The sequence below is a fragment of the Asticcacaulis sp. P2_B1 genome (assembly GCF_056404915.1).
The window spans coordinates 629933-739366 of sequence record NZ_JBFUDD010000001.1; the positions used below are offsets into that span (position 1 = coordinate 629933).

The 109434-nt window shown below is 60.1% G+C and carries 120 protein-coding genes, 2 tRNA genes and 1 pseudogene (2 of these 123 only partly in view); 58 read left to right on the forward strand and 65 right to left on the reverse strand.

From position 1 onward, the window contains the following. Positions 1 to 381, reverse strand: the 5' portion of a protein-coding gene (locus AC1DX3_RS02935; RefSeq protein ID WP_476987733.1) for a tetratricopeptide repeat protein. Its footprint begins 369 nt before the window's first position; the window shows 381 of its 750 coding nt (coding positions 1-381); it begins with the start codon at positions 379 to 381; its stop codon lies beyond the left edge, outside the window. A gap of 109 nt (positions 382 to 490) precedes the next feature. Continuing rightward, positions 491 to 1708, reverse strand: coding sequence for an SGNH/GDSL hydrolase family protein (locus AC1DX3_RS02940; RefSeq protein WP_476987734.1), 1218 nt, complete (start codon positions 1706 to 1708; stop codon positions 491 to 493). A 268-nt stretch (positions 1709 to 1976) separates the two neighbouring features. Here AC1DX3_RS02940 and AC1DX3_RS02945 point away from each other — a divergent pair, with 268 nt between their 5' ends. Beyond that, the gene (locus AC1DX3_RS02945) at positions 1977 to 2492 is read left to right on the forward strand and encodes a DUF4410 domain-containing protein (RefSeq protein ID WP_476987735.1); all 516 of its coding nucleotides are present in this window, start codon (positions 1977 to 1979) and stop codon (positions 2490 to 2492) included. A gap of 191 nt (positions 2493 to 2683) precedes the next feature. On the opposite strand, the gene AC1DX3_RS02950 is transcribed toward AC1DX3_RS02945, so the two are convergent. Both AC1DX3_RS02950 and AC1DX3_RS02955 read right to left on the reverse strand, forming a co-directional pair. Continuing rightward, positions 2684 to 3412 carry a hypothetical protein gene (locus AC1DX3_RS02950; protein ID WP_476987736.1) on the reverse strand — a complete coding sequence of 243 codons (729 nt, stop codon included), beginning with the start codon at positions 3410 to 3412 and terminating at the stop codon, positions 2684 to 2686. Positions 3413 to 3457: 45 nt separating this feature from the next. Further along, positions 3458 to 3973, reverse strand: coding sequence for a GNAT family N-acetyltransferase (locus tag AC1DX3_RS02955; RefSeq protein WP_476987737.1), 516 nt, complete (start codon positions 3971 to 3973; stop codon positions 3458 to 3460). A 193-nt stretch (positions 3974 to 4166) separates the two neighbouring features. Here AC1DX3_RS02955 and AC1DX3_RS02960 point away from each other — a divergent pair. Together AC1DX3_RS02960 and AC1DX3_RS02965 are read left to right on the forward strand one after the other, a co-directional pair. Continuing rightward, a pseudogene (locus AC1DX3_RS02960) lies at positions 4167 to 4541 on the forward strand (GNAT family N-acetyltransferase); the annotation flags it as partial. A 19-nt stretch (positions 4542 to 4560) separates the two neighbouring features. After that, positions 4561 to 4821, forward strand: coding sequence for a hypothetical protein (locus AC1DX3_RS02965; RefSeq protein ID WP_476987738.1), 261 nt, complete (start codon positions 4561 to 4563; stop codon positions 4819 to 4821). A gap of 464 nt (positions 4822 to 5285) precedes the next feature. Here the strand turns inward: AC1DX3_RS02965 and arsC are convergent, their stop codons facing one another. The 4 genes from arsC to AC1DX3_RS02985 form a co-directional block, all read right to left on the reverse strand. Next, positions 5286 to 5714 carry an arsenate reductase (glutaredoxin) gene (gene arsC / locus AC1DX3_RS02970; RefSeq protein WP_476987739.1) on the reverse strand — a complete coding sequence of 143 codons (429 nt, stop codon included), beginning with the start codon at positions 5712 to 5714 and terminating at the stop codon, positions 5286 to 5288. Further along, entirely contained in the window at positions 5711 to 6406 is a 696-nt protein-coding gene (locus AC1DX3_RS02975; protein WP_476987740.1) for an aquaporin, read from the reverse strand. Before AC1DX3_RS02975 ends, arsC begins: the two co-directional genes overlap by 4 nt. A gap of 11 nt (positions 6407 to 6417) precedes the next feature. Beyond that, positions 6418 to 6750: an ArsR/SmtB family transcription factor gene (locus AC1DX3_RS02980; protein WP_476987741.1), complete on the reverse strand. Its 333-nt coding sequence runs from the start codon at positions 6748 to 6750 to the stop codon at positions 6418 to 6420. 195 nt (positions 6751 to 6945) lie between these two features. Then, positions 6946 to 8022, reverse strand: coding sequence for a hypothetical protein (locus AC1DX3_RS02985; RefSeq protein ID WP_476987742.1), 1077 nt, complete (start codon positions 8020 to 8022; stop codon positions 6946 to 6948). Positions 8023 to 8319: 297 nt separating this feature from the next. On the opposite strand from AC1DX3_RS02985, the gene uvrA reads away from it, so the two are divergent. Continuing rightward, positions 8320 to 11211 carry an excinuclease ABC subunit UvrA gene (uvrA, locus tag AC1DX3_RS02990; RefSeq protein WP_476987743.1) on the forward strand — a complete coding sequence of 964 codons (2892 nt, stop codon included), beginning with the start codon at positions 8320 to 8322 and terminating at the stop codon, positions 11209 to 11211. 67 nt (positions 11212 to 11278) lie between these two features. Next, positions 11279 to 12076: a carbonic anhydrase gene (locus tag AC1DX3_RS02995; protein WP_476987744.1), complete on the forward strand. Its 798-nt coding sequence runs from the start codon at positions 11279 to 11281 to the stop codon at positions 12074 to 12076. Here AC1DX3_RS02995 and AC1DX3_RS03000 read toward each other — a convergent pair. From AC1DX3_RS03000 to AC1DX3_RS03010, 3 genes are read right to left on the reverse strand one after another with little or no spacing between them, the layout of a single operon-like run. Then, complete coding sequence (locus tag AC1DX3_RS03000; protein WP_476987745.1) at positions 12073 to 12984, reverse strand: hypothetical protein; 912 nt, start codon at positions 12982 to 12984, stop codon at positions 12073 to 12075. The two genes, AC1DX3_RS02995 and AC1DX3_RS03000, sit on opposite strands and share 4 nt — an antisense overlap. 4 nt (positions 12985 to 12988) lie before the next feature. Beyond that, positions 12989 to 13942 carry a hypothetical protein gene (locus tag AC1DX3_RS03005; RefSeq protein ID WP_476987746.1) on the reverse strand — a complete coding sequence of 318 codons (954 nt, stop codon included), beginning with the start codon at positions 13940 to 13942 and terminating at the stop codon, positions 12989 to 12991. A gap of 24 nt (positions 13943 to 13966) precedes the next feature. Then, positions 13967 to 14821 carry a hypothetical protein gene (locus AC1DX3_RS03010; protein WP_476987747.1) on the reverse strand — a complete coding sequence of 285 codons (855 nt, stop codon included), beginning with the start codon at positions 14819 to 14821 and terminating at the stop codon, positions 13967 to 13969. 163 nt (positions 14822 to 14984) lie between these two features. On the opposite strand from AC1DX3_RS03010, the gene trmFO reads away from it, so the two are divergent. Together trmFO and AC1DX3_RS03020 are read left to right on the forward strand one after the other, a co-directional pair. Next, entirely contained in the window at positions 14985 to 16382 is a 1398-nt protein-coding gene (gene trmFO, locus AC1DX3_RS03015; RefSeq protein ID WP_476987748.1) for a methylenetetrahydrofolate--tRNA-(uracil(54)-C(5))-methyltransferase (FADH(2)-oxidizing) TrmFO, read from the forward strand. Positions 16383 to 16413: 31 nt separating this feature from the next. Next, a complete protein-coding gene (locus AC1DX3_RS03020) occupies positions 16414 to 17136 on the forward strand; it encodes a DUF1353 domain-containing protein (protein ID WP_476987749.1) in 723 nt (240 codons plus the stop codon). An 80-nt stretch (positions 17137 to 17216) separates the two neighbouring features. Here AC1DX3_RS03020 and AC1DX3_RS03025 read toward each other — a convergent pair whose 3' ends face one another. From AC1DX3_RS03025 to AC1DX3_RS03045, 5 genes are all read right to left on the reverse strand, one after another. Continuing rightward, complete coding sequence (locus AC1DX3_RS03025; protein ID WP_476987750.1) at positions 17217 to 17888, reverse strand: squalene/phytoene synthase family protein; 672 nt, start codon at positions 17886 to 17888, stop codon at positions 17217 to 17219. 7 nt (positions 17889 to 17895) lie between these two features. After that, complete coding sequence (locus AC1DX3_RS03030) at positions 17896 to 18516, reverse strand: hypothetical protein (RefSeq protein WP_476987751.1); 621 nt, start codon at positions 18514 to 18516, stop codon at positions 17896 to 17898. A gap of 89 nt (positions 18517 to 18605) precedes the next feature. Next, complete coding sequence (secD, locus tag AC1DX3_RS03035; RefSeq protein WP_476987752.1) at positions 18606 to 21233, reverse strand: protein translocase subunit SecD; 2628 nt, start codon at positions 21231 to 21233, stop codon at positions 18606 to 18608. 57 nt (positions 21234 to 21290) lie between these two features. Then, positions 21291 to 21644, reverse strand: coding sequence for a preprotein translocase subunit YajC (yajC, locus tag AC1DX3_RS03040; protein ID WP_476987753.1), 354 nt, complete (start codon positions 21642 to 21644; stop codon positions 21291 to 21293). A gap of 269 nt (positions 21645 to 21913) precedes the next feature. Continuing rightward, positions 21914 to 23152, reverse strand: a complete 1239-nt coding sequence (locus AC1DX3_RS03045) for a peptidoglycan DD-metalloendopeptidase family protein (protein WP_476987754.1) — start codon at positions 23150 to 23152, stop codon at positions 21914 to 21916. Positions 23153 to 23389: 237 nt separating this feature from the next. Between AC1DX3_RS03045 and AC1DX3_RS03050 the strand changes: the two genes are divergently transcribed. The 4 genes from AC1DX3_RS03050 to AC1DX3_RS03065 are packed head-to-tail and all read left to right on the forward strand — an operon-like array spanning position 23390 to position 24843. Beyond that, entirely contained in the window at positions 23390 to 23560 is a 171-nt protein-coding gene (locus AC1DX3_RS03050; protein ID WP_476987755.1) for a hypothetical protein, read from the forward strand. 12 nt (positions 23561 to 23572) lie between these two features. Beyond that, the gene (locus AC1DX3_RS03055; RefSeq protein WP_476987756.1) at positions 23573 to 24010 is read left to right on the forward strand and encodes a hypothetical protein; all 438 of its coding nucleotides are present in this window, start codon (positions 23573 to 23575) and stop codon (positions 24008 to 24010) included. Between the two features lie 3 nt (positions 24011 to 24013). Then, positions 24014 to 24529 carry an RNA polymerase sigma factor gene (locus AC1DX3_RS03060; protein ID WP_476987757.1) on the forward strand — a complete coding sequence of 172 codons (516 nt, stop codon included), beginning with the start codon at positions 24014 to 24016 and terminating at the stop codon, positions 24527 to 24529. Next, positions 24526 to 24843, forward strand: a complete 318-nt coding sequence (locus AC1DX3_RS03065) for a hypothetical protein (RefSeq protein WP_476987758.1) — start codon at positions 24526 to 24528, stop codon at positions 24841 to 24843. The genes AC1DX3_RS03060 and AC1DX3_RS03065 overlap by 4 nt, the downstream gene beginning before the upstream one ends. Here AC1DX3_RS03065 and AC1DX3_RS03070 read toward each other — a convergent pair. The 10 genes from AC1DX3_RS03070 to AC1DX3_RS03115 form a co-directional block, all read right to left on the reverse strand. Next, positions 24840 to 25481, reverse strand: a complete 642-nt coding sequence (locus AC1DX3_RS03070) for a protein-L-isoaspartate(D-aspartate) O-methyltransferase (RefSeq protein WP_476987759.1) — start codon at positions 25479 to 25481, stop codon at positions 24840 to 24842. The genes AC1DX3_RS03065 and AC1DX3_RS03070 overlap by 4 nt on opposite strands. Beyond that, on the reverse strand, positions 25478 to 26266 hold the full coding sequence (gene surE / locus AC1DX3_RS03075) for a 5'/3'-nucleotidase SurE (RefSeq protein WP_476987760.1): 789 nt from the start codon (positions 26264 to 26266) through the stop codon (positions 25478 to 25480). The genes AC1DX3_RS03070 and surE overlap by 4 nt, the downstream gene beginning before the upstream one ends. A 318-nt stretch (positions 26267 to 26584) precedes the next feature. Further along, the gene (gene serS / locus AC1DX3_RS03080) at positions 26585 to 28018 is read right to left on the reverse strand and encodes a serine--tRNA ligase (protein ID WP_476987761.1); all 1434 of its coding nucleotides are present in this window, start codon (positions 28016 to 28018) and stop codon (positions 26585 to 26587) included. Positions 28019 to 28173: 155 nt separating this feature from the next. Further along, positions 28174 to 28983 carry a twin-arginine translocase subunit TatC gene (gene tatC / locus AC1DX3_RS03085; RefSeq protein WP_476988027.1) on the reverse strand — a complete coding sequence of 270 codons (810 nt, stop codon included), beginning with the start codon at positions 28981 to 28983 and terminating at the stop codon, positions 28174 to 28176. 110 nt (positions 28984 to 29093) lie between these two features. Further along, positions 29094 to 29669, reverse strand: coding sequence for a Sec-independent protein translocase protein TatB (gene tatB / locus AC1DX3_RS03090; RefSeq protein WP_476987762.1), 576 nt, complete (start codon positions 29667 to 29669; stop codon positions 29094 to 29096). A gap of 35 nt (positions 29670 to 29704) precedes the next feature. Further along, on the reverse strand, positions 29705 to 29893 hold the full coding sequence (gene tatA, locus AC1DX3_RS03095; RefSeq protein WP_476987763.1) for a twin-arginine translocase TatA/TatE family subunit: 189 nt from the start codon (positions 29891 to 29893) through the stop codon (positions 29705 to 29707). 187 nt (positions 29894 to 30080) lie between these two features. Then, a complete protein-coding gene (gene scpB / locus AC1DX3_RS03100; RefSeq protein WP_476987764.1) occupies positions 30081 to 30719 on the reverse strand; it encodes an SMC-Scp complex subunit ScpB in 639 nt (212 codons plus the stop codon). Further along, the gene (locus AC1DX3_RS03105) at positions 30716 to 31579 is read right to left on the reverse strand and encodes a segregation and condensation protein A (RefSeq protein ID WP_476987765.1); all 864 of its coding nucleotides are present in this window, start codon (positions 31577 to 31579) and stop codon (positions 30716 to 30718) included. The genes scpB and AC1DX3_RS03105 overlap by 4 nt, the downstream gene beginning before the upstream one ends. A 1-nt stretch (position 31580) precedes the next feature. Continuing rightward, positions 31581 to 32654, reverse strand: coding sequence for a beta-N-acetylhexosaminidase (gene nagZ, locus AC1DX3_RS03110; RefSeq protein ID WP_476987766.1), 1074 nt, complete (start codon positions 32652 to 32654; stop codon positions 31581 to 31583). Positions 32655 to 32656: 2 nt separating this feature from the next. Further along, positions 32657 to 33415 carry an SPOR domain-containing protein gene (locus AC1DX3_RS03115; protein WP_476987767.1) on the reverse strand — a complete coding sequence of 253 codons (759 nt, stop codon included), beginning with the start codon at positions 33413 to 33415 and terminating at the stop codon, positions 32657 to 32659. A 243-nt stretch (positions 33416 to 33658) separates the two neighbouring features. Here AC1DX3_RS03115 and AC1DX3_RS03120 point away from each other — a divergent pair, with 243 nt between their 5' ends. Next, on the forward strand, positions 33659 to 33913 hold the full coding sequence (locus AC1DX3_RS03120; RefSeq protein ID WP_476987768.1) for a GNAT family N-acetyltransferase: 255 nt from the start codon (positions 33659 to 33661) through the stop codon (positions 33911 to 33913). A 268-nt stretch (positions 33914 to 34181) separates the two neighbouring features. Here AC1DX3_RS03120 and AC1DX3_RS03125 read toward each other — a convergent pair whose 3' ends face one another. Next, a complete protein-coding gene (locus AC1DX3_RS03125) occupies positions 34182 to 34718 on the reverse strand; it encodes a TetR/AcrR family transcriptional regulator (protein WP_476987769.1) in 537 nt (178 codons plus the stop codon). A gap of 84 nt (positions 34719 to 34802) precedes the next feature. On the opposite strand from AC1DX3_RS03125, the gene AC1DX3_RS03130 reads away from it, so the two are divergent. Further along, the gene (locus tag AC1DX3_RS03130) at positions 34803 to 36074 is read left to right on the forward strand and encodes an MFS transporter (RefSeq protein WP_476987770.1); all 1272 of its coding nucleotides are present in this window, start codon (positions 34803 to 34805) and stop codon (positions 36072 to 36074) included. Between the two features lie 12 nt (positions 36075 to 36086). On the opposite strand, the gene AC1DX3_RS03135 is transcribed toward AC1DX3_RS03130, so the two are convergent. After that, positions 36087 to 36162 (reverse strand) — tRNA-Ile (locus tag AC1DX3_RS03135). Positions 36163 to 36386: 224 nt separating this feature from the next. Between AC1DX3_RS03135 and AC1DX3_RS03140 the strand changes: the two genes are divergently transcribed. The 8 genes from AC1DX3_RS03140 (at position 36387) to AC1DX3_RS03175 (ending at position 42315) form a co-directional block, all read left to right on the forward strand. Continuing rightward, the gene (locus AC1DX3_RS03140) at positions 36387 to 37148 is read left to right on the forward strand and encodes an SIMPL domain-containing protein (protein ID WP_476987771.1); all 762 of its coding nucleotides are present in this window, start codon (positions 36387 to 36389) and stop codon (positions 37146 to 37148) included. 97 nt (positions 37149 to 37245) lie between these two features. Further along, a complete protein-coding gene (locus AC1DX3_RS03145) occupies positions 37246 to 38160 on the forward strand; it encodes a hypothetical protein (RefSeq protein WP_476987772.1) in 915 nt (304 codons plus the stop codon). Between the two features lie 4 nt (positions 38161 to 38164). After that, positions 38165 to 39049 (forward strand): M23 family metallopeptidase, encoded by an 885-nt coding sequence (locus AC1DX3_RS03150; protein ID WP_476987773.1) that lies wholly within the window; start codon positions 38165 to 38167, stop codon positions 39047 to 39049. A 45-nt stretch (positions 39050 to 39094) separates the two neighbouring features. Continuing rightward, positions 39095 to 39601, forward strand: a complete 507-nt coding sequence (locus AC1DX3_RS03155) for a DUF805 domain-containing protein (protein WP_476987774.1) — start codon at positions 39095 to 39097, stop codon at positions 39599 to 39601. Then, positions 39601 to 40107, forward strand: a complete 507-nt coding sequence (locus tag AC1DX3_RS03160) for a DUF805 domain-containing protein (protein WP_476987775.1) — start codon at positions 39601 to 39603, stop codon at positions 40105 to 40107. The genes AC1DX3_RS03155 and AC1DX3_RS03160 overlap by 1 nt, the downstream gene beginning before the upstream one ends. 78 nt (positions 40108 to 40185) lie before the next feature. Further along, positions 40186 to 40653, forward strand: coding sequence for a DUF805 domain-containing protein (locus AC1DX3_RS03165; protein ID WP_476987776.1), 468 nt, complete (start codon positions 40186 to 40188; stop codon positions 40651 to 40653). A gap of 26 nt (positions 40654 to 40679) precedes the next feature. Further along, positions 40680 to 41300 carry a TIGR02466 family protein gene (locus tag AC1DX3_RS03170; protein WP_476987777.1) on the forward strand — a complete coding sequence of 207 codons (621 nt, stop codon included), beginning with the start codon at positions 40680 to 40682 and terminating at the stop codon, positions 41298 to 41300. After that, a complete protein-coding gene (locus AC1DX3_RS03175) occupies positions 41293 to 42315 on the forward strand; it encodes an oxidoreductase (RefSeq protein ID WP_476987778.1) in 1023 nt (340 codons plus the stop codon). The genes AC1DX3_RS03170 and AC1DX3_RS03175 overlap by 8 nt, the downstream gene beginning before the upstream one ends. Here AC1DX3_RS03175 and AC1DX3_RS03180 read toward each other — a convergent pair. The 4 genes from AC1DX3_RS03180 to AC1DX3_RS03195 form a co-directional block, all read right to left on the reverse strand. Continuing rightward, positions 42312 to 42947 (reverse strand): DUF1134 domain-containing protein, encoded by a 636-nt coding sequence (locus tag AC1DX3_RS03180; RefSeq protein WP_476987779.1) that lies wholly within the window; start codon positions 42945 to 42947, stop codon positions 42312 to 42314. The two genes, AC1DX3_RS03175 and AC1DX3_RS03180, sit on opposite strands and share 4 nt — an antisense overlap. Before the next feature lie 265 nt (positions 42948 to 43212). Beyond that, positions 43213 to 43896, reverse strand: a complete 684-nt coding sequence (locus AC1DX3_RS03185) for a hypothetical protein (protein ID WP_476987780.1) — start codon at positions 43894 to 43896, stop codon at positions 43213 to 43215. After that, complete coding sequence (locus AC1DX3_RS03190; RefSeq protein WP_476987781.1) at positions 43893 to 44243, reverse strand: MmcQ/YjbR family DNA-binding protein; 351 nt, start codon at positions 44241 to 44243, stop codon at positions 43893 to 43895. The genes AC1DX3_RS03185 and AC1DX3_RS03190 overlap by 4 nt, the downstream gene beginning before the upstream one ends. Positions 44244 to 44245: 2 nt before the next feature. Then, entirely contained in the window at positions 44246 to 45898 is a 1653-nt protein-coding gene (locus tag AC1DX3_RS03195) for a M28 family metallopeptidase (RefSeq protein WP_476987782.1), read from the reverse strand. A gap of 291 nt (positions 45899 to 46189) precedes the next feature. On the opposite strand from AC1DX3_RS03195, the gene AC1DX3_RS03200 reads away from it, so the two are divergent. Both AC1DX3_RS03200 and AC1DX3_RS03205 read left to right on the forward strand, forming a co-directional pair. Further along, complete coding sequence (locus tag AC1DX3_RS03200) at positions 46190 to 46336, forward strand: hypothetical protein (RefSeq protein ID WP_476987783.1); 147 nt, start codon at positions 46190 to 46192, stop codon at positions 46334 to 46336. A gap of 157 nt (positions 46337 to 46493) precedes the next feature. Continuing rightward, positions 46494 to 47723 carry an SGNH/GDSL hydrolase family protein gene (locus AC1DX3_RS03205; RefSeq protein WP_476987784.1) on the forward strand — a complete coding sequence of 410 codons (1230 nt, stop codon included), beginning with the start codon at positions 46494 to 46496 and terminating at the stop codon, positions 47721 to 47723. Between the two features lie 32 nt (positions 47724 to 47755). Here AC1DX3_RS03205 and AC1DX3_RS03210 read toward each other — a convergent pair whose 3' ends face one another. Together AC1DX3_RS03210 and AC1DX3_RS03215 are read right to left on the reverse strand one after the other, a co-directional pair. Then, a complete protein-coding gene (locus AC1DX3_RS03210; protein ID WP_476987785.1) occupies positions 47756 to 48271 on the reverse strand; it encodes a hypothetical protein in 516 nt (171 codons plus the stop codon). Positions 48272 to 49135: 864 nt separating this feature from the next. Next, positions 49136 to 49534 carry an energy transducer TonB gene (locus AC1DX3_RS03215; protein WP_476987786.1) on the reverse strand — a complete coding sequence of 133 codons (399 nt, stop codon included), beginning with the start codon at positions 49532 to 49534 and terminating at the stop codon, positions 49136 to 49138. Positions 49535 to 49828: 294 nt separating this feature from the next. Between AC1DX3_RS03215 and AC1DX3_RS03220 the strand changes: the two genes are divergently transcribed. The 3 genes from AC1DX3_RS03220 to AC1DX3_RS03230 all read left to right on the forward strand — a co-directional run bounded on the left by AC1DX3_RS03220 (position 49829) and on the right by AC1DX3_RS03230 (position 54217). Next, positions 49829 to 51739 (forward strand): ATP-binding protein, encoded by a 1911-nt coding sequence (locus AC1DX3_RS03220; RefSeq protein WP_476987787.1) that lies wholly within the window; start codon positions 49829 to 49831, stop codon positions 51737 to 51739. A 58-nt stretch (positions 51740 to 51797) separates the two neighbouring features. Continuing rightward, the gene (gene lepA / locus AC1DX3_RS03225) at positions 51798 to 53603 is read left to right on the forward strand and encodes a translation elongation factor 4 (protein ID WP_476987788.1); all 1806 of its coding nucleotides are present in this window, start codon (positions 51798 to 51800) and stop codon (positions 53601 to 53603) included. A 158-nt stretch (positions 53604 to 53761) separates the two neighbouring features. After that, positions 53762 to 54217: a response regulator gene (locus AC1DX3_RS03230; protein WP_476987789.1), complete on the forward strand. Its 456-nt coding sequence runs from the start codon at positions 53762 to 53764 to the stop codon at positions 54215 to 54217. A 64-nt stretch (positions 54218 to 54281) separates the two neighbouring features. On the opposite strand, the gene AC1DX3_RS03235 is transcribed toward AC1DX3_RS03230, so the two are convergent. The 8 genes from AC1DX3_RS03235 to AC1DX3_RS03270 all read right to left on the reverse strand — a co-directional run bounded on the left by AC1DX3_RS03235 (position 54282) and on the right by AC1DX3_RS03270 (position 60872). After that, positions 54282 to 54704 (reverse strand): DUF6491 family protein, encoded by a 423-nt coding sequence (locus AC1DX3_RS03235; protein WP_476987790.1) that lies wholly within the window; start codon positions 54702 to 54704, stop codon positions 54282 to 54284. Between the two features lie 4 nt (positions 54705 to 54708). Next, complete coding sequence (locus tag AC1DX3_RS03240; RefSeq protein ID WP_476987791.1) at positions 54709 to 55155, reverse strand: DUF6491 family protein; 447 nt, start codon at positions 55153 to 55155, stop codon at positions 54709 to 54711. A gap of 13 nt (positions 55156 to 55168) precedes the next feature. Then, positions 55169 to 55597 (reverse strand): DUF6491 family protein, encoded by a 429-nt coding sequence (locus AC1DX3_RS03245; protein ID WP_476987792.1) that lies wholly within the window; start codon positions 55595 to 55597, stop codon positions 55169 to 55171. 198 nt (positions 55598 to 55795) lie between these two features. Further along, positions 55796 to 57577: a tRNA (5-methylaminomethyl-2-thiouridine)(34)-methyltransferase MnmC2 gene (gene mnmC2, locus AC1DX3_RS03250; protein WP_476987793.1), complete on the reverse strand. Its 1782-nt coding sequence runs from the start codon at positions 57575 to 57577 to the stop codon at positions 55796 to 55798. Positions 57578 to 57645: 68 nt separating this feature from the next. After that, on the reverse strand, positions 57646 to 57909 hold the full coding sequence (locus AC1DX3_RS03255; RefSeq protein ID WP_476987794.1) for a hypothetical protein: 264 nt from the start codon (positions 57907 to 57909) through the stop codon (positions 57646 to 57648). A 103-nt stretch (positions 57910 to 58012) separates the two neighbouring features. After that, positions 58013 to 58219 carry a hypothetical protein gene (locus AC1DX3_RS03260; protein ID WP_476987795.1) on the reverse strand — a complete coding sequence of 69 codons (207 nt, stop codon included), beginning with the start codon at positions 58217 to 58219 and terminating at the stop codon, positions 58013 to 58015. A 300-nt stretch (positions 58220 to 58519) separates the two neighbouring features. After that, a complete protein-coding gene (gene motA, locus AC1DX3_RS03265; RefSeq protein WP_476987796.1) occupies positions 58520 to 59392 on the reverse strand; it encodes a flagellar motor stator protein MotA in 873 nt (290 codons plus the stop codon). 112 nt (positions 59393 to 59504) lie between these two features. Further along, complete coding sequence (locus AC1DX3_RS03270) at positions 59505 to 60872, reverse strand: lytic murein transglycosylase (protein ID WP_476987797.1); 1368 nt, start codon at positions 60870 to 60872, stop codon at positions 59505 to 59507. A 263-nt stretch (positions 60873 to 61135) separates the two neighbouring features. Between AC1DX3_RS03270 and ykgO the strand changes: the two genes are divergently transcribed. The 5 genes from ykgO to AC1DX3_RS03295 all read left to right on the forward strand — a co-directional run bounded on the left by ykgO (position 61136) and on the right by AC1DX3_RS03295 (position 63902). Next, entirely contained in the window at positions 61136 to 61261 is a 126-nt protein-coding gene (gene ykgO, locus AC1DX3_RS03275) for a type B 50S ribosomal protein L36 (protein ID WP_168044709.1), read from the forward strand. 204 nt (positions 61262 to 61465) lie between these two features. Further along, positions 61466 to 62068, forward strand: a complete 603-nt coding sequence (locus tag AC1DX3_RS03280) for an HAD family hydrolase (RefSeq protein WP_476987798.1) — start codon at positions 61466 to 61468, stop codon at positions 62066 to 62068. A 96-nt stretch (positions 62069 to 62164) separates the two neighbouring features. Beyond that, entirely contained in the window at positions 62165 to 62437 is a 273-nt protein-coding gene (gene gapR / locus AC1DX3_RS03285) for a nucleoid-associated protein GapR (protein ID WP_476987799.1), read from the forward strand. A 19-nt stretch (positions 62438 to 62456) separates the two neighbouring features. Continuing rightward, a complete protein-coding gene (locus tag AC1DX3_RS03290; protein ID WP_476987800.1) occupies positions 62457 to 62864 on the forward strand; it encodes a hypothetical protein in 408 nt (135 codons plus the stop codon). 39 nt (positions 62865 to 62903) lie between these two features. Beyond that, entirely contained in the window at positions 62904 to 63902 is a 999-nt protein-coding gene (locus tag AC1DX3_RS03295) for a glycoside hydrolase family 71/99 protein (RefSeq protein WP_476987801.1), read from the forward strand. A 916-nt stretch (positions 63903 to 64818) separates the two neighbouring features. Here AC1DX3_RS03295 and AC1DX3_RS03300 read toward each other — a convergent pair. Next, the gene (locus AC1DX3_RS03300; protein WP_476987802.1) at positions 64819 to 65937 is read right to left on the reverse strand and encodes a lactonase family protein; all 1119 of its coding nucleotides are present in this window, start codon (positions 65935 to 65937) and stop codon (positions 64819 to 64821) included. A 279-nt stretch (positions 65938 to 66216) separates the two neighbouring features. Between AC1DX3_RS03300 and AC1DX3_RS03305 the strand changes: the two genes are divergently transcribed. Continuing rightward, positions 66217 to 67614, forward strand: coding sequence for an MFS transporter (locus tag AC1DX3_RS03305; protein ID WP_476987803.1), 1398 nt, complete (start codon positions 66217 to 66219; stop codon positions 67612 to 67614). Here the strand turns inward: AC1DX3_RS03305 and AC1DX3_RS03310 are convergent. Continuing rightward, complete coding sequence (locus AC1DX3_RS03310; RefSeq protein ID WP_476987804.1) at positions 67598 to 69055, reverse strand: sigma-54-dependent transcriptional regulator; 1458 nt, start codon at positions 69053 to 69055, stop codon at positions 67598 to 67600. The two genes, AC1DX3_RS03305 and AC1DX3_RS03310, sit on opposite strands and share 17 nt — an antisense overlap. A 273-nt stretch (positions 69056 to 69328) precedes the next feature. On the opposite strand from AC1DX3_RS03310, the gene AC1DX3_RS03315 reads away from it, so the two are divergent. From AC1DX3_RS03315 to AC1DX3_RS03370, 12 genes are all read left to right on the forward strand, one after another. Next, complete coding sequence (locus AC1DX3_RS03315) at positions 69329 to 71116, forward strand: M3 family oligoendopeptidase (protein ID WP_476987805.1); 1788 nt, start codon at positions 69329 to 69331, stop codon at positions 71114 to 71116. 67 nt (positions 71117 to 71183) lie between these two features. Beyond that, a complete protein-coding gene (locus AC1DX3_RS03320) occupies positions 71184 to 71435 on the forward strand; it encodes an aa3-type cytochrome c oxidase subunit IV (RefSeq protein WP_476987806.1) in 252 nt (83 codons plus the stop codon). A gap of 22 nt (positions 71436 to 71457) precedes the next feature. Next, positions 71458 to 72027, forward strand: a complete 570-nt coding sequence (locus tag AC1DX3_RS03325) for a DUF4287 domain-containing protein (protein ID WP_476987807.1) — start codon at positions 71458 to 71460, stop codon at positions 72025 to 72027. 138 nt (positions 72028 to 72165) lie between these two features. Continuing rightward, entirely contained in the window at positions 72166 to 73302 is a 1137-nt protein-coding gene (locus AC1DX3_RS03330) for a Re/Si-specific NAD(P)(+) transhydrogenase subunit alpha (RefSeq protein WP_476987808.1), read from the forward strand. After that, a complete protein-coding gene (locus AC1DX3_RS03335; protein WP_476987809.1) occupies positions 73303 to 73698 on the forward strand; it encodes a nuclear transport factor 2 family protein in 396 nt (131 codons plus the stop codon). Next, positions 73685 to 74020, forward strand: coding sequence for an NAD(P) transhydrogenase subunit alpha part 2 (locus AC1DX3_RS03340; RefSeq protein WP_476987810.1), 336 nt, complete (start codon positions 73685 to 73687; stop codon positions 74018 to 74020). Before AC1DX3_RS03335 ends, AC1DX3_RS03340 begins: the two co-directional genes overlap by 14 nt. Position 74021: 1 nt before the next feature. Beyond that, the gene (locus AC1DX3_RS03345) at positions 74022 to 75440 is read left to right on the forward strand and encodes an NAD(P)(+) transhydrogenase (Re/Si-specific) subunit beta (RefSeq protein ID WP_476987811.1); all 1419 of its coding nucleotides are present in this window, start codon (positions 74022 to 74024) and stop codon (positions 75438 to 75440) included. 39 nt (positions 75441 to 75479) lie between these two features. Then, positions 75480 to 75641: a transcriptional regulator gene (locus AC1DX3_RS03350; RefSeq protein WP_476987812.1), complete on the forward strand. Its 162-nt coding sequence runs from the start codon at positions 75480 to 75482 to the stop codon at positions 75639 to 75641. Positions 75642 to 75696: 55 nt separating this feature from the next. After that, positions 75697 to 76098, forward strand: coding sequence for a hypothetical protein (locus AC1DX3_RS03355; protein ID WP_476987813.1), 402 nt, complete (start codon positions 75697 to 75699; stop codon positions 76096 to 76098). Positions 76099 to 76114: 16 nt separating this feature from the next. Continuing rightward, positions 76115 to 76528 carry a DUF1801 domain-containing protein gene (locus AC1DX3_RS03360; protein WP_476987814.1) on the forward strand — a complete coding sequence of 138 codons (414 nt, stop codon included), beginning with the start codon at positions 76115 to 76117 and terminating at the stop codon, positions 76526 to 76528. A 69-nt stretch (positions 76529 to 76597) separates the two neighbouring features. After that, positions 76598 to 77281 (forward strand): hypothetical protein, encoded by a 684-nt coding sequence (locus tag AC1DX3_RS03365; RefSeq protein WP_476987815.1) that lies wholly within the window; start codon positions 76598 to 76600, stop codon positions 77279 to 77281. Between the two features lie 102 nt (positions 77282 to 77383). After that, positions 77384 to 78112, forward strand: a complete 729-nt coding sequence (locus AC1DX3_RS03370) for a hypothetical protein (protein ID WP_476987816.1) — start codon at positions 77384 to 77386, stop codon at positions 78110 to 78112. 186 nt (positions 78113 to 78298) lie between these two features. On the opposite strand, the gene AC1DX3_RS03375 is transcribed toward AC1DX3_RS03370, so the two are convergent. The 3 genes from AC1DX3_RS03375 to rpsU form a co-directional block, all read right to left on the reverse strand. Beyond that, complete coding sequence (locus AC1DX3_RS03375) at positions 78299 to 78796, reverse strand: hypothetical protein (protein WP_476987817.1); 498 nt, start codon at positions 78794 to 78796, stop codon at positions 78299 to 78301. A 179-nt stretch (positions 78797 to 78975) separates the two neighbouring features. Further along, positions 78976 to 79377 carry an acyl-CoA thioesterase gene (locus AC1DX3_RS03380; RefSeq protein ID WP_476987818.1) on the reverse strand — a complete coding sequence of 134 codons (402 nt, stop codon included), beginning with the start codon at positions 79375 to 79377 and terminating at the stop codon, positions 78976 to 78978. A 111-nt stretch (positions 79378 to 79488) separates the two neighbouring features. Then, positions 79489 to 79749: a 30S ribosomal protein S21 gene (gene rpsU, locus AC1DX3_RS03385; protein WP_476987819.1), complete on the reverse strand. Its 261-nt coding sequence runs from the start codon at positions 79747 to 79749 to the stop codon at positions 79489 to 79491. A 292-nt stretch (positions 79750 to 80041) separates the two neighbouring features. On the opposite strand from rpsU, the gene AC1DX3_RS03390 reads away from it, so the two are divergent. Beyond that, complete coding sequence (locus AC1DX3_RS03390) at positions 80042 to 80713, forward strand: COQ9 family protein (RefSeq protein WP_476987820.1); 672 nt, start codon at positions 80042 to 80044, stop codon at positions 80711 to 80713. Between the two features lie 10 nt (positions 80714 to 80723). Here the strand turns inward: AC1DX3_RS03390 and AC1DX3_RS03395 are convergent, their stop codons facing one another. From AC1DX3_RS03395 to purE, 3 genes are read right to left on the reverse strand one after another with little or no spacing between them, the layout of a single operon-like run. Then, positions 80724 to 81008 carry a YciI family protein gene (locus AC1DX3_RS03395; protein WP_476987821.1) on the reverse strand — a complete coding sequence of 95 codons (285 nt, stop codon included), beginning with the start codon at positions 81006 to 81008 and terminating at the stop codon, positions 80724 to 80726. Beyond that, the gene (locus tag AC1DX3_RS03400) at positions 81008 to 82081 is read right to left on the reverse strand and encodes a 5-(carboxyamino)imidazole ribonucleotide synthase (RefSeq protein ID WP_476987822.1); all 1074 of its coding nucleotides are present in this window, start codon (positions 82079 to 82081) and stop codon (positions 81008 to 81010) included. Before AC1DX3_RS03400 ends, AC1DX3_RS03395 begins: the two co-directional genes overlap by 1 nt. Beyond that, positions 82081 to 82572, reverse strand: a complete 492-nt coding sequence (purE, locus tag AC1DX3_RS03405; protein WP_476987823.1) for a 5-(carboxyamino)imidazole ribonucleotide mutase — start codon at positions 82570 to 82572, stop codon at positions 82081 to 82083. Before purE ends, AC1DX3_RS03400 begins: the two co-directional genes overlap by 1 nt. A 238-nt stretch (positions 82573 to 82810) precedes the next feature. On the opposite strand from purE, the gene AC1DX3_RS03410 reads away from it, so the two are divergent. Beyond that, positions 82811 to 83665, forward strand: a complete 855-nt coding sequence (locus tag AC1DX3_RS03410) for a GGDEF domain-containing protein (protein ID WP_476987824.1) — start codon at positions 82811 to 82813, stop codon at positions 83663 to 83665. After that, on the forward strand, positions 83662 to 84054 hold the full coding sequence (locus AC1DX3_RS03415) for a VOC family protein (RefSeq protein ID WP_476987825.1): 393 nt from the start codon (positions 83662 to 83664) through the stop codon (positions 84052 to 84054). Before AC1DX3_RS03410 ends, AC1DX3_RS03415 begins: the two co-directional genes overlap by 4 nt. 110 nt (positions 84055 to 84164) lie before the next feature. On the opposite strand, the gene AC1DX3_RS03420 is transcribed toward AC1DX3_RS03415, so the two are convergent. The 3 genes from AC1DX3_RS03420 to AC1DX3_RS03430 all read right to left on the reverse strand — a co-directional run bounded on the left by AC1DX3_RS03420 (position 84165) and on the right by AC1DX3_RS03430 (position 85973). Continuing rightward, positions 84165 to 84380: a hypothetical protein gene (locus AC1DX3_RS03420; protein ID WP_476987826.1), complete on the reverse strand. Its 216-nt coding sequence runs from the start codon at positions 84378 to 84380 to the stop codon at positions 84165 to 84167. Between the two features lie 183 nt (positions 84381 to 84563). Beyond that, positions 84564 to 84695 carry a hypothetical protein gene (locus AC1DX3_RS03425; RefSeq protein WP_476987827.1) on the reverse strand — a complete coding sequence of 44 codons (132 nt, stop codon included), beginning with the start codon at positions 84693 to 84695 and terminating at the stop codon, positions 84564 to 84566. 117 nt (positions 84696 to 84812) lie between these two features. Continuing rightward, complete coding sequence (locus AC1DX3_RS03430; RefSeq protein WP_476987828.1) at positions 84813 to 85973, reverse strand: deoxyguanosinetriphosphate triphosphohydrolase; 1161 nt, start codon at positions 85971 to 85973, stop codon at positions 84813 to 84815. Positions 85974 to 86083: 110 nt separating this feature from the next. Here AC1DX3_RS03430 and AC1DX3_RS03435 point away from each other — a divergent pair, with 110 nt between their 5' ends. Beyond that, entirely contained in the window at positions 86084 to 86413 is a 330-nt protein-coding gene (locus AC1DX3_RS03435) for a HesB/IscA family protein (RefSeq protein WP_476987829.1), read from the forward strand. Here the strand turns inward: AC1DX3_RS03435 and AC1DX3_RS03440 are convergent, their stop codons facing one another. Further along, a complete protein-coding gene (locus AC1DX3_RS03440; protein ID WP_476987830.1) occupies positions 86414 to 88711 on the reverse strand; it encodes a calcium-binding protein in 2298 nt (765 codons plus the stop codon). A gap of 269 nt (positions 88712 to 88980) precedes the next feature. On the opposite strand from AC1DX3_RS03440, the gene AC1DX3_RS03445 reads away from it, so the two are divergent. Further along, the gene (locus tag AC1DX3_RS03445; RefSeq protein ID WP_476987831.1) at positions 88981 to 89769 is read left to right on the forward strand and encodes an exodeoxyribonuclease III; all 789 of its coding nucleotides are present in this window, start codon (positions 88981 to 88983) and stop codon (positions 89767 to 89769) included. A gap of 27 nt (positions 89770 to 89796) precedes the next feature. Here the strand turns inward: AC1DX3_RS03445 and AC1DX3_RS03450 are convergent, their stop codons facing one another. Further along, a complete protein-coding gene (locus AC1DX3_RS03450; RefSeq protein WP_476987832.1) occupies positions 89797 to 90156 on the reverse strand; it encodes a VOC family protein in 360 nt (119 codons plus the stop codon). 229 nt (positions 90157 to 90385) lie between these two features. Here AC1DX3_RS03450 and AC1DX3_RS03455 point away from each other — a divergent pair, with 229 nt between their 5' ends. From AC1DX3_RS03455 to AC1DX3_RS03480, 6 genes are all read left to right on the forward strand, one after another. Further along, positions 90386 to 91054, forward strand: coding sequence for a hypothetical protein (locus AC1DX3_RS03455; RefSeq protein ID WP_476987833.1), 669 nt, complete (start codon positions 90386 to 90388; stop codon positions 91052 to 91054). Between the two features lie 84 nt (positions 91055 to 91138). After that, positions 91139 to 91879, forward strand: coding sequence for a hypothetical protein (locus AC1DX3_RS03460; RefSeq protein WP_476987834.1), 741 nt, complete (start codon positions 91139 to 91141; stop codon positions 91877 to 91879). A 109-nt stretch (positions 91880 to 91988) separates the two neighbouring features. After that, positions 91989 to 92681, forward strand: a complete 693-nt coding sequence (locus AC1DX3_RS03465) for an NnrU family protein (protein WP_476987835.1) — start codon at positions 91989 to 91991, stop codon at positions 92679 to 92681. Between the two features lie 90 nt (positions 92682 to 92771). Further along, the gene (locus AC1DX3_RS03470; protein WP_476987836.1) at positions 92772 to 92942 is read left to right on the forward strand and encodes a hypothetical protein; all 171 of its coding nucleotides are present in this window, start codon (positions 92772 to 92774) and stop codon (positions 92940 to 92942) included. 45 nt (positions 92943 to 92987) lie between these two features. Further along, positions 92988 to 94370 carry an MATE family efflux transporter gene (locus AC1DX3_RS03475; RefSeq protein ID WP_476987837.1) on the forward strand — a complete coding sequence of 461 codons (1383 nt, stop codon included), beginning with the start codon at positions 92988 to 92990 and terminating at the stop codon, positions 94368 to 94370. Then, positions 94360 to 95118, forward strand: coding sequence for an SDR family NAD(P)-dependent oxidoreductase (locus AC1DX3_RS03480; protein ID WP_476987838.1), 759 nt, complete (start codon positions 94360 to 94362; stop codon positions 95116 to 95118). The genes AC1DX3_RS03475 and AC1DX3_RS03480 overlap by 11 nt, the downstream gene beginning before the upstream one ends. A 135-nt stretch (positions 95119 to 95253) precedes the next feature. On the opposite strand, the gene AC1DX3_RS03485 is transcribed toward AC1DX3_RS03480, so the two are convergent. Continuing rightward, entirely contained in the window at positions 95254 to 96150 is an 897-nt protein-coding gene (locus tag AC1DX3_RS03485; protein ID WP_476987839.1) for a cobalamin biosynthesis protein CbiG, read from the reverse strand. 254 nt (positions 96151 to 96404) lie between these two features. On the opposite strand from AC1DX3_RS03485, the gene AC1DX3_RS03490 reads away from it, so the two are divergent. Next, positions 96405 to 97349: a Gfo/Idh/MocA family protein gene (locus AC1DX3_RS03490; RefSeq protein WP_476987840.1), complete on the forward strand. Its 945-nt coding sequence runs from the start codon at positions 96405 to 96407 to the stop codon at positions 97347 to 97349. A 130-nt stretch (positions 97350 to 97479) separates the two neighbouring features. Here the strand turns inward: AC1DX3_RS03490 and AC1DX3_RS03495 are convergent, their stop codons facing one another. From AC1DX3_RS03495 to glmU, 7 genes are all read right to left on the reverse strand, one after another. Then, a complete protein-coding gene (locus AC1DX3_RS03495; protein ID WP_476987841.1) occupies positions 97480 to 97887 on the reverse strand; it encodes a VOC family protein in 408 nt (135 codons plus the stop codon). Then, entirely contained in the window at positions 97884 to 98198 is a 315-nt protein-coding gene (locus AC1DX3_RS03500; protein ID WP_476987842.1) for a DUF6881 domain-containing protein, read from the reverse strand. Before AC1DX3_RS03500 ends, AC1DX3_RS03495 begins: the two co-directional genes overlap by 4 nt. Before the next feature lie 6 nt (positions 98199 to 98204). Further along, positions 98205 to 99578, reverse strand: a complete 1374-nt coding sequence (locus AC1DX3_RS03505) for a class II 3-deoxy-7-phosphoheptulonate synthase (RefSeq protein WP_476987843.1) — start codon at positions 99576 to 99578, stop codon at positions 98205 to 98207. A gap of 93 nt (positions 99579 to 99671) precedes the next feature. Then, positions 99672 to 101012, reverse strand: a complete 1341-nt coding sequence (locus tag AC1DX3_RS03510) for an O-antigen ligase family protein (RefSeq protein WP_476987844.1) — start codon at positions 101010 to 101012, stop codon at positions 99672 to 99674. Next, positions 101009 to 102382, reverse strand: coding sequence for a glutathione-disulfide reductase (gene gorA, locus AC1DX3_RS03515; protein ID WP_476987845.1), 1374 nt, complete (start codon positions 102380 to 102382; stop codon positions 101009 to 101011). The genes AC1DX3_RS03510 and gorA overlap by 4 nt, the downstream gene beginning before the upstream one ends. Positions 102383 to 102443: 61 nt before the next feature. Continuing rightward, positions 102444 to 103136 carry a ribose-5-phosphate isomerase RpiA gene (gene rpiA, locus AC1DX3_RS03520; protein WP_476987846.1) on the reverse strand — a complete coding sequence of 231 codons (693 nt, stop codon included), beginning with the start codon at positions 103134 to 103136 and terminating at the stop codon, positions 102444 to 102446. Beyond that, positions 103133 to 104497: a bifunctional UDP-N-acetylglucosamine diphosphorylase/glucosamine-1-phosphate N-acetyltransferase GlmU gene (glmU, locus tag AC1DX3_RS03525; protein WP_476987847.1), complete on the reverse strand. Its 1365-nt coding sequence runs from the start codon at positions 104495 to 104497 to the stop codon at positions 103133 to 103135. The genes rpiA and glmU overlap by 4 nt, the downstream gene beginning before the upstream one ends. Positions 104498 to 104576: 79 nt before the next feature. On the opposite strand from glmU, the gene AC1DX3_RS03530 reads away from it, so the two are divergent. Then, entirely contained in the window at positions 104577 to 105254 is a 678-nt protein-coding gene (locus AC1DX3_RS03530) for an HAD-IA family hydrolase (RefSeq protein ID WP_476987848.1), read from the forward strand. A gap of 28 nt (positions 105255 to 105282) precedes the next feature. Here the strand turns inward: AC1DX3_RS03530 and AC1DX3_RS03535 are convergent, their stop codons facing one another. Then, on the reverse strand, positions 105283 to 107013 hold the full coding sequence (locus AC1DX3_RS03535) for a hypothetical protein (protein WP_476987849.1): 1731 nt from the start codon (positions 107011 to 107013) through the stop codon (positions 105283 to 105285). Between the two features lie 170 nt (positions 107014 to 107183). On the opposite strand from AC1DX3_RS03535, the gene AC1DX3_RS03540 reads away from it, so the two are divergent. Then, positions 107184 to 107258, forward strand: a tRNA-Val gene (locus AC1DX3_RS03540). A gap of 54 nt (positions 107259 to 107312) precedes the next feature. Here AC1DX3_RS03540 and metE read toward each other — a convergent pair. Further along, positions 107313 to 109434, reverse strand: the 3' portion of a protein-coding gene (gene metE, locus AC1DX3_RS03545; RefSeq protein WP_476988028.1) for a 5-methyltetrahydropteroyltriglutamate--homocysteine S-methyltransferase. 221 nt of this gene lie beyond the right edge of the window; the window shows 2122 of its 2343 coding nt (coding positions 222-2343); its start codon lies beyond the right edge, outside the window; its stop codon occupies positions 107313 to 107315.

The following is a 109434-nucleotide window of genomic DNA, read 5'->3' on the forward strand; positions in this document are numbered from 1 at the left end:
GTCGTTATAGGCCAGGCCGCGCACAGTGAAGACATGCGGCACACCGGGATTGAGTTTGATGGCCCGATTGGCGTCGTCGATAGCGTCCTTGAGATTCAGCATGGAAATATGAACGCCGCAACGAATGGTGAGCGTCACGGCATTGTCGCCATCCAGTGCAATCGCCTGATCCAGATCCTGCAAAGCCTGATCATTTTGGCCCAGCTTATAATAGAGGCTGCCGCGATTCGCTAAGGCATCCGCATTACCCGGATCAAGCCGAATAGCCTCGCTGAAATCCCGGATGGCGTCGTCGACGTCGTTCCGGCTCAGACGGTCACGGCCGCGACGCACTAGGTCTGCGGAAGACGGTTCCGCCGTAGCCAAGGACTCGCGGTTCATAGGGGACACCTCCGCCCCTGCCGGTAAACCGACGGCCGCAAAAAGAGTCGCCAGGACGACTCCTGGCCATATCAATACGCCCATGACGTCGCCCCCTCCCTGTTTTCCCCTATTTGAACCACACCAACGGCACAGCCTCCGCCATGGCCGCGTCACCGGCGGCACTCGGATGCAGGTGATCCCCCGAATCGTAATCCGGCCGCAGGAAACCCGGCCGCGCCGGATCGTCCAGAGCCTTGTCGAAATCGACATAGCCGTCGAACGCCTTGGTCGTCCGGATCCACGCATTGACCGCCTGGCGCTGGACCTCCTTGTCGTCAGTATAATAGCCCTTGAACACCGTATCCTTGAACGGAGTCATGGTGGCGATATAGATCCTGATATTGTGCTCATGGGCCCGCGCCGCCAACTGGCTCAACCCCGCCTCCATCTGCTCCGGCGGCGTCAGCTCGCTCAGCGGCGCATCGCCTCCGGCATGGCCGATATCGTTGATACCGATCAGTACGATCACCGCCTTGACATTGGGTTGCGCCAGGACGTCGCTGTCGAAGCGCGCCAAACCGCCAATGCCGAACGGAGCCCAGGTCCCGTGATGCAGCAGGCGGTTGCCGCTGATCCCGGCATTGGTGACGCTGAGCTTGATGCCCGCCTTGGCGAACCGGCCATAGAGATGATCCGGCCAGGTACGGTTGAGATCGTGCGCCGGCCCGGCGCCGTCGGTGATCGAATCGCCAAACGTCACCACCGTTCCCGCGGCCGTCCTGCCCGCCACCTCGACCTCGGTCAGCCACGGCACCCAATCGCTGTTGCCGGGCGCCGCGACCGGCGTAATCGTCTCGCTCAGCGTCGCATCGCCGGCAGCAAAATAGACGGCGTTGCGTTGCTGAATATGGACAGTCGAGATGGCAGCCGGCCCCTTGGCGTAGAGACTGACGACCAGGTCGCTTTGCGGCGCCACGGCAAACGCCACCGGATCGCTCAAGGCATAGGCGCCGGCCGGGATAATGATGCCGGCCTTGCCCCCAAACGTCACGGCGGCATTCGTCCCGGGCATGACATTGCCGCCATTCGCCCGGTCACCCACCCCCGCGCCGTCGATCTGCAAAGGCGCCTTGCCATAGGCATTGGACACCTTCAACCTGACCAACTTGCCGCCGGCCGTGGTGTGCACGACCTGCCGCACGGTCCCGTCCTGCAACATGGCCGGCGCATCGGCGACCGGTTCCGGCGGCGCGAACCAGGTCGGCACCCAGGTCGCTTTATCTGTGGCGAAAGCGGGCGTCGCCATCATCAGGGCGGCAACGGTGACAAGTAAAATCCGGCGCATGACAATCCTCTCGGTGTTTTGCCGCAGCCTAGCGATTTCCACGCGCCCGGGATAGCCCTTTTGCCTTTCGCACGCTGCGGTGTTATGGCTGGAGTCGGGGCTGAGGCATCCGGGGGGATTTCATGACACGTGGCCGTATGACGGCACCACTTAATCCGGCTTTGGCATGCGCGCCAAAGCCCGTTATCGCGTGGCTGCAACAACCGGTTCCGGAGTTCACCCCGACCGCAACCTAAGTCAACACAATAACCGCAAAGTAGAAACGTTCATGAAGTTTGTAAAATTCGCCGCCGCGTCGGCCCTGATCCTGATGCTCGCCGGCTGCGCCGATACCATCCATAAGCCGGTTGCCCTGACCGCCCTGTCCGCCGATCGCTTGGCGACCATTCACATTTCGAAGGTCACTGCCGACGCAGAAAAGGGTCTCAAGGTAACCCAGGACGACCTGAATCCCGTCTGCGCCAAGGTTCGCAGCTATATCATTCAGGGCAGCCCCGGCGTCTTCGTCGACGGCGCGAGCGGCGACGCCCTGGTGCTGAAGATGCACTTCACGCGTTTTGACCACGGCAGCGCGATTGCACGCTTTATTCTGATCGGCCTCGGTCAAATCCATATCGACGCCGACGTGACGCTTGAACAGCCCGATGGCACAGTCGTCGCGAAGTACAAGGTCAAGAAGACCTTTGCCTGGGGCGGCATGATCGGCGGCACCACCAGCTTCGAAGACGTCGAAGAAGGCTTTGCCAAGTCCGTCGCCGAAGTCGTCAAGACCCCGGCCGCCTAAGGTGTGATGATTTAGATTCAGTAGCCACAAATGTCCCCTCGCCCCGTTTCTTTACGGGGAGAGGGTGACAGGCTTTAGCCTGTCGGGTGAGGGGCCGCCGACGAAAACAAGATTTACCGTGCTGGTCTTATGATTTCGATTGAATCTGAAGACGTCTCGCTATGACGTATCTACCGCACGCCCAGTTGACCTCATTGCGTGAGGAAGGCCCACAATCGGGAGCGGATTGCATCTTTCGAAATGCGCTCACTCCGACTGTCATCTCGGCCCCGAATCCAGGAAAAATCAATTCCCTTGGAAAACAATATCTCGACGACATCACCACGATAGTTGATGACTTCAATGAAGCCGTCGCTGACTCCGACCAGATCGTCCACCTCTCCCAGAACCTGATCGAATCGCGAAAAAACGTAACCGTCGCGGGTGCCGCCCTTTGTTTTCCCATTGTCGAACCGCAGGGCGATTTTCGGCGTCAGTTCACGATCCCAACGAGACGTCGCGACAATGTTCCTGCGCAACCTGACAAACTCTTCCGGTGTCTCGGTGCCCGAAAACTCCGAATTGAAGATCGGGATACAAAGTGTCGTCATGTCTCGATCCGAATCGAGCCTGCCCTTTAGTTCGGCGTGGTATTGAAAAGGCACAAAAAGTACGTGCGAAAAGCCGTAAGAGTTTTGCGCAAGCTCAACCTTCGTTAAACTGGACACACCTTTGCAAGCGTTCGCCGTCAACACAAGGCCGGCAAAATCGTCATCGATCCTGTTTTCCGAAACGACAAACGGATGATAACCCGGCGGATCGCAGATCATGAAATAGGTATAGTAGGTCGTTTCCGGCAGTTCGTCCGCGCACCTCACGAAACCGTCGCCGATCTCGTCGACCGGATAAAAATTATCCCTCAATTTCGAAATCGTGATCATCTCGTCCTCAAACTCGACAATGTCCTGCCTTCAAGTGCGCACATCCTACCCCAACGCCTTCCTCAGCACCTTAAGCTCCAGTGGTGGCACCACAACAATGGGAAACGGCCGCATCTCCCCCGTCGCCACGTAGCCGCGCCGCTCATAATAGGCGATCAGCTCCGGACGCCGGCTGACAACCGTCATCTCCATCGCCACGGCCCCGAACCGCACCCCCGCCTGCTGCTCGGCAAATGCGATCATCTGCTTGCCAAGCCCCGAAGCCTGCAAGCCGGGATCGACCGCCAGCAGCCCAAGATAGGCCAGGCCATCGCCCTTGCTCGATACCTGCACGCAGCCGATGATCCGGCCGCCCTGCTCAGCGACGAAGATCTCTTCCTCGGCGCTCTCGATAAGCCCCTGCAAGGTCGCCGGATCGGTGCGCGGCCCTTCGATCATATCGGCTTCGTGGGTCCACCCGGCGCGCGCCGTCTCGCCGCGATAGGCGCTTTCGACCAGGGCGTGGAGACGCGCGATATCCGCGACCGTTGCTGAGCGTTTGATGATATATTCAGGTGTCATGCTCCGCCTCTAACGGCTGACAACACCCCTGTAAACCGCCGGCTCTTGAACAAATGCGGAAAAAGCCGGATACGGACAAGCTGGCAGGGCATAGGGCTCGTCATATCGGGGAAGAACGCCATGACAATGCAAACCGGTCTTCTCGACACCGCTGCATCGGATGCCGGCCTGATCGCCGCGCTGCAAAGCGAAAACCTGCCGACATCGGACTGGGGCGCAGAACCAGACCTTTTGGCGTCTGGAACGCAGCGGCGTCGTTCATGGCTATGTCGGAATCGAAGCCTACGGCCGCTACGGCCTGCTGCGATCTCTGGTGGTATGCCCGCCATGGCGCGGCCATGGCGTCGGCGCGGACCTGGTGTGGGCCGCCACCATCAAGGCGAAAGAACTCGGCATCGACGAACTCTGGATCCTGACCAACACGGCCAAAAACTTCTTCACCCACCTGGCCTGGCAGGTACGCGATCGCGCTAATGCGCCGCAAGCGATTGCAGCCTCGGAGGAATTCGCCAGCCTGTGTCCGGCAAGCGCGACATGCATGTCGTTCAGTGGCCATTCCCTCAGATAGACATGGCGAGGGCACAGTCATGTCAACCATATTGATAAATTTGGGTGCGGAGCATGACGAAACACTTTTGATCGCGCTCAATAAAGCACTGAAGACATTGAAAGCCAAACGCGTCGGCGACGGGTTTGGAATTGGAGGTTCTCAGGAAATCAACAATGGCGTGTTCGCGCTATTTGGAGAAACAATTACGATAGAAAGCGAGACCTATGTAGGCATCACCGTAAACGGCAGTGAGCGAGTGCTTAAATTTCTGTGTGAGGCGGTTGATTTGTTTAGGTAATATCTAAAAAAGCAAATGGCGTTGTACGTTTCTCTGCGGGTCATCATCGGCTATTTAAACGTCGCTTCCAGCGTGAAATAACCTGTCGGCTCCAACAACACCGGCCAAAGCCTGACGGACAGGACTCGTCAAGCCGCCTCGATAACGACTCCAGGCGGCAAGACGCCCTCCGCTAAATGGGTGGAAACGGGTGGACCGGCGACAACAGCGGGCGATAACGACCCAGCAGTGACCGCCCATGCCTCGCTAAATGGGTGGAAATGGGTGAACCGGCGGCAATAGCGGGCGATAAAAACCCGGCCGTGACCGTCCGCGCCTCCCCATGTCCCGTAAAATCCACGATTTCTAGCCGAATCGAACGCCCTTAACGGCGTCCGAAGGGGCCAGGAAGGTCTGCGAACCGCCAGATAAGTGGGTCTTAAGGCTGGTTTCCCCTGTCATAAGCGAGCGGTTACAGTCTGGATCTAAGGCGCGACAGCCCGCCTGCCCTCGGCGTCGATCATCACCTGACCGTCCTCCTTGAGAAATGGTCCGGCCGGCCATGTCTCGAGCACATCCAGAACCAATTCGCTCGGACGGCACAGCTTGGTTCCCTTCGGGGTCACGACGAACGGACGGTTGACCAGAACCGGTTCCTCGAGCATGGCGGCCAGCAACTGATCATCACTAACTCCCGCTTCCAGCAGGCCCAGCTCTTTGGCCGGCGACTTGGTTTCGCGCAAGGCCTCCCGTGGCGTTAAACCGGCATCGGCAAACAGTTTCAACAATTGATCCCGTGTCCACCCAGTCTTCATATACTCGACAACAACCGGCGTAAAACCTGCGGCTTCGATGACCGCCAAAACATTGCGCGACGTGCCGCATTCGGGATTATGGTAGATGGTAACGGTCATAATTCGGCACTCGGGTTGATGGCTTTGGCGGTCTTATCTTCCGTCAGCAGCCAGGTAAAGACGGTAACACCGGCCACAGCACCGGCGCATTGCGCCGCGATAAACATCGGCACCGACGAAGGCGCTATCCCTGCAAACGTATCGGACAGGCTGCGCGCCAGGGTCACGGCCGGATTGGCGAACGAAGTCGAGGCGGTGAACCAATAGGCCGAGGTGATATAAAGCCCGACAGCGATCGGCGTAAACTCAGGTCTAAAGCGGATACAGCCGAAGATCGTCGCCATCAGGCCGAACGTCGCCACGCCCTCCGAAAACGCCAGGGACGGGCCGTCAAGCAGCTTGGCCGACACCTGGAAGATCGCCTGGCCGAACATCTCGTGCGCGGCCCAGACCCCGGCCACCGCGCCGGCGACCTGAGCAGCGACATAGCCCAGGGCGAGCCAGACCCCGATATCGCGGCGGGCGGCGAAGGCTAGGGTGACCACCGGATTGAAATGTGCCCCCGAAATCGGACCGAATATAGTGATCAGCACGACTAGGCCGGCGCCCGTGGCAAGCGTATTACCCAGTAAGGCGATGGCCGTATTACCGCCCGCCAGGGTCTCGCCCATGATGCCCGAGCCGATGACAATGGCCAGCAGGAGAGCCGTACCGAGACCTTCGGCGAACAATTTACGTGCGGTCGAAAACATCTGGCCCTACTTCAACAACAACATGCGATATTATCGATAACCGGCTGACAAAGCTCTGCACGCCCGCCGCAGCAGTCCTTCATCAGGAACTGCAGCAGGCCCTTCATCCCGTCCATGTCAGCGAAATAACGCACCGCCCGCCCTTCCCGCACATGTCGGATCAGACCCGCATGGGTCAGTACCGACAAATTGGCCGACATGGTATTCTGCCTGACACCCAGGGCTTCACCGATATCGCCGGCTAACATACCGTCCGGTCCGGTCCTGACCAGCAGACGAAAGGCGTCGAGCCGCGTCTCCTGGCTAAGCGCCGCGAAGGCCTCAAGGGACTGTTTCTTTTCCATACATCATGATTACATGATATATGGATATCCTGCAATCCGAATATCGTCACCGCCCATGGACGACGGCAATATAATGCCACATACGCGGTAATTTCGCACTTACATGGCCACTCATTCGCGGCGGGAAAAATTGAAATAATTCAATGATCGCATCCGCGAATGAGTACCTTGTCTACTCATTCGCGCCACGATGCGCTATTGCGGGCCGGTGTCCGCAGTTTTGCCGCCGCCGGCCATGACGCGCTGGTCCTTGGCGCCGGTATAGCTCCCGGGCTTGGGCAAGTCGTCGTCACGATCGCTGGTCGTCGGTACATGATTGACGCGTTTCCAATAATCGCTGTTCCCGGCCGCCTGGGTATAGCGCGCATTGGCGTCCTTCTTCGCCACTGCTTTCTGGAAGTCGGCATCGGGCTTCAATCCCGTCGGCTTCATGCCCGTCAGGGACGCCATATTGCAGTTGGCCGGAATCGGCTTGCCGGCCGTCTGCTGCGCCACGCAATAGTCGTGGTTCTGCATGGCCTGGGTCAACTGCCCGCGGCCGTTCAGCCCAACGCCGTTGGCGCCGCCCGGCAGGCCTTGCGCCTGCATGGCCCCCAGCCGCCCGCCCGGCGTTCCCGGCGCCTGGGCCGAAGGTTTAGGCGCCAGTCCGGACGACGGCACCGCCTGCAAGGCCGGTACATCGACCGCCTGGACTTCGTGCAGATTGAGATTGTTGACGTTCGACACCGCGTCTTCCGCCTTCTTTTTCAGGACGACAGGCGCCTCTTTCTTGACCTTGATATTGGGCACGGGCGCCGGCGCCGGAACCGGCACGGGTTGCGGCGGCGCGACGGGAGCCACGACCGGCACAGGCTTGTCCTGGGGTACGACAACGGCCGGCGCGGGCGTCGGCTGGATGACCGGTTGCGGTGCCGCTGCCTGGGGTGACGGCGCCGGTTCGGCCTGCTGTTGCTGGGGTTGCGGCTGTACCTCGGTTTCCGGCTTCGGCACGGGCTGCTCGATCGGCACGACCGGCGGCTCGGGTGGTGGTGGCGTCCACAGTTCGATCGGTATCGGCAGATCCTCCTCGACCATCTCGCGGACATTCCATTGATCGGAACGGGTATTGATCAGCATCCACAAAAAGCCAAGGTGCAGCAGGAGGACGATCACCACCGCGCCGGCCAGCCGCGCCCGTTTGTCCGTCGAGCGGGTCAACCGGTAACTGGCGTGCTCCATGGCGAGATTCATCTCGTCAAGGGCAACATACATCCGGTTGCGGTTGGTCGCCATAATACCCAGTCCTCAGTCGTTACGCCCCCGCGAAATCCTGATCCACAAACCCCTCACCACAGAATCTGGACGCTACTGTGTCCGCTTTGCCCACCCTTGTCAAAACAGTCTTGTCAAAACAGTCATATCAAAACAGTCCTGCTGACAAAACCTGGCCTTGAGCGCGCTACCGTCAAAAACCGATACCTATTGCGCTGCAAAATGATTAATGTTGCCAAAATGTTCTTGCGCGGGACTGGCAAATCGAGGCAAAGCGTCTATATAATCCCCTTTGCTATGTTTAAGGAAATGGCGCGTATGGCGAAGCACTTCGATCAGGATTTCATCAAGGTCCGCGGCGCCCGCGAACATAACCTGAAAGGCGTCGACGTCGATATCCCGCGCGGCCAACTGGTCGTCCTGACGGGGCTATCCGGCTCCGGCAAATCCTCGCTCGCCTTCGACACCATCTATGCCGAAGGCCAACGCCGTTACGTCGAATCCCTGTCGGCCTATGCCCGGCAATTCCTCGAACTGATGTCCAAGCCCGATGTCGACCTGATCGAAGGCCTGTCACCGGCTATTTCCATCGAACAAAAGACGACCTCGAAAAACCCTCGTTCGACCGTCGGCACGGTCACCGAAATCCACGACTATATGCGCCTGTTGTGGGCACGCGTCGGCGTCCCCTACTCGCCCGCCACCGGCCTGCCCATCGAATCCCAGACCATTTCGCAAATGGTCGACAAGATCATGGCCCTGCCCGAAGGCACCCGCCTGCTCTTGCTAGCGCCCTTCGTGCGCGGCCGCAAGGGCGAGTACCGCAAGGAAATCGCCGACCTGCAACGCCAGGGCTTCCAGCGCCTCAAGGTCAACGGCGAATACTATGCCATTGAAGACGCCCCGAAACTCGACAAGAAGTTCAAGCACGATATCGATGTCGTCATCGACCGCGTCGTCGTCAAAACGGGCCTGATGGCGCGCCTCGCCGACTCGCTCGAAACCGCCCTGCGCCTGGCCGACGGCCTTGCCATCGCCGAATTTGCCGATATCCCCGAGGGCGAGACTGAACCCAAACGCATCATCTTTTCGGAAAAATTCGCCTGTCCGGTCTCAGGCTTCACCATTGCTGAGATCGAACCGCGCCTCTTTTCCTTCAACAATCCCTTCGGCGCCTGCCCGGCCTGCGATGGCCTGGGCGTCAAACTGACCTTCGACCGCGACATCATCGTCCCCGATCCGAAACTGTCGCTCAAGGCCGGCGCTATCGCCCCGTGGTCGAAAGGCCCTTCGCCGCTCTACGCCCAGACCCTGCAAAGCCTGAGCCTTCATTACGGTTTCTCGATGGATGCCAAGTGGAGTGCCCTGACCGAGGACGTGCAAAACGTTATCCTGCAGGGCTCCGGCGCCCAGAAGATCAAGTTCACCTATGAAGACGGTTCGCGCCGCTACGACGTCACCAAGGTCTTCGAAGGCGTCATCCCGAACATGGAACGGCGCTGGCGCGAAACCGACTCGTCGTGGGTGCGCGAAGACCTGGCGCGTTATCAATCGGAAACGCCGTGCGAGGCCTGCAACGGTGCCCGCCTGAAGCCCGAGGCCTTGGCGGTCAAGATCGACGCCATGAACATCTCGGAGATTTCCGGCCTGTCGATCCGCAAGGCGCATCAATGGTTCACCGACGTCGAAGATCGCCTGACGCCGAAGCAGATGGACATCGCCCGTCGTATCCTCAAGGAAATCAAGGACCGCCTGCGCTTCCTCAACGATGTCGGCCTCGACTATCTCAACATGTCGCGCAATTCCGGCACCCTGTCAGGCGGCGAATCCCAGCGTATCCGCCTGGCCTCGCAAATCGGTTCCGGCCTGACCGGCGTCCTCTATGTCCTCGATGAGCCCTCCATCGGCCTGCACCAGCGCGACAACGACCGCTTGCTGATCAGCCTGAAAGGCCTGCGCGACCTCGGCAATAGCGTGCTGGTCGTCGAGCACGACGAAGACGCCATCCTCCAGGCCGACTATGTCATCGACATGGGCCCGGCCGCCGGCATCCATGGCGGCGAGATCATCGCGCAAGGCACCCCCGCCGACATCAAGGCCGAGCCCCGCTCGCTGACCGGACAATACCTCACGGGCAAGCGTGAAATCCCGGTGCCGCGCGACCGCCGCCCGATCGACAAGAAGAAGATGTTGAAGGTCATCGGCGCCCGCGGCAACAACCTGAAAAACGTCACCGGCGAAATCCCGGTCGGTGTCATGACCTGCATCACCGGCGTCTCCGGCGGCGGCAAGTCGACTTTCACCTTGGAGACCCTGTACAAGGCGGCCGCCCGCCGGCTCAACAACGCCTCGGCCCATCCGGCGGCGCACGACAAGATCGAGGGCCTGGAATTCTTTGACAAGATCGTCGAGATCGACCAGTCCCCTATCGGCCGCACGCCGCGTTCCAACCCCGCCACCTATACCGGCGCCTTCGGTCCCATCCGCGACTGGTATGCCGGCCTGCCCGAAGCCAAGGCGCGCGGCTACGGCCCGGGCCGCTTCTCATTCAACGTCAAGGGCGGGCGCTGCGAAGCCTGTTCCGGCGACGGCTTGATCAAGATCGAGATGCACTTCTTGCCCGACGTCTACGTCACCTGCGATGTCTGCAAGGGCAAGCGTTACAACCGCGAAACCCTCGACATCTCCTTCAAGGGCTATTCGATTGCCGACGTGCTCGACATGACCGTCGAAGAAGGCGCCGACATTTTCAAGGCGGTGCCGACGATCCGCGACAAGCTGGAAACCCTGAAGCGCGTCGGCCTCGGCTATATCAAGATCGGCCAGCAGGCGACCACCCTGTCGGGCGGCGAGGCCCAAAGAGTCAAGCTCAGCAAGGAATTGTCGAAGCGCGCCACCGGCAAGACCTTGTATATCCTCGACGAACCGACGACCGGCCTGCATTTCGAAGATACCCGCAAACTGTTGGAAGTGCTCCACGAACTGACCGACAACGGCAATACGACCATCGTTATCGAGCACAATCTCGACGTCATCAAGACGGCCGACTGGATTCTCGACTTCGGTCCGGAAGGCGGCGACGGCGGCGGCGAAATCGTCGCCAAGGGCACCCCGGAACAGGTCGCTGCCAATGCCAATTCCTGGACCGGCCGCTATCTCAAGGACATGCTGGCTAAACACCGCCAACGTCATCTCGAACCGGCTGAATAGACCCATTTTCGCTTACGGGGCGACTCGCGCTTAATCTCCGTTAACCATTTTTCGCCATGGTAACGGCATGAAAAGCCTGAGTCGCCTCCCCTTTGCCGTCGCCATGAGCCTGTTGGCCCTGGTTGCCTGCTCGCCGAAAAAGCAGGCGCACCATGAGGCCGATACGCCGTCTGGCCCACCGGTCAGCAAATGGACCTATGATGGCGCCACTGGCCCCGAACATTGGGCGCAGCTTGGCGGAGACGCAGGCGTTTGCGGCACCGGCCAGCGCCAGTCGCCAGTCGACATACCGGGCAACCCCAAACCCCAGCACGGCAAGGTCGTGCTCAACTACAATTCCGTCATGGCGACCATCCAGAATACCGGCAAAACCGTTCGCGTCGTGCCCCAGGACGGCGGCGATATCGAGGTCGACGGCAGTCCTTACGCCTTGAAATATATCGAGTTCCACAGCCCGAGCGAAAACAGCATCAACGGCCACCGCTCGACGCTCGAAGCCCAGTTCTTCCATGAGGACGCCAAGGGCAACAAGCTGGTCACCTCGGTCATGTACGACGTCGGCGTCGCCGATCCCATGCTGGGATCGCTCTGGACCTACTTGCCGTCCGATCCCGGCCAGCCCCTGCCCCTGTCCGACCTGCTGATCAACGCCCAGGATCTGCAGCCGGGCATCGAGGACTTTTACGTCTATTCAGGTTCTCTCACCACGCCGCCATGCACCGAAGGCGTCACCTGGATGGTCTATTCGGCCCCGATGAGCATTAGCGCCGAACAGGCCGATGCCTTCGAGCGCCTGATCGGACCCAATGCCCGCCCGCTCCAGCAGGTCCAGGGGCGCGACTTCATCCACCTGTCGGGCAGCTAAAAAATCCCATCGATCTGAAGCTGGTCGGTCTTGCCGGTCAGCCGGCTATAGGCCGCCACCGGCGCGCCATAGAGGATGGCTGAGATCAGCGGCGATACGATGAAGTGCGTCAGGATCAGGTTCAGCGTATTGGCCGGCGTCAGAAACGCCGTCAGATTGGCCAGATCCGGTGGGGTGATATCGCCGAACAGCAAGGTCAATATGGCCTCCGTCACCTGGGCACACAGGATTTCGACCACGATCGCCAAAACAAAAGCGGTGACGATACCAAAAGCCAATTGGCGAAAATGGCCCCGCGTCAGGCTGAAACTGCCGAAGACATCCAGCCGCCCCGTCGCAAAGCTCTGCGCCACATTGAGCGACAGGCGGACCCGTAGCCAGAAAACAAGACCGGCAGCCGCCATGACCGCCAAGGCGGCAAAGGCCGCCGTGGCCCCGGGCACCGCCCTGAACAGGGCCGCCGGTATGCTGGCAATGACAAAACAGGCAAAGATAATAACGATACTGAAGGCGGTCATGAGGAGATTGACCATGGCCAACCGGACTTCGCTCACCCCGAAATGCAGGAAACCGAGGTGCGCATCGTCCTCCCCCATAACGGCGCGGCAGACGGCGGCGGCAATCACGCCGGCCGTCACGGCTGAGATAACCAGGAAGACCCCAATCCCAGGCATTGCCGATTGCAGAAGCATGGCCAGCAATTCGGGCTGCATCTGAGCATCGGCGATCGACTTGCCCAGGCTTTGCAAGGATGGCCCAGCCAGGGCGACCGCCAACAGGATGGCGACACCATTGCCGAACAGGGTCACCGTCCCCCAAAATGCAATCAGGCGCGGGTTTTGCCGGATCAGGCGAAAACCCTCGAGGCAGAAATTAAGCGGCAAGGCTGTGCTTTGAGCGTCCGACATCCGTTCAGAAGACGTTTTCGGCTTTGGCCTGCAAGCTCCGGCCGGTAAAGCCACGATAGGCCGAAGCCGGCGCACCGGCCATGAGCGCGATCAACAGCGGCGACAGGAAGAAGGCAGAGCTCAGGGTGTAACCGATCATCAATGGATTGCTGTACATGGCGGCGTAGGACGGCTTGCCGCCCATGCCCATCATCTTGCCGAACAGACCAAGCCCGTCCATGCCCAGCACGGCCGTGACGCCAGCGAAGATCGCCCAGAACAGGGCCATGACCAGGCAGCACATGACAAAGGTCACAAGATAACCGGCAAACAGGATCCAGAAGCGGTTTTTGGTGAACTGCCAGGAACCAAACAGGTCGATCTTCTTGGTGGTGAAGCTATGGACCGTATAGAACGACATGCGCACGCCGAACCAGATCAGCGGACACAAAACCAACACCATCACCAGAAGCACCACAATGGCAACGGCGGCTGGCGAGCTTCCGGCACCACCGGTTACAACCGCAGCCAATATCCCGCCCACGATCGAAGCCGCGATGATCGCCACAATATAGAAGACGGCAAAGAGAATAAAGAACAGTAGCATCACGATGATCTGGCGCAATTCGTCGCCGCCGACGCGAAGATAACCAAGTCCGCTGTCCTTGCTGTCGAAGACCGCGCGATACACAGCGCAATTCATGACGGCATAATAGAGCAGGCTTCCAACTATCATCAGGCCGTAACCCGGAAGGAGCTTGCCCATCAGCCCCAGTTGCGCCGTCGCCTCCGCCGTCGTGGTGGCGGTGCCCGGGCTCGCCGTCATCATTTGATCGAGCGTCGGCCCCATCATGGCGACCATCACCCATTGCATGAGGCCGCTGAGCGCCAGGCTAACCAAGCCCCAGAACAGGACCAGGATCGGTTTCTGTCGAATGACGCGAAAGCCTTCGAAGGCGAAATCGATATTCTGATCCATGAGCTTTCCCTGCCATATATCGGCCTATCTTGCCCTGTTCGCTGTGATTTGCCTATAGGCGGAAGAGAAAAAGCCGACCAGCAAGGGCAGGAGCAACATGACATTCAACAACAGCATCACGAGATGAATGCCAAGGCGGACCTGATGTGTGCCCCAGACTAGCGGCAGGAGATGGGACTGACCGACCTGGGGTCCGAACAGGTGCAGGATAACAAACCCAACCGCTGCAAAAGGTAGCAGCAGAACCACCACGCCGATAAACAGCTTGCCGACCTGGCCGGAACTGAGGCCCAGCGCGTTCAACGTGACGATACGGTGTTCGGCGACCGTGGCGGCGTGGACCAGGGTGACTTTCAGCGCGACAAAGACGAACAGCCATACGGCGGCGACGATTGAAGCGATGACGACCCAATCGGCGACGCTTTGATGACGGCATACCATGGCCACCACGGCTTCTCGGCTATTGGCATAACCTGCCGCCAGTCCCGAAGTCTCAAAGGCGACGGCGAAGACGATAAAGGCGGCGATGACGATGACCAGGAAGAAGGCGGCGACCACGATATTGGCGACGAACAGGCGCAGTTCCGCCACACCGACCTGGATACCGCCGAAACCCAGGCCCTCGTCGCGCGCCTTGGATCCGAACAAGGCCAGCCGGTACAGGGCGCCTAGCGCGATCAGCTTGACGATATAAATGGCAATCAGCACGACCAGACCGATCGGTCTGTGAGGATGGAAATGCATGGCGAGATGATGACCGCCCAGGGTCACCACCAGGATCAGAATGAGCGCCAGCCAGGCACCGCCGATGGCCCGCGGCACAAACGCCGCTGCCGCCGCCAGGGCCTTCGTTACCGAAAAAGCCGACTTCGTACTCATAGCACCCCGCTCATTGCATCCGGCCGCAGCCTAACACGTAAATCCACACTAGCCGTGCGGCATTTCAGCCCACGGCGATTTGAGACTCAAATTCATTCCCTTTAAAAGCTTATTTCGCAAAGCCCTTCACATTTTCATGCTGCACTTGCTATAGAGCCACACCATGACAACACAAATACAAAAACCGGTACATGTTATCGGCGGCGGTCTGGCCGGCTCCGAGGCTTGCTGGCAACTGGTTCAAGCCGGCATTCCGGTCGTCCTGCACGAAATGCGCGGTGTCAAGCCGACCAATGCCCACCATACCGACGGCCTGGCCGAGCTGGTATGCTCGAACTCGTTCCGCTCGGACGACTGGCAATTCAATGCCGTCGGCCTCCTGCACGAAGAAATGCGCCGTTCCGGGTCGATCATCCTCGCCTGTGCCGACAAGCACCAGGTGCCCGCCGGCGGCGCCCTCGCCGTCGATCGCGACGGCTTCAGCCAGGCCGTAACCGACACCCTGACCAATCATCCCTTGATGACGATCGTCCGCGAAGAGGTCACCACCCTGGCCGACAAGGACTGGGACAATGTCGTCGTCGCCACCGGCCCCCTGACCTCGGAATCCCTGTCGCAGTTCGTCCTCGATGTCTCCGGCGAAGGCCAGCTCAGCTTCTTCGACGCCATCGCGCCGATTATCCATGCCGAAAGCATCGACATGTCGAAGGCCTGGAAGCAGTCGCGCTACGACAAGGAAGGCCCGGGCGGCGACGCCGCGGCCTATATCAACTGCCCGATGGACAAGGCGCAATACGAGGCCTTTATCGACGCCCTGCTGAACGGCCCCAAAGCCGAGTTCAAGGATTGGGAACACGTACCCTATTTTGACGGCTGCCTGCCGATCGAGGTCATGGCCGAGCGCGGCCGCGAGACCCTGCGTTACGGTCCGATGAAGCCGGTCGGCCTGACCAACCCGCACAATCCGACCGTCAAGGCGCACGCCATTATCCAACTCCGTCAGGACAATGCGCTCGGCACCCTGTTCAATATGGTCGGCTTTCAAACGAAGCTGAAGCATGGCGCTCAGGCCGATGTCTTCCGCATGATCCCGGGTTTGGAAAACGCCCAATTCGCCCGCCTCGGCGGCCTGCATCGCAACACCTTCATCCAGTCGCCCAAGATCCTCGACCGGCAATTGCGCCTGAAATCCTTTCCGGTTGCGCGTTTCGCCGGCCAGATCACCGGCGTCGAAGGCTATGTCGAAAGCGCCGCGATCGGCATGCTCGCCGGGCGTTTCGCCGCCGCCCAGGCCCAGGGCCGCGAGCTAGAAGCCCCGCCGGCAACCACGGCGCTCGGCGCCTTGATCGACCATATCACCATCGGCCATCTCGAAGGCGGCGCCTTCCAGCCGATGAATATCAATTATGGCCTGCTGCCGCCGATGGATGCACCTAAGGCCGATGAAAACGGCCAGAAGATTCCGTTGAAGGAACGCGGCCGCGCCAAGAAGCGATTGATGTCGATCCGCGCCTTGCACGATTTGGAGGCCTGGCTAAATAAGGCCCAAATCTCTGTGTAATCAGCCAAACTCCTTATCCAGGTTACCCACTTTGCGTCTGAAGTCCCTTGCTCTGATTGCCCTGCTGGCCCTCACCGGCTGCGTCACCGAAACCCAAAAGGTTTTCGTCCCCGTCGACATGCCGCCAACGATCAAGCCGAGCTCGTTGACGCCTTTGCCGATCATGCTGTTCAACCAGACCAAGCAGGGCCGCAAGCTGTTCACCCTCGATGCCGAATTCCCCTATTGCGACGCGGCGACCGGTTGGGTCATCGTTGTACCGAAATGGTATGTCACCGACTTCGCCAGCGTCCCGTGGTACGGTCAGGGCATGGTCGACCCGCAAGGGCCGACCGCGCGCGCCGCCATTGTCCATGACTGGCTCTATACCATCGGCGAGCCCGGCAAACGCGACATCGCCGACGCCATCTTCTACCGCGCCATGGTCAAGTTCGGCGTCCAGGACTTACAGGCGCGCACAGCCTACACCGCCGTCCATATCGGCGGCCAGGCTGGCTATGGCCTGTCAGGCGACTGGTCGTTCGTCGATCCGACACGCCAGGACGTCAAACAACCGGCCCCCTTCCCCAAGCCGAAGAGCGGTGTCATCCGCATCATGCCGGGCTGCAAGGGCTTCAACGAGTTGATCGCGTCGGGCTGGCGCGCCTATCCGGAACCGTTGATCAAGATCGCCGTACCACCCCCGGTCATCGAAAAGAAGGGCCCTGGCACCTGGATCAGTGGCTATAATCCGTTCGGTAAAAAGAAAAAGTAACTCCATGAAGACCTTGTGTCTTCATGGCAAGGGCGACCGCCCGCCGCCGCCAAAGCGGCGAGCCTCGCGGCGCTTGAGCGCTAAGAAATTCTTCCGGTCATAAACGACCAGAAGAGTTTGCTGCGCTTGGCTAACGGACCGAGCGGTCTGTTGCGCCACAGGGCCTGAGCCAGGCTTGCTGGCAAGGCCAGAGGCATCAGCTGCATCGGCAGGAGTTTGACGGCTTTTCGGGCTTCACGTAACAGATGGGTCAACTCGGCCTCGCCGGCGTCGCTCAGGCCGCGTTGCGCCTTGATCCGCGCCAGGCCATAAAACCGAACAACATCCGTCAGATCGCCGTCCGTTGCCAGTATCTCGGCCGCCAATCGCGCCACAATCCCCTCACCGCGGTCGACGACGCTTAAGGCGTTTTTGATCGTCATCGGCCCCTTGTCGAGCAAGGGCATCTGACCTTCGATCAGATCGTAAAACGCTTTTGGATCAAGACCACGAGTCTCGATCAGTGTTTGCAGGGCTTCGGTCAGCGGATGATAACGCGGCGTGCGTCCGGCTTCGATCTCTTCGATGGCCTCGTACCACCAACGCAGACGTATCTCTCCCATCAGCGGATCGCTGACCCGTTCAGGGATATCGCGCAAGGTTTCGAGGAAGGCATATAAGGCCAAAACCCCGGCGCGTTTGTCCGCGTCGGGGATAAAGGCGCAGCTTAGGAGGACGTCCTCGTTTTTGGGCAGTAGTTCTGAGGACGTCATAAAAGCCTTAGCCAAACACGGTTTGATACATGGTCATCGCCACCAGCATCGGCAGGGACAGCATGACATTGACGCGGCTGAAGATCATGGCCTTCTTGGCGGCGGCAGCCTTTTCTTCCGGTGTGCCGTCCTTGATGCCGAGCGCAATCTTCTGGGCCGGCCAGATAAAGCCCCAGACATTGAACATCATGATGATGCCAAGCCACATGCCGGTGCCGATCAGGGTAAAGCCGACATCGGCCGACGAATAACCGCCCACCAGGCCCAGGCTCAGGGCTTCCATGAAGTAGTCGCTACCGCGATGATAGGCCAAAAACAGACCGAGAACGACGGTCGCCAGCGCCGCCCAGCGGAACCAGAACAGCGCTTCCGGTGCGATATGTTTGGTGACGGCCGGCTTCTGTTCCGCCGGCACATTCGGCATGACACGGATCTGGACGAAATTGAAATAGTAGAGCAGCCCGATCCACATGATGCCACAGGCCACGTGTGCCCAACGCAACACCCCGATACCGAACGCGGCATGGAAGCCATCCGGCCCATGCAGTCCGAAACCGACAATCATCACGACGGCCAGCAGCAAGCTGACGATCACGACGTTACGCAAATTCCCAAAGAAACCAGCCATAGCGCACCCCTGCGTGTTTTAAGTCCTGAGTCGCACCTTAGGCCACATCGGCGCCGGATGCAAAACACGCCCGGCGCCAAGGTTTTTGGTCAGGGAAGCGTCTTTTGCTTCTTGGTCCCCTTGAATCCCCCCATATCGACGATTTCGGCGTCGGCTGAGTTGCGGTTGACGCCCCACAGCAGGATGACCGGCGACGCGACATAGATCGAGCTATAGGTACCGATGATGATGCCGAAGATCATGGCGACGGAGAAACTGAACAGGGCCGGACCGCCCAGGATCGCCAGGCCCGACAGCGCCATGACGGCGGTAAAGCCGGTAATGATGGTCCGCGACAGGGTCTCGTTGATCGACAGATTGATCAGCTCAGCCAAAGGCATCTTCTTGTACTTGCGCAGGTTTTCACGCAACCGGTCGAAGACGACGACCGTATCGTTCATCGAATAGCCGACAATGGTCAGGATGGCCGCGACCGCCCTCAAATCGAAATCGAGGTAGTCGCGGAAGATGGCGAACAGGCCGATCACCAGGATGACGTCGTGGAACAGGGCGAAGACGGCCCCCAGACCGAACTGCCATTCGAAGCGGAACCAGACATAGATCATCATCAGGCCGATGGCGATAAACAGGGCCAGGATGCCGCCGGTGAACAGTTCACCCGATACTTTCGCCCCAACGACTTCGGTATTGGAGAAGGTCGCGTTGGTGAATACCGTCTTCAAGGTCGCCTTGACGGTTTCGACCTTTCCGACCGGGTCGATCGCTGGCGATGCGAAACGCATAATGGCGTCCGTGCCGTTACCAACGCCCTGGACCTGAACGTCCTTCAGCCCCTGATCGTTGAGCGTGGCGCGCAGCTTGGCCAAATCGATCTGGGTGGGCGCCGTATTGATTTCAAGCGATGTACCGCCCTTGAAATCGACGCCGCAATTCAACCCGCCGCACGGGGCACGCAACGGATGGATACCGGTGCTGTCGATCGCGGTCGAGGCCATGAACAACGACGTACAAACGGCGATGACCGACAAAATAGCGGCATAGCGCGCAAACGCCACGAACTTGATCTTGGTGTTCTTCGGCAGAACCTTGATCAGCGGCCACGACTTCGGCGCCGACATATCGGAAATCGGCAGCACCTTGGGACGGCGGATCTTGTACCAGAACGAAACCAGGACCTGAGTGACCATGACGGCCGAGAAGACAGAGGTCAGGGTGCCTAGCGCCAGGGTAACGGCGAAGCCTTTGACCGGACCGGCACCGAACATGTACATGATCAGCGCGGCGACCAGGGTGGTGATATTGGCATCGAGAATGGTTTCGATGGCCTTGTTAAACCCGGCGTCCAGAGAAGCGATCAGCGACCGTCCGGAATGGACTTCGTCGCGCATCCGTTCGTAGATCAGAACATTGGCGTCGACGGCCATGGCCAGGGTCAGGATCAAGCCGGCGATACCCGGCAGGGTCAGGGTCGATTGCATCAGGCTCATGCCACCGATCAGCAGGACAAGGTTGACGATCAAAGCGACAACGGAAATACCGCCGAAGAGGGAGCCGTAGGCCAGCAACATGAAGACGACGACGGCGCAGAAGGCGATCAGGGTCGCCATTTCGCCCTTGGCCACGGCGTCGGCGCCCAGGTCGGCCGTCACGGTACGTTGTTGTTCGAACTTCAAGTTGGCCGGCAAAGCGCCGGCGTTCAACACGGTTACCAGTTCAGAAGCGGCCTGGGCCGTAAAGCTGCCGGTAATCTGACCGTGGCCGCCGGGAATGGGACCGTCGATACGTGGCGCAGATACGACCTGGCCATCCAGGATGATCGCAAATTGCTTGCCGATATTTTCGCCAGTGGCTTTGGCGAACCTCTTGGCGCCGTCGCCGTCGAAGCTGAAATCGATCGCCGGGCGCTGGTTCTGGTCGACGCCGACATTGGCCTTGGTCAGGTTGTTGCCGGAGACCAGTATCTGCTTGCGCACGACCAGAAGGCTGCCCGGGCGTTCCTGATAAGGTAGCGCTTCAGCGCCTGGTGGAATTCGGCCAGCGGCCAGATCGGAGGGCGAAACCGTGGAATCCACCATCTGGAAAGTCAATTTGGCGGTCCGGCCAATCAGGCGTTTCAACTGCTCCGGGTCGCTTTCGCCCGGCGCCTCGATGACGATACGGTTGGCGCCCTGGCGGGTGATCGATGGTTCCTTGGTGCCGCTGGTGTCGATGCGCTTGCGGATAATTTCAATCGACGTATCGACCGCCCGCGCCATCGACTCCTTGATGCCTTGTTCCGAAAGCTTCAGAACGAGGGTCTGATCCGGGCCACGCGCCACAGTCACGTCCTGGACGCCGGGGCTGTTCACCAACCCTACCGACAGCTTGTTAAGGGCAGTCTGAGCGGCGGATAGCGCCGATGGGTCGTTTATGCGCACCGATACCGTGCCGGCATTACCGCTAAGAGCCGAAAACAGGATGCTGTCCTGGTTCAACTCCTGACGCACGGACTCCGTCAGATTGGATGTCTTTTCCTTCAACAAAGATTCCGTATCCACTTCCACCAACAGGTAGGAACCGCCTTGCAGGTCAAGGCCGAGGTTCAAGCCCTTGCTCGGGGCAAAACCCTGGATCTGGCTCTTGAAATCGGCGGGCAGGAAGTTGGGCAGCGAGAAGATAATGCCCAGGAGAGCGGCGATAATCACCAGCCCTACCTTCCAGCGGGATAAGTTCATCATGGTCGTGGTGCTCGGTTATGCAGTAAAAATGAAAAAAGCGGCCTGGGCTATAAGCCCTTAAGCCGCTTTGGAATCGTTGGCCGGGGCCGGTTCGCCCTTGACACGCACTTCGTTAATCATGGTCTTGACGACGCGAACATTCACGCCGGTGGCGATTTCGATCATCACTTCGGCGTCTTCKACGCGGGTGATCTTGCCAATGAGGCCCGACGACAGCACGACTGTGTCGTTACGCTTCATATTGGCCAGCATCGCCTTGTGCTGCTTGGCGCGCTGCTGCTGCGGACGGATCATGAAGAAATACATGATGGCGATAAAGCCGATCAGCATCGGCAGCATCTGGAGCAACCCATCGGTGGGGTTGCCTGTGGCGGCGCCGGCGGCTTGAGCAAAGGCGGGGGTTGCGAACACGTAGGTCTCCTGAGGTCGTAGGGAATTCGCCATGATTTACATCATGGTCAAAATTTTGTTCGCCATACATAGGCACAACATAAAAAAGGTCAATGAAGATTCTTGTAGCTCAAGCGCCGCTAGGCTCGCCGCCTCAGCGGCGGCGGGCGGTCGCCCTTGCCGAAGCGAAGACGCTTCGGAGAATTTTGCCACCTTACCTCTTCAACGCCTTGAAATAAAAAGGCCCCCAGCATTCGCCAAGGACCTTTAAGAGCATCTGTTATAGCGTTTTACTGCAAGACCAGATTGGGGTCGATCGGCCGGGCAATATCGGTCGAAGGCGTGTAGCGGATCTCGAAATGCAGTTGCGGCTGGTCGATCACGCCGGTCTGGCCGACCGTGCCGATAACCTGTCCCCGTGAAACCTTTTCATTGTTCTTCACGCTCATGGACGCCATGTGCGAATAGCCGGTGTACCAACCGTTCGGATGCTTGATATAGACGGTATTGCCCAGTTCCTTCACCTGGTCGCCCTCATAAACGACAATGCCATCCGAGGCAGCGCGGATCTCGGTGCCGGAGGACGCCTGAATGTTGATACCGTCATTGCGGACATTGGGCGCCAACTGACCGAACGGCACGAGGATGCGGCCCTTGACTGGCCATACGAACATCCCCCGGCCCATTTGCGCGATCTGGGCATTGGTCGGGAAGCCGGCAACCGGCGGGGTAACAACCGGAGTCGCCACCGGCTTGGCGGCCGGAGGCGGCGTGACCGTAGGCTTGGTCGCTATCGGAGCAGGCGTCGTCACGGCTGGCTTGGCCGGTGTTTTGACGGTCGTGGTGACCGTTGTCGTCACAGTCGGTTTGGCCGGCGTCACCGTCGCCGGTTTGGCGGGCGTTGTTGAGACAGCGGTCAGGGCTGCGGCCAGTTTGACCATACCGGCGCCATTGGCGTGCTCTTCGACGCCCTTGTCGACGGCCGAGGCCGGCAGCAGGATCTTCTGGCCAATGCGCAACGAAGCCGTCTCACTCAAGCCGTTGATATCATAGAGGTCACGCACCGGCACACCGAAACGGCGCGACACGCCATACAAGGTGTCGTGGGCTTGCAGCACATAAACATAGGCGGCGCGGGTGTCCTTGACAGGCGCTGCGGCTGTCGGTTGTGGCTTCACCGTCGCGGCAACGGGTACGGGTGTCGACACGGTGTCGTCTTCGGGCGGTGGCGGCGGCGGTGGCGGTGCCAGATCGGTCGTAGTGATGCCGCCGTTCGAGGCCATCGGCGTGACCGAGGGCGACGTATTGACTGGCGCCGGCGGCGCAACGTCGTCCCCTGCCTGGCCAACGGTCTCGACGGCTTCCGCCGGCTTGTCCTGCATGTAGATGGGATATTTCGGTTGCGGCATCGACGTCGTGGCGCAGCCTTGCAAGGCGACAAAAACTACACCGCACAAACCGGCCATGGCGATCTTAGCAGCGCCGCCAAGTCGTTTACGCGGCTCGGTACGGAGGTCTGGCGTGGTCATGTCGGGCTCCCTGGACATCGGATCAGCGTAAACAAGGCTTTAACAAAGGGTACTTTATGCGAACTTATGGATAACCAATCGTTACCAATCGGCCGACTCGGGTGCAAAATTCAGGCAAAAGGTGGATAAGATCAAAAAAATTTATCGTGTCCGCATCCAATCGCCGCAGCGGCGAACATTCAGTCTTGAAAACGGGCCGCATCCCTCTCCTAACCGCCGCCCGATGGAGACTTGACAATGGATACCCACGAAATCTGGCACTACTGGTGGCTGATCTTCCCGATCATGTGGATGGTGACATCCATCGTCCGCATGGTCATGCGCAACGAATACCGCCGGCAAAAATTGCAAATCCTCAAAAGCTATCTCGACCGTGGGCAAACCCCGCCCGCCGACCTCAACCTGTAAGGAATAGCGGTCATGGACAATGATACTTTCGCGCACCTGTTCAGCTCCTATTGGTGGCTGATCTTCCCTTTCTTTTGGATGATCTCGAGTGTTTTCGGCATGTTCAGCCATTACCGTCACAAGAGCGATACGCTGAAGCTGATCAAATCCTATGCCGACCAGGGCAAGGATGTGCCGCCGGCCCTGCTCGACGCCATGAGGGGCGATGATCGGGATGATCGCGACGATCGGGACGAATACCGGCGCGGCCGCTATCGCGGTTACAGGCGCGGCCCCTGGGCCCAGTTCGTCGTCTTCGCCTGTCTTTCGAGCGGCTTCGGCTTTGCCGGTTATTACGGTCATTTCGGCGAAGCCAACACCATCTTCCTCGGCCTGGCCGTAGCCTTTGGTATCGCCTCGTTCGCCATGCTGGTCGGCGGTATCATCAGCATGATGCAGGGAAAGAACTAGGCTTTGGAAGACCCGCTGATACTTCGCGCCAAGGCGGGTTCCGACGAAGCCTTTTCACGGCTGGTGGCTGACAATCAACAGGCGGTGCGGGCTTTCCTGCGCCGCCTGTGCGCCGTTCCGGACGATGCCGACGACCTGGCCCAGGAAGCCTTCGTCACAGCTTGGAGCCAACTTCACAAATTGCGCGACGGGGTGTCTTTCCGCACCTTTGTCTGCGGCATTGCCTACCGCAAGGCGCTCAATGACCGGCGCCGTTTTGCCCGCTCGGCGGGACGGGATACCGAATGGTACGGATTGCAGGATCAACACTTGATGTCGACCGCCGACACCAGGCTGACGGTCCAGGCCGCCTTGCAAACCTTGCCGCTTGACCAACGCGCGGCGCTCAGCCTGTGCGTCGCCGCCGATTACAGCCACAGCGAGGCCGCGGTGATATTAAGCCTTCCTTTGGGCACGATTAAGTCGCATATTCAGAAGGGCCGCGATAAGCTCAACGCCCTGTTAGGTGTAAAGTCATGAGTGATGATCCATTAAAAGCCCTGTTGATGGCCGACCCGGTCGCCGCCGTGCCGGCGCAGGATTTGAGCTTCGTGACCGAGGTCATGAAACGCGCCGAGCAACGCCGCCTGATCGAAGGCCTGGCGTGGGTTGCACTTAGCTTTGTCTGTGTGACCGCTGTCCTGTTCGCGCTCATGCCGTACCTCACCCCGGTTCTGACCGATATCGCACCGGCATTTCAACCGGTCGTGATCGTACTGACCATTGTCGGTCTGGTGTTCGTAGCGCTCGATCAAAGCCAGCGCTATTTCAAGGCCTACGGCTTCGGGCTTTAAGCCTCTTTCGCCACGCCTTCGATAAGCGGCACGAAGCGTACTTCCCCGAGATCCTCGGTGTGATAACCGCCATCCGCCGTCTTGGTGTAGCGCAGCAGGCGTTGGGTCGATCCCTTGCCTTGCGGTCCGACCATGACCCCCTTGGGTTTCAGTTGCGCCAGCAGAAGGGTCGGTTCGTCAGGCAGGGCCGCCGTCACCAGGATACGGTCGAACGGCGCCTGCTCCGGCCAGCCTTCCCAGCCGTCGCCGAAGCGATAGATGATATTTTCCAGCATCAACCGTTTATGGCGGATCTCCGCCTCGACCATCAGCGAACGATAGCGTTCGATCGTATAGACATAGCGCGCCAGCCGGCCGAGGATGGCCGTTTGATACCCGCTGCCGGTGCCGATCTCCAGCACGCGATGGCGGCCTTCGATCTTCAGGGCCTGGGTCATCAGGGCGACGATATAGGGCTGGGAAATCGTCTGGCCGCAATTGATCGGGATGGCCGAATCTTCCCAGCTGCGGTCGAGGAACAGCTCTGGCACAAACAGGTCGCGCGGCGTGTATTCCATGGCGTGCAGCACTTTTTTGTCGTCGATGCCCTGGGCCTTCAGGCCGCGCAACAGGCGCTCGATACGGGTCTCTTCGCTCATTCGGCCACCACCTTTTTGGGCGCAACGCCCCCCAGGGTCTGTTTCAGGCGATGCATGGTCTCGTAGTGTGTCAGGTCGAGGCACAAAGGCGTCACCGAGATGCGTTTTTCCGCCACGGCCTTCAAGTCCGAGCCGTCGACAAGGGTCTGGGCATAGTCGTGGAAATCGATCCAGTAATAGTCGCGGCCGCGCGGGTCGACCCGTTTGACGGCGTGCATTTCGTGCAGGTCGCGCAGGCCTTGCTTGGTGACCTCGACACCGGCGACCTCATCGGCCGAACAGTCCGGGAAGTTGATATTCATGACCACGCCGTCGGGCCAGCCGTGCGTCAGCAGATTGCTGATCACCGGCGCGCCATAGACCTGGGCCGATTGCCATTGCGCTTCGATATCGATGTCGAAATCGAGGCATTGCGACAAAGCGATCGAAGGGATGCCCAGTGTCATACCCTGCAGGGCGCCGGCGACCGTACCGGACAGCGTCACATCCTGGGCCAGGTTGAAGCCGCGATTGACGCCGGACAATACCAGGTCCGGTGGGCTGTCCATCAGGTCGTTGACGGCGATCTGCACGCAGTCGGTCGGGGTGCCGGAGACGCAGAAGCGCTTGTTACCGAGACGTTTGGCTCTCAGGGGATCGTGCAGGGTAATCCCCCTGCCCTTGCCCGATTGTTCGAAGGTCGGCGCGCACACCCAGACATCGTCGCTGAGCGCGCTGGCGATGTCGTAGAGGACCCGCAGGCCGAAAGCGTCGACGCCGTCATCATTGGTAAGAAGGATACGCATCCTGTCTCTCTACGTCGATTTGAATTGACGGCGCAAGGGCGGCGCGTGCGTTGCGGTGTAACTTTTCCGGTGATGGCCCGATTCGGAGTAGCCCGGTGCCTTATTGCTGAAAACCCGCACTCCGAATGGACCAGGGCCGGCCGTTGGCGGCCCTATGAAGGCATTCCGAAATGGTCAATCGACACGGGTTGCAGCCATCGATCAAAGGTATTTAAATACCACCGAAAAATCATTCGGAGTGTCGGTTTTTCCGCTAAATGGCCAGGACTACTCCGAATGACGCCGGCGGCACGACCAAAGCCGTACTCCATAAGGATTTTAGCCGATGTGGGTCAGGCCGCCCATATAGGATTGCAGCACCGAAGGGATGGCGATCTTGCCGTTTTCGTCCTGGTAGTTTTCCATAATGGCAACCAGGGTGCGCCCGACCGCCAGGCCAGAACCGTTGAGCGTATGGACGAAACGCGTGCCCTTTTCGCCGGCCTTGCGGGTGCGGGCATCCATGCGGCGGGCCTGGAAGTCGCCGCAATTCGAGCAGGACGAAATTTCGCGATAGGTGTTCTGCGACGGCAGCCAGACCTCGAGATCGTAGGTTTTGCGCGCGCCGAATCCCATGTCGCCGGTGCACAGCAACATGGTGCGGAACGACAAGTCGAGCTTCTTCAGGATGGCTTCGGCGCAATTGGTCATGCGCTCGTGTTCCTCGGCCGATTGTTCCGGCGTGGTGATGGAGACGAGTTCGACCTTCTGGAACTGGTGCTGGCGGATCATGCCCTTGGTATCGCGGCCGGCTGAACCCGCTTCGGCACGAAAACAGTTGGTCAGGGCCGTCAGGCGCAGGGGCAGTTCTTCTTCGGCCGTTATGGCTTCGCGCACCAGATTGGTCAGGGAGACCTCGGCAGTTGGGATGAGGTAATGCGGCGGGCTGACAATCTTGGAGCCCCTCGGATCTACTCGAAGGTGTATCTCATTTTCGGGATCTAAATATACCTCAACACCAGGTCCTTTTCGGATATATAAACCACTACCAAATTCACCGTTCTTTAGATCGTCTCGATCGGGCTTATAAAGAGAGGTGGCGAAGAAGAGGTCTTCCTCAAACTTTGGCAACTGGCCCGTACCAAATAATGCGTGCTCCCGGACTAATACTGGCGGATTGACTTCCAAATAGCCGTGCTCACCTGTTTGGACGTCGAGCATGAACTGGCCGATGGCGCGTTCCAGACGCGCCAGTTGGCCCTTGAGGACGACGAAGCGGGCGCCGGACATGCGGGCGGCGGCTTCGAAATCCATCAGTTTCAGGGCTTCACCCAAATCGGCATGATCCTTGGGGGTGAAGGTCAGGATATTCGGCGCGCCGTGTTTGCGGATCTCGAGATTGCCGTGTTCGTCGGCGCCTTGCGGTACGTCTTCGAACGGCAGGTTGGGCAGGCTCGACAGTTCGGCCTTCAGCTTTTCGCCGAGATCGCGTTGCTTCCCGTCTTCGCTTTCCAAGGTCGCCTTCAGGGCCTCGACCTCGGCCATCAAGGCAGCGGCCTTGCCCTCGTCTTTTTGCGCCTTGGCCTGGCCGATCTGCTTGGAGGCATCGTTGCGGCGGCTTTGGGCGGTCTGGAAGGCGGTTTGGGCGGCGCGCAGCTCGGTATCGAGGGCGAGCAGCCTATCGACATCAGCCTGGGCGGTTTCGCGGTTGCGCGACGACCAGCCTTTGACGAAGGTCTCAGGATTTTCGCGTAGGGCTTTGATATCGTGCATGGTCGTCGCCTGGTCTTGAAGCCGGGGCTTGGCCCCTTCCGTGGATGCAGGTCTTATACGGTTTTGCGCTGACTCGACAACATCAAATGGCAGCGTGCATGCTATTCAACATCGTGGCACCGGCCTTGCCGAGCGTCAGTTACGGGTCAAGGGTGCTAAGCACCCTTGCGTCTGAGTTCGATCACTTTCACGCACAGGATCGAGATTTCGTAAAGCAGAACGATCGGTATGGCCAACAAACACTGGGAGATGGGATCCGGCGGCGTGACGATGGCGGCGACGACGACGATACCGAGAATGGCGTAACGGCGCAGCGAGGCCAGCATCTTGGAGGTGACAATTCCGGCCAGACCGAGGAGCGTAATGATAATGGGGAGTTGGAAACACAGGCCGAAGCCGATCATCAGGGTTTCGACCAGTTCGAGATATTCCGACACTTTCGGCATGAACTGGACGGTAACGCCGCTTTCACCCATGATCTGCTGGTTCAGCGAGAACCACAACACCATCGGCAGCATGATGAAATAGACGAGCGCCATGCCGGCAACGAACAGGATCGGCGCGGCGATCAGGAAGGGCAAAAAGGCCATGCGTTCGCGGCGGTACAATCCGGGAGCGACAAAGCGGTATAGCTGCCAGGCCAGGACCGGAAAGCTGACGATAATGCCGCCAAACATGGCGAGGCGCAGCTTGGTGAAGAAGATTTCAAGCGCGCCGGTCGAGATCAGATTGGCGTTGGCGCCGGCGGCCAGCTTCTTGATGCCCATGAGGACCCACACCAGGTCGAAGGCGCCGCCCTTGCCCCCCGTCTGCTTCTGCTCGGCATAAAGCGCGTTGGCGACCTGGAAAGGATGGACAAGAAGTTCGTAGATGGGCTTGGCGAAGATGTAGCAGATGATGACGCCGATAACGAAGGCGATGGTCATGGTAATGATGCGCTGACGCAATTCCAGCAAGTGGTCCATCAGAGGCGCGCGCGACGCCTCGATCTCGGCCTCATCCGCGGCGTACGGGTCGACGACCGGGCTGACGAGATTGCGCTTCGACTTGTCTTCGATGATCTGCGGCGTCTTCGTCACGATACGGTCTTCTTGCTGGCGGCGCGTTTGCGTGGCTTGACGGTGGGTTCGACCAAGGGCTCTGGCCCAGACTCCGACACGGGCTCCGGGGTCGGTTCCGGCGCCACATCAATGATCGGCGCGGACTTGCGGGCGCGCGGCTTCTTGATGACGATTTCGGGTTCTTCCGGCAGGATGGCCGGCGGGGCAACGCCTTCGCCCCACTTGGGCGGCAAGCCGTCCAGTTGAGGATCGGCCAGTTGCGGGTCGATTTCGGGCGCCGGCGTGAACGGCACGGAACGCATATTGGTCTTGATATCGGTTTCGATGGCGCGCATCTGGTCGTTGACATCGCCGATGATCGGCACGGACTTGCCGGTACGCAGAGCCTCGACCTCCTTGCGCAGGTCGTCGAGCTCGCTCTGTCGCGCCATATCGTCGAAAGATTGACGGAATTCGTCGGCCATGCGGCGCATCTTGCCGACGAACTTGCCGAGTTCGCGCAGCAACTTGGGCAGGTCCTTGGGGCCGACGACAACGAGGGCTACGATAGCAATGACGACGAGCTCACCGCCCCCGACACCGGGCACCATGTGAAAAGCTTTCTCTTTAGTTCAGAACGTTACGATTAAGCTTTAGGCTCGTCTTCGACCTTCTTGGCCTTCTTGTCGTCTTCCGCGTCGTCCTTCAGGCCGTCCTTGAACGCCTTGATACCTTTGGCGGCGTCGCCCATCAGGTTGGAAATTTGACCGCGGCCACCGAACAACAACAAGGCGACGACAGCCACGATCACGACATGCCAGATACTGATACCCATAACTCATCTCCTATACGGACCGTCTCACATTCACATGGTGACGGACCTTAACAATATCAGCCCCGATTGGGGCAATTTGTGCCCTTATAAGCGCAGATCAGCCTTACTTGAAAGATAATTTTAGCGCGTCACCGCAGCGAACAAGGAAATCTTCGGCTATGAATTCTAATGCCTGGCCAATGGCATCCTATTCTTTGAAGAAATCTTGCGCGAATTCCACCTCTTCGAGATCGTCCAGTGAGGCGGCGTCCTCCAGGGTCTGGCCGGAGGATGGGTCCGGCACCATGAAATCCGCCGGTACATTGATATCGAGCAGGCCGGCGGCGCGCATTTCGGCGGCGCCAGGTAAATCGGCTAGGCTGGGTAGGGAAAACTGCTCGAGGAAGGCGTCCGTCGTGCCATAGGTGACGGGCCGGCCGGGCGTGCGACGCCGCCCCCTCAGCTTGATCAGGTTCATCTCGTGCAGGACATCCAACGTTCCGCGCGACAGGMCGACCCCGCGCACGGCTTCGATTTCAGCGCGCGTGACCGGCTGGTGGTAGGCGATGATGGCCAGGGTCTCTAACGCGGCTTTCGATAGCCGCCGCGGCTCTTCACGCTCCTCCACCATCAGATAGCCGAGATCGCCATGGGTGCGGAACTGCCAGCGGTCGTTGATGACTTCGAGGGTGACGCCACGGCCGGCATAGCGGGCTTTCAGGCCAGCCAGTGCCCGACCGACATCGCTGCCTTCCGGCAAGCGATAGGCCAATTCGGCGGCCGACAACGGGCCGTCGGCGGCGAACAGCAAGGCTTCGACGGCGCGCTCTATGTTTTCCGGAGTCAAGTTGTGCCTCCCATGATGGCTTGGCGTTTCCGCATATAGAGCGTCTCGAAGGTCGCCAGTTGCTGGAGTTGCAGGTGGCCTTCCTTGGCCAGTTCTAGCGAGGCCGACAGAGTCGAGGCCATATAGGAAACGCGGCGCGGACCGGTGGCCGTGCGCGGATGCGGCGCCACATCGTCAAGGGCGGTCCAGTTGGTCAGGCCAGGCAGTTTACCGCGCAGGTGATCGCGGGCATCTTCCAGCGAATAGGCCTCGATACGGCGGGTCGGGTCGTAATGACGCTCGATTTCGCGGCGGCGCTGGGTGACATAGGCGCTCATCAGGTCGAAGACATTGGCCTCGATGCGCGACGACGGAATGATGAGGCGCGCTTCCGGATCGCCGCGGCCAAAGACGTCGCGCTTCAGCTGCGGCCGCGAGGTCAGGGCCTCGACCGCCTTGCGCATGGCTTCGAGCTTTTTCAGCCGGAAAGCCAGGGCCTGGGCCAGCTCTTCCGGCGCCGGTTCGTTGGTCGCCTTGCGCTCGGTCTTGGGCAGGAGAAGACGCGATTTGAGATAGGCCAGCCATGACGCCATGACGAGATAGTCGGCAGCCAGCGAAAAGCGCAGGCGGCGGGCTTCCTGGATGAAGGCGAGATACTGCTCGGCCAGCTTGGTGATCGAAATCTTGAGCAGGTCAACCTTTTGCGAGCGCGCCAGGGCCAGCAGGACGTGCAACGGGCCTTCGAAGCCATCGAGATCCAGGACCAGGGCATCGTCGGCGGCAATCTCTTCGGGGGTGTCGGGGCCCTGACCGTCAAAATCCAGCCGGCGTTGTAAAACGTCGTGTTCTAGACCTTTGGGCGGAGCGTTTTCGCGACTCATCCTATGGTGCGACCGTGGAAGAATGGCCTTCGGTCGGATCGGCCCGCACTTCCATGGCGCCGGCGCGTGCCAGGGCAGCGTCGAAACGGGCCCGCGCCGCCGCCGGGTCGAGCGGCTCCGGCGAACGCAGGATACGCGCAAAGGCGGCTTCGGTGCGGCGCAGGGCCTGGCCCTTCAGCCTGGGCGCCTCGGCGACAATCTGCACCATCTGATCCATCTCGCCGTTACAGTGCAGGAGGACATCGCAGCCGGCCTTCAGGCTGTCGCGGGCGCGCTTATTGAGCGCACCGGATAAGGCATTCATCGACAGGTCGTCACAGACCAGAAGGCCGTCGAAACCCATGCCTTCGCGGATGACCGTGATGCATTTTTTCGAGGTCGTAGCCGGCCGTTTCTTGTCGATGGCATCGTACAGAACATGCGCTGTCATCGCGATCGGCATGTCGGCATTGACCTGGAACGGATAGAAATCGATCTCGACCAGTTGTTCCAGCGGCGTGTCAACGCGCGGCAGGTCGGTGTGCGAGTCAGCCCCTGCCCGTCCGTGACCGGGAATATGCTTGATGACCGGCAGCACACCGCCCGCCAGCAGGCCTTCGCAGGCGGCACGGCCCATGATCGCCACATCCTGGGCGGTCCGGCCATAAGCGCGATCGCCGATAATATCGTGGGCGCCCGGTTGCGGCACGTCGAGCACGGGGGCGCAATCTACATTGATACCCAGCACATGCAGGTCATGCGCCATCAAACGGGCGCCGAGACGCACCAGTTCGCGTTGTTCGCCGGCATCATTGCCGATTTCGGCGAAACGCGCCGCCGGCGGATAATCCGGCCAATGCGGCGGACGCAGACGGCGAACGCGGCCGCCTTCCTGGTCGATCAGGACCAGGGGCTCATGGTCGACGCAGGCTTTCAGCGCATCGACAAGCGTCTTCAACTGCTCCGGGTTGTCGATATTGCGGCGGAAGACGATAAAGCCGAGCGGTTGGTGAGCGCGGAAGAAGTCGCGCTCTTCGGCCGTCAGCTCAAGACCGCTGCAGCCGAAGATACAGGCGCGGATAGACGACTTGCCCACCGTTAGCGAACGATACAGTCATGGCCGGCGGCCTTCAGCGCCGAGCAGAAGGATTTCGCCTTGTCGACGCTCAGGCCCGTAAAGGCTGTGCGATAGAAGGTGCCGCTGGCGGTTTCGACCTTTTCGATCTTCTTGCCGGCGCCGCCGACGAACAGACCGTAGGACGACGCAACCTTGGCATATTCGCCGTTGGCGATATCCTGAGACGTAAAGGCGCCGATCTGGACGGAAGCCGTCCCCGAAGCCGCGACCGGCTTGGCAACGACCGGCGCGGTCACGACCGGCTTGGCGGCAACCGAGGCGGAAACGGATGAGGACGCCGCGGCGACAGCGCCCGGTACCGGCGTGGCGTCGGTTTGCGACGGCAGCCCGCCCTGGATGGGCGCGACGGGCGCCGGCGCCAGATTTTGGTCGTCGGCCGTGGCGCTGCGTATACCCGGGCTTTCGGTGCCAGGCGCGAACTTGGCGGCGCCGCTGGCGTCAGAACCATCGGTCAGGTCGTTGTCGTCGAGCGGTTGGGCATCGGTCACCTTGCCGTCCTTGAAATCGCCCAGGCTGTCGCCGACTTCCGGCACGACCTTGTTGTGATTGGCAAAGCCGGCATTATAGAGCAGCACAGCGACCAAAAGGACGACGACCAGGACGATACCGCTGATGATCAGGGTCAAGGGCGCCTGATCGCGCGACGCCGTGCGCCGCGTTTCATAGCTCAGATTGTCTTCGGTCGGCGGCGAATAGGTGCCACGATCCTTATCCTGCATGGGTTTGTCCTTGGCGATACCGCCAGTAAAAAAATGAGTTAAGCCTGATTCCCCTTTAGGCAGGCGCAAGATTACAGACTGACAGACGATTTTGACACCCCTGTGGCGAAAAATGTCCACAGGTGCAAATAAAAACCGGCGGGCCGCCGGCTCCGACCATGTAACCGGCAAACCCGCCATTCGGAATTGCGCCTTTATGGTGATGCCCCCATATGTCGAGGACGAAGACTCAAGGAGAGCTCCATGGCCGTGACAGACAATATCGACGCCCATCGTTTCGAGTTGGCCGTGGACGGCGATACGGCCTTCGCCGATTACCGCGTCGCCGATGACACCCTTTATATCGACTATGTCGAGTCGCCCGTGCCGCTGCGCGGAACCGGCGCCGCCGGCAATCTGATGGAGGGCATCATGACGATTGCCGCCCAGAAGGGTTACGCCGTCGTGCCGATCTGCGGTTATGCAGCGGCCTGGATGCGCCGGCATCGCAAGTTGTGATCAATCTTGATTACATTGATACCCGTCGGTATGATCGAGCGCGCCGCCACCTAAAAATAAGGGCTTTATCCGCAGATTACGCAGATTAAGCGGGACGTTACCGCGTCCCTCAAGCTGCGCCGCTATCGGACCTGCCTCCGACGCTGAGCGTCTATAAATTTCCTGTGACGCTTCGCTTCGGTTTATTGGACGCCTGTGGGGGACACAGCTGGGACGCGGTAGCGTCCCGCTTAATCTGCGTAATCTGCGCAATCTGCGGATAATGCTCTTACTTACCTTGCCTTTTCAATAGTTTCCCAGCTTCAGCTAATATCCGGTCCGACAAATCTTCGTCATCGCTGGCCCGCGCCAGCACCATCGCCCCGACCAGTGTCGAAAGCACAGAAATCCCCTCCCCTTCGGCCAGTTCATCCAAAGCCTCGAGATAGTCTTTCAGTCCCTCGGTAAATACCCGCCGCACCGGTTCCGACTGGCGTGAAACCTCGGCGGCCAGGGATGGGAACATACAGGCCTGGCCCGGCTGATCGCGGTTCTTTGTCGACAAGTAGCGGTCAATATAGGCGTCGAGTGACTCGTTACGGTCACGCAGTCGCTGCGCTTGGCGCTTCAGCGAGGCATCACAGGCCTGGGCCGCCAGATCGTCCTTGGACGCGAAATAGGTCGCAAAGCCGCCGTGGGTCAGCCCAGCCTCGTGCATGATGTCGGCGACCTTGAAGCCGTCGAAACCCTTGCGGCGAAAGCCTTCGGCCGCCGCAGTCAGGAGCTTTTCACGGTTGGCTTCCACAGTGGCACGCGATGTTTTCATAGCCATTCCTCAAATCATCCTTGACTATACAGGATGACCATCATAAATGCAATCATGATCATTATCATATAAAATGGATCGACCATGGTTTCCACCGTCCTTGCCGCCAACCTGGCACGCCGCAATATCCACTATGGCTGGGTCATGGTCGCCGTGACCTTCCTGGTCATGCTGACGACCGCCTGTGCACTCGGTGCCCCGGGCGTGCTTATGCCCCCGCTGGAAAAGGAGTTCCATTGGACGACGGCGGAGATCTCTGGCGCCCTGGCCCTTCGACTGGTTCTCTTCGGCCTGATTGCCCCGTTTGCCGCCGGATTGATGCTGAGGTTCGGCTTGAAGCGCGTCGTTGCCGGCGCCCTCACCCTGATCCTGGCCGGGTTGGGTGCATCCATGCTGATGCGCGAGATGTGGCAGCTGGTGCTGTTTTGGGGTCTGTTCGTCGGTATCGGCGCGGGCATGACCGCGATCGTCCTGGGCGCTACGGTCGCCACGCGGTGGTTTACCCACCGCCGCGGCTTGGTCATCGGCCTATTGACCGCCAGTTCCGCTACCGGACAACTGGCCTTTCTGCCGTTCGTCGCCAAGCTGTCGGAAACCTATGGCTGGCGTGTTGCGCTGATGCTGGTTTGCGGTCTGCTGGCGCTCGCCCTGGTGGCCGTGCTGCTTCTGCTGCGGGACCGGCCGACCGATCTCGGCCTTTTTCCCTATGGAGAAACCGAGGCCGCCCCGCCGGCGCCGGTCAATACCTTGTCGCCGATCGCCATGCTGCGCGAGGCTGCCAAAACACGCACATTCTGGATACTGTTCGGTACGTTCTTTGTCTGCGGCGCCAGTACCAATGGTCTGATCCAAACCCATTTCGTTTCGTTATGCGGTGATTACGGCCTGGCTGCCGTCACCGCCGCCAGCGTTCTGGCCATGATGGGTGTGTTCGATTTTATCGGCACGATCGGTTCGGGCTGGCTGTCGGACCGGGTCGATTCCCGCTGGCTGTTGTTCTGGTATTACGGCCTGCGCGGATTGTCCCTACTCTATCTGCCGCATGCCGATTTCACCCTGTGGGGCCTGTCGCCCTTTGCGGTCTTTTATGGCTTGGACTGGATCGCCACCGTGCCGCCCACGCTGAAACTGACGGCGGAGAAGTTCGGCCGCGAAAAGGCCGGCGTCGTTTTCGGCTGGATCTTTGCCGGTCACCAACTCGGCGCCGCTGGAATAGCCTTTACCGCCGGCTATATCCGCACGACCTATCTCAGCTATTTGCCGGCCTTCCTGATCGCCGGCAGCCTGTGCCTGATCGCCTCATTTGCCGTATTGATCATCGTCCGCCCGAAAACAGCCCAACCGGCTACGGCTTAACTTTGCCGAGTTTGGTAGGCGAGGAGGGACTCGAACCCCCAACCAGACCGTTATGAGCGGTCGGCTCTAACCATTGAGCTACTCGCCCCCATTGTGGCATCGCGGGGAGACGCGTGACTATCATGCACGCCCACCGATTTAAAGTCCGTTTTCATGTAAGTTTCGCATTCAGGCGCCATTCATGCGCGGGGTAATACCCTGTCACCAAGTTACAGCCGTGACATGGCCTCACATGCGCCGTCATTGCGGCCTGTAATGATCCGAACGGCGCGCAAACCCTGCTGCCATACTTCATACAGAGAGACAACTCCAATGCCCTCCAAGACCTCGCTTTTCCGTTCATTGGCCTTGACCGCCGTTGCGGCCGGCCTGATGGCCGTCCCCATGATGGCGTCGGCCCAGACGGCTATGCCCCCGGCCACCATGACCATGATGATGGCGCCGGCTCCGACGACGCTGTCGCTTTCGGCTTCGGGTGAGGTCAGCGCCGCGCCCGACAAGGCGACCATCAACTTCGCCGTGGTCAGTCAGGGCAAGACGGCGTCCGACGCCATGAAGGCCAATAATATCCGCATGAATGCCGTGATGGCCTCACTCAAATCGGCAGGTATCGCCGACAAGGACATCCAGACGTCCAGCCTCAATCTCAGCCCGCAGTACGACTATACCGACGGCCAGCATCCACGATTGACAGGGTATCAGGCGCAAAACCAGATCACCGTGCGCATCAATGACCTCAGCCAGACCGGCCCGGTCATCGACACGGTCATCAAGGCCGGCATCAACCAGATCGACTCGATCAATTTCGGTTTGAAAAACGACGACGCGCTTAAGGATCAGGCGCGCCAATCGGCGGTCAAGACCTTGATGGCGCGCGCCGAGCTCTACGCCCAGGCCACCGGCATGCATGTCAAGCGCATCCTGACCCTGTCGGAAAGCGACCAGTCCTATCAACCGCCGCAGCCGATGATGTTTGCGCGCGCTGAAAAATCTGCCGATGCCTCGACGCCGGTCGCTGCCGGCGAATTACAGCTCAGCGTCCAGGTATCGGCGACGTTTGAGTTGGAAAAGTAACACACCGGCAAACTCTCGGTCCTCCCTGAACACAGCCTCGTGACAAGACGTTAACCTTCTGTTAACTTCGGCAAGCTGTTCAGGGAGGCCGACCCACGTGTCCAAAAATCCAAAGAAATTGAGCGGCTTAGGCCGCTTCGCTGCGCTTGGCGTGACGATAGCCATCGTCAGCGGCACCGGCGTCGTCCTGGTGTCGCAGGCCCAGGATACGACAAAGGATACCGCCGAGGCTCCTGCGGCTCAGGCAACCGCCGCCGACATCACTCCCAACGGCCCGATCGCCTACGACACCTATAAGGCGCAGGCCGTCACAGGCAGCGACGCCACAACCACGGCGCCGGCCCGCATCGCGGCCCAACCCGTTGCCAAACAAACCTTCCGCGGCGATACCTTATTCGGCCGTCCGATCCTGCTCCGGCGGCCATTGCCGCCCGCCAAGGTTCAGTGGCAGGGCGCCGTCGACCAATCGAATAAAATGCGCACCATGCGCAAAACCGGCGGTTTCGCGACACGCTTGCCACGTCCTGAACTCGACAAAACCCGCCTGCCCGTCATCCTGCCGCGCGATGGCGGCATGGTTGACACCGCCCAGGCCAAACTGGTCAGTTTTGGCGACGCCTACGCGCTCAACATGCCGCAGAAAAACGGCATGCAGATCACCAGCTACGGCAATCGCTCCTTTGTCCCGGCGGATGGCGGCGCGGTGTCTAAGCGGCCCGTGGCGCGCCTGCTCAGCGTCGCGGAAGATGTGCGCATCAGCCGGATGGAAGACGGCTGGACGGCGACCTTTACACGCTATGGCGTCGTCTACAGCGTCGACGTCTCTTGCGACGACATCAACGCGCCCGACTGCCAGACCGACAGCTTTATCCGTCAGGCGGTCGCTCAGTTCGACGACGTGACCATGGGCAGTCAGGCCCAGGCCGAGGCCAATGCCGTGATACCGGCCGCCAGCCCGAATCTGATTGATCAGGTGTCGAATGCCTTCAACCGTATGACGAAGGGGAACTAAAGCCATGCGCCGTTTAGCCCCCCTCGCCCCGCTCCTGGCACTTCTGGCCTTCAATGCCTGTACCCCGACGACATCCGACGGCAACGGCAGCAGTTCAGTCGATGCCAGCGTGTCTTCTGCCGCCGTTTCGGAAGAATCCGCAGCCTCGGAAAGCGTAACCGAATCTTCCGCCGAGAGCTCTTCGGTGGCCATGGTTGATTTTCCGCATAATCCGGCGACGCAGTTGGTCGCCAATTCCGGCTCCGGCTATACCGACACCAGCAATTGGGCGCCGGGGATCTGTTTCCCGCTGGCCCAGACTCCCGACTACGCCAACAGCCAGGTCTATGGTCCCGGCGGCGACCACTATCCGACGGTTTCGGCCAGCAATCATGGATCGCAATGCGATGCCGCCAATTACAGCTATCCGTGGAAGGACAATTTCTGCGAAAGCCGCTCGCAGTGGAACAATCCGGTCTGCGTCGCCGGCACCGGCCACCAAGGCCAGGATATCCGTCCGTCGACCTGTAAAAAGGACACCTATTGGGCCGTGGCGGCCGAAGACGGCGTCATTACCCAGATCGGCTCCTATACGGTCGCCATGACCGGCAGCGGCAGCCCACACCGCATCTATCGCTACCTGCACATGCTGAAGAGCTCGATCCATGTGGCGGTCGGCGACCACGTTGTGCGCGGCCAAAAGCTGGGCCTGGTGTCCAACAATCTCGGCGTGTCGAACGGCGTCCAGCAATATACGACTATCCACTTGCACTTCGAGGTTCGTATCGCCCAGGCCGAAACCATGGGCGACGGTACACAGTTGACGGCCAACGCCTTCGTGCCGCCCTACACGGCCCTGGTCGACGCCTATCAGCGTAAGCTGGCCGGCGACTGCCCGACGGTAGACTGAGACTGGCGACGGTGGTAGCTTGCCCCAGCTAAGCCAGGGGGAGCCATGCCGTCGTCCATACCGCCATTTCGTTTCTGGCGCTTTTTCTTCTCGCTGAAGGGCCGTGTCTCGCGGCGAGCCATCTGGTGGTTCGTCTTGCCGGTTGAGGCGGCGACGGACATCATCATGTACGGCTGGCGTCATTTGCGACCGGTAGCACAGGGTACATCCATTGATGATGCAATTGTTTATGCCAGCGTTATAGGCTTGATTAAATTGGTGTTCCTGTGGCCGGTGTTCGCAGTTCTCGTAAAGCGTCTTCATGACTGTAATGTCACAGGTTTGATCGCCTTGCCCCGTTTTTTGCCTTTCGTAGCGATTATAGGAACGGCCATCGGCATACTCTATATTCGCGGCGTCGACATGTTGTATGTCGGCTCGTACATCAATCTCGGCTCGACCATTTACCTCGGTCTGCTCATTCTTATCCTGGCTTTTTTGCCCGGCAGTAAAGGCGCCAACCGCTTCGGACCGCATCCACGGCAATCATTGACCACTTTGGATGTGTTCTGATGGACAATCCGACAGTCACTATCCTCGGTTTCCTGTTTTCGCCCAAGGGCCGGATGGCGAGACTGCCATTTCTTGCAGTCGTGGTGGTGGTCTATGGCGCCTTCATTGGGCTCGTGAATGTGTGGAACTCGAACAGTGGCGTTCTGCGGGTCGTCTTGAATGTCGTCATTCTCGCCCTCTTCGCTGTTAAGTTCATTATGACGGCCAGGCGCCTGCACGATATTCGCCTGCCGGCATTCCTCGGGGCGCCGAATTTGATCTTGGTCGCCTGGGCCGGCTACAACAATTTTGCCGTTTCGTATCTGCACGCACCCGCCTTTTCGCTGCCAGGATACCTTTTACTCGGGCACCAGGCACTAGGCTACAACGCCGTCACCCTGGGCATTTTGATGGCGATCCTTGTTCTTACCGATCTCGCCCTGATCTTCATCCCCGGCACCAAGGGCAGCAACCGCTATGGCGGTGATGGCCGGACGCCGACAGGCGCCGTCGCCGACCTGTTCTGACTTCGCCTTCAACCGACGCAATAACCTTTACAGCAACGGCTTGCGCATGTTCGAACATACGTTTACAGACGTATTTACATGTCTCCGCTCAAGCCTATGCGATTCTTGTTCTCGCCGTTCGGCCGCCTTACCCGCGTGCCGTTTCTTGGCGTGCTGGCCTGGTGCTTAGTGGTGTCGCTACTGATGGCAACAGTACAGCAAATCACCGCCGGTCCGGACGACGATCCTGTCGTGCTCACGCCGCGTTCGGCCCTGTTCCTGCTGGCGGCGGTGATACTGATCCTGTGGCCTCTGGTCGCCGGCGTGACGCGTCGCCTGCATGACCTGAACCTGACGGGCTGGCTGATCCTGCCGGTCTTCCTGACGCCGATGTTCAGCCTTATTCAGGAAGGTGCGCTCAACCTGCCGCAATATGACGCCGACTGGACCGATGCCTTCGCCGCCATCTATCAATACAGCAATATCATCTCACCCGCCTATTTCGGCCTGTTGATCCTGTTGTTGTGCGTCATCCCCAGCCGCGTAGCCAAACAAACCTTGCCCTGATCGGGCGCCGGCGGTAGGACGAGCCCATGACCAAGACATCCTCGACCATCACGCCCCTGTTCGTCACCGAAATTTACCGCGCCGACTCGATCGTGCCGGCGGATTTCCTCGAAGAGCTGGACGACACCTGCCGCGCCATCGCCGACGAAGACGAGGCCGGCCAGACCTGGTCGCAGCAAAAGGGCTATCTCGGCTACACCTCCTACGCGTCAATCAATGATTTGCCGGCCCAGGCCAGCCTGTTCGACAATCTGCGCCAATTGCTGGACGGCCATGTCGCAGCCTTCGCCGACAAGCTCGACTACGACCTGAAGGGCCATAAGCTCAAGCTGGACAGCATGTGGATCAACGTCCTGGAGCACCTTGGCCACCATTCCGGCCATATCCACCCGCACAGCGTCATATCCGGCACGTTCTATGTCTCCATCCCCGAAGGCGCCAGCGCCCTGCGTTTCGAGGATCCGCGCTTGGGGCAATTGATGAACACGCCGCCGCGCAAGCCCAAGCCGCGTCAGGATCACGAGCAGTTCGTCTGTATCGCCCCGGCACCCGGCACCGTGCTGCTATGGGAAAGCTGGCTGCGCCACGAAGTGCCGATCAATCTCGGCGAAGACGTCCGCATCTCGGTGAGTTTCAACTATGCTTAAGGTCGCCCTCGTCGGTTACGGCTATGCCGGCAAGACCATTCACGCCCCGCTGATCCGCGCCGCCAAGGGCCTGGAACTGGCGACGGTCGTCAGCAGCCGCCCGGCCGACGTCCATGCCGACCTGCCCGGCATGACGGTCAGCGATCTCGATACCGCCCTCGCCGATCCGTCGATCGACCTGGTCGTCATCGCCACGCCGAACGACCTGCACGCGCCCCAGGCCCATGCGGCCCTGGCCGCCGGCAAACATGTCGTCATCGACAAGCCGTTCGCCCTGTCTGTCGCCGAAGGCCAGGCTGTCATCGACCATGCCAAAACCGCCAGGCGCCTGCTGTCGGTCTTTCATTGCCGACGTTGGGACAGCAATCATTTGACCTTCCAGGCCCTGCGGCCGCGGCTGGGCGACCTCTATCAATTTATCGTCCGTTACGACCGGCTGCGGCCGGTGGTGCGCGATCGCTGGCGCGAGCGCGCCGGCCCGGGGTCAGGCATTTGGTTTGACCTGGGCTCGCACCTCCTGGACCAAGCCTTGACCTTGTTCGGTCGACCCGACTGGATTCAGGCCGATATCGCCAACCAGAGACCGGGTGCCACGGCCACCGACTATTTCCACACCGTTCTGGGCTACGGACCACTGCGCGTGATCCTGCACGCCTCGATGATGACGGCAGCGCCCGGGCCGAACCTGGAGGTTCAGGGGGCCAGCGGCGCCTTTGTCAAATACGGCCTCGATACCCAGGAAGAAATGCTGAAGGCCGGGCGCACGCCGGGGGACGCTGGCTGGGGCCATGACCCGGTCAAGGGCGTGTTTACGCCGGTCGAAGGTGACGCCTCTGGACCATCCGAGCCGATAGATTGCCTGCCCGGCAACTATTTGGCCTATTACGAAGCCGTCGCCGAGGCGATAAACGGCAACGGCCGGAACCCGGTTCCGGCCGAAGACGCATTGGCTGTCATGCGCTTGCTTGAGTTGGGCGAAACGAGCGCCAACGAAGGCCGCAAGGTTTATCTTTAGAGGGGCAGGATGCGGCGCTTCTTGGAGAAGCTCATATAACCGATATTCGCGCCGAGGCGGAAGCCGACACCGGCGCGGATCGGGCACAGAACGATGCCTTCGGCGCGTTGATAGGTGACGCCGAGGCCGCCGATGAAATAGGCCGAGCCTTCGACGCCGGGGAAGCGGCGCCACATAAAGACCGGCTCGCGCAGATTATAGACCAGGGTAAAGACGCGCGAGGCATTGGCGCCGGTGTCGAAACCGATCGACGGCCCTTGCCAGAACATATGGGTGGGCTCGGGCAGGTCCTTCATGAACAGATTGCCCTTGCCGTAGCGGACACCGATGCCGACAGCGCCTGAGGCTTCCTGACCGGCGATATAGGCCGTCGGATGATCGCCATAGTCGGCGAATATCTTTTCCAGGGCGCCGCCCAGGGCCTCGACCGTCACGCCGAGGAAATCGGAACCAGCGTGGAGGATTTCGTCGCGGGAATAGTAGCGGTATTCCTTCTGCTCCTCCGGCGGAACGGCAGTCTCGCCCTTTTCCGTCGGGTAGTTCTGCGCCAGCGCCATACGCGGCGCCAGACCGGCGATCACGGGGGTGGCGGCAGCGGCCACACCGGCCAGAAGGAAGGAACGACGTTGCATGTTAACTCCTCGACTCAAACTTACTTGGCTGTACGGAGTTGAGGTTAATGGGAGATTTACTAATATCCCATTACGCGCCTGTTTCCCCTGATAGGAGATCATGGCAGGAGCGTGTGTCACCATTACGGCGTGAACCGCCGCAATCCCGCCCCAGTACTTAAGGTTTTTTCAGCTCAGGCGCCGCATGGCTCCTCGCAACGGCTCGGGCGGGCACTTGCCCGCTGCCAACGGCGAATGAGGCAAAATCATTCGCCGTTGGTATCAATTACGCCCTTAGGGCGGCGATCGCCGGGAACGGCCGCAGCGGCCGATCGTCGGGCCCGTCCTGGCTTTCCAGGGGCTCATAGTGGTTGAAGCGGACCGAGAAATTGGTGCGGCCGCCGATCTCGGTGTTCAGGAAGGCCTCGAAGGCCGGCATTTCGGCCAAGGGCGCCAGGGCGGTAATGGCGATGCCGTAGGCACGCGCCATCTCGGCCTCGACCCGGCCGCCGTATTTTTTCAGCGCCTTGATGGCTGTCTTGCTGGCCTTTTCGGCCGTGACGAAGGTGACGACAGCGAACGGTTCGACCACCACCGGCCCGGCCTCGATCAGGGCGTCGCGAAACGCCGTCCGCGCCGCCTTTTCAAAGGTCAGGATCGATGAGTCGATATCGTGATAATTGCCGTCGAGCAGGCTGACCTTGACGCCGACCACGGGATAACCGAGCACGCCGGTGCCGATAACCGATTGCACGCCCTGTTCGGCGCCGGGCACCAGATGGTCGGGTATGGCGCCACGGCTGACCTTGTTCTCGAAGGCGACGGCCAGTTCCGGCTGGGTGGCGGCGACGGCGATCTTGAGACGGGCATATTCGCTGAAGCTGCCGTTTACCAGCTTGTAGGTATGGTCCTTGATGACCGAGCGCCGGATGGTTTCGCGGTACAGGGCCTTGCGGTGGTCGTCGGTCATGGGTTTTGCGCCTGCCACGCCTTGAGGATTTTCTTCGGCACCTGGGCCAGCCAGGTCCTTTTGATCGTGTTACGCGCCCAAGCGACATCGAGTTTACCAGGCCGCGCCAGCACCAACGGCCACGGCCGGTGATGGTCGGTGGTGAAGAAGGTTTCCGGATCGGCCTCGATGAGGAAGTCGCGTTCCTCGAAAGGCACCTTGAACACCGGGGCATTATGGTCGGTGTTCCAGAACAGCAAGGCCTTCTTGCCGACCTTCAGATTGGGCATACCCCAGGATATGGCTTCTTCGACACCCGGGAACTCCATGGCGATATCGCGCAGGGTTTCATAGGTGACCGGCGGCATGATTACGGCCTGTCGGCTTTGGAGGTCTCGCGCGCGCCCTTGAATTCCGAGGTGTCGCGCCAGGTCGGCCAGATGTCGGAATTGGCCAGGGCCGAGCCGATACGGTAGAACAGGCTGACGTCCTGGACCATGCCGGCCATGTCCCAGCTGGCCGACCATTCGTCGGCCGGCTGGTGGTATTTGTGCTCGGTATAGTCCTCGTCGAAAGCCTTACCCGCAGCGACGCCACCCTTGACCATGTCTTCGCCCGAAGCCGCCGACAACATGGGGACACCGCGCTTAACCAGAGGGAAGTGGTCTGAGCGGAAGAAGCCGCCGGCTTCGGGGCGTTCTTCCGGGGTGATCACCCGGCCCTGTTCGCCGGCATACATCTTGACGATATCATCGAGCGACGATTGGCCGACGCCTTCGACCACGACGTTCTTGGTGCGGCCGTGGACATTCATGGCGTCCATATTGATTCCGGCGACCGTCTTGCCCAAGGGATAGACCGGGTTGGAGGCATAGTATTCCGAGCCCAGCAGACCGCTTTCCTCGGCGGTGAAAGCGATCATCACGACCGACCGCTTGGGTTTGGGCGCTTTTCCGTAGGCCCGGGCCAGTTCGAGCAGGGCGGCGACACCGGTGCCGTTATCGACGGCGCCGTTGCAGATCTTGTCGGCGGCATCGGGGGCGCAGATGCCGAGATGGTCCCAATGGCCCGAATAGAGCACGGTCTCATCCGGGTGTTCCGTGCCGGGCAAGCGGGCGATGATATTGTGGGTGACGATTTCCGACGCCGCGACCTTATAGCCGCCGTTGAGGGTGACATTCATCTCGACCGGCTGGAAGTCCTTGGAGCGCGCCTTGATCCTCAGGTCGGCCAGGTCGAGCCCCGCGCCCTTGAAAAGGGCATCGGCGGTGTCGTGGCTGATCCAGGCTTCCAGCTTGGGGCTGGCCGTGGACGGGTTGGGCCGGACGATGTCGAACTTCTTGCCATTATTGGAATTGCGTACCGTGTCCCAGCCATAGCTGGCGGCGTCGGTGTCGTGGATGATCAGCACGCCGGCGGCGCCTCGGCGGGCGGCCTCTTCGTACTTGTAGGTCCAGCGGCCGTAATAGGTCATGGCCTTGCCGTTGAAGGTCATCAGTTCCGGCTGGACGAAGTCGGGGTCGTTGATCAGTTCGACCAGGATCTTGCCCTTGACGTCGATGTCCTGGCCGTCGGGGCCCTTGAAGTCGTCCCAGCCACGTTCCGGGGCCGTGACGCCATAGCCGACAAAGACCAGGGGCGCCTTGTCGAAGGCGACATCGCTCGTGGTGCCGCGGGTCGAGATGGTGATCTCCTGGCCCTGGTGGATGTCCAGGGTTTTACCGTCGGCGAAGGCCAGGCTGAGGTTTGGGTCGCTGACCACGAAGGTGCGCAGATGGACGTCCTGGGTCCATTGACCGTCCGGGCCGCCGGGCTCGAAACCGGCCTTGGCGAAGGCTTCGGAGACATATTTGATGACCATGGGCTCGGCCGGCGTAGTGATGCCGCGGCCCGTGTAGTCGTCGCCGGAAATGACCTTGATGTCCTGGGACATGCGGGCGCCGCTGATTGTGGGCGCCGCCGCTTGAACGGAGCCTGCCAGGCAGATCACCGCCGCCGTCATCATAAGTACGCGTTTCAACATCACACCCTCCAGCCAATTGGTTGCAGATGATGCTAGAATTTAAGCCATGGGAGTCAACCGGAAACTCGACGGCCCGGAGTCATCCGACCGCGGATTCGGAGTGGATATGGCCAGTTTTGACGCTCTTTTCCGCACTCCGAATAATTTATCATATTGATTTTATTGACTTTATATTTTCATTCGGAGCGTCGGCCATCATCCAGACGCCAGCTTCAAGTGCACATTCGCGCATCCGCCGGCGTCTGTACGACGTATAGGATGCAGCCCCCGCTCCGAATCCAAGGACATCCCATGACCCGCACTCCGAAACGCCTGGCCGCCATGATTGGCCTGGCCTTCGCCCTCACCGCCTGTTCGAGCATGCCCGGCATGCATAAGGGCGATATTCCGACCGACCAGAACCCTGCCCACGACATGCACAAGTCGCAAGGCACCTGACGTTCTCGGCCACCTTACCCGGGAGGGTTTGCAGCCATGCACTCCCGGGTCTTTTTTTCTTTCCCGCGTGATCGTTCCACGCTAACCTCCGGTCCAAAGGGCGTTCGCGCCCTATTCAAAAAGCCGTAGATGTTAGCGGTATCAGGGAGTTGAGCTCATGCGGATCGTCAGCGCGGGTCTTGTGGCCGCTCTCAGTCTCATAGCCACCAGCGTTTCGGCGAAAACGCCTGCGCCCCACTGGGTGACGACCTGGGCATCGGCCCAGATGGTGCCCGGCACCGACAGCCCCCTGCCCATCGATGATGGCGGCGATGGCACCTTGCGTCAGATCGTGCGGGTTGCCGAAGGCGGGACATCGTTCCGCATCCGGCTGTCCAACAGCCAGAGCAGCCAGCCTTTGCGGTTGAAAGACATTCATGTCGCTTTGGCGACGGCGCTGGATTCATCACAGACCGTGGCCGGCAGCGACCGCTTGGTGACCTTTGGCGGCGCCACGGACATCGTCATCCCACCTTGGTCGGACTTTATCTCCGATCCGATCGCGCTGACGGCCGGCGACGGCGGCGATATCGCCATCAGCCTGTATTTCCCCGAGGCGCCGAAAATGCTGACCGGCCATCCGGGGTCGCGCACGACCTCCTATCTGGTGGCCGGTGATCATTCGGCCGACGTCACTCTGAACGACGCCAAGACCTTCAATCATTGGTTCAATATTGCAGCGGTCGATGTGGCAGCGAAGCCCGGGACGGCTGGAATCATTGCTTTCGGCGATTCGATCACCGATGGTTACGGCATCACGCCCAACTCCAATACGCGCTATCCCGACGATCTGAATGTCCGGCTGCACACTCTGCCTCATGCCCATCGGCCGGTCCTGAATCTGGGGATCGGTGGCAATCGCCTGCTGCTCGATGGCTTGGGGCCCAACGCATTGGCGCGGTTCGACCGCGACGTGCTGAGCCAGAGCGGCGTGCGTTATGTCATTGTGCTGGAAGGCGTCAACGATATCGGGGTATTGACACGTGATGCGCCCGTAGGGCCGGAAGACCATTCTGCCATGGTGCAGCAGATCGAGCAGGCCTATGTCCAGATGATCGATCGCGCTCATAGCCACGGGCTGGTGATCTATGGCGCCACGATCATGCCGTTTACGGGCAATGGCTATTATCACCCTGAGCCGGTCACCGAGGCCGACCGTCAGGCGGTCAATCTGTGGATCCGGAGTTCGGGGCGTTTCGATGGAGTGATCGATTTCGATATGGCTCTGCGCGATCCGCAACAGCCGGATCGGCTTAATCCGGTTTATGATTCGGGTGATCATCTCCATCCTTCGCCGGCCGGGTATAAGGCCATGGCCGAGGCCGTGGATTTGAAGCTGTTCAAGTAGCAAAGAAGCCCTTGCTCCGACCCGATGAAGGCTCAATCGAAGTCGAAATTGTTGATCTTTGCGATCCAGTCGGCATCCAGGTTCAGCAGGGCCTGAGCGACATCGATATGTCCTTTCGCCACAGCTTGAGCTGCCGCCGCCGACAAGAGCATTGACTGATCCCAAGCCTCATTGCGATGGAGGCTCACGTTTTTGACGAGTTGCGCGATCGCATAACGGTAATCATCGGCATAGGCTTCAGGGATATCCGGACCACGCCCGGTCTGGCGAGCTATCTCAATTGCCGCAGGCAATTGGAAAAATGAGAAGTCGACCGGCCCTTTCGCTTCGCTGGCAATGTGTACGATGTGGGGAACCGCCACATAGGAGGCCGTATAGACGTCGCCTTGATGGCATAGACTCGACCAAAGGCTGAACCAGGGCCCGTCTTCATAACCAGAGTTCGGCCCCGTTGACGAAGCCAGTGTTCGCAGCAAGGCCGGGATATCGCCGGCGACTCCGTAGGCATGCTGGAACTCGCTCCAGCGAGGATCATCAAGAGATAACATCTCGCGACTCTATCGCCTGGGGTCACGGCGTCAACCCGTTATTGCCTCGTGACGATCATCTCCATGTGTCGTCGGCCGGTTTCTAGGCCGTGGCCGGGGCAGCGGATTTGAAGCTGTTCAAGTAGGGAAGTAAGTCAGAAACCCCACCACCACGCCCTCCGGGCGCGGTCCCCCTCCCCGGCAAGCGGGGAGGTTCACACGATATTCTTGATCCCCCCCCGCGTTGGCTGCCGCCTTCAGGTGGCGCTTCCGGCGACGATTGCGACGTGTTTGAAGGTGGACAAACGGGCTTTGGGACGGGTTTTTGGCCCTTCAGGCGCCTTTGGAGCCATCAAAGGCGGCGATAGTGTTCAGAATTGCGGGGGTAATTTTGGACAGAAGCGGGTCGAACATGGTGTTTTACGGCTCAAGTCGCAAAAAAGTTCATCCAATTCTGTCCAATTAATTGGCCAATTATTTGGGCGGCTTTGCGCAGTTTCTGCTGTCGGTCATACCCATCGGTCATCGACTGCTGAGGCGATCGATTTGAAATCGCTCCAGTAGGATTCAAGGGTAGAAAAGAGTTTGAAACACGAATGAACACAAATGAACACGAATTAAGAAGGCTCGCTACCGCTCGCGGTGCGCGATGTTAAGGCGCATGAAGGCCGGATAATTCGAAGAGCGCGGATAGAGAGCGATATATCGCGCGCAAGCGCGCAAGAATTTCGAGATAGACACTAAATTCTGATCTTAGCATCGGTAGTTGCCCCGATCACCACGAGCGGTAGCGAGCCTTCTTATTCGTGTGCATTCGTGTTCATTCGTGTTTCAAACCCCTTTTGCTTCGGGTCATCGCCCCGGACAAGGGTTATGAAGCAGCGGCTATTGCAGCTTCCACGATGCCGACAGCTTCATCCAGTCGCCGGGCTTTTGGCCGGCCTTGCTGGTATCGACATGCGCCCATTTCAGCATGGTTATAGCGACCGCCTTGCCGAAGCCCTGGCCCGGCGGCATTTCGCTATCGATCACGCACTGAGTCAGGTCGCCGGTCTCACCGATCTGGCAAATGACCGCGGCCTTGCCCTCGGTATCGTTGAGCTGTGCCTTGCGCGGATAGACCCCGGCCAGGGTCAGATCGCTGTTGGCGGGCGTAAAAACCTGAGTACCGGCTGTGATCACCGGCGCCGGCACGGATTCGCGCGTCACTTCGGGATCGCTGTTTTGCGCGTAGGCTCCGGTAGCTGCCAGGCTGAGCGCGAGTGCAAGGATAATGGTTTTCATGATGAACCTCTGCACGGCTATGTAGGCCGAACAATGTTAGGCTTCAATGTGCGGCGCAATATAAAGCGAAGGTGTGGCGCGATTGCCCACCGTGATACCCGGATCATTTTCGATACCATTCCAACATTCTGGCCCTATCTCGCAGCTATTCTCGACATTTTATAAGCCGCTGCGAATATTAAAGAGTTCTCGGTTTCTTATGGTTGATTGGAGTGTAAATTATACCCGCAAATTAATGCGTCGCGCACTGATTCTCAGCGGGAATTGGATAACGCGTCATAACGGGAGTTCATTATGATTTTAACTTTCGTTCAGAAAAATGATTACAAGGGGCTAAAAGTGGCTGCGCCATGCGGCATCGCCAGCTCAATTGGGCTCGTCGTAGGTAAAAATGGGTCCGGAAAATCTCGACTGCTTGAAGCCTTAGTGGATGGCTCTGTCCAAGCTTATATTGACGACGTTCCGGTTGAGCAAAATAAGATTACGTTAATAAAATTAGACGATTTACGTCCGCGCCTTAATTTTGAAATGAGCACACAAAACGCGATACAAAACAAGGATGAATTTAGTAAATTTTATTTCAATAATAAAAATGATTTCTCTCTAGACAGTACACAATTTGATGAAAAATGGCATAGACGTGGACGGGATGAAAACATAAGTGTCACATATTTATATGAGGCAGCTTGTGTTTATGCGGATGCCAATAATAAGGATATATTAAATTTAAATGAATACGACATTTCCCAAATTTGCCATGACATGTCATTTAATTTTTACTCTGGAATAGACGTATCATTTAATCTCTCTACTTATCAGTCTGCACTGAATGCAAACGAGACTGCCCGAATATGGAAAAATGAAAATTCAAACTCCAACCAAAAGTACATAAGTTCAGAAGAGTTTGAAAACATTTATGGACCAAAACCATGGCTTTTTCTAAATGACGTATTGTCGAAGTTCTTGAATGATTTGTATATAAGCGAGCCTCTGGGAGACTATGACAATTCTTACAAGGCATCCCTTTTGTCACGCTCGTCCGGTAAGGCTTTTGATCAACTTTGGCTTTCATCGGGCGAAAAAATAATCCTCGCTCTAGCGACATATACGTATCGAGCAACCCTCTCTGGTTCGAAATTTAATAAGCCGAAACTAATTTTATTTGATGAACCAGACGCCTTTCTACACCCAAGTATGGTTAAGATACTTTATCAAACACTCATACTTATTTCCGAGCGTTTTAACTGTAAAATTTTAATCGCTACTCATTCTCCTACTACCGTAGCGCTTTGCAGCGAAGAATGTAGCATTATCAATATGACCCCTGAAAGCGCCACGATCATAAGCAAAGATGATGCGATTTCAAACCTGCTATTTGGGGTTCAACATGTTGCAGTGTTGTCAAATAATAGAAGGCAAATTTACGTCGAAAGCTTCAAAGATGCGTTCATTTACCAGGAATTATTTGACTTCTTATACCGCAGTGAAAGGCTTATTTTATCTGAAATTTCACTATCCTTTATTCCCAGCGGAGCCAAGGTTGATGAAAGCACTTTGCGAAATTTTCTAGTAAAGCACTTTTCTGCTTTAGATGAGACATCCATTGAGAATTACATTAGGGAGGTGAACGGCGTAGGAAACGATACAAACGTAATAGCGAATGTTGACAATCTGGTTCGTGAAGGCTGTCATACGGTCTTTGGTATAATAGATTGGGATGGAAAAAATAGGCGAAAAGGCAAAATTCTTGTCCACGCGCCAGGGGAATATTACAGTTTGGAAAACGCCATTCTAAATCCTGTCAATGTCGGTTTTTTTCTACTCTTCAATCATGCTGAACGTTATCGCGCGGAAATAATGGGCTTGGATACGAGGCGCTCGCTAGCAGATCACTTGGCCGATGAAAGCTCTTGGCAGATCATTGCGAACTTCGTCTCAGAGAAAGTCTTGGGAACTAGTAATGCGGACCCAAAAAAATATAAATTCGTAAATAACTTTTGCGTAAATTTCAACCCTTTGTATACAATGATGAACGGACACGAACTCGAAACAAAAATTAGAGACGCATTCCTCCCTCTCAAGGCGAAACAGTATGCCAGTGAAAAGTTGATGAAGGCGGTCTTATCTAACTTTGTGTTTGCCGCCGGATGGGGAGCCTCAATTCCTGAGTGCACGCTTGACATGTTTAACATCGCGCTCTCCTAAACCGCATGGTAGCTACATCCCCTTCCATCCCTGACCGCATCATGCTATCGCCCGTCGCATGAGCACTGACCTGTCCCTGATCCGCAATTTCTCCATCGTCGCCCATATCGACCACGGTAAATCCACCCTTTCCGACCGGCTGATTCAATATACCGGCGGGTTGACCGCGCGTGAGATGAAGGAGCAGGTGCTCGACAATATGGATATCGAGCGCGAGCGCGGTATCACCATCAAGGCCCAGACTGTCCGCCTCACCTATCCGGCGCATGACGGCAAGACCTATATCCTGAACCTGATGGACACGCCGGGCCATGTCGACTTCGCCTATGAAGTGTCGCGGTCATTGGCGGCGTGCGAAGGCTCGATCCTGGTCGTCGATGCCTCGCAAGGCGTGGAAGCTCAGACCCTGGCCAATGTCTATCAGGCCATCGACAATAATCACGAGATCGTCCCCGTCCTCAACAAGATCGATCTGCCGGCCGCCGAGCCCGAGCGCATCCGCGCCCAGATCGAGGACGTCATCGGTATCGACGCGTCCGAGGCCGTGTTGTGTTCGGCCAAGTCGGGTCTCGGCATCGAAGACGTGCTGGAAGCCATCGTTACCCGCCTGCCCGCCCCCAAGGGCTCCGAGACCGAGCCGCTGAAGGCGCTGCTGGTCGATGCCTGGTACGACCCCTATCTCGGCGTCGTCGTGTTGGTGCGCATCTTCAACGGCCGCATGAAGCCCGGCCAGCAGGTCAAGCTGATGAACGCCGGCGCCACCTACAAGATCGACAAGCTGGGCGTCTTCCAGCCCAAGGCTACCGATGTCGAGAGCCTCGGGCCCGGCGAGATCGGCTTCTTCACCGCCCAGATCAAGGAAGTGTCCGACGCCGCCGTCGGCGACACCATTACCGACGAACGCAAGCCGACCACGGAAGCCATGAAGGGCTTCAAGGAAGTCCAGCCGGTCGTTTTCTGCGGCATCTTCCCGGTCGACGCCGCCGATTTCGAAGACCTGCGCGCCGCCGTCGGCCGTTTGCGCCTGAATGACGCCAGCTTTACCTATGAGATGGAAACCTCGGCGGCCCTGGGCTTCGGCTTCCGCTGCGGGTTCCTGGGGCTGCTGCACCTGGAAATCATCCAGGAGCGGTTGTCGCGCGAGTTCAATCTCGACCTGATCGCCACGGCCCCCAGCGTCGTCTATGAGATTTACATGAACAATGGCGATGTCGTGCATTTGCACAATCCCGCCGATATGCCCGATCCGGTCAAGATCGACCATATCGAGGAACCGTGGATCAAGGCGACCATCTTTACCCCCGACGACTACCTGGGCGCGGTCATCAAGCTATGCCAGGACCGCCGCGGCGAACAGGTCGACCTCTCTTACGTCGGGTCGCGCGCCATGGTCGTTTATAACCTGCCGCTTAATGAAGTGGTGTTCGACTTCTACGACCGCCTGAAATCGGTGTCGAAGGGCTATGCCAGCTTCGATTACAATATCGAGAACTATCGCGAAGGCGACCTGGTCAAGATGTCGATCCTGGTCAATTCCGAGCCGGTCGATGCGCTGAGCATGCTGGTTCACCGCGATCGCGCCGAAATGCGCGGCCGCGGCATGTGCGAAAAGATGAAGGACCTGATCCCGGCTCACCTGTTCGTTATTCCGATTCAGGCGGCGATCGGCGGCCGTATCATCGCCCGCGAAACCGTCCGCGCCCTGCGCAAGGACGTGACGGCCAAGTGCTATGGCGGTGATGCGACGCGGAAGAAGAAGCTGCTGGAGAAGCAGAAGGAAGGCAAGAAGAAGATGCGGCAGTTCGGCAAGGTCGAAATCCCGCAGGAAGCCTTTATCGCCGCGTTGAAGATGGACAATGACTGACCAGAGTGCACCAGGGTGCGCGCACCCTCGTCGGGCGCCCCTGGACCCATATGTTGGAGTTTAAGCAGCAACGCGCAGGGATAGTCCTTTTTCCGCAAGATCTAAAGCACGCCTTAACCTAACTGCGTTAGCTTGAGGCACCCCTGTGCAAAGCGTCCATGCCCCAAACCGTTCTCATTCTCGAAGATAGTGCCACCCAGGCCGCCATCATCGGCAAGCTGTTCGAACGTGTCGGCTATCACCCGACCTGCGTTTCCGACCATGCCGGCGCCGTCGCGCAATTGAAGGTGCAGCGCTGGGATCTATTGGCCTTCGATGTCTTCCTGGGCGACAGCAATACGCTGGAACAATTGGACCTGTATCGCAAACTGGCGCCCATGACGCCGATCGCCATCATGACGGCCGGGCGCCGCGACAATCCCATGGCCATCAGCCAGGCGCTCAATAAGGCGCGGCGTAATGAGGTCGATTTCCTGCTGCCCAAGCCGTTCAATTTCGACGATATCCAGCAAATCTGTAAGGCCGTGGCGGCGCGTCAACATGCCAGGCCGCAAGGCAACGGCGCTCAAGTCAGTGAAACACCGCCGGCCGGTGACGACACGTTTTATCTTTAGATCGCAAAAGAGACCGCAGCCGAAGCCGCGGTCTCTTTTTTTATAACGGCGTAGGACGCCCGTCTTAGCGCGCGGCGAGATAGGCCTTGGCCTGGTCCTCGCTAATCGGGGTCACCGAACTGATGAAGCAATGTTGCGGGATATTGGTCGCCACGCTGCCGGTAATATCGACGTCGACCGGATCGCATATCTGGCTGCTGCCGTAATATTTGATGCCGATGGCCTCGTTCTTTTGCAGGCAACGGCCGTTCATTTTGATCAGCGCGGCATTGCCGTGATAATCGGTGACCAACAGGGTCGAGTCATCGAGAATCTGCGTGTCGTCAAGCGGCGCCGATACGCAGGCGCGCCGGGCGCGGTCACCGTTGTCGCGCGTGTCGTCGCTGCCTGCCAGGGTCTGGCTGGCGGCCAGGGCGGCAAAGGCGCCGGCGGCGATCAAGGCAATACCTGTAAAGGTTTTGGCAAAAGTTTTTACAGAGCGAGTCATGGCCTTATCCTTCATCGAGTGCTGCGGCTTCAGTACGCGTCAGCGGCTGAACGCCATTGATGATACATTTGAGCGGCGCCTCATTCATCTCCGAGTGCAGGATGAAGGCGTCGTGGGCCCGGCAAATCTGATCGGATCCGTTAAATTCGAAACCGATGTGCGACATGTCGGTCATGGTCGTGCATGGCCCGGAGATATCCAGCTTATAGCCGTTTTGAAAGTCGTCATAGACCAGCAGGGTATGGCTGTCGACGACGTGGATACGGCCGACGTGATGGCCGTCGAGGCAGCGCGGCGCCATCTTGTCGGGCGCGGGGGCATCGCGAGGGTCGGGATCGCGGGCCGGCTCGGCCTGGGCCCCGGAAAAGGCGCCTGAGAGTGCCGTTACGACCAGGCCGGCGGCCAGGAGGCTGCCGGCAATCGTGCCGGCCAGGATTGTTTTTTTCGTCATCGTCAAACTCCCATTATTGTCGTTTTTTGGCCGTGACATAGGGCGCGGCTTCCTCGCCCGTCAGGTGACGGACGGCGGTAATGCTGCAGGATTGCGGGTGACGGTCACCCAGATCGCTATAGAGGATATCGGCGTCGAAGGGGCCGCAAATGTCGCCGACGCCGGTGCGTGAACGTATGCCGATCATGGCGCTGGTGTCGAGGCCGAAACAGGCCGGCCCGAGCTTCAGCTCATAGGCTTCGTTCCAGCCGGAGGTGATGACCATGGTATGGTCGTCGACGCTCATGAAGTTGCGCACATTTGACGGGTCGAAACACTTGTGGCGGTTCTCGTTATAGGCGGCGGATTGGCCATCGGCCGGTGCGGTCGTCGTGCAGGCGACCAGCAGCGCGGCACCGGCGCCGGCGACGATCACGGAGGCTAAGAGTGCGGCGACTTTCATGGCAATCATCCCTTTTATATGGTGATATCAGGCTACGCCCAGCAAGCTGAATGCGACATGAACGGACGATGAACTGGCCTGTTATCCTATTGGTTGACTCGTTAGCTATCGGGTTAGTTATTTGGCGCGCGCATTTCGTTCAAAACATGCCCGGATTCGCCGGAAAATATTTCAGCCTTGTCGAGAATTATACGCTGCTTAAGCCCCAATCAGACGGTCCGGCCGCAATATTTTTTTCGCCGCCATCGGCAAGGGCGAAGGCATGCTGCCTATCTGGGTCAGCAAGGCCTTGGCCAGCAGTGCCGCCAGGCAAAATCCACGGGCGCCAAGGCCGGTCAGGGCGTAGATGCCGTCGCCGATTTGGCCCACCACGGGCAGATAGTCGCGTGTCATGACGCGTACCGAAGCGCGCGATTGGAACGGACCGTGGGCGATGGCGGCGGCACGCCCCGGCATGGCGCGGGCCAGACTGTCGAGATTGCGTGTACGATCGGCTTCGCGGACCTCGCTGCCACGGTCGTCGCGTTCGTGGGTGGCGCCGAAAATAAAGCCGCCATCGAGCGGAATGGCATAGCCGCCCCAGCTTAGGGCGCTGCGTAAGGGTTGCCCGGTGGCCACGACTTCGACCTGGCCGCGGACGGCGCGCAGGTCGTAACGGGCGCGATAGTCGGCGAGATCGAATATGCCCTCGCCGCAGGCGATGACGACGGCGTCATAGCCCGGAAAACGCTCGCCTGTGGCCGTGATAAGCGTGCCGTTGTCGAAAGATGCAAAGGTCTGCCGGATAACGGCTGTGTCGCCAAGCAGGGTCCGCAGGACTGCCGCCGGGCGCAGCCACAGGGCAGTTTCGAGGGTGATGCCGACGGCCTCGGGCATATCCGCGGCATCGCCCGCCTTGAACAGGCTGAGATCAGCGGCGGCAAACCCGGCCTGAGCCACGATGCGGGCGAAGCGCGAAGAGTCCTTGGGCGTCATTTCGCATTGCTGGACGCCCTCCCCCAGGATGGCGTCCGGACAAAGCCGGCGATAGATCGCGCCGGCATAGGCGAAGGCATCGGCGAACAGGGCGGAAATCTCGTTATCGCCGGCGTCCAGGCGCGGCGTCATCAGGGCGGCGACATTGCCGGAGGCGCCGCTGCCCGGGCCGTCGGCATCGAAAATGTCGGCCTCGATCCCAAGGAGGCGCGCCTGATGCGCCAGGGCGCAGCCGGCAATCCCGGCGCCGATAATGGCGATCTTTTGCGGCCGCGCCGGGGCGGTATCGCCCTCACTGGCATAGACCGCCTCAAGACGCTCACGCTTGCGGCCGAAGCCCGGCATCTTCGCGACCGTGAAGCCGGCCGCCTGCAGGCCGCGACGGACGAAGCCGGCGACGGTAAAGGTCGCCAGCCGCGCCCCTGCCCGCGCCTTTTCGGCCACCAGGGCCAGGACGTCGTCCGCCCACATGTCGGGGTTAAGGGCCGGCGAAAAGCCGTCGAGGAAGATGGCGTCGGCCTGCCCGTCCCACGCCGCCAGGGCTTGACGCACGTCCGTCAGGGCCAGGGTCAGGCTGACGCCCCACCGCGGGAAGTCCATATAGGCGAAACCGCGGCGAGCCTTGGGCCACTGTTCGAGAATGGCCGCGGTGACCTCAGCCAGCTCCGGCCACGCCGACAGGGCCTGACCGGCTTCGGCGGCGTTCATCAGGAAGCCTTCGATGGAAAAGATATGAAGATGGCCGTTTGCGGGCCTGGCGCCGGCCCAAAGCTGGATCAAGGCGGCGATATTCAGCCCTGTGCCGAAGCCCAGTTCCAGGACGGTAAAATCGCGCCGGCCGGCCCAGGCCTGTGGCAGATGGCAGCCGTCGAGGAAGACCGCTCGTGACTCGGCCAGACCGTCCTGAAGGGAATAATAGATGTCGCCGAAGCGGCCCGAGCGCGGCGCGCCGTCTTCGGCAAAATAGAGCTCAGGATCGGTGCCTGGATGGCTTTGCGGCGTCATGACGTGGTCAAGCCATAAAAAAGAGGGCCGCGCAAGCACGGCCCTCCGGAAACAGGCTTCGTTGGGTTCTATTGGACGGCTGGCGCCGAGCCGGACGAGCCGCCGGCGGCAACCGTCGTCGCGGTCGGCGAAGCGGCGATAGCGGCGTCGACAGCGGCCATCGAATCCATGGTGGCCGAGGCTTCAACCGGCGCTTCAGGCGCCGCGGCGGACGCGGCCGGCACTTCGTCGCTGGTCTTGGGCTTACAGGCGGCGATCGACAGGGTCGCCACGGCGGCGACGGCGATAAGGGCAATACGAGTGACTTTGGCGGTGGCAATCTTGGCGGTCATGTGGAATTCCCTGAGGTGCGAGACAAAAGGTGCGAGACAATAAAAAAGAGGGCCACCTTACGGCAGCCCTCTCTTCAAATCAAATGCCCGAATGGGCGAATGATCAGGACGAGGCAACGGCAGCAGCCGGCGAAGCCGAAGCGTCGGCAGCAGCGGCCGAGTCCATGGCGGCGCCGGAGGCGTCGGCCGGAACTTCGGTGGTGGGTTCAGCCGACGTGGTGTCGGAGGCCTTCGGGGTGCAAGCGGCAACCGACAGAGCGGCGACGGCGGCAGCGGCGATCAGAGCCGTACGGACGATTTTGGAGGTCATGGATCAGATCCTTGTTTCTAACGTTTAGAGGGCAAAGAACGGTGACCCGTGCCCACGACCTGATTCATAGCGGAGTCGGCCGAGTCTCGCAAGTGGATATTTCACAAAACTGTGATCGCCCCTGTGCAAAACAGACCATTTTTCGTCAATTAGGGGGTATTTCGAGCTGAAACGTACCAGAGATAGACTTTTAACCGGTTAAATCACGGCAAAAAACGTGATCGGCCGTGATCGGGCACGTCAGGAACGACATTTTTTGTGATCGCCTGAGCGGTGAAAGCCCGGATCACACGGCAGACTTTACGCAGCCTCAGCGGGAATATTGTTGAGCGCTTCTTCCATCTGCAGGAAGGACGGTTGAGCTTCCGACGGGATGCTGCCGCGGCCGATTTCGACCGAGATCTGCGCCGCATTGCCGTGCAGGTGAGCGACCAGGACCGACTGGATGATCTTGTAGAAGGCTCCTTCTTCGTCGACCACGGCGCCGAGGCGCGTGGCGAACGGTCCGACCAGGCCATAGGCCAGGAAGACGCCCATGAATGTACCGACCAGGGCGCCGCCGATCATGGCGCCGAGGATTTCCGGCGGCTCGGTGATCGAGCCCATGGTCTTGATAACGCCCAGAACGGCGGCGACGATGCCGAGAGCCGGCAGGGCGTCGGCCATGCTTTGCAGGGCGTGGGCCGGCATGTGGGCTTCGTGGTGGTGCTTTTCGAGTTGGGTTTCCATGGCGTCCTCGACCTGGTGCGGGTCTTCGAGGTTCATGGTCATCATGCGCAATGTGTCGCAGATGAAGTCGGTGGCGAAGTGGTCTTTGCAGATCTTGGGGAAGCGCTTGAAGATCGACGAATCATGCGGCTTTTCGATGTGGCTTTCCAGGGCGATGACACCCTTCGACTTCATCGTCTTGGTCAGCAGGAACAGCAGGGAGAGCAGGTCCTTATAGTCGGACGCCTTCCACTTCGAACCGCCGAAGATCTTGCCGAAACCGCCGGCCAGGCCCTTGATGGTCGTCAGGCTGTTGCCCACCAGGGTTGCCGCGATGGCCGCCCCGGCAATACACATCAGTTCGTGCGGCGCGGCCTCAATGACCGGCGCCAGATTGCCGCCCGACATGAGATAGCTGCCGAACACCGCGCCGAACAACAGGACGATACCGATAATTTGAAACATAAGAGGAAAGCACCCAAGCCTTGATTAAGGCGGCCAGTATCGCCGTTAATCATTAAGGGCGGGTTTCCTCGCGCGCCTTTACGGGCGCTTTAACCGTAAATTTTCACCACAATCAGGATTGCGGCGATGTCGCGTTTACCAGGCCGACAAAGGTGTTGGCCAGATCGTAGCTGAGATAGCCGTCGGCAATCATGCCCTTGGAGCGTTGCCAGTCGCGAATCGCCTGACGCGTGCCGAAGCCGATGACGCCGTCGATCGGGCCGGGATCGAAGCCGGCGGCTTTCAGGGCTTGCTGCGACTTCATGCGCTGATCGAGGCTGAGCGGCTGCTCGGTCGGCCATGTTGCTACGACGCCGGGCTTGCCCGCTATGCCGTCGGCGATCAGGCCGACCGCCAGGGCATAGGCGGTCGAATTGTTGTATTTGCGGATGACATAGTGGTTGGGCAAGGCCAGGAAAGCCGGACCCTTGGCGCCCGAAGGCAGGAGTAAGGTGGCGTTTTCATTGGCTTCCGCCGCCGGCCACGATCCGTTGTCGGCGCGGCGCAGGCCGAGCGCGGCCCAGCCGGCTGGGGTCAGTTGCTTGGTTTCGGAGAGATAATAGTCGAATCCGGCCGGCAGGACGACCTCGACGGCCCATTCTTCGCCGGGCTTCCAGCCGGCCTTGGCCAGAAGATTGGCGGACGATGCCAGCGCGTCCGAATCGGAATTCCAGATATCTACCTTGCCGTCGTGATCGCCGTCGACACCGAGCGTCAAATAGTTGTCGGGCAGGAACTGGGTCTGGCCCATGGCGCCGGCCCAGGAGCCGCGCAGGGTGTCGCGGCTCAGCTTGCCCTGTTGCAATATGGTCAGGCAGGCGATCAGTTCGTCTTCGGCCCAGACGCGGCGACGACCGTTATAAGCCAGCGTCGCGAAGGCCGAGACGACATCTATATTGCCCTGGACGCGTCCGAGGTCGCTTTCCATGGTCCAGATGCCGCCCAGAAGCGCCGAAGGGACGCCATAGGTCGCTACGATCGATGACACATTCGTATTGGCGGCCAGGCGATCGTGCGCGGCCGAGAACCGCGCCGGTGTCACGGCCTGGCGGATATAGGCGCTGATCGGCTTGGAAAATTCGGGTTGCTGCGAATCGGAGGCGGTGACGGTGGCCAGGGGTTGAACGCCGTCCAGCATCTGGCTGGCGAAAACGGGATCGAAGCCGCGCGACGCCGCTTTCTGGACGAAATTGGCCTTCCACTGATCGAAATTGGCATAGACGATCGGTGGCGCGACGGGGGCCGGCGTTGCCGCGGCCACGGAAGAGGTGGCGGAACTGGAGGCAGCCGAGGCCTGGGCGGCGTCAGCGGCCGGCGCAGCCGGTGCAGTGGTGACCGGTGCCCCGGTGACCGGTGCGGGCGGCACCTGTGCCATCTCCTGCGTTTCGGAACTGGCGCAAGCGCTCAGCAGGGCAAACAGGCTCAAATATCGCAGGCGCATGGGGATTCCGTTCTTGGCAACAATTGATACTAACCTGATTGCGTTTGGCTTTCCAAGAGCTTAAAGGCCACGCACGCTCAACAAAATGTGCGCCAAGACCAAGAATTATCCGCCTTTGCGTGAAAATGCACTTTATCGGCGTTGACAATTTCGGGCCGCTCCCCTAGATACCCGCCCTCTAACGAAGTTGGCCCATGCGTGCGACCGGTTCTGGTTGCCCTGGCTCAGCTTTGAAACGCCATTTTAAAGATCGGGTGAAAACCATGAAAGTCCGCAGCTCGCTCAAGTCGCTCAAGGGTCGCCATCGCGATTGTAAAGTTGTGCGCCGCAAGGGCGTCGTCTACGTCATCAACAAGACCGACCCGCGCTTCAAGGCGAAGCAGGGTTAATCTGGTTCCGGCCGCTTTGCGGCTTGACGTAGTGTCACAATCAACGCTTAAAGCGGCAGCGCTTTAAGCGTTTTTTCGTGTTCAATTTTTTCAGCTCAACCGCCGCATGGCTCGCCGCATCGGCGGCGACGGGCGGTCGCCCTTGCCAAGCGCGATGAGTCATTGTCATCTCGGCTTGGTATAAAATCCTATTCGGAGGTTACTGTGATCAAGGCTGTTTTGTTCGATGTCGGCAATGTCATCATCAACTGGAGCCGCGAAAACCTCTATGACAAGCTGATTACGGATCCCGCCCGCCGCGCCTATTTCCTCGATACCGTGGCGCCGATGGAATGGCATATGAAGCACGATGCCGGCGTCACTTTCGCCGAAAATCGCAAGGACCGGCTGATCGCCCACCCCGATTTCCACGACGAGATCCTGGCGTTCGACGAGCGCTTCGAAGAGATGCTGGGCGACCTGATCCCGGAAACGATCGCGGTCATCGAAGAGCTGCACGCCAAGGACGTCAATATGTACGGCCTGACCAACATGCCGCAGGAAAAGGCCGCCATGGTCTTTTCCAAGAGCCCGGTCTTCAGCTGGTTCAAGGACATCATCATCTCGGGTGACGAAAAGATGAGCAAGCCCGAGCCGGAAATTTTCGATCTGACGGTCAGGCGTCTGGGTGTGGCGCCCGGCGAAATCTTCTTTACCGACGACAGCGCCGCCAATATCGCCGGCGCCAAGACCGCAGGATTCGTCACCCACCTGTTCGATACGCCCACGACCTTGCGCCCGGCTTTGGTCGCTGCGGGCGTTCTTTAATCCACAGACGATCCGGACTTATCCTCAAGCACGGCTTGAGGTCTCGAATCGCTTTGTCTATGGTTAAGGCTACCCATTTTTCAGGATATCCGTACCATGGCCGACGACGCCGCCTCCATTTCCTCGACCGATGTCATCACTGGCGCCGCTCAGACCCGCCTGCGCACCATTATCGAGCGCATCGAACGCCTTGAAGAAGACAAGGCCGTCATCATGGCCGACATGAAGGAAGTCTATGCCGAGGCCAAGGGCGAAGGCTTCGACGTCAAGATTCTGCGCAAGGTCGTGTCGATCCGCAAGAAGGACAAGGTCAAGCGCGACGAAGAAGAAGCTCTGCTCGACCTGTACATGTCCGCCATCGGCATGTAAGCGCCGCGGAGACCGGGCCATGGCGTTCAAATCCAAGACGCCATCCAAGGGGCTCCCCAAGAGTCTACAGCGTAGCAAGCCCTTGCAAACCAAGGGTGCGATGAAGCCGGGCGCCGGTTTCAGCGCCAAACCACCCTCCCCCGCCGACCAGCGCAAGGCCGCGCAAAAGGCCTTGCAGAAGGCGACCCTGCGTGCGCTGGAAAAGGCGCGACAGGAAGCGGCCGAACAGGGCGTCGACCTGTCCGAATGGGAAAGCGAATTTATCGAAGGCGTGTCCGAGCGGGTCAAGACCTATGGCCGCGCCTTTGCCGATCCGGATAAGGGCGCCATGAATGGCACACTGTCGCTACGGCAAGGCCTGAAGCTCAAGGAAATCCGCAAGAAGACCAAAGAGCGGGCTGGACGCAAGCCCGGCGAGCCCTCATGATCGCGGCATGAGCGATAGAACGCAAAAGGCTGGGCCACGGTGACCGGGATCGCGCGCCGCTCCCTGCTTTCGGCCGCCGCGACCGTACTGGCATGGCCTTTGCGGACGCTGGCAGCGGCGCGGCCGGCGAAACAGGTCCTCGCCTTCTATTATGGCTGGTACGGTCCGGGCAGCCATTGGCAATCGCCAAACCCGGCCAGCAAGACCCTGGCGGACTCGCYGGATTTCCCGACGGCGGGCACCTATGACAGTCTCGATCCAGCCGCTATCGATCGCCATGTTGCGGAGGCCAAGGGCGCCGGGATCACCGGCCTGATCTGTTCGTGGTGGGGTCAGGGCGACCGTACCGATCAACAGTTGAAACCCTTGCTGGACAAGGCAGCTATGGCCGGTTTGGTGATCACCGCCTATGTCGAGAATGTCACCTCGCCTCAAGCCCTCGCCGACGCCTGCCTCTATCTCCTCGAGGCCTATGGCGGCCATCCGGCGTGGCTGAAGCTTAACGGCAAACCCGTCATCTTCCTTTATGATCGTGTCCTGCAAACCGTCGGGCTCAACGGGTGGAAACAGGCGCGGGCAATCATTGATGCCAAGGCGCCGGGGCGACTGGCCGTTATCGCCACCGGCAACGGCCGAAAACAGATCGCCGAACGCGCGCCGCTGTTCGACGGCATCCATATCTACGACATGGCCTTCTATCTGGCGCAAAACCATCCCTTTGCCTGGCTATGGCGGCGGCAGTTCTATGACAGCTGGGTCAAATGCCAGGCCGGTTTGAGCGTCACGACGGCGACGGTCATGCCGGGCTATGACGATCACCTCGTTCTCGGCCGCCCCGCGCCGCGCCCCTTCGTCGATCGCGACAACGGCAAGCTCTATCGCGGCCTGTGGCAGGCCGCCATCTCGGCCCGGCCCGACTGGATCCTGATCGTTTCGTTCAATGAATGGCATGAAGACAGCCAGATCGAGCCGTCCCTTCAATATGGCGGCCGGGAACTGGCGACGACGCGCGACATGAGCGCCAGGTTCCTCAGCTAGGCCGCTGCGCCGCAGGCAGACAAGTTCCTCCGCAAGAGCATTGTAAGCACGATTAGGATACCCGCCAAACGGTGTCCAGCGCGACGTCAACCCGCTTTGGGCCAATCTTCGAGACAGAGCAAATTCATCCCTTGATTGATTTTCGACGACGTCGTCACCTATCATTTTCACATCCGAATGACGAACAATGGCGATAGGTTTTCTGCACCGAATTCCGCCTGCGTCTCGGTCGGGATGTGCGAAAAGGTGCCGTTCTACTTGGCTGACAGATTTCTTGAAATAGGCCGATTTATCAATGTTGATTAACCCTGTTTCGCCCCTGCCCGGTTGTCCACGCTTTTCTAATAGGTTGATTATGTTATTCTTGATGCCGTGGATAACGGTGACACGCTGGGCCGGTCATTAACCCTATGAAAGGGCGATCGGGGTAAATTCAACGATTGATTAGAGCGTCGAGCTTGGCCATCCCTATAACATCTAACAAGACGAGCAGGACACTCGATAAATGGGGTGAAACGAACATATTTTGAGCTTTGACTCTGCTGTCCAAGCACGCTGAAAGGTTGTACCCTGAGAAGCGGACGCTCGCCGGCCGATGGCTTCAACCATAGCCACAATACACGCCTGTCAGACCGCGATGACTACGGTCGCGGCGGTATGGAGGACAGCTTTCGTCCCGACTGATCAATACCGGCACGCCGTTCGGCTCAGATACGGCACGTGCGAGGCATTGGGCATCGCGCCGCAAGTCTATGTCCGTCCATGTCGTCCAGCGCTTCCGCAGCACGATCTGCGGCACCGCGATTTTGCATGGTGCAATATCACGCATGACCTGTAACGGATCAAGCGTTGACAAAAACATACCAACAGGTATGTTGGCAGAAAAAATCCATAAGATACAGGCTATTGCCTGGATTTATATCGGCGCGATAAACACTGGTTGCGGGATCTCGACCGATTGCCCGGTCGGTGTCAAGGTACCGTCGTCATTGATCTTGAAGACGACCACGGTACCGCCGCGCTGGTGAGCCACCAGCAGTCGCTTCTGGTCTTCGAGGAGACAGAAGAAGCGCGGCCAGTCACCAAGCGTCGGTGACGACTGAACCAGGGTCAGGGCGCCGCCCGGCCCGATCGAAAAGACCGAGATACTGTTATGGCCGCGATTGGAGACGTAAAGTACGTCCCCGGCCCGATTGAGCGAGATATGGGCGGCGGCGCTATTGCCCTCAAAATCGACCGGCAGGCTGGAGACCGTCTGGGCCGAGCCGTAACTGCCGTCGCCATGCCGGCGCAGGACGAAGATTTGATTGCTTAACTCGCTGATAAGATAGGCAATTTCACCATTTGGATGAAAGGCGAGATGGCGCGGTCCGGAACCTGGCGGCGCCTGGAAGGCGGTAAAGCTGTCGCCCACCGCGCCAGTGGCCGGGTCGAAACTATAGCCCAGCAATTGATCCGTACCGAGATCGACGCTGTAGATGGCCTTTTGATCGGGCGCGAACTGGACCCAATGGGCGTGCGGCCCTTCCTGGCGATCGGCATTGGGGCCAGTGCCATGGTTTTGCTTGATAATCGGGTCCGCCAAAGGTTTTCCGTCGGCCCCGAGACGGAAGACGACGATATCGCCGCCCATATAATTGGCCACGGCGAGGTAATTTTCACGGCTATCGAGCGCGACGTAACATGGCGCGCCGCCTTCACTCTGAACCTGGGCTGCCTTGTGCCAAACACCAGCGTTGTCCACCCGATAATCGCCGATCAGGTTGTTGGTCTCATCGACCAGGTAGTGCCGTCCGGCCCGGTGGCTGTAGGCGCCAAAAGAGACGTTCTCAATAGCATATAAGGCCCGCCCGCCTGTCCAGGTGTCTCCGGCGGCATCGTAGCTCAGCGGAAAGATACCCATGCCCATATCCGACGTATAGGTGCCGACAAACAGCTGCAGATCGCCGGGCGCGGCAGACGCGCTGCCGGCCATGACCGCGAAGGCCGCTGTTCCGGCAAGAAGGGTTCGGCGGTTAAAAGAACTGGGATTCAAGGTGGGCCTCCGAGACTGATATTATGCTTCGGACATTAGGTTGCGATCTGTGAAAACGCTAGCGATTTCAATCCATTCCACGACGATAATTGCGTCATACCAAGGTTATACAACGGTAAATCGCTGAAATTTATAATCTTTTTTCGTCATAACATTTGTAAAACATGATAATGCAACGCTTTCGTCTGTAAAATCGTTCGCCTTACAGTTTCATTAACCGGGTCACGCAAGAATGTGCGGATAACGGGCGCGTACCTGCCCGGTTTCCGGACACCGGCCATGACGTCTTCTTCGAGCGATAAAACCGCCCTTCACGCTTACGAGCCCGTCGGTGTCCTGGAAACTATCAGCTACGGTTTGGGGGATTGCGGTTTCAATCTCTACTGGGCGCCGCTGACAGCGTTTTTTATGATCTACCTGACTGACGTCGTCGGCGTTCATCCGGCCGCCGTCGGGGCGCTCCTGATTACCATGCGCCTGATCAGCGCCATCGCCGAACCCGCCTTCGGCGCCTTTGCCGATCGTACCCAAACCCAGTACGGCCGCTATCGTCCGTGGTTCCTATGGTTGGCCGTGCCTCTGGCCGCCGCCGGCATCCTCGCCTTTTCTGTCGCCGATGTGCCACAAAACTTCAAGCTGATCGCCGTCTATGTCAGCGTCATCCTTCTCAATCTGGTCTATACGGCCGGCAATGTCGCTTATAACGCTCTGTCCGGCGTCATCACACCGGAATCACGCCAGCGCGAAATCATGATGAGCTTGCGCTTTGGCGGCGCCTTCCTGTCGGCTGTCTTCATCACATGGCTGACGCCAAAACTGGTGGCCTTCACCGGTCCGGGCAAGGAAGCGCTCGGCTGGCAGTTCGCCATGACGGTTTACGGCGTCGTCCTCATCGCCATTTTCGTCAACCTCTTCCTCCACACGGAAGAGCGCTTTTCTCAGGATTCGACGCCGCGCAAAAATCCGCTGAGCGATATCGCCGACCTGTTCTCCAACCGCCCATGGGTGGTCCTGTTCGCCCTGGGTTCGGTCGTCATGGTGGCTTTCACCCTGCACATGGCGGCGACACCCTACTACATGAAATACTATATCGGCCGTCCCGAACTGGTGACCAGTTTCGCCATGTCGTTCAGCCTGGGCCTGGCCGCCGGTTCCGCCGCCACCATGCTACTGACCCGCCTGATGTCGCGGCCCGTCCTGATCGCCGTCATGCTGGCCTTACTGGGCTGCGCTAGCCTTGGCCTCTATTATGTGCCGCAGGCACAACTGATGACCATCTTCATCCTGCAGGTCGTTACCGGCACGGCTCTGGGCACCGTCTCCACCATCACCTTCGCCATGTACGCCGATGTCGCCGATTTCAACGCGTGGAAGACCGGCCATCGCGCCACAGCCATGACCTATTCCATGATCAATTTCGGCAAAAAGATCGGCGCCGCCGTCGCCGCGGCGCTGATCGGCTGGGCGCTGTCGTCGCAGGGCTATACGGCCAATGCCGCACCATCGGCCGGTTTGCTCGAGAATATTCGCCTGATGATGGGACTGGTGCCGGCCGGCCTTGCCTTCGCCGGCGCCCTGATCGCAGGCATCTACGATCTGACGCCCAACGCTGTTGCACGGTTACAGGCCGAGATTGTGAGCGGGTTGACCAAGCCCAGCCTCACCCCGCCTCTTTGACGAGGCCTTCCAGGCCGCAATCGCGGACCTTGCGGTACAGGGTCGAACGCCCGATACCGAGGCGGCGCGCCACTTCCGACATATGACCGGCATAGACGCCGATGGCATGTTCGATCAGGTCGCGTTCGATGTCTTCCAGCTTGCGCAGGTGACCTGCGTCGTCGAGGATGCGCACCGGCGCATCGTGCAGGGCCGTCATGGCGTCGTGATGCTCTTCCACGGCCACTGCGATCGGACGGGGCGTGTCGGACGCCATCAGCGGCGCCGTTTGACCGCTGATCGCCGGGAAATCGAAGGCCTGCAGATGCGGACTGTCGCTGAGCACGATGGCGCGATAGACTGTGTTTTCGAGCTGGCGGACATTGCCCGGCCAATCATGGGCCGACAGCATCTGCATGGCTTCGGCGGAGACGCCGGAAACGCGCTTGCCTTCTTCGACATTGAAACGGCGGATGAAATGGTCGATCAGGGCCGGCACGTCCTCGCGGCGATCGCGCAGGGACGGCGCCTCGATCGGGAAGACGTTCAGGCGGTAAAACAGATCCTCGCGGAAGCGGCCGGCCTTGACCTGGTCGGCCAGGTTACGGTTGGTCGCAGAAATGATGCGGACGTCGACCTTGACCGGGCGTTTGGAGCCGACCGGATCGATCTCGCCTTCCTGAAGGGCGCGCAGCAGCTTGACCTGCATGTCGAGGGGCAGTTCGCCGACCTCATCGAGAAACAGAGTGCCGCCGCTGGCTTCCTGGAACTTGCCCAGATGTTTGTCCGAGGCGCCGGTGAAGGAACCCTTTTCGTGACCGAACAGGATGGATTCGACCAGGTTCTCCGGCAGGGCGCCGCAATTGACGGCGACGAAGGGCTTGCCGGCGCGTTCGCTGGAGCCCTGGATGGCGCGGGCGATCAGCTCCTTGCCGACACCGCTTTCACCGAGGATCAGGACGGGGATGGAGGACCGGGCGGCGCGTTCGCCGAGGCGGCGGACGATGCTCATGGCAGCCGAAGTGCCGATCAGGTCATCGAACGAGGTGCGGTTGGTGGTGCGTTTTTGCAGGCGGGCCACTTCGGCCGACAGATCGCCCATTTGCAGGGCGTTGCGGACGCTGACCAGGATACGTTCGGGCGATGCCGGTTTGATGAAGAAGTCCTGGGCTCCGGCCTGCATGGCCTTGACGACCGTATCGATACCGCCGGAGGCCGTCAGGACGACGACCGGGGTACGGATGCCGGCGGCGCGCAACTCCTTCAGGGTATCGATGCCTGATTGCCCCGGCATGACGAGGTCGAGAATGACCGCGTCTATGCCCTGAGACTGCGTGAGTCGTTCATAGGCCTGCGCGCCGTTTTCGGCGTGCATGACCGAAAAGCCTTCGCGCTCGAGGACAGCCTGTATCAGGCGACGCTGCGTCGGATCATCGTCGCAGATCAGGATCGTTTTAGCCATGTAACACCCATCATCATTCTGATTGCCATGCCCAGTTTTTGCGGACTTCGGCTTATTTTGAGACAACCTTACGGGTTCAGGGTGAAAATCCCGTTGAGAGAGACAGTTAATGTGCCGTTTCCGCACGCCATATGATCAATACGGGCAAACTGGGGTTTCTGCCTGTTGCTCGGGGCGGTGGTAGCACTGGGCCTGCCAAGGGATTGAGGCGAAAACACGAAAACCTTCTAGATTTCCAACCTCTTTTTCGTTATGCCCCTCGCCATGACAGACATGCCTTTAGATTCCGCCACAAAGCTCCCTATTTGGGATTTGACCGACCTGTATAACGGCGCCGACGATCCCAAAATCGCCCAGGACTTCGAGCGCGGTGCTTCGCACATCAAGGAGCTCGCCAAATTGCAGGGCGCCTTCTTGTCGGCGCGCGGCAATGCCGAACGCCTTGGCCTGTTGATCGATCAAGCCGCCGGCCTTTATGAAAAGGCCATGGACGATATCGGCGGCGCCTTGGCCTATGCCGGCCTGTCGTCGGCCATCGACCGCGAAAACCCGGTGATCTCCAAGCTGCAGTCCGATCTCGGCACCCAGGCGGCGATGATCTCCGCTGACAGCCTGTTTCTCAGTCTGGAACTGAACAAGCTGGAAGATTGGGAAATCGAGCAAGCCCTCAAGGCGACGCCCAAGGCCGGCAAGTGGCGGCCGTGGTTGCGCCGGGTGCGCGCCTCGCGTCCGCATGAATTGTCGCCGGATCTCGAGCGTCTGATGTTGGAACGCATGCCGGCCGTCGGGCAGTGGACGCGCCTGTTCGACGAGACCCTGTCGCGGATGCGCGCCAAGGTCGGCAAGGAATCGCTGACGCTCAATGAGGCGCTAACGCGATTGTCGGCGCCGCAGGCCGCCGTGCGCAAGGCCGCGGCCACCGGCTTGACCGCTGCCCTGAAAGAGGTCGCCCCGGTTCTCGCCCTGTCGCTCAATACCCTGGCCTTCGAGAAGCAGGTTGAGGACCGCTGGCGCAAATATGAAGATCCCGCCGCCTCCCGCCACCTGGCCAACGAGGTCGATAAGGACGCCGTCGACGCCATGGCCGATGCCGTCGGTGAGTCGTACAGCAGCCTGTCGCACCGTTATTACGCCTTGAAGGCGCGCCTGATGGGCCGCAAACAGCTCGACTTCTGGGATCGCAATGCCCCCCTCACCCAGGACGTGCAGCGCAACTATAGCTGGGAAGAAGCCAAGGAGATCGTCCTGGCCAGCTTCCGTCAGATGGGCCCCGAATTCGAAAATCGCGTCCAGGTCTTTTTCGACAAGCCGTGGATCGACGCCGCGCCGCGTCCCGGCAAGACCTCGGGCGCCTTCGCTCACCCGGTCACCGCCAATCGCCATCCCTATGTCCTGCTGAACTTCAGCGGCGATCGCCGTGAGGTCCTGACCCTGGCCCACGAACTAGGTCATGCCGTGCACCAGACCCTGTGTCAGCCCCTGGGCTCGATCCTGGCCGATACGCCCCTGACCCTGGCTGAAACAGCGTCGATCTTCGCCGAAGGCCTGGTCTTCGAGCACCTGGTCGCCAAGGCGTCGCTGGAAGAAAAGAAGGCGCTTCTGGCCGGCAAGATCGAGGACGGCCTGAATACGGTCATTCGCCAGATTGCGTTCCACCGCTTCGAGGAAAAGTTCCATGCCGCCCGTATGGAAGGCGAGGTCTCGGTCGACCAGATCAACGCCATCTGGATGGACGTCATGGGCGCCAGCCTCGGGCCGGCGATCAAGCTCAATGACGGCTACGAAGTGTGGTGGTCCTATGTCGGCCACTTCATCAATTCGCCCTTCTATGTCTATGCCTACGCCTTCGGCGACCTTCTGGTCTCGGCCCTGATGGAAAAGCGCCGCGAAAACCCCGAAGCCTTCACGCCGGATTATCAGGCCTTGTTGGCGGCCGGCGGCACCAGGACCTATGTCGACGCCCTGGCCCCGTTCGGCATGAATCCGCGCGACAAGGCGTTCTGGAAGATGGGTTGTGCCCGCTTGGAAGGTCTCATTGATGCGTTCGAGGCCTTGCTCTAAAACGCCGATTGACCAAATCACCTGCCTTTTGTAAGAACCGAAGCCTAATCTCCTCCAAGGACCTCCCATGGCCGACCATCACGATCATTCCAACGACCACTATGTCCATGGCGAGATGGACATCCATCAGCATCAGCATTCCTACGAGCTGTTCGCCAGCCTGACCAAGTGGTGCAGCCTGCATATCGCGACGGTCCTGATCTTCCTGGTCATCCTGACCTGCACCAAGCTGGGCTTCATGACCGCCGCCATCGCCGCGATCGTAGTTTCGGTTCTCGGTTTCCTGATGTTGAAAAAGAAGCCTGGCGCTTCCCACTAAGCCATTTTCAGGGCGTGTGACGATGGCCGCCAATCTCACGGAACGCCAACAGAAATGGTTCGCTTCGGTCAAGGCTAGCCTCGAGCGTGACACCGGCCGTCCGCTCGACGCCTGGGTCGAGATCGTCCGCCGCGACTGTCCCGAGACTGAGCGGCGCAAGCAAGAGGCTTGGCTTAAGGCCACCTACGGCATGAGCATGATCCGCGCCGGTCAGATCATCAACGCTGTCAATCCCGAACCCGACATGTGGGAAGACCCGGCTTTTCAGCGCGGCGAGTTGTGGAAGGACGCAGGGTCGACCGCTATCCTCATCGCCTTCGAAGCGCTGATCCAGGATATCGCGGACGTGATCCCTACCCAGCGCAAGGGTTTCACCGCCTGGTCGCGCGCCGTGCAATTTGCTGCGATGAAGCCGTTACGTGGCGGTAAGGCCATGTTGGGTTTGGCGATCGCTCCCGAATCCGATGCGCGCTTGGCGCTGGCACGTAAGGACACCTGGTCCGAACGGTTGAAATCTACCGTGACTCTGACAACGCCGGCGGATCTCGAAGGCCTCCTGCCTTTGGTCGAAGCGGCCTGGCAAAAGTCCTAGTTCAGCCCTCGTAACCTTTGGCGATACCAGATATCGCGTAGGCAGGCTTTGACTTGCCTGTGTTTTCCCCATAACAAGACGAGAACAAACAMACGACTCTAGTCGTTACCAAAGCTACCAGGTTGGAGGGAAAACATCTTGGGCTTGATCCTTGCCATTACGTCCGAACAGACGCCGGGCGAAACCCGTGTCGCCGCGACTCCCGATACCGTCAAGAAGTGGACCGCCGCCGGCCACAAGGTCAACGTTCAAGCGGGCGCCGGCCTTGGCGCCTCGATCACCGACGATGCCTTTGCCACCGCAGGCGCGACCCTCACCAAATCGGTCAAGGACACGCTGAAAGACGCCGACATCGTGTTGAAGGTGCGCGGCCCGGCCAAGGACGAGATCGCGGCGTTGAAGGCCGGCGCCATCGTTGTCGCCATGCTCGACGCCTACCGTGAGAAAGATACGCTGAACGCCCTGGCCGCCAAGGGCGCCTCGGCCTATGCCATGGAATTCGTCCCCCGCATCACCCGCGCCCAGGTTATGGACGTGCTGTCGTCCCAGGCCAATCTCGCCGGCTATCGGGCCGTTATCGAAGCCGCCAATGCGTTTGGCAAGGCCTTCCCGATGATGATGACGGCCGCCGGCACGGTCGCGCCTGCCAAGGCCTTTATCATGGGCGTCGGCGTCGCCGGCCTGCAAGCCATCGCCACCGCCCGCCGATTGGGCGCTGTCGTCACCGCTACCGATGTGCGGCCGGCCACCAAGGAACAGGTCGAAAGCCTGGGCGCCAAGTTCCTCGCCGTCGAGGACGAGGAGTTCAAGAACGCCCAAACCGCCGGCGGTTACGCCAAGGAAATGTCGGCCGAATACAAGGCCAAGCAGGCGGCCCTGACTTCGACCCACATCGCCAAGCAGGATATCGTCATCACCACGGCCCTGATCCCTGGCCGCGCCGCGCCGATCCTGGTGACCAAAGAACAGGTCGCCAGCATGAAGCCCGGCTCGATCCTGATCGACCTGGCGGCGCCCCAGGGCGGCAATGTCGAAGGCTGCGTCGCCGACAAGGTGGTCGACGTCAACGGCGTCAAGATCATCGGCCTCAGCAATATTACGGCTTCGATCGCCGCCGACGCGTCTGCTCTTTACGCCCGCAACCTGCAGGCCTTTGTCGGCCTGCTGATCGACAAGGACGGCAATCTGGCGCCCGACGCCGAGGATGAAATCCTCAAGGCAGCCTTGGTCACCCATGGCGGCGCCGTCGTCCATCCCAATCTGAAGGGCGCCTGAATGGCCCGCACAGCCGTCGATTACGAACAGCAGGCGACGCATTGGTACGCCGCGTGGAACAGCCACGATCCGCGCGCCATTTGCGATCTCTATGCCGACAATCTGGTCTTCATGTCGCCCTTCGTCGCCAAGCTCGGCCTGTCGGAGCGCGGCGTCCTGACCGACATCCAGGCCTTTTACAAATACGTTTCCGACACCTTGCCGCGCGTGCCCAATCTGAAATACGAGCCGGTCGCCAACTGCGTCGGCGCCCAGGGCCACACCCTGGTCTATCGTAACCAATCGAGCCACATCGTCGCGGAAACCTTCGAATATAACGACCAGGGCCTGATCCGCCTGGCCAGCGCGGCCTTCTCGACCGCCCCGATCAAGAGGAAAAACTATGGAAGCCGTTGATCCTACCATCTTCCGCCTGGCCATCTTCGTCCTGGCCATCTTCGTCGGTTACTATGTCGTGTGGAGCGTGACACCGGCCCTGCACACGCCTTTGATGGCCGTGACCAACGCCATTTCCTCGGTCATTATCGTCGGCGCCCTGATCGCCGCGGCCGCCAGTGCGCAAGGCATGGGCCTCGGTGCCTGGGTTTCCAAGGGCGCGGGCGGTATCGCTTCGGCCCTGGCCGCCGTCAATATCTTTGGCGGTTTCATGGTCACGCGCCGCATGCTGGCTATGTACAAGAAAAAAGACAAGCCGGTTAAGGCCGAGGGGAGCAAGTAAAATGGATTTCGCCAGCATCGCCGCCCTCGCCTATCTTGTCTCGGGCGTCCTCTTCATCCTGGCCCTGCGCGGCCTGTCGAGCCCGGAAACCAGCCGTCAGGGCAATCTCTACGGCATGATCGGCATGGCCATCGCCGTCGGCGTCACCCTGCTGTCGCTCTTCTTCAAGGGCGATCTCGACCCGACCACCATCGTCATCATCCTGTGCGGCATCGCCGTCGGCGGGATCGCCGGCATGACCATCGCGCAGAAGGTTTCCATGACCTCCATGCCGCAACTGGTTGCCGCCTTTCACTCCCTGGTCGGTATGGCCGCCTGCATGGTCGCTATTGGCGCACTCTATGCTCCGCGCGCCTTCGGTATCGATAATGGCCTGGACGGCATCAAGACGCAGTCGATCATCGAGCTGTCTTTGGGTTGCGCCATCGGTGCCATCACCTTTACCGGCTCGGTCATCGCCTTTGCCAAGCTCAACGGCAATATGTCGGGCGCGCCGATCATCCTGCCCATGCGGCACGCCCTCAATATCGCGCTCGGCGTTGCCGTCGTTGTGCTGATCGGCATCCTGATCGCCACCGGTGGCCTCGCCACCTGGGCCTTCTGGGGCATCTTCCTGATCGCCCTGGTCCTCGGCATTACGCTAATCATCCCGATCGGCGGCGCCGACATGCCCGTTGTCGTCTCCATGCTCAACTCCTATTCCGGCTGGGCTGCGGCGGCGCTCGGCTTCACCCTGGAAAACATCGCGCTGATCATCACCGGCGCCCTCGTCGGTTCCTCCGGCGCCATCCTGAGCTACATCATGTGCAAGGGCATGAACCGCAACTTCTTCAGCGTCATCATGGGCGGCTTCGGCGGGGACAGCGCTGCTGCCGGCTCGGGCAAGGTCGAAACCCGCCCGGTCAAACAAGGCTCGGCCGACGACGCCGCCTTCATCATGAAGAACGCCTCGAAGGTCATCATCGTCCCCGGCTACGGCATGGCCGTCGCCCAGGCCCAGCACGCCCTGCGCGAAATGGCCGACAAGCTGAAGGAAGAAGGCGTCGAGGTCAAATACGCCATCCATCCCGTCGCCGGCCGCATGCCCGGCCATATGAACGTGCTGCTGGCCGAAGCCAATGTGCCCTATGACGAGGTCTTCGAACTGGAAGACATCAACTCGGAATTCGCCACCGCCGACGTCGCCTTCGTGATCGGCGCCAACGACGTGACCAACCCCGCCGCCAAGACCGACCCGACCTCGGCCATCTTCGGCATGCCGATCCTGGAAGTCGAAAAGGCCCGGACGATCCTGTTTATCAAGCGCGGGATGAGCGCGGGCTATGCCGGGGTTGAGAATGAGCTGTTCTTTAAAGACAATACCATGATGCTGTTCGGCGATGCCAAGAAGATGGTTGAGGGGATCGTTAAGGGACTTTAGAGAAGGCAACGGGCACGGACCGTCGGCGGACCCCATAACATGCAATATGAATTTCTAAGGACAGAGGCCGAGTATCAGGACGCCCTCAAGAGACTCGATAAACTCACGGGTGCCGCACCAGGTTCGCCCGAAGGCGATGAGTTGCAGGCCTTGACGGAATTGATCCAGGCCTACGAGGACGAGCACTTCCCGTACGACTGACTTGACCCAGGCAAGATATTGCCACACCCTGCCCTTCACCTTGGATGGGAACATAATGCGCAACCGCCTCTTGATCTGTCTTATGGCATCAGTCGTCGCCATAGGCGCGGGCGCGGCCTCCGCACAACCGGTCGATCCGACGGCCACGACCCCAGATATGATAGACCGTTACGCCCATGCGTCATGGACATATCCTGATGCCGATGAAATGGCAGGCATCTATCCGAACGGTGCTTTTGAGAATAGCCCCGAAGGTCAGGCAACGATAAATTGCACGCTCGCCGCAGACGGGACATTGACGGCTTGCGACATCGTCAGCGAGATGCCGCCGGGTTATGGAATCGGGGAAGCGACTTCCAATGCTTTCCTGCATTCGTGCCATGTCGATCCAAGCACTGTTAAGGGTGGCATCCAACCCGGTGACCATCAGAAATTCATTTACAAGTGGAGCCTTTAGTTAGGGCGTTCTTGCTATGGCCGAGCCGAAAACCAAACCGACCGATGCCAGCGTCACCGACTATGTCGCCGCCCTCGCCGATCCCAAACGGCGCGAGGCATGCGAAACCTTGATCGCCCTGCTCGATGAGATTACCGGTGAAAAACCGGTCATGTGGGGCACCAGTATCGTCGGCTATGGCCGCTATATCACCCAGACCAAACCGCCGGCGCCCTGGCCCCTGATCGGCTTTTCACCGCGCGCTGCCTCCATGACCGTCTATATCATGGGCGGCCTCTCCGAACGCGGCGACCTGATGGAAGGCCTGGGCAAATACACCACCAAGGGCGGCTGCCTCTATTTCAAAAAGATCACCGACCTGGACCTCGACCGCCTCAAGGCCCTGCTGACCTGGGGATATGCGACAATGGCGACACGCCACCCGCAATAAGCCACGGTTGCGCCTTCAATTCTGCACAATCGCCTGATGTTATCGTGCCAGCAACAAACGGGGGCTTTTATGAACAGACACTTGCTTTTAACCGCAGTGGTGGCCGCTGCCGCCTTCAGCTTCGCTGGCGCCGCCATGGCCGGCAATGAGACCAAAACGGTCGCCGCCGACAAGGTTTTTCCCTTCATTACCAACTACTATGCCTTGCCTCCCGCCGATCGGGCCCATTTCCACCTGGTCTATAGCCTGGTCAGCCAGGGCGCCAAGCTCAGCGATATCAGTCTGTCGCTCAACGGCGCGCCCATCAATATCGGCGCGAGCGGCGTCCTGTCGCCGCTCCCGACCGACGCCCAGCTCAAGGCCAAGGCTACCGTCACCTATACCCGTCCTGCCGGCAGCAAGTTCGGCATCAGCCTGGGCGTATTCCCAAATGCCCAGCCGCAAGCGGCCATGGATGTCCGACCGCTCAACCAGGCAATCGACGAAGCCCGCAAAGGCGCCAAGAGCATGGCCGGCCTGCTGGCCCTGGCCGTACCGACGCTGGATCGACTGATGGTCTACGGCGTCGCCTCCGGTCAGGTGAAATTGGCTGACGGTCAGGTCAAACCCCTGCCGTTCGCGGCTGCGACGACCGACAAGAACGGCGGCAAACACCCGGCGCATCTGACATATGTACCCGCCGATTTTCCGACCGCACAAAGCCTGATTTTCAACGCAACGCCGACGCTTTTGTCGATCGAAAGCAAGGATTGATTGGGTTTTTACCCATTCAGGTCCCATTCAGCCACAATTTTGTATATCTACGTCTCTATGGTAAGGCTTGAAAAAAGCCACTAACAATACCGTAAGTGATGGATGTCTAACGTGTTGAAGTCTGTAAGCAAGGCCGCTTCGATGATGGCGGTCGTTGGTCTTTTAAGTACCCCTGTCGTAGCCCAGCCCAAGTTGCCGGATGCCACGACCGCCAATGGCATCAGCACCCAAACCGCCAATGCCGCCGATGCCTTTCCGGGCCTGAAGGCCTTCCTGGCCATGCCTGCGTCGCAGCGCAGTCAGGTCAATGTCTTCTATGTCCTGCGCATCAAGCACTGCGATGCGTCCCAGGTCCATGTCACGCTAAAATCCGGCGGCCGTTCGACACCTCTGAATGTCGCCGGAGATGGCCGCATCACGCCCTTGCCGACGGCTGCACAACTGAACAGCGGCGCCACGGTGACCACCACGGGCCCCGCCTCGTGCACCGTCGGCATGAAGATCAAGGTCTTTTCGCCCCAGGGTCTGAAGCAGGACTACGATGCCGTGGGCCTTGCCACGGGCGTCAAGCAGGGCAATGCTGCCATGGGCAAGATTGCCGGCATCCTGGCCTTCGGGCTGCCGAAGCTCGATCGTGTCAACTTTGTCGGCGGCGCCGACGGCACGGTGACCTTCGCCAACGGCCAGACCAAGCCCTTGCCGAAGACGGGCGCCAATGGCGACTACCCGGCCGGCACGCCCTATTTCGTACCATCGCAAATGGGCGGGGCGGTGAAGATCCACCTCAATGCCGTTCCGCGCGCGGTGATGTTCGACAACGCCCCGAAATAACCAAAGGCCCGATCACCGATCGGGCCTTACTCTCTTCCTTACTGCCTTACTTCCTTTTCCACCGGCGCGCTTAAGGCTTACCGGTGAGTCGAAACGCGTTGGCTTTCGAGGACGCGCAGCGACGTGTACGTTTGTACACGAGCAAGCGCCCAGAGAAAGATGACGGGTTGCAGACCTCCGAAAGCCTTAAGCTTCCTGGGATTTGATGTGCTTTTGGAGCGTGACAAACATCCCCAGCCAACCAGCGCCGTAGGCGCAGACGGCGACCAGTACCGGGCACAGGATGAGCACCCACAGGGGGTTCGGCAAGCTGATCATGCCGATCAGATAGCCTGCGAACAGCAGGATGCCGACGATCCAGGCCGGAAACTGGCCGAGCTTGGCCATGCGCACGGCGCAGTAGCCGCCGGCCAGGGTGCCAAGCGCCCACGAGATGATCTTGATGAAATAGGCTTCCATCGGCATGGTCTTGAGCAACTCACGCAGTTGGTCCTTGTCGGCCATGTCGAGCACGGGCGGCGGCGGGAACATATAGTCACCGATGGCGTGGAAGATGGTGTCGACCACCATGCCGAGCAGCAAGCCGCACAGGACCGCCAGAATGACCACCAGAACCTGACGCGTCTTGGTCTCGTCCCATTCGCTCAGCCAATCCTGGAAACGACCGAAAAATGACGACTTCATCTAAGAACCCCTGTTACGCTGGTCGCCCACTGTTGCCTGCCTGAGGTCATTGGGTCAATGCCCTATTCTTAACATAATTTAACTTTGCGCAAAACGAAGAAATTTTTCCGCCCGAGCGCCGCTGGGCTCGCCTGATCGGCGGCGCGCTCCGCCCTTGCCAAGCCTTTTCAGGCTTGGAATTACGCCGGATTGACCGGCCGCGGCCTGCCCATGCCGTCGATGGCGACGAAGGTAAACATAGCCTCGGTCACCCGTGTTTTTTCTTCGCTTTCGCGCGGGCGGCGGTAGGCGTCGACCTTCATCTTCATCGAGGTCCGGCCGACCGACAGCAGCTTGGCATAGACACTGACCTCGTCGCCGACCTGGACCGGCGTCAGGAAAACCATGCCGTCGACGGCGATGGTCGCCACGCGGCCGCGCGAAATCCGTGCCGCGATATTACCGGCCGCCAAATCCATCTGCGACATCAGCCAACCACCGAAAATATCGCCCGAAGGATTGGCGTCGGCCGGCATGGCCGTGGTCAGGGTGGCGAGATCCTTGGGATCGGGGGCGGTTTCGACAGAATCGCTGTGCGGCATGATGGCTCCGGGCCCTGGACAGCAAAAGGCGCTGAAGCCGGGCTTCAGCGCCTTTTATCATCTCAAGTCTAGATGTTTCAACGGCTTAAACGCCGGAAACAGTCTTAAATTCTAGGCTTTAACGGTCCGGACGGGAGCAGGTGCACCACCTTCGCGTTGAATGCGCTTGCGGGCCAGCTTACGGGCGCGACGCACGGCTTCAGCCTGCTGACGGGCGCGCTTTTCGGACGGCTTTTCGTAGTGTACGTGGCGCTTCATTTCGCGGAAGGAACCTTCGCGCTGCATCTTCTTCTTCAGGGCTTTCAGGGCCTGATCGACGTTGTTGTCGCGGACAAAAATCTGTACCAGAGGTATCTCTCCATTCGGGTTCAAAGGTGGCGGGAATGCCAGCGCCCTGACCTCGTCCCGTCTGCCAATAGTGAAAAAAAACGTGTGCCCGCAAACCGAGGGCCTGCAGGAAGATCGCACTGCCCATACATCAGCCCGACTCGCCTGTCCAGCCAAAGCCCTCTAAAAAAGGGGTTTTACACGGCTTTTTTGCTGTTTTGTCGGCCATTGCGTCATTGCCGGGGTTTGGCGCCCAGTTCGGCCATGCGACATTTTGTTACCGCGGAAATGCCTCACGGCCCTTGGCGCAACGCCACATAGCGCCTATCATGACGCCATGACCACGCCGCCGCCCCTGCATCATATCAAAGCCGCCGAAGCCAAGCTGGCCCAGGCGGTAGCGCCCTTCGTGCCGGATCTCGGGCTTAATCGCCTCAGCCTCAATGCCGGCGCCAAGGCCGCAGGCTTCAGCGACGGCGAGCGCGACCTGATCGCACCCAACGGCGCCAGGGATATCGCTGCGATTCTGTGGCGCGCCCACGACGCGGTTCTGACGAGCCCGGACACCGAGACCGCCCTCGCCACTATGAAGATTCGCGACAAGATCGGCCACCTGTTGACGCTGCGGCTCGACGCGGCGGCCGCGGACGAGCGTCTGGCGAAACACCTGATGGGCTTTTTCGCCCTGCCCCACCACGCGGCCCTGTATCACCGCCTGCTGTGGGAGACCGCGGACATCATCTGGCGCCTGGCCGGCGACAAGGCTTTGGATGAAAACCACTATACCAAGCGTATGATCGTCTCAGGCATACTGACGGCGGCCATGATGACGCGTCTCAGCCAGGGCCGAGATGCCCAGCAAGATCAGTTGGCGCGCAATATTCAGTCGGTTATGGATTTCGAAAAGTTCAAGGCAAAGCTGCCGTTCAAGCCCGAGGAAGCCATACTTAACCTGGCGGGTGCTCTCGGCAAGATGCGATTCGGCCGCGGCGCTGATACCGCGGCCTGAACCGTCGTAATTAACCGATAAGCCCTTCCAGGCCGTCAGCGGTCGAGGTGATATTGACTTCGCTGATGGTATAGTCGGCGACACCGTTGACCGTGAACGGATCGCGCTTCGCCATGGCTTCGACGTCGCCGCGATCGCCCTTGGCCAGGATCATGCCGCCCGTGCGCGGGACGCGGCGGCCGGCGGCGAGAAACAGGCCGCTGGCATAGCCTTCCTTGATCCAGGCATAGTGGGCTTCCAGGTGACGGTCGACTTCGTCGTTCGGCACCTTGTAGGTCAGGGTCAAAATAAACATTACGATACTATCCTGTTGATATGGCCCATCTTGCGGCCGGGACGCGGTTCGTCCTTGCCATAGACATAAAGACGGGCATGGGGTTCAGCGGCCAGATCCGGCCATAGTAAGATGTCGGCGCCGAGCAGATTGCTCATCTCGACCGTAAAGCGCGCGGTCGTATCACCGAGAGGCCAACCGGCGACGGCGCGGATATGTTGTTCGAACTGGTCGCACAGGCAACCGTCCTGGGTCCAGTGACCCGAATTGTGGACGCGCGGCGCGATCTCGTTCAGCAGCAGGCTGTCGTCGGGCAGGACGAACAGTTCGACCGCCAGAACGCCGACATAGTCGAGACCTTCCAACACCTTGCGGGCGATGTCGTGGGCGGCGGCCGTGATGGCCGGGCTGACCTGGGCCGGCGCCAGGGTTGTCGACAGGATGCCGCCGACATGGTGGTTCTGGCCGATCGGGAAGGTTTTCACCGCCCCGTCCCAGCCGCGCGCCGCGACGACGGAAATCTCACGCACAAAGTCGGCTTTGGCTTCGAGTATGGCCGGGCGACCGCCCAGCGACTCATAGGCCGCGGCAGCGTCTTCGGGCTGGCGAATCCACACCTGGCCCTTGCCGTCATAGCCTTCGCGCCGCGTTTTCAGCAGAGCGGGCGCATTATGATTGGCGGCGATGGCGGCCTGCAAATCGGCCAGGGTGTCGATCGCCCAGAAGTCCACGGTGCCGATACCGGCGTCGCGGGCAAAGGTCTTTTCCAGCACACGATCCTGGGTGATCCGCAGCGCCTTGGACGAAGGGGCGACCACGGCGCCTTGGCTTGCCAGGAAATCCAGGCTGGCCGCGGGTACGTTTTCGAATTCGAAGGTGATGACGTCGCATTGTTCCGACAGGCGCAGCAAGGCGCCTTCGTCGGAATAGGCGGCGACTTTCGAAGCCAACGACACCTGGGCCGCCGGGGATTCCTTGTCCGGGCCGAAAATCGCCACCTTGAACCCGAGGCGCGACGCTGCCTGGGACAACATCCGTCCCAACTGCCCGTCACCGAGAATGCCGATCGTCGCGCCGAGTTGCAGCGGCGCCATCAGTCTTCCACCGTGTCGGGAACATTGTCGGTTTGGACCGTGCGCAAGGCGTGAACGCGTTCGGCCAGGGCCGGGTCATTGAGGGCCAATATCTGCGCCGCCAGCAGGCCGGCATTCTTGGCGCCGGCTTCTCCGATCGCCAGGGTGCCGACGGGTACGCCGCCCGGCATCTGCACGATCGACAACATCGAATCGATGCCTTTCAGGCCTTCCTTGAGCGGCACCGGCACACCCAGCACCGGCAGGRTGGTCAGCGAAGCCGTCATGCCCGGCAGGTGCGCGGCGCCCCCGGCGCCGGCGATAATGACTTTGAATCCCTTCGCTTCGGCCGTTGTGGCAAAGTCGTACATCCGCTTAGGTGTACGGTGCGCCGAGACAACCCGCGCCTCATAGGCGACGCCCAAACTGTCGAGGGCGGCGGCGGCGGCCTTCATCACATTCCAGTCGGATCGTGATCCCATAATGATGGCGACCGGCGGCGTCTCTGCCATGTTATGTCCTGCGCAAAAGGCTGTTTGAGAAGGCGCGGAGTATAGTGAGCGAACCCCAAATCGCAAGTCCTTCTTTTGCACCGCAAACAAGGCTGTCCCCGCATCTATCCACCCCGCTGAATTAGCCTGTTAAGACGTTCGCTGACGCATTGCGCCGTCCCCCATGCTATGCTTTGATGGCGACATACAAGACAGCCCTGTGGCCCGGCGGCCCGGCGCTCCGGCACGAAGTAGATTGATGGGACTTGATAGCAACCTTCCCCGCACCGGCGGCTCGCCGGCGGCCTCGCCTGAACGCGAGCCTTCGGTTGATTCTGGGCGCGCCGCGACGACCGCGTCGATGCAGAGCTTGATTGCGCAATATTTTGAAAACGGCATCCCGTCCGAAGCGCCGCCGCCCGTCCAGGCTTTCGCCCTGAGCGCACCGCCGACCGAGCTGCGCGTCGCGCGTTCGTTTGCCAGTTTGGAAGCCGCCGTTGCGACGCCGCCGGCTGACATAGCGCCCGAACCGCAACAATGGCCGGCTTCGGCTCAGGCGCTTATCGAATCGCTGATGATGGAGAATGAGCGCCTGCGCGAGCAATTGCACCAGCAGGCCCTGCAATTGCACAGCGCTCAGGACCAGGCCGACAGCGACGTTCTGACGCCGACGCTCAACCGGCGCGCTTTTCTGCGCGAAGTCCAGCGCGCCATGGCCGACTGTAAGCGCTATGGTGAAGACGCGTGCCTGGTCTATCTCGACATGGACAGTTTCAAGGCCATCAACGATACCTACGGCCACGGCGCCGGCGATGCCGCCCTGGTCCACGTCGCCGAAACCCTGAAGGCCAGTGTTCGCGAAGGCGACTCGGTCGGCCGTATGGGCGGCGACGAATTCGCCGTGCTGCTGCGTCGCGCCGATTTGATGTCGTCGCGCATCAAGGCGATGAAGTTGGAGGCCGAGTTGGCTCTGGGGACGTTCGAGCATGCCGGCCTGTACCTGAAGGTTGGCGGCTCCTTCGGCGTCCGCGCCTATGCCAACCAATCCACGGCCGAGGCTTGGCTGAGCGAAGCCGATGCGGCCATGTTCCTGGTCAAAAAAGCGGCGCGATGAGCCATATTGCCGCCATCGCCCTGCTCGTCGCCGATTATCACGAAGCCATTAGCCACTATTGCGACGGCCTCGGCTTCGATCTCATCGAAGACACCGATATGGGTGGCGGCAAACGTTGGGTATTGGTCGCGCCGCCAGGATCGTTTGAGACACGCCTGTTGCTGGCCAAGGCCACCAAACCCGAGCAGGTGCAGCAGATCGGTCACCAGGCCGGCGGCCGCGTTTTCCTGATCCTGCATACGGATGACTTTGCCCGCGACTATGCGCGCTTCGCGGCCGCCGGCGTCACCTTTACCGAAACGCCGCGCCACGAACCCTATGGTCAGGTTTGCGTTTTTCGCGACAAGTTCGGCAATCTCTGGGATTTGCTGCAGCCGGTCCAGCATTAGCAGCACAGAATTGGCCGAATAAAAACGGCGCCAAAAAACGGCGCCAAAGAAATGGCGCCAAAGAAATGGCGACAGTCACCTGCCGCCCTCTTCATCTATCTATAGGTGGATCAGTAGCTGGTCGAGGTCGACGTACTGGTCGAGGTCACGCTGGTGCCGTCGGGGGCGGTCGAACTGGTTGTCTGGCTGACCGTTTGCCCGGTGACGACGCCGTCCTGGGTCGTGACGCTGGTGGTGGTGGTGGTCGTTTCCGGCGTGGCGCAGGCTGCCAGGGAGGCAGCGGCGATAGCCATGATGGCGGCGACGGGAATGAAGGTCTTGCGCATGGATCTTGTCCTTATCGGGTTGTAACGAGGCCGCCGGAGCCTGTAACGCCAACACATTACGCCTGAAGATGTCACATAAAGCACGAGGGCGGACATTTACCATGATGCGCCCCGCCGGATAAGGATGCGGTGCCTTTACTTCGCGTCTGAGATAAAGACGTTATGTCTCGACACCGCTCCGCCTTACATCGATGAAGACGACGACGAGCTGGACATGGTTTCCGAGCTGGTCGTGTCGTCATGATGCATCATCGAACAGGCCGAAAGCGCTGCCATAGCGACCACGGTAGCCGCCAGGATAAGGGATTTACGCATGAGGGGGAGCTCCATTGTTGGATGTGTTCGCCTGTATGGTGAACACCGGCACAATGTCGCGTATGTTATAATGTAGCCGTATGTTTAGGGCGCCAACTTATAAAGAAGCCATAAGTTTTAACCGCCAAACGAGAACAGCCGCCGGTGTTCCTCGATCGCGAAGGCGTCGGTCATGCCGGCGATATAATCGCAAATAACCCGGGCACGCGCGGTTTCGGTATCCTTGGAACAGACCAGTTGGAACCACTGGGTCGGCAAGGTGTCGGGCTCGGTCATAAACAGGTTGAACATCTCGTTGAGCGTCCGCTTGGCATGGCTGCGGGTGCGGTTGAGCTTGTAATGCTTGTACATGCGCTCGAACAGGAAGCCGCGCAGACGCGACAGGTCGTCGTAAACACCCTTGGAAAACTGTACCATTTGACGCCGCGCCGTTCGGACATCCTCGGCCGTCGCGATACCGTCCTCGGCCAGGCGTTTGGCCGTCTCTTCCTGGACATCGTTGATCATGACACCAATCATTCGCCGCACCGCTTCCAAGCGCAGCATGCGGTCGTCGATGGCCGGCCAATCCTTTTGCACGGAACGGATCGCCGGTCCGATCATCGGCACATCGATCAGGTCGGCAATGGTGAACAGCTCGGCGCGCAGACCGTCGTCGACATCGTGATTATTGTAGGCGATATCGTCGGCGATCGCCGCCACCTGTGCTTCCAGCGAGGCAAAGGTGTCGGTGCGCAGATCCCACTGATCGTTGAAATCGACGATCGACTTCCACGACGGCTCGGCCATGTGGTGGCCGACCGGGCCGTTATGCTTGACGATGCCTTCCAGGGTTTCCCAGGTCAGGTTGAGCCCGTCCCAGGCCGGATAGCGCACTTCCAGCTTGGTGATGACGCGGAAGGTCTGGACATTGTGGTCGAAACCGCCCCACGGCATCATGGAGGCATGGAGCTGATCCTCGCCGGCATGGCCGAACGGCGGATGACCCAGGTCGTGCGACAGGGCGATCGTTTCGGCCAGGTCGACATCGATATTCATCGAATGGGCCAATGAACGCGCGATCTGCGCCACTTCCAGGCTATGGGTCAGCCGCGTGCGGAAATAGTCGCCTTCATTGGCGACGAAAACCTGGGTCTTGCCCTTCAGCCGGCGGAAAGCCGTCGAATGGATGATGCGGTCGCGGTCGCGGGCGAAAACCGTGCGCGTGGCGCTATCCGCTTCGGGATACAAACGGCCACGGCTACGGGCGGGGTCTTCGGCATAGGGAGCGAGCGTCATGCGGTATGGCCTGTATTTTTCGTCTCCCGCTATACTACATTCGCTAAAAAAGTGATGCTTTTTATCGATAAGGGCCTGATCTTGCCGGAAAAAGCGACTATATGGATGCCATGAGCCACAACATCTCCCTGACCAAATCGGCAGCCGCCCACCTCAATCGCCTGAGCCGCGAGGCCGGTCATCCAGTCATGCTGCGCGTCCTGGTCGAAGGCGGCGGCTGTTCGGGCTTCCAATATAAGCTCGACCTGACCGACACGCCGCAGCCCGACGAGGCTCAGATTGCCCTGGACGGCGCCACGGCCCTGGTCGACGATATCTCGGCGCCGCTGATGGCGGGGTCGATCATCGACTACGTCGAGGAACTGGTCGGCTCCCAGTTCAAGATCCTCAATCCGCTGGCCACCGCGTCCTGCGGCTGCGGCACCAGCTTTTCCTTGTAATCACCACACGATCTGGTCGAGGAAGGCGGCGTCGCTCGCTGTCGTATTGAGTACCCGAACCCAGTTGCCGTCGCCGAAATCGATCACCGCATCATTGCCGTCCTGTGTGATCTGGATGCCGCCGCCCCATGCCTCGCCGCCACTATAGGCATGAACATTGACGTGATCGTTCTCCGCGGCGGAAAAATCGCGAATGACATCGTGCCCGTTGCCATGGCTGAAACGGAAGGTGTCGGCGCCCAAACCGCCGGTCAGCTTGTCGGCGCCCGCCATGCCGTCGACGATGTCGTTGCCGCTGCCGCCGTTCAGCCAGTTGTTTCCGCGATTGCCGTACAGCGTATTGTTGCCGGAAGACCCCTGCCCCGACAGATTGGCGCCGCCCGTCAGGATCAATTCCTCGACATTGGTGCCGAGCGTGAAACTGACCGACGCCTTGACGACATCGAAGCCCTGGCCACCATATTCGCGCATCACATCGCCGGCGTCGGTGGCGTAGGCGAGATCATTGCCGGCGCCACCCAGCATCAGGTCATGGCCCGCCCCACCGATTAGCGTGTCATTACCGTCGCGGCCGCCCAACCGGTTATTTCCGTTATTGCCGGTCAGGACATTGTCCAGACCATTACCGGTCCCGTAGCGGTCTCCGTTAAGCAACAGGGTGAGATTCTCGACATTGTCAGCCAGGGTCGTTGTCCCCGTCGCCAGCATGGTGTCGATACCGCCGTCGGCATATTCGAGAACCGTCTGGCCGCGATAATAGTAATAGGTATCGTTGCCACCACCACCGTACAGCACATCCATCCCGCCGACGCCGTTCAGCGTATCGTCGCCGCCACCGCCGCTTAAAGAGTCGTTGCCGAAGGTACCGCTGATGACATTGTCCTTGTCGTCGCCGATGACGATCGCATTGCCGTTGTAATGGATGTTGTTGCCGACGTCGTAATAGGTATTGACGTAGTAGAAGTCGATATTTTCGACATTCTGGATCGTGTTGCTGCCCTCGCCGATCAGGACCTTGCCCTGTTCGAGATCGACGGTGATCGTGCCGGGATTGGTCAATCCGCTGCCGTCGTCCGACCGCTCCCAGGTCTGGTTGAAGAGCTCAAGGTGCAGGCCGTCAATGCCGTCACCGCCGTCGATACTATTGCCGTCGAACCAGAAGGCAGCGCTGCCCGATGCCCCCGCATCGCCATCCTGACCGTCATGAGCGCCACTGTCATCGAGGCCGCCGACGCCGCCGTGGCCGCCCGGCCCGCGCTCGCCCGTCGACAGATTGATTTGCAGGTTCAGTCGTTCGTCGGCCGCCGTCCCCGTGAAATGGTTGTTGGTGATCGTCATATTGACCTTGCCGGCGTCGCCGCCGTCACCGCCTTCACCACCCATGCCGTAGACGTAATCGATCGTCACGGTGTGATTGTCGTCGCGAATGGTCAGGCCGTAGCCTCCCGAGCCCCCCATTCCGCCGGGACTGCCCGATCCGGCCTGGGCGACGAAGTGCGCCGTCTGATGGAAGTCCAGCCAGTTGCCGTCGACCGTCACCGTCGCGTCGCCACCATTGCCGCCGTCGCCACCGTCTCCGCCGTCATTGGCTTCATTACCGCCGCCGGTGCCCAAACCGCCTCCGCCCGCCAGGTTGCCAAAGGCGCCGTGGGCTTCGACCACCACATTGCCATGGATGGTGCTGGTTTTCAGCGTGGCGGCGGCATCGCCACCATCACCGGCATTGGCGCCATTGCCGGCCAGGCCGCCATTGCGCGGATCGACCGTCCAGTCGAGCGAGGTGGTGACGACCCCGCCATCACCCTCTTCGCTCATCCAGTCGAAGATGAACTGGTGATAATCACTGGCCCCGGCCGTGCCCTGGAAGCCCGTGCCGCCCCAACCGCCATCGCCGGCCGTCGCCACCATTTTCAGGCCATTGGCCGCGACCAGACCGCTGCCGCTCAAACGGCTTTCGCCGCCGTCGCCGCCGTCGCCGCCACTTCCGCCATCCCCAGGCAAAGAATAGGTATCATGCCAGGTTTCAGCCTGACCGGTCAGGTTTTCGTCGCGATGCATGAAGGCTTGGCCGCCATAGTTGCCGTCGCCGCCGTGGCCGCCATTGCCGCCACGGAGGCGAATATCGACGAGGCCTCCGTCGATTTCCGCCTGTGTGATCGTGTGTGTGGCATTATGACCGCGGGTCCCGCCGGTGCCGTCGCCGCCGTCGCCGGCCGGCGTGTCCAGGTCGGTTGAATCGGTGCCCACGACGCCGTTGACACCGTCGGTTCCGTTGCTGGCTGTAATCGTCGTGGTCATGTCGCACTCCCGAAAAGGCGGGCGCTTGACGTCATCGCGGGATACTAATGCCTGCGTGTTGCATGGCCCCGGGTGCCTGGAATGCGGCAACCCGTTAAACATCGCGAAGTCTCGTCACACCCTGCTGAACGGCCGCTTATATGCGTGGCCTGTAGCAAACCGTATCATGGCAGTGTCGCGCCTGACAAGCCGACACGACGCCGTTATCCGAAACGTGATCGCCGGATTTCGGCTTGCGGAAGCGCAATCCGACCTCTAACTTGCCTGCCATGAGACTCGCCACCTGGAACGTCAACTCCGTCAATGCCCGCCTGCCGCTGATCCTCGATTGGTTCCGCGAGGAGCAACCCGACGCCTGCGCCTTGCAGGAAATCAAATGCATCGACGAGAAATTCCCCGTCGAAGCCTTCGAATCCCTGGGTTACAACTGCGCCGTCCACGGCCAGAAAAGCTATAACGGCGTGGCCATCCTGTCGAAATTCCCGCTCAGCGACGTGCGCAAGGGGCTGGACGACCAAGAAGACGATCACGCCCGCTATATCGAAGCCGTGCTGGAGGCGCCCGTCCCGGTGCGCTTTGCTTCCATCTACCTGCCCAACGGCAATCCGATCGGCACCGACAAATACGATTACAAGCTGCGTTGGCTGGAACGCCTCCACGCCCGCGCCGCAGACCTGCTGCCGCTGGAGGAAATCACCGTCCTGACGGGTGATTTCAATGTCATCCCGACCAAGGCCGACCTGTGGAAGGAAAGCGTCTGGCTGGACGACGCCCTCTACCAACCGACCGTGCGCCAAGCCTACCAGGGTTTGCAGAACCTGGGCTTCACCGAAGCCTTCTCCGCCATGCCGCCCGAAGGCAACCGCTACACCTTCTGGGACTATCAGGCCGGCGCCTGGCAGAAAAACGAAGGCATTCGGATCGACCATCACCTGCTGTCGCCTCAAGCCGCCGACCGGCTGACCTCCGTCACCATCCACAAGGATGCCCGTGGCCGGTCTCACGACGAAGCCAAGCCGTCCGACCATGTGCCGGTCGTCATCGAGCTCGACGTTTAAGCTGGAGCATCAAGGTCGATACGTGCCTCAGGCGGAGGGATCGGGTTCCCACAGTTCGATCGCATTGCCCTCAGGATCATGGATGCGCGCGAAGCGTCCAATGCCCGGCATATCCCATTCGGGCTTGGTGATCACGGCGACCCCCGCCGTGCGCAGCGTCGCGGACAGGCCGTCGAGATCGTCCACACGCAGATTGAGCATCCATTGGCGGTCCGCGGCGAAATAATCCGTATCCGCCGGGAACGGCGCGAAGACGCTGGGCCCGCCTTGGGTCTGCCACTCGCCATAGGGCAGCGAACCCACGCCGAGATGTTCGACATACCAGGCCCGCATGGCCTCCGGATCCTTTGCACGAAAGAAGAAGCCGCCGATTCCCGTCACGCCCATTTTCGCCTCCTTGTCATCCCAGGCTCGAAGCCCACACAACCACTATAGGAGCCACGGCTCGTCTTGCAAGCCTGCGATGACGCCGATGCCCGGTTTCCGCCAGACATCATTCCGCACCCAACTTCGGTATTAATGCGTGGTCGTTAAGAGCTGAGAAACCCTATTTTAACCGGCGCGTGCCTACTTAAAGATTCGTTATCCGTAACAGTCTTCGAGCGTGAACGTTTACATGGTCCATGCGGCGCGCATCCTGCTCTATTTTTTCTTCGCCGGCATCGCCCTGACCCTGATCGCCTCGGGCCTGATGTGGTGGTTCGAAAATACGCGCCGGCTCAGCCGGGCCCTGACGACCGCGCTCGGCAAGCAACCCGACGCCACGCTTTACGATCTCAATACCCATAAGGCCGCCGGCCTCGATTTTACCGCCGGCGACTTGGCCATCATGTGGAATACGGGGGCGCAAGGCCTGGTCTTCACGTTCGACGAGATAGAGGGCGCCGAATTGATCGTCGACGAGCGCGTCGTCGCCCGGGCGCAAAAAGGCGAAGCCCGCCGCGTTCTCAACGAAACCTACGCCCAGGCGTCGCACGTGACCCTGCGGTTGATGTTCGACGATGTCCAGACGCCGGAATTCGAGGTCAATCTCTTCGGCGACGTCAGCCACAACCCCGTCCACGCTAAAACGGCAGCCGAAGCGGTACGCCTGGGCCGCAAATGGTTGTCGCACATCGATGCGGTGATCAAGCGCGTACCGGCGGCGCCCAGTCCCTATCCCGAAGAGGCGCCGGTCGTCGCCGGCGGGCCCGCCATCGGTACCGCCGCACCGCCATGGGAGGACGATGTCGAAGACAGGCCGACCTATGACGAAGATGACACGTACGGCGAGGAAAAAAGCTAAACTTTCCCCAATCGGTCATTGGCCCCTTAACCTCGGGCTTAATTCGTGGTTAACTTATCGGCAGCGCGCGTCATTGCGCGACGTATGTACACGCGAACGCCCACAGATATCAGGTTCAACACCTTGCCGACCTACCTGCCGACGATCATTATTCTGTCCGCCGCCGTTTTCGCGATTCTGTTGATCCTGTACCGGATTTACGATTCGCGGGTCGAGCAGCCGAAGAAGCTTGAGGATGAGCTGCGCGAAGGCCTGGGCGGCTTCAAGGCCGACGTCCAGGCGCTCGAACCCGTGCGCAAGGCGGCAGCCGCCAGCTCCTATGCCGGCGACCGGATCGTCATCGTGCGCAATTTCGGCAAGATCCCGCACAAGCCTTACAAGATTGCCGACCTGATCGGCATGGAAGTCTTCGTCGACGACCGCGTCATTGCTCGCGTCATGCGCTCCGGGCCCCACAAAATGTTCGACGACATCGCGCCCGTGGTCAACCGCGTCACCATGCGACTCGTTTTCGACGATCCCGGCGATCCCGATTTCGAACTGGTCCTGTGGGATCCGCACGACGCCCTGACCGCCCGCGCCGAAGGGCCCCGCGCCGCCATGAATAATGCGCGCAAGTGGTTCTACCACGTCGAAGCCATTATGCGCCGGCCGATTCCCATTCCCGTCAAGGCGCCGCCGCCGATCGCGCCGGTGCCGGAACCGGCCAAGGTCGCGGCCCCTGCCCCCAGCTTGCCGCCCAAGCCGGCGGATCCCGACGCCCTGCCCTCGCCGCGCAAGCCCGAGGGCGACGTCCTCAACGCGCCGATCATTCCTTACATCTGAGGCCCTGCATCCGGGGGCGATGTCTTCAATCGCTTCCGGCGCCCCGAATCCTGTGGTAGGAAATCATGTGCCTGCCTGGGCACCAAAATTTTAAGGCTTGGAACCGACCATGTGGACCCTGGCGCTCGCCTGCGCATTTTTCCTCGGCATTCATTTGATGATCAGCGGCACACCGCTCAAGGAGCGCGTCATCGCCCGCATCGGCGGCGTCGCCTGGTACATCATCTTTTCCGTGCTGTCGGTCATCGGCCTGATCTGGATGTGCGTCGCCTTCGCCATCGCCCTTAGCGATCAGGATAACCTCAATGTTGTCCTGTGGACCGCGCCGCTGTTCCTGCGCGTTATCGCCCTGGTCTTTAATTTCATCGCTTTCCTGCTGGTCGTGCTCGGCATGTTCACGCCGTCTCCGACCAATCTCTACGCCCTGCATCGCTTACCGGAAAAGCCCGTCTACGGCATTATTCGCGTATCGCGGCACCCGGTCCTGGCCGGCATCGGCCTGTGGGCCCTGATCCACATCATTTGCAATGGCAATCTGGCGGCCTGGTTGTTCTTCGGCACCCTGCTGGCGCAATCCGCGCTGGGCGCCATCAATATCGACCGCAAGCGTATCGCCTTGATGGGGGACGTCTATGCCTCGATCACGAAGCGCACCTCGATCCTGCCCTTCGTCGCCATTATCGAAGGCCGCACGGCTTTCGCGCCCGAAGAGTTGGGTTATGCACGCATGTTTCTCGCCGCCTCGTTGTTTTCTGTATTCACGGTGTTGCACGAAATGCTCTTTGTCGTGCGAGCCTTGTGAGCAGGTGCACATTTTTATTGCGCCCATCACAAATGTTTGAACAGATACGGGTATGATCTGAAAAATTCAGGTGGGTGGGTTGCGTCGGTTATGAAGGTTTCAGCTTTTACTCTGTTGCTGTTTTTTGTCGCCGTGGCGTTGGTCATGGCCAGCCTGATCGGCCATTTCCGCAGCGTCGAATATTTAACCCAGTACCAATACTGGCTGATGGCCGGCGGTTTCGGCGTCCTCGCCTTCGGCATCATCTTCAAGGGCCATTGACGAAGCCTCATTGAGGTTGGGGCCGAAATCGGCTACATCGCGCCCATGCGAAACGTGATCACATTCGACGATAAAACCAGGGCGGCCTTTGCCGCCCTTTATAGTCTGTCATGGCCGGTCGTCATGTCGCGTCTCGGCGTCGTGCTGATGAGCCTGATGGACACCATCGTCGTCGGCCAATACAGTTCCGCCCAGCTCGGTTTCCTGATGCTGGCTCAGGCCCTCTATTGGGTGCCCGCCATGACCAGTATGGGCCTCCTGATGGGCGTCCAGGTCAAGACCTCGCACTTCCTGGGGAGCGGCGACATTCATCGTATCGGCGCCGTCTTCCAACGCGCCATGATCCAGGCCCTGGTGCTGGGCGTCGTCTTCATGGTCATGCTGCTCATCGCCGGTCTCGCCTTCCTGCACCTGATCGTCACGCCGGACATGGCCCAGGGCGCGCGCCTCCCCAACACGCTCTTCGCCATCTCCATACCGGTCTTCCTGGTATCGATCGTCTGTACCCAATTCCTCGAGGCGCTCGGCCGCACCCGTGACGTCCTGATCGCCACCCTGTCGGCCAATGCCCTCAATATCGCCCTGCTGTTCCTGCTGGTGCCCGGCGAATTCAGTGCGTTCGGCATTCATTTCAGCGGCGCCGTCGGCGCCGCCACGGCCACCCTGATCGCCCGCACCGTGCAGAGCCTGGGCATGCTGGCCTATGTCCTCACGCTGAAACAAGCCAAGCCCTACGGCCTGCTCGACAAACAACCGGCCGACCACGCCGGAGCGGTCGAACAGCGCCATGTCGGCTATGCCACGGGTGCCGCCTATTTCATCGAGGTCGCCGCCTTTGCCGGCATGACCCTGTTCGCCGGTCATATCGGCGCGACGGCTGTCGCCAGTTGGGCCATCATCCTGAACTTCGCCAGCCTCGTCTTCATGGTTCCCATGGGCCTGTCGGTCGGCTGCTCGGTCCTGGTCGGCCGGGCCTATGGCGCCGGCGACCGCTCCGGCCTGGCCCTCACCGGCCGGGTCAGCTTTCTGTCGGCAGCTGGCTTCATGATTCTGGTCGTTATCGTTGTCCTGCTCGGCGCAGACCTGATCACCCGCTTCTACAGTCACGACGCTATTCTCATACCGATCGTGCGCAACGGCCTGCTTTTGTCGTGCCTGTTCTTCATCCCCGACGGCCTTCAGGTCGTGGCGGCCCAGGCCCTGCGCGCAAGAAAAGATATTCTGGCGCCGACCGTCATCCACTATGTCAGCTACGGCTTGATTATGCTGCCATTGGGTTTCCTCTTCAGTATTCCCATGGGCGGCGGGGTGGCAGGCTTGATCTGGGCCGTCGCGGTCGCCTCCCTGCTGTCCGGCACCTTCCAGACGGCGCGCTTTCTGTGGCTCGACAAGAAACCTTCCGTTCGGAGCATACCTAATGTTGGATGATTTACGCGGCAAGGCCGTCCTGATTACCGGCGCCAGCACAGGCATCGGCGCCGCCGCGGCCCTGGGCTTTGCCCGCCTCGGCGCCCGCGTCGCTGTGCACTACAATTCAAGCCAAGCCGAAGCTCAAGCCGTGATAGACGCCATCGCGGCCGAAGGCGGCGAAGCCTGCATCCTGCAAGCCGACCTGACCGATCCCGCTACCGCCAAGCCCCTGGTCGAAGCGGCCGCCGCCAAACTTGGCGGGCTCGATATTCTCGTCAACAACGCCGGCTCGCTGTTTACCCGGACGCCCTTCCTTGAGTGGGACGACGCCCTCTATGACAAGGTCATGGCACTCAATGTCCGCGCCGTCATCAATGCCAGCCAGGCGGCCGTGCCGCACATGGCAGCAGGCGGCGCCATCATCAATCTCGGTTCGATCGCCGGCAATAACGGCGGCGCGCCGGGCTCCGGCCTCTATGCCAGCGCCAAGGCCTTCGTCCACAATGTCACCCGCCATATGGCGACCGACCTGGCCAAGAAGAATATTCGCGTCAATGCTATAGCGCCCGGCGTCATTACGACGCCCTTCCATGCCAAGACCCCGCCTGAGCGCATGCAGGCCATGTTGAACACCGTCCCCATGGGACGTTTGGGTGTGGCGGAAGACTGCGTAGGACCGATCCTGTTTCTCGCCTCGTCGCAGATGAGCGGCTATATCACCGGCCAGATCCTGCACATCAATGGCGGCCAGTTGATGCCAGCTTGATTTCAAAGGCAAAGCCTCCGAAATCAAGCCTTTTTACTTAAGAGATGCCTCGCAACGGGACTAGGCGTCCCCCTCGGCGGGCGGGCGGGCTTGCCAAACCTTCCGTTTGAAGACCTTGCCAGGTTTGAAGAAAGCTCACAGCCCCAGCATCCAGCCTTCTTCGCTGGCGGCGATCTCGCGGTCGGCTTCGCTCAGGCCCTTCGGTCCGTTGAACAGGGCTTCGAGCTGCCCCTTGTCGTCGAGCTCCGCCAGGGCCGCGGCGGTCAAACGCACGGCCGTGGCATCCTTGACTTCACCGCTTTCGGCCGCGCCTTCGAACATCGGCGAATAGACCTCGGCCACCACGGTCGAGACACCGTCGAGGTCGATCGCGCCGAAGCCGGTGCCGAACGGCCACAGCCGCACGCCGTCGCCCAGACCGTCGATCAGCCCCTTCACCGCGGCTATACCCAGCATGGACTGACCGCCGACAACGCCGGCACCGTGCATCTGCCACAGACTCTTGGCCTGGGCGCTCTTTTTCAGGGTCTTGGTCGCCTCGTCGGTCAGGCGCATATCCGGAAAGTCGCCGAACGAGTCCGGCTTCAGGGTCGACAACCACTTTTGCGAAGCGTTCTTCGGGGCTCCCCAAAACGGCCACGCCTCATCCGTCATCAGCCGATTCATCTTGGCGGCGACCTGGAAGCGGTTATTGGAATTGTCCGGCTTGTCGACGACGTTCTTGGCCAGGAAATCCCACATGCCGCGCCAGTTGGCCTCTTTCAGGTCCAGCTTCGCCGCCGTGCCACGCGGAAAGCCCAGGGCGAAATCGAGCCCCAGGAAGATACGGTCGCCGCGCTTGTGCAGGTCGGCCAGGATCGAACGCAACAGGGTCATGCCTTCGGCGCGCGTGCTCGGGTTATGCGTTTCGTACGACAGGCGGAAGCGGACATCGCGCTTCATCACCCCGATCCACACCGAGGATTCGCCGGTCTTCTTGCCCTCGGCGGCGCTATAGTCAACAATTACGTAGGCGCCAAAAAGACGTTGCACGGTCAAATTCTCCGAAAGTACGCGCCAAATCTCAGATGAAATTTGGTTAGGCCAAGCCGCCCCGCCGTCGCCATAACGACGAGCCGTCAGCGGCTAAGCTCTAAAAAACCCGCCGCTTTTAACGCAAATGCGAAGGCGCACAAAGGTAATATTGCGTCGATCACGCGCCTTTGCACAGTTTAGGTTGTGAAGGCGTATTCCTTTTTGGTGGCGAAGCAGGTTAAACAGCCTGCGGCGGTAATTATGAGGGCCCCATGACGCAAATTTTGAAGGCCGGTGTCGCCGGCGCCGGCGTATTCGGTGGCTACCACGCCAACAAGTACAAGCAGGCTGACGGCATCGAGTTTGTTGGTATTTACGACCTCGACAAGGGCCGTGCCGAAGCCGCCGCCGCCATCCATGGCGTCAAGGCCTATGGCGGCGACGAACTCGACCTGTTCCTGGCGGATATCGATGTCGTCACCATCGCCACCCCTGCCTTTGCCCACGCCGATGTCGCCCTGAAGGCCCTGGAAGCCGGCGTTCACGTCTATTCGGAAAAGCCGCTGGCCGCGACGATCATCGATGGCGAGGCCATGGTCGACCTGGCCGACAGCAAGGGCCTTGTCCTCGCCTGCGGCCACCAGGAACGTGCCGTTTTCGAGGCCATGGGTCTCTATGACGTACCGGAAAAGCCCCTGCGCCTGGAAGCCGTACGCAACGGCACGGCGTCGACGCGCAATCTCGATGTCAGCGTCGTCCTCGACCTGATGATCCACGATCTCGACCTCGCCCTGACCCTGGCTGGCACCGAAGCGGGCGCCCTCGAAGCAACTGCGAAATACCGCGACGAGCCGGGCTACTCGGCCACCGGCGCCGACGAGGTCTCAAGCGACGTCACCTTCGAAAACGGCATGACCGCAACCTTTACATCGTCACGCATGGCAGAGGCGCGCGAACGCACCATGCGCATCGTCTATCCGTCGGGCGAGGTCTTTATCGACCTGCTCAATCGCAAATTCGAGAACAGCACGCCGTTTGCGCTGAATGCCGATTTCGCTGACGCCGCCATCGCCAAGGACCCCCTGGGCACCAGCGTCTTCCGCTTCCTCGACAAAGTCAGGAACTTGCGTGACCGCCCCCTGTGCATGGGCTCCGAAGCCTTGCTGGCCCTGACGCTTGCTCTGGCCATCGACGAAGCGGTCGCCGACGAAGGCTGAAAGTAAGAAAGGTTTATCCACAGATAAGCCAGATCAGCACAGATGGCGCTACGCGCCCGAGGATAGCCTGCGGCGCTTAGCGATGATCCTGAAATCTGTGCTGATCTGGCTTATCTGTGGATAAACCTACTTAGCGAAAGCTCAGCAGCCACTTCACACCGAACTTGTCAGTCAGACGTCCGATACGATCGCCCCAGAAGGCGTCATATATCGCCTGGTCCATGGTGCCGTCCTCAAGCAAGGCCCAGAACAGCCGTTCCAGTTCGTCATTGGATGAGCAAGCCACGCTGATCGAGAAATTGGTGCCGGCGACGAAATCGTCTCCCGGCAGGATGTCCGACGCCATCAGGTGAAACCCCGGCAGCGCCATTTCCGCATGCATGATGAGATCGGGTGATTGGTCGGCGCCGGCAATCTCTCCCGGCGGTGTCTCGCCGTAGGGTGTAAAGCCCGACGTCGTGCCGAACACCTTACCATAGAAGGTCATGGCTTCACGGCAACTGCCCTCGAAGTGAAGATAAACCGCTGTCTCTTTCATGATCTATCTTTCCAAAATCTGATCGCCGCTTGCCAGACGTCCTCGAATTCCTCACGGCTAATTTCGACAGATGGCGCTGCCCATGGAGGATAGTCTAGTTCCTTCGGCCAAGGCTTCTCGGCCAAACCGAAACCGACGGTTTCGCCGATGAACATGCCACCCCGTTCTATCTGAGCATCGGCATATGAGTAGCTGCCGTCGTGAAACTGAATCACGGTTCGAATATTGTACCGCGCTTCATCCAATTCCGAATAATGACAATTTACGGGACGTCCGTCGGCATCTTCACCCCAGACGTCCCGAATAAACATGGCGATCTAAGCCGCCTTGACCGCGTTTTGCTTCAGGCCATGCAGCCGTTCAGCGACCAGGAAGGATAGCTCCAAAGCCTGGTCGGCATTGAGCCGTGGGTCGCAGTGCGTGTGGTAACGATCGCGCAGATCCTCTTCCGACAAGGCGAACGCCCCGCCCGTGCATTCGGTGACATTCTGCCCGGTCATTTCCAGGTGCATGCCGCCCGGGTGAACACCCTCGGCGCCGGCGATATCGACGAAGGAACGGACCTCGGCCAGGATGCGATCGAACGGACGCGTCTTGTAGCCATTGGCCGCCTTGACGACATTGCCGTGCATCGGGTCGATCGACCACACGACCGGCACGCCGTGCTTCTTCGTTGCCCTCATCAGCTTGGGCAAGCGTTCGGCGATCTTGTCGGAGCCGAAACGACCGATCAGGGTCAAACGGCCCGGAATGGCTTCCGGGTTCAGGGTGTCAATCAGGCGCAACAGGTCGTCGGGTTCCAGAGTCGGGCCGCACTTGACGCCGATCGGGTTCTTGATGCCCTTCATATAGTTGACGTGGGCGCCGTCCAGTTGCCGCGTGCGCTCACCGATCCATAACATGTGGGCCGAGGTGTCGTACCAATCGCCGGACGTTGAATCGACCCGCGTCATGGCCTGCTCGAAATTGAGCAGCAAGGCCTCATGCGAGGTGAAGACGTCGACGCTGCGGATCTGCGGATGGCTTTCAGGGGTCACGCCGATGGCCGACATGAAGCTCAGCGTTTCGGAGATCTTTTCCGCCAGGACACGGTAACGTTCCCCCTGGGGCGAGCCAGAAACAAAGCCCAGCGTCCACTTGTGGATATTGTACAGGTCGGCATAGCCACCATTGGCGAAGGCGCGCAGCAGATTCAGCGTCGACGCAGACTGATGATAGCCCTTGATCAGGCGCTGCGGATCGGGAATCCGCGAGTCCGGCGTGAAATCCATGCCGTTGATATTGTCGCCGCGATAGGACGGCAAGGTGACGCCGTCGATGGTTTCGACCGGCGAGGAACGCGGCTTGCCGAACTGACCGGCGATGCGCCCGACCTTGACGACCGGACGGCCGCCGGCAAACGTCAGGATGACGGCCATCTGCAGGATCAGGCGGAAGGTATCGCGAATATTATCGGCCGAAAATTCCTTGAAGCTTTCGGCGCAATCGCCGCCTTGCAACAGGAAGGCATTGCCGTTGGCGACATTGCCGAGCGCCGTCGTCAGGCGGCGCGCTTCACCGGCAAAAACCAGTGGCGGCAGATGCGACAGTTCGTCTTCGACCGCGGCCAGGGCCTGCGTATCCGGATAATCTGTCGGGATATGCATCGCCGGCAGTTCGCGCCAATCTTTCGGGGACCAAATCTTTTTCATCATCTCTATCTATGTACTCAAACAACGAACTTCAATTGTTATGCGGCAGCAATTCCCATACCACAATTGAAAAATGTCTGTAAATCCGGAGACTTATAGTTTAATTCGTAACTTCATCTCTTGGCGGGCGGCCTTGACGGCCATCATCATCACCGCTGCGGCGAATATGCCGACACAAAAATACCACGACCGCCACAACCCGTAGCTCACAGTGTTGATCAGAAAATAGGCCACGGCCTGGGCCATCAGATAGGGCCGCACGCGTTGGGCAAAGGTCATCTCGCGCGCTGCTGACGGCGCATCGTCCAGACCGCGCAGCTCGGTTTTGTCGGCGACCGCAACGGCGACGAAGTCGTCCTTCGTACCCATGCGCCAGAACAGGACGGCCCAGAAAACCGATACGAGAACCAAACCGGGAATGCCCAGTTCCAGCCAGGCCTGCAGCGACATGTTGTGCGGGTGATCGGGAATGATCGGCATAAAATTGCGCGACGATTCATAGCCCCAGCCCCACCACGGCTTCTCCAGGCTGCGCGCTACGGCGAAGGTCCAGATATCGATGCGTTGCGACCACGACGGCAGCAGGTCATCCTTGATGCGTACGGCCATTCCCGTCGTCATCAACCCGTAGATCAAGGCGGGGAACAGCAGCATAAAGGCCCCTGCCGCGACGGCTGCGACACGTTCCGGCGTCAGCCCGCGCAGGCTCCATTCGCGCGGCCAGTAACGCGCGGCGTAGAACACCATGGCCGACACCGCCAGCGCAATCAGTTGCGCATTGGTGTCGGTGACCCACGCCGCCGCTGCGATGGCCACGACCATGACGGCGATGAATTGCGGTCGGTCCCGCGCCATGCAGTAAATCGCCAACGGCCAGAACATCATCAGCAGGGCACAATTGCTGTTCGATACCTTGACCAGGGCCAGGTCCGGCCGTGTCGAGCGGAAGATATTGACATTCATCCAGTGGTGCAGCCCGGTTCGCGTCAGGGCTTCCACGATCAGCAGACCGGTAAAGATCAACATCAACCACAAAAACCACCGCATAACGGTCTTGGCGCGTTCGTCATCCAGCGATCGTGCCGCCAGCACGACGGCCCAACCCATGATCAGGATAAAGATCAGCGCGACATAGTAGTGCGGCGCCGTGACATAGGCCTGGGCGATCCCCATGCCTTTCAGGACAAACCCGACAAATTCGGAGCGCAAGAAGGCAAAGAGCACCACTGCCGCCGTTGCGCCGGCCACCCACGGAAAGGCCTTGATGTCACGCAGATGATAGAGCAGCGGAATGCCGGTCAGGAACAGAAGCGCCGGTATGCCCAGCGGCGTGAAATAGGCCGTCGGCAGGAAGACGGTCAAGGAGATCAGGAACCACCACAGGGTCCACTCGCTCTTGACCTTGGCCCATAGTTCCGGTTTTCCGGAACTCATAAACGTTTGTCCCGCAGGGTGACCAATTCTTCTGCGGCTGTCGGGTGAACGGCGCAGGTCGCGTCCCACTGCGCCTTGGTCAGTCCCGCCTTGACGGCAATGCCGGCCATCTGAATCAGCTCGCCGGCCTCGTGCCCGACGATGTGGACGCCCAGCACAACATCGCTCTTTGCGTCGACCACCAGCTTGGCGAAGAACCGGCTCTCGCCGCCGATAAAGGCGGTCTTCATGGTGCGGAACCTGGTCGAGTAGATGTCGTAGGCAATGCCCTTGGCCTTGGCCTCGTCCTCGCTCAGGCCGACCGTACCGATCTGCGGCTGCGAGAAGACGGCCGTCGGGATATTCTCATAGTCGAAGGCCGTCGGATTATCCTTGAAGGCCGTCTCGATAAAGGCGTGCGCCTCGCGAATGGCGACCGGCGTCAAATTCATCCGGTTGGTGACATCGCCTATGGCATAGATGTGCGGATGGATCGTGCGCGACAGGTTGTCGACCGGCACGGCGCCATGCACATCCGGCGTGATGCCGATAACATCGAGGCCCAGGCCTTCGGTCTTCGGCTTGCGGCCCGAGGCGTACAGCACCTCATGGGTCTCCATGGTCGTGCCGTCGTTGAGCGTGATGATCTTGATATCGCCGTGTTTAGCCAGCTTGATGGGATCGATCTGGGTGCGGACCTTGATGCCACGCAGCTTCATCTCAGACATCAGATGATCGCGCACCTCGTCGTCGAAACCGCGCAGGATCTTCTCACCGCGGTACAGCATGGTCACGTCGACACCAAGGCCATGCATGATCGCTGCGAATTCGACGGCAATATAGCCGCCGCCGACAATGGCCAGGGTCTTGGGCAGTTCCGGCAATTTGAACATCTCGTTCGATGTCAGCCCGTATTCGGTGACGCCCGGACAATGCTGCGGCAGGAACGGCCAGCCGCCGGTCGCGATCAAAATGGTCTTGGCCGTTACCTCGCGTTTGGTGCCGTCGGACGCGGTGACGACGATCGTATGCTCGTCCTTAAACGCGGCGTGGCCCATCAGGACCTCGGCGCCGGCGCGCGTCAGATTGCTGAGATAGATGCCCGACAGGCGGGTCAGTTCGGCCTGATTCTTGTCGCGGAAATGGTTCCAGTCGAAGGCGCCGGCATGGGCGTCCCAGCCGAACCCGCGGGCATATTCGATTTGTTCCGGAATTTCGGAAGCATAGACCATGAACTTCTTCGGCACGCAGCCGCGCAGCACGCAGGTGCCGCCCGGCCGGTCCTCTTCGGCGACGCCGACCTTCAGGCCCATATTGGCCGCCAGGCGCGCCGCGCGTACCCCGCCCGAGCCGGCGCCCATCACGAACAGATCATAGTCGAACTCAGCCATCGGCTCTTTCCTTCGCCGGTATAAGCCGGGCTCTAAATGTCTCTTACGGGTGCCAAACCTTTTACGGATGCAAGACCTTCACGCCGTTCTCGGTCCCCAACAAGGCCACCTCGGCCAGGTCGAGAAACAGCCCGTGATCGACGACGCCGGTCACCGACTTTAACGCCGCTGCCAGTCCCGCCGGTTCATGAATAGCCCCGCACGCCACGTCGAAGATAAGGTTGCCACCGTCGGTTATACAGTTGGCGCCATCCTTTTTACGCACTACCGGCATCATGGCGATATCGAACTCGGCCAGGACGTCGCAAATCCGATTGACCGTGCCCTTATAGGCGAACGGCTCGACCTCGATCGGCAAGGGAAACTTACCCAGGACCGGCACGTGCTTGCCGGCGTCGGCGATCACGACACAGGATTTCGCCTGCTCCCAGATCAGCTTTTCGCGCAGCAGAGCCCCGCCGCCACCCTTGATCAAGGCCAGCCCGTCGCCGATCTCGTCGGCGCCGTCGACGCAGACATCGAGCGTGCCGACGTCGTTGATATCGCGGATCACCAAACCCAGGCTTTGCGCCAATACCGTGGTCTGTACCGAGGTGGAAACCAGGGTCAGCTTCATGCCGTCCTTGACCGCTTCGGCGATCGCCTTGACGAACCACGCCGCCGTCGATCCGGTGCCCAGGCCGACCTTCATGCCGTCCTTGACATAGTCCATAGCGGCATAGCCCACCGCCTTCTTCTGTTCATCGGCTGTCATTTTTTCAAAGCCTCTTTTTCCGCCTTCTTGCGCGCCCGGAACGCCTTCGACCAGCCCTCTTTCTCGACCTGCTGCGAACGTTCGAACGCCAGGGCATCGGCGGGCACGTCGGCCGTGATGACCGAGCCGGAGCCCGTCATAGCGCCGTCACCGATGGTCACCGGCGCCACCAACGAGGTGTTGGAGCCGATAAAGGCGCGTTCGCCGATCACCGTCTTGTATTTGAAATAGCCGTCATAATTACAGAAGATGGTGCCCGCGCCGATATTGCTGCCGGCGCCGACGCTGCCGTCACCGAGATAGCTCAGGTGGTTGGCCTTGGCGCCCTCGCCGATAGTGACGTTCTTGACCTCGACGAAATTGCCGATATGGACGTCACGGCCGATATCGGCGCCTGGCCGCAGCCGCGCATAGGGACCGATCAGCGCGCCCTCGCCGACCTTGGCGCCTTCGAGATGCGAAAAGGCGCGAATAACGGCGCCCGTCGCCACGGTCACGCCCTCGGCAAAGACGACATTTTGTTCGATGATAACACCGGCCTCAACCTGGGTGTCCCAGGCGAAGAAGACCGTTTCCGGCGCAGGCATATGCACGCCGCTATCCATAAAGGCCTTTCGCGTCGCGTCCTGCCAGATGCGCTCAATTTGAGCCAGCTCCGACTGCGAGTTGGCGCCACCGACCAGGTCTTCTGGCGCCATGCAGACCCGTGGCTGCAAACCGCGCCCCTTGGCCAGGGCGACAATATCGGTCAGGTAATATTCCTGTTTCGAATTGTCGTTTTTGACTTCGCTCAACAGCGAGAACATCAGTTCGCGGTCGCAGGCGAGGATGCCGGAATTGCAGATATCGACGCGCAATTGCTCTTTCGAACACTCACGTGCCTCGACAATGGCCTCCAGTTTCTCGCCGTCGACGATCAGCCGGCCATAGGCGCCCGGCACCGCGGCGACAAAACCCAGCACCGCGACGTCGGCCCGTTCCGCCAGGGCAAAAACCGGCTCCAGAACCTCGGCGGAGGCCAACGGCGCGTCGGCATAAGTCACGATGACATCGCCGTTGAAGTCGCTCAGCGCCTCACGCGCCACATTGACGGCGTGCCCGGTCCCCTGAGGCGGATCCTGGACGACGATATTGCGCTCACCGACACGCTTAAGCGCCGTCTCACGCACGGCCGGGCTGTGATTGCCGACGACGACAATGATCCGCTCGCATCCCGCGGCCTGCGCCGCATCGATGGCGCGATCCAACATGGTGCGGCCGCCGATCTTGTGCAGCACCTTGGCCAGCGGCGATTTCATGCGCGTACCCTGACCGGCCGCCAAAATGACAGCAGCACGTTTGCGGGCGGTATTTTCAACCATCGTCGTGACTCATTTCATTTGCAGAAGAGGCCGATTTAGCCCAAAGCCTCCGTGAAACAAAGTCTATATGAGGGGCATTATGGATTTAAACGGCTATATTATCGCCTTCGATCTCGACGGCACCCTGGTCGACAGCGCGCCGGACATCATCGCTGCCCTCAACAAGGTCCTGGTGGAGCAGGGCATCAAGCCGTTCCACCTCGACGAAGCCCGCCCGATGATCGGCCGCGGCGCCATGGAATTGCTGCGCCGCGCCTTTGCATTGGCCGGCGTCCCCCTGCCCGCCGACCAGGAAAAGCCCCTGCTCAATCGTCTGCTCGAGCTCTATGAAAAAGACATCGACACCCTGACCCAACCCTATGAAGGCCTGAGCCGCGCGCTCGACACCCTGGAAAAGGCCGGCGCCCGCTTCGCCGTCTGCACCAACAAACCCAATTACCTGGCCCTCGAACTGCTGAAGAAGCTCAACCTCTTCGACCGCTTCGGCTCGGTCAAGGGCGCCGACGTCGTGCCTTATAAGAAGCCCGCCGCCGGTCACCTCAAGGCCTGTATCGACGAGATGCAGGGCGATATGCGCCGCGTCATCATGATCGGCGACAGCGAGACCGACTATTTGACAGCCAAAAACGCCGACGTGCCGTGCATCCTCTTCACTTTCGGCTACAGCGAACGCCCCTTGACCGAACTGACGCCCGACGCCCTGCTCGATCATTACGACCAGTTGCCGGCGGCCATCGCCGGCGCTTTGGGTCACTGATCTTGTGTCATTGATCTTGGGTCACTGATCAGGCTGCGTCGCTGCCGTCCCGGCGGGCTACTGTCTTGCTGAGGATGGCCTGGTAGAGGCGGTAATAGACCATGCGGTCGAAATGGTTGACCGTCTGGATCTCATCTTCGGACTCGATGAAATCCAGAATGTCGAGCGTCTCGACGTCGGGAAAGAGCGACAGCTTGTCCAGCACGCGGTTATAGCGCTCGCGCAGCGTATCCGGCCGCTTGTCCTGCCCCTTAAACGCCCAGCCGGAATTACTGCGGATCACGAAGATTTGGCCGCGCCCCCTCAACTTGCGCACGGCGTAGCGGACATTGGCTTCGAATATCCGCGGCGTGGCCGGGCCCAAAGCTTCGAACTCCCCTTCCAGCACCGCCAAAGCGCGCGTCTGTGCAGCCGTCAGCTTGCCGTCGCGCTTGGGCGCCAGGGCTTCGTGCGCCATCGGCACCACGATGCCGGTCGCCTTGTGACGGTATAGCGGCGCTGCGTGATCCATCCAGAAGCTGAGGATGATCAGATTGTTGGTACCCTCAAGCCGCAGGAGATCGGGCTCGAGGTCGGCCTGGATGTGCCCGATGGCCTCGAACGCCTTGCGGTAGCGTGGCGGAATGCGCACGCGGTCGACGACATTACGGAGGGTCTGGTGGTTCTCCGGCCGCACCATCATGGTGTTGCGCATGAAATTGTGCACGATCAGGCTGCGGTCGGCGTGGCGGGCGAAATAGTGGCCAAGCGCCGATTGGTCGCAGCCGCCGCGCGAGGCGAAGGTATCGAAGCGCACGGGTTCGACCGACTCTGGCTCCAGCACCGCTTCCGCCGTCGTCTCGAAGATCCAGTCGATCACTGTCTCGTCGCCGATGACGTCGCTCAGCACCTCGCCCGCGACCTCGAGCTGCGGCCGGCCCAGTTCGCGGTAGACCCAGGTTTCGATGCCCATATTGAGTGTGCGGCAGGAGAAACAGAAATGGTCCAGGATCATGCGTCCGTCTTCCAGATGCATGGCATAGAAACCGACATAGCCATAGTCGCCGTAATCATCCACGACGCGGACCAGGGCGGCGTTCGTCCGGCGGTGGCTCAGCAAGACCCCCAATTCCGCCCGCGCCGCCTCCGCGTCCTCGGGCAACCGCTTCTTGGTGAAATTGAGCTGGTTGGTGCGGTTGATCAATTCGATCGCCCGGTCGATCTGGCCGGCGACATCGTGGTCGAAGACGACACGAATATGGCTGTTGCGCAAGAAGGCGTGGTTGTCGCCGCCGGCCCGGGCCTGGTCGTGCTGCTTGCTTTCCAGCAATTTGTATTGCTTCAGCCGCGTCAGCTCGCGGTCGTCCTTGCCGGTGAACCGCGGCGAATCCAGCATATCCGCGATAAAGGTTTCCGGCCGCACTTGGATGTCCGGTGCGAAATGCAGGGCCTCGTTGCGGTTCATCGGATTGTCGTCGATAAACATCACGCTTGCCGCGCGCAGCTGCGACCGCGCTATGATGTCGGCGATGCGCGGCCCCTTGGCGCTCCAGTCGATCGAGGCAAAGACGAAATAGTCCCAGATGCCGGTTTCTTCCAGAATCGGCCTGATCACCGCCATGTCGTTCTTGGAACATATGGCGCTCATGATGCCGCGCCGCGCCAGCTCGACGACGATATTGTGGTTGTCGTCGCTATAGCTGTGCCCGCCTTCGCTGAGGGTGCCCTGCCAGAAGGTTTCGTCCAGGTCCCAGATTACCAGCCGAACGGCCTCAGACATGTCATGCTCCTAGGTGACAGTGACCATGCGATAGGCGGGCTTCGGGCGTCAAGTCTCGATTGCCACCCACACACAAACCGGCGCTTTTCCGGGCCGGGACGACGCCGGCGAAAGAATCCGGCTTGCCACCCGCCGCGCGTCACGCTAATAGCTCGCCTCCCCACTGGATCGGACGCGTAGCTCAGCGGGAGAGCATTCGCTTCACACGCGAAGGGTCACAGGTTCAATCCCTGTCGCGTCCACCAGGGGCACAGCCCCTGGACCCATAACCCGGTAGAGTATACGGCATATCGCGGGGTTCATTCAACTCGTGCCCTTCCCCGCAGTTCGCGCGCGGCGGCGACCATATTGACCAGGGCCGGTTTCACATCCTCCCATTTGCGCGTTTTCAAACCGCAGTCGGGATTGATCCACAACTGATCGTCGGACAAACGCTGGCGCGCCAGTGACAGCAAATCGACCATATCGGCAACGTCGGGTACGCGCGGCGAATGGATGTCATAGACGCCCGGGCCGATGTCATTGGGATAGTCCTGCGTCTTGAAAACATCGAGCAACTCCATCTTCGAACGCGACGTCTCGATGGAGATGACATCGGCATCCATGGCGGCAATGGCGGGCAGGATGTCGTTGAATTCCGAATAGCACATATGGGTGTGGATCTGGGTTTGATCCGCCACGCCCGAAGCGCATAGCCGGAAGGCTTCGACCGCCCAATCGAGATAGGCCTGCCAATCGCCGTGATGCAGAGGCAAACCTTCACGCAAAGCCGCCTCGTCGATCTGGATCATGGCCGCGCCGGCGGCTTCCAAATCCTGCACCTCGTCGCGGATAGCCAGGGCAATCTGCCGGCAGGCCAGCGACCGCGGCACATCATCGCGCACGAACGACCAGTTCAAGATGGTCACCGGACCGGTCAACATGCCCTTGACCGGTTTTTCCGTCAGGGATTGCGCATATTGCCACCACGCCACGGTCATGGCGTTCGGACGATGGACATCACCGAACAGAACAGGCGGCCGTACGCAGCGCGAACCGTAGGATTGCACCCAACCATGTTTGGTAAAGGCAAACCCGGCCAGCTGCTCGCCGAAATATTGCACCATGTCATTGCGTTCGAACTCGCCGTGAACCAGCACATCGAGACCGATCTCCTCCTGCCAGCGGATGGCGCGTACCGTTTCGTCCTTCAGGAAGGCGTCATATTGCGCCGGCGTCAGTTGCCCCTTGGCGTGGGCCGAACGTGCCTGGCGCACCTCGGCGGTTTGCGGAAACGACCCGATCGTCGTGGTCGGAAAAGCCGGCAGAGCGAAGCGCCCGCGCTGAATCTCCGCACGCACCTTGAACGGGCTTAGGCGATGGGCGTGCGCTTCGGTAATCCCGGCCAGACGGGCGGTAACCTCGGGATTGTGGACCTTGGGCGATACCTTGCGCAGGACGGCGGCCGAAACCGAGGCATCCAGTTGCGCCTTGACGGTCTCTCTCCCCTCGCCCAATCCCCTGGCGACGACGGCCAGTTCCGTCATTTTTTGCAGCGAAAAAGCCAGCCAGGATTTCACATCCGGATCGAGCTCGGTTTCCAGGTCGAGATCGATCGGCGTGTGCAGCAGGGAGCATGAAGGCGCGATTTGGAACCTGTGGCGGCCATGGGCGGTAATTACCGGATCCAGACGATCGAGTACTGCGCGCAGGTCGGCTCGCCAGATATTGCGGCCATCGATGCCCCCCAGAGACAGGACCAAGTCTTTTGGCGCCTTGGCCACAACGGTGTCCAATTGTTCCGGGGCACGGACCAGGTCGATATGCAGGCCGGCCACCGGCAAGGCGGCCGCCACATCGAGATTATCGCCCAGCCCGCCGAAATAGCTGGCCACCAGTATCTTGATCTCCGGCACCTCCGTCGCGAACCGGGCATAGGCCTTGCTCAGCGCGGCGGCTGTCGCGACATCGGCGTCGAGCGCCAACACCGGCTCGTCGATTTGCACCCAGTCGGCGCCGGCCGCCGCCAAGCGTTTCAGGATATCGACATAGACGGGGATCAGGGCATCGATCAGCGATACCGGCTCGAAACCGGCTTCGCGGCTTTTGCCGAGGCGGAGATAGGTCACCGGCCCGACCAGGACCGGCCGCGTATGATAACCCAGGGCCTTGGCCTCAAGGAATTCCTCGACGGGCTTCACTGACGATAGCTTGAAGGTCTGATCGCGTGAAAACTCCGGCACCATGTAGTGATAATTGGTGTCGAACCACTTGGTCATTTCCTGCGCTTGTACGCCATGGCCGTGGTGCCGAGTACAGCCGTGGTCACAGGCTTCGTTATGGACATCGGCCTGAGAGCCCCGCGCCATCGCAAAATAGGTATCAAGCGATACCTCGCCGCCGGTCCAGCCGTAGATATCAGGAATGGCGCCGACCATGACG

Bases quoted from the DNA above. Each gene is read 5' to 3' on its own strand.
- AC1DX3_RS03140 (WP_476987771.1), top strand. From the start codon at position 36,387: ATGCCCTCCAAGACCTCGCTTTTCCGTTCATTGGCCTTGACCGCCGTT.
- AC1DX3_RS03440 (WP_476987830.1), bottom strand. From the start codon at position 88,711: ATGACCACGACGATTACAGCCAGCAACGGAACCGACGGTGTCAACGGC.
- uvrA (WP_476987743.1), top strand. From the start codon at position 8,320: ATGGCGAAGCACTTCGATCAGGATTTCATCAAGGTCCGCGGCGCCCGC.
- AC1DX3_RS03255 (WP_476987794.1), bottom strand. From the start codon at position 57,909: ATGACCGCCAAGATTGCCACCGCCAAAGTCACTCGTATTGCCCTTATC.
- AC1DX3_RS03470 (WP_476987836.1), top strand. From the start codon at position 92,772: ATGAAGGTTTCAGCTTTTACTCTGTTGCTGTTTTTTGTCGCCGTGGCG.
- AC1DX3_RS03410 (WP_476987824.1), top strand. From the start codon at position 82,811: ATGGGACTTGATAGCAACCTTCCCCGCACCGGCGGCTCGCCGGCGGCC.
- AC1DX3_RS03490 (WP_476987840.1), top strand. From the start codon at position 96,405: ATGACGCAAATTTTGAAGGCCGGTGTCGCCGGCGCCGGCGTATTCGGT.
- AC1DX3_RS03055 (WP_476987756.1), top strand. From the start codon at position 23,573: ATGGACAATGATACTTTCGCGCACCTGTTCAGCTCCTATTGGTGGCTG.
- AC1DX3_RS02940 (WP_476987734.1), bottom strand. From the start codon at position 1,708: ATGCGCCGGATTTTACTTGTCACCGTTGCCGCCCTGATGATGGCGACG.
- AC1DX3_RS02995 (WP_476987744.1), top strand. From the start codon at position 11,279: ATGAAAAGCCTGAGTCGCCTCCCCTTTGCCGTCGCCATGAGCCTGTTG.
- AC1DX3_RS03200 (WP_476987783.1), top strand. From the start codon at position 46,190: ATGACCCGCACTCCGAAACGCCTGGCCGCCATGATTGGCCTGGCCTTC.
- AC1DX3_RS03210 (WP_476987785.1), bottom strand. From the start codon at position 48,271: ATGTTATCTCTTGATGATCCTCGCTGGAGCGAGTTCCAGCATGCCTAC.
- AC1DX3_RS03030 (WP_476987751.1), bottom strand. From the start codon at position 18,516: ATGGCTGGTTTCTTTGGGAATTTGCGTAACGTCGTGATCGTCAGCTTG.
- AC1DX3_RS02945 (WP_476987735.1), top strand. From the start codon at position 1,977: ATGAAGTTTGTAAAATTCGCCGCCGCGTCGGCCCTGATCCTGATGCTC.
- AC1DX3_RS03160 (WP_476987775.1), top strand. From the start codon at position 39,601: ATGGACAATCCGACAGTCACTATCCTCGGTTTCCTGTTTTCGCCCAAG.
- AC1DX3_RS03450 (WP_476987832.1), bottom strand. From the start codon at position 90,156: ATGGGCGTGACGGGAATCGGCGGCTTCTTCTTTCGTGCAAAGGATCCG.
- AC1DX3_RS03220 (WP_476987787.1), top strand. From the start codon at position 49,829: ATGATTTTAACTTTCGTTCAGAAAAATGATTACAAGGGGCTAAAAGTG.
- AC1DX3_RS03185 (WP_476987780.1), bottom strand. From the start codon at position 43,896: ATGACCGACGACCACCGCAAGGCCCTGTACCGCGAAACCATCCGGCGC.
- AC1DX3_RS03395 (WP_476987821.1), bottom strand. From the start codon at position 81,008: ATGTTTATTTTGACCCTGACCTACAAGGTGCCGAACGACGAAGTCGAC.
- AC1DX3_RS03370 (WP_476987816.1), top strand. From the start codon at position 77,384: ATGTCTAACGTGTTGAAGTCTGTAAGCAAGGCCGCTTCGATGATGGCG.
- AC1DX3_RS03425 (WP_476987827.1), bottom strand. From the start codon at position 84,695: ATGCGTAAATCCCTTATCCTGGCGGCTACCGTGGTCGCTATGGCAGCG.
- lepA (WP_476987788.1), top strand. From the start codon at position 51,798: ATGAGCACTGACCTGTCCCTGATCCGCAATTTCTCCATCGTCGCCCAT.
- AC1DX3_RS03530 (WP_476987848.1), top strand. From the start codon at position 104,577: ATGGATTTAAACGGCTATATTATCGCCTTCGATCTCGACGGCACCCTG.
- AC1DX3_RS02980 (WP_476987741.1), bottom strand. From the start codon at position 6,750: ATGGAAAAGAAACAGTCCCTTGAGGCCTTCGCGGCGCTTAGCCAGGAG.
- AC1DX3_RS03345 (WP_476987811.1), top strand. From the start codon at position 74,022: ATGGATTTCGCCAGCATCGCCGCCCTCGCCTATCTTGTCTCGGGCGTC.
- AC1DX3_RS03270 (WP_476987797.1), bottom strand. From the start codon at position 60,872: ATGCGCCTGCGATATTTGAGCCTGTTTGCCCTGCTGAGCGCTTGCGCC.
- AC1DX3_RS03150 (WP_476987773.1), top strand. From the start codon at position 38,165: ATGCGCCGTTTAGCCCCCCTCGCCCCGCTCCTGGCACTTCTGGCCTTC.
- AC1DX3_RS03500 (WP_476987842.1), bottom strand. From the start codon at position 98,198: ATGTTTATTCGGGACGTCTGGGGTGAAGATGCCGACGGACGTCCCGTA.
- AC1DX3_RS03065 (WP_476987758.1), top strand. From the start codon at position 24,526: ATGAGTGATGATCCATTAAAAGCCCTGTTGATGGCCGACCCGGTCGCC.
- AC1DX3_RS03045 (WP_476987754.1), bottom strand. From the start codon at position 23,152: ATGACCACGCCAGACCTCCGTACCGAGCCGCGTAAACGACTTGGCGGC.
- AC1DX3_RS03170 (WP_476987777.1), top strand. From the start codon at position 40,680: ATGACCAAGACATCCTCGACCATCACGCCCCTGTTCGTCACCGAAATT.
- AC1DX3_RS03355 (WP_476987813.1), top strand. From the start codon at position 75,697: ATGCGCAACCGCCTCTTGATCTGTCTTATGGCATCAGTCGTCGCCATA.
- AC1DX3_RS03215 (WP_476987786.1), bottom strand. From the start codon at position 49,534: ATGAAAACCATTATCCTTGCACTCGCGCTCAGCCTGGCAGCTACCGGA.
- AC1DX3_RS03050 (WP_476987755.1), top strand. From the start codon at position 23,390: ATGGATACCCACGAAATCTGGCACTACTGGTGGCTGATCTTCCCGATC.
- AC1DX3_RS03005 (WP_476987746.1), bottom strand. From the start codon at position 13,942: ATGGATCAGAATATCGATTTCGCCTTCGAAGGCTTTCGCGTCATTCGA.
- AC1DX3_RS03510 (WP_476987844.1), bottom strand. From the start codon at position 101,012: ATGAGTTCCGGAAAACCGGAACTATGGGCCAAGGTCAAGAGCGAGTGG.
- AC1DX3_RS03155 (WP_476987774.1), top strand. From the start codon at position 39,095: ATGCCGTCGTCCATACCGCCATTTCGTTTCTGGCGCTTTTTCTTCTCG.
- AC1DX3_RS03115 (WP_476987767.1), bottom strand. From the start codon at position 33,415: ATGCAGGATAAGGATCGTGGCACCTATTCGCCGCCGACCGAAGACAAT.
- AC1DX3_RS03390 (WP_476987820.1), top strand. From the start codon at position 80,042: ATGACCACGCCGCCGCCCCTGCATCATATCAAAGCCGCCGAAGCCAAG.
- AC1DX3_RS03240 (WP_476987791.1), bottom strand. From the start codon at position 55,155: ATGACGAAAAAAACAATCCTGGCCGGCACGATTGCCGGCAGCCTCCTG.
- AC1DX3_RS03190 (WP_476987781.1), bottom strand. From the start codon at position 44,243: ATGCCGCCGGTCACCTATGAAACCCTGCGCGATATCGCCATGGAGTTC.
- AC1DX3_RS03180 (WP_476987779.1), bottom strand. From the start codon at position 42,947: ATGCAACGTCGTTCCTTCCTTCTGGCCGGTGTGGCCGCTGCCGCCACC.
- AC1DX3_RS03460 (WP_476987834.1), top strand. From the start codon at position 91,139: ATGTACACGCGAACGCCCACAGATATCAGGTTCAACACCTTGCCGACC.
- AC1DX3_RS03320 (WP_476987806.1), top strand. From the start codon at position 71,184: ATGGCCGACCATCACGATCATTCCAACGACCACTATGTCCATGGCGAG.
- surE (WP_476987760.1), bottom strand. From the start codon at position 26,266: ATGCGTATCCTTCTTACCAATGATGACGGCGTCGACGCTTTCGGCCTG.
- AC1DX3_RS03310 (WP_476987804.1), bottom strand. From the start codon at position 69,055: ATGGCTAAAACGATCCTGATCTGCGACGATGATCCGACGCAGCGTCGC.
- AC1DX3_RS03010 (WP_476987747.1), bottom strand. From the start codon at position 14,821: ATGAGTACGAAGTCGGCTTTTTCGGTAACGAAGGCCCTGGCGGCGGCA.
- AC1DX3_RS03335 (WP_476987809.1), top strand. From the start codon at position 73,303: ATGGCCCGCACAGCCGTCGATTACGAACAGCAGGCGACGCATTGGTAC.
- AC1DX3_RS03260 (WP_476987795.1), bottom strand. From the start codon at position 58,219: ATGACCTCCAAAATCGTCCGTACGGCTCTGATCGCCGCTGCCGCCGTC.
- secD (WP_476987752.1), bottom strand. From the start codon at position 21,233: ATGATGAACTTATCCCGCTGGAAGGTAGGGCTGGTGATTATCGCCGCT.
- AC1DX3_RS03375 (WP_476987817.1), bottom strand. From the start codon at position 78,796: ATGAAGTCGTCATTTTTCGGTCGTTTCCAGGATTGGCTGAGCGAATGG.
- AC1DX3_RS03400 (WP_476987822.1), bottom strand. From the start codon at position 82,081: ATGGCGCCGCTGCAACTCGGCGCGACGATCGGCATTCTCGGTGACGGG.
- AC1DX3_RS03000 (WP_476987745.1), bottom strand. From the start codon at position 12,984: ATGTCGGACGCTCAAAGCACAGCCTTGCCGCTTAATTTCTGCCTCGAG.
- AC1DX3_RS02955 (WP_476987737.1), bottom strand. From the start codon at position 3,973: ATGACACCTGAATATATCATCAAACGCTCAGCAACGGTCGCGGATATC.
- glmU (WP_476987847.1), bottom strand. From the start codon at position 104,497: ATGGTTGAAAATACCGCCCGCAAACGTGCTGCTGTCATTTTGGCGGCC.
- AC1DX3_RS03430 (WP_476987828.1), bottom strand. From the start codon at position 85,973: ATGACGCTCGCTCCCTATGCCGAAGACCCCGCCCGTAGCCGTGGCCGT.
- AC1DX3_RS03105 (WP_476987765.1), bottom strand. From the start codon at position 31,579: ATGAGTCGCGAAAACGCTCCGCCCAAAGGTCTAGAACACGACGTTTTA.
- AC1DX3_RS03205 (WP_476987784.1), top strand. From the start codon at position 46,494: ATGCGGATCGTCAGCGCGGGTCTTGTGGCCGCTCTCAGTCTCATAGCC.
- AC1DX3_RS03455 (WP_476987833.1), top strand. From the start codon at position 90,386: ATGGTCCATGCGGCGCGCATCCTGCTCTATTTTTTCTTCGCCGGCATC.
- AC1DX3_RS02985 (WP_476987742.1), bottom strand. From the start codon at position 8,022: ATGGCGACCAACCGCAACCGGATGTATGTTGCCCTTGACGAGATGAAT.
- AC1DX3_RS03535 (WP_476987849.1), bottom strand. From the start codon at position 107,013: ATGTCTGAGGCCGTTCGGCTGGTAATCTGGGACCTGGACGAAACCTTC.
- AC1DX3_RS03235 (WP_476987790.1), bottom strand. From the start codon at position 54,704: ATGACTCGCTCTGTAAAAACTTTTGCCAAAACCTTTACAGGTATTGCC.
- ykgO (WP_168044709.1), top strand. From the start codon at position 61,136: ATGAAAGTCCGCAGCTCGCTCAAGTCGCTCAAGGGTCGCCATCGCGAT.
- AC1DX3_RS03130 (WP_476987770.1), top strand. From the start codon at position 34,803: ATGGTTTCCACCGTCCTTGCCGCCAACCTGGCACGCCGCAATATCCAC.
- AC1DX3_RS03315 (WP_476987805.1), top strand. From the start codon at position 69,329: ATGCCTTTAGATTCCGCCACAAAGCTCCCTATTTGGGATTTGACCGAC.
- AC1DX3_RS03290 (WP_476987800.1), top strand. From the start codon at position 62,457: ATGGCGTTCAAATCCAAGACGCCATCCAAGGGGCTCCCCAAGAGTCTA.
- AC1DX3_RS03165 (WP_476987776.1), top strand. From the start codon at position 40,186: ATGTCTCCGCTCAAGCCTATGCGATTCTTGTTCTCGCCGTTCGGCCGC.
- AC1DX3_RS03340 (WP_476987810.1), top strand. From the start codon at position 73,685: ATGGAAGCCGTTGATCCTACCATCTTCCGCCTGGCCATCTTCGTCCTG.
- tatC (WP_476988027.1), bottom strand. From the start codon at position 28,983: ATGGACCACTTGCTGGAATTGCGTCAGCGCATCATTACCATGACCATC.
- AC1DX3_RS03435 (WP_476987829.1), top strand. From the start codon at position 86,084: ATGAGCCACAACATCTCCCTGACCAAATCGGCAGCCGCCCACCTCAAT.
- AC1DX3_RS03125 (WP_476987769.1), bottom strand. From the start codon at position 34,718: ATGAAAACATCGCGTGCCACTGTGGAAGCCAACCGTGAAAAGCTCCTG.
- tatA (WP_476987763.1), bottom strand. From the start codon at position 29,893: ATGGGTATCAGTATCTGGCATGTCGTGATCGTGGCTGTCGTCGCCTTG.
- AC1DX3_RS03380 (WP_476987818.1), bottom strand. From the start codon at position 79,377: ATGCCGCACAGCGATTCTGTCGAAACCGCCCCCGATCCCAAGGATCTC.
- AC1DX3_RS03465 (WP_476987835.1), top strand. From the start codon at position 91,989: ATGTGGACCCTGGCGCTCGCCTGCGCATTTTTCCTCGGCATTCATTTG.
- serS (WP_476987761.1), bottom strand. From the start codon at position 28,018: ATGCACGATATCAAAGCCCTACGCGAAAATCCTGAGACCTTCGTCAAA.
- trmFO (WP_476987748.1), top strand. From the start codon at position 14,985: ATGACAACACAAATACAAAAACCGGTACATGTTATCGGCGGCGGTCTG.
- AC1DX3_RS03475 (WP_476987837.1), top strand. From the start codon at position 92,988: ATGCGAAACGTGATCACATTCGACGATAAAACCAGGGCGGCCTTTGCC.
- AC1DX3_RS03230 (WP_476987789.1), top strand. From the start codon at position 53,762: ATGCCCCAAACCGTTCTCATTCTCGAAGATAGTGCCACCCAGGCCGCC.
- AC1DX3_RS03415 (WP_476987825.1), top strand. From the start codon at position 83,662: ATGAGCCATATTGCCGCCATCGCCCTGCTCGTCGCCGATTATCACGAA.
- gapR (WP_476987799.1), top strand. From the start codon at position 62,165: ATGGCCGACGACGCCGCCTCCATTTCCTCGACCGATGTCATCACTGGC.
- AC1DX3_RS03420 (WP_476987826.1), bottom strand. From the start codon at position 84,380: ATGCGCAAGACCTTCATTCCCGTCGCCGCCATCATGGCTATCGCCGCT.
- tatB (WP_476987762.1), bottom strand. From the start codon at position 29,669: ATGGTGCCCGGTGTCGGGGGCGGTGAGCTCGTCGTCATTGCTATCGTA.
- motA (WP_476987796.1), bottom strand. From the start codon at position 59,392: ATGTTTCAAATTATCGGTATCGTCCTGTTGTTCGGCGCGGTGTTCGGC.
- rpiA (WP_476987846.1), bottom strand. From the start codon at position 103,136: ATGACAGCCGATGAACAGAAGAAGGCGGTGGGCTATGCCGCTATGGAC.
- gorA (WP_476987845.1), bottom strand. From the start codon at position 102,382: ATGGCTGAGTTCGACTATGATCTGTTCGTGATGGGCGCCGGCTCGGGC.
- AC1DX3_RS03480 (WP_476987838.1), top strand. From the start codon at position 94,360: ATGTTGGATGATTTACGCGGCAAGGCCGTCCTGATTACCGGCGCCAGC.
- mnmC2 (WP_476987793.1), bottom strand. From the start codon at position 57,577: ATGACGCCGCAAAGCCATCCAGGCACCGATCCTGAGCTCTATTTTGCC.
- AC1DX3_RS02965 (WP_476987738.1), top strand. From the start codon at position 4,561: ATGTCAACCATATTGATAAATTTGGGTGCGGAGCATGACGAAACACTT.
- AC1DX3_RS03070 (WP_476987759.1), bottom strand. From the start codon at position 25,481: ATGAGCGAAGAGACCCGTATCGAGCGCCTGTTGCGCGGCCTGAAGGCC.
- AC1DX3_RS03365 (WP_476987815.1), top strand. From the start codon at position 76,598: ATGAACAGACACTTGCTTTTAACCGCAGTGGTGGCCGCTGCCGCCTTC.
- AC1DX3_RS03305 (WP_476987803.1), top strand. From the start codon at position 66,217: ATGACGTCTTCTTCGAGCGATAAAACCGCCCTTCACGCTTACGAGCCC.
- arsC (WP_476987739.1), bottom strand. From the start codon at position 5,714: ATGACCGTTACCATCTACCATAATCCCGAATGCGGCACGTCGCGCAAT.
- AC1DX3_RS02975 (WP_476987740.1), bottom strand. From the start codon at position 6,406: ATGTTTTCGACCGCACGTAAATTGTTCGCCGAAGGTCTCGGTACGGCT.
- AC1DX3_RS03445 (WP_476987831.1), top strand. From the start codon at position 88,981: ATGAGACTCGCCACCTGGAACGTCAACTCCGTCAATGCCCGCCTGCCG.
- AC1DX3_RS03360 (WP_476987814.1), top strand. From the start codon at position 76,115: ATGGCCGAGCCGAAAACCAAACCGACCGATGCCAGCGTCACCGACTAT.
- AC1DX3_RS03495 (WP_476987841.1), bottom strand. From the start codon at position 97,887: ATGAAAGAGACAGCGGTTTATCTTCACTTCGAGGGCAGTTGCCGTGAA.
- AC1DX3_RS03350 (WP_476987812.1), top strand. From the start codon at position 75,480: ATGCAATATGAATTTCTAAGGACAGAGGCCGAGTATCAGGACGCCCTC.
- AC1DX3_RS03120 (WP_476987768.1), top strand. From the start codon at position 33,659: ATGGCCGTGACAGACAATATCGACGCCCATCGTTTCGAGTTGGCCGTG.
- AC1DX3_RS03505 (WP_476987843.1), bottom strand. From the start codon at position 99,578: ATGAAAAAGATTTGGTCCCCGAAAGATTGGCGCGAACTGCCGGCGATG.
- AC1DX3_RS03025 (WP_476987750.1), bottom strand. From the start codon at position 17,888: ATGACGTCCTCAGAACTACTGCCCAAAAACGAGGACGTCCTCCTAAGC.
- AC1DX3_RS03175 (WP_476987778.1), top strand. From the start codon at position 41,293: ATGCTTAAGGTCGCCCTCGTCGGTTACGGCTATGCCGGCAAGACCATT.
- AC1DX3_RS03195 (WP_476987782.1), bottom strand. From the start codon at position 45,898: ATGTTGAAACGCGTACTTATGATGACGGCGGCGGTGATCTGCCTGGCA.
- AC1DX3_RS03325 (WP_476987807.1), top strand. From the start codon at position 71,458: ATGGCCGCCAATCTCACGGAACGCCAACAGAAATGGTTCGCTTCGGTC.
- AC1DX3_RS03245 (WP_476987792.1), bottom strand. From the start codon at position 55,597: ATGAAAGTCGCCGCACTCTTAGCCTCCGTGATCGTCGCCGGCGCCGGT.
- AC1DX3_RS02950 (WP_476987736.1), bottom strand. From the start codon at position 3,412: ATGATCACGATTTCGAAATTGAGGGATAATTTTTATCCGGTCGACGAG.